Here is a 115,343-nt window from a genome sequence, read left to right on the forward strand (position 1 = left end):
CTCAGGCCGGCTACCCGTCGTCGCCTTGGTAGGCCATTACCCCACCAACAAGCTGATAGGCCGCGGGTCCATCCCATACCGCCGGAACTTTCCACCACCGAACATGCATTCAGTGGTCGTATCCGGTATTAGACCTCGTTTCCAAGGCTTATCCCAGAGTACAGGGCAGGTTACCCACGTGTTACTCACCCGTTCGCCGCTCGTGTACCCCGAAGGGCCTTACCGCTCGACTTGCATGTGTTAAGCACGCCGCCAGCGTTCGTCCTGAGCCAGGATCAAACTCTCCAATAAGGATTGTGTTTGATCGCTCCAGACGGAATATGTCTGGCATCAATCTAGTCTTGCCTCAAAGGAACTACCTCGACGAGGAGGTAATTCATATATTACTGGCTGTGTTTCGGCACGCTGTTGAGTTCTCAAAGAACACGCGCTCACCGGTTCCAGTCTCCGTTTCCGGAGGCTTTCTCTCGGGGCTTGTGTTGAAAGCTTAGCCAGTTCGTTTTCGCTTTGTCAAATCGGCCGTTTCGGCTTCTTCGCTCCGCGCAAACTCGCTTCGCATTCAGTTTTTGGCTTGGTTCAGAAGTTATCTGAGTGGCTTTCCCGGTGTCAAATCGGGGTCATTTTCAGATCCCGGACAGCACGTTAGGCCGCTTATTTACTTCTGGGGGTTTGACGCCGTGAGACTTTACCCGGCCCGATCCGCGGTGTCAACCGCTCGTTCCGGGGTCTCGCTTGCGACTTGGAGAAAGTTACTCACGGCGTGGATCAAAGTCAAATCGCCTGGTCAGCGGCCTGCTTGATCGGGACGGACGGCGTCGGAGCAGCCGGCTTGGCCCCGACCGGACGCGGTCGCAGCCACAGGGTGATGGAACGAAGTCCCTCCATCGCCCGCACGATCTGGTCCGCCGGAGCGGGCTGCCGGGTCGCCACGGGCACCAGGTCGTAGCCCCAGACGCCGAACTCCTTGAGCACCGTCACCGGATCGTCACCGAGATCGGCCGTCGCGGTCGCGGAGAACTCAAGGAACACGTGCGGCCTGTCGCGACGCAACAACCGAACAAGTCCCGCGAGAGCGCGATGCCCACGTCCAGGCGTGTCGACCCGCACGACGGAAAGCTTCATCCCCTGCACCAAAGCGATCTCTTCGAGCGCCTTGTCCAGTCGCAACGACTTCACCCGTGCGACGTCCTCGCCGGCATCTTCCGCAAGCGGCGACACGGACACACCACCGGTCAACGTCGGTGAGGCGGCGAGCTCGCCCGCGCTCTCCCACGCCGCGCCTTCGACCACGGTGAGACGGGAGGCCACGGCGGCAGGGAGGTTCGCGGAGACGTTGTGCCTCAGAAGCGCGGCGGCGGAAGCGTCCGGCTCTACGGCGACAACGGCGCCCATCAACCCGAGGCGCGACAACACGCGAATCGAGTGGTAGCCGACGTACGCGCCGACGTCGAGGAAGATCCCGTCCGGTTCCAGCACGGAGTCGAGCAGTTCGGCGAGGTCCGGCTCCCACACGCCGTTGGACGACAACAACGGGAGCATGAACGCGTCGTCGGAGGGCAGCCGCATCATGCCCGCGTCGCACAACACCAGCGAGGAGCGCACTTCAGGCGCGTCGCCCGCGGTCTCGTGCTGACGAACGACCACGCGACGCAACGCGTCCGCGGTCTGTTGCGCCTGGTGGGCGGTGCGAAGAGCAGCGTCGAGACGTGCGTCGCGCTCCCGGAACACCTCGACGACCTTGGACTCCAACGAGTCGATCCGGTCCAGGGTCCTGTCGAGCGCCACGGTCAGCTTGTCGATCCGCTCGGCGAGCACCTCGTCCGACTTGGCCCGCTTGGCCGCCTCGGCGACGACCGCGTCCTCGACGTCGCGCTGTCGGCGCCCCTGACCGGCCATGTCCGCGCGCACGCGCACGACCCCGTCGTCGACGCCGACCAGCTGGTCGGCGAAGTGCGACTGCCGTGCCGCGACCTGCTCGATCTCGGCGCGCAGCAGTTCGAGCTCACCGGCTCCGACGCCGGCCTTGAGCGCGTCCTGCCTGTTCACCAGCTCGGACACGGTGCGCTCGACCCCGTCGATCAGGGTGTGCAGCACCTGGCGCATGTGGTTGTCGTAGTGGTCCAGTGCGCGCAACACGACCTTGCGGAGCGCGGGTGCCATCGGCGTCCGGCTGGGTCCGTCCACGGTCGGTTGCCGCAGTAACGCGTGCTTGGCCGACTGCAGCGCGAGCATCGGGTCGACGTCGTCCTTCGGCTTCGGCCGGCGCGCACGCCACCCCCGGTACGCGTGCTCAACGCGTTCCCGCAGCACCTCCGCCACCCGTGAGACCGACCGCACCGACAGCACGTGCTCACGTCCGGCCGCACCGAGCGCCACGGCCGTGGGCAGGTCGTCGGCCAGCGAACGCAGCAGCTTCGCGGCGGCCTGCACGTCGGGTTCGGCGCCCTGGTGACACGGCACGAGAACCGCCGTCTTGCCGAACAGCTCGGCAACGGCGCCGTGGTCCGACGCGACGACGGGGACTCCCCGCACGGCCAGCTGCGCCAGGTGCAACGCGATCCGGTCGTCCGCGCCACCGCGGTGCAACGACACCACGGCATCGGCGACAGCGGCCACGTCGAGGTCGTCGACCAGCGAGATCCGCTGGTCGGAGGCGGTGGCAAGGCGCAGTCGCTCGGCGGCCTCGGGGTGTGCGAACGCCCCCGACACGGCGATCCGCAGTTCGACGTCCGTGCGATCCGGGAACGCGGTGAGGAACGCCGACACCGCGCCCAGCACGTTGCCGGGCCGGTCGAGCCCGTGGTCCGCGATCGCCGCGAACACCACCACTTCGCCCGAAGAGTGCTCACGCGCGCCGGTGTCGTGCACGGGTAACGGCACCGTGCGCACGATGGGTCCGCCGATGCGTTCGGCGGCGGCACGGGACACCTCGGAAGACAGCCAAAGTTCGTTCACGCCCGTGCGGTCGTCCGCGGCGGTGGCGTCCAACGCGACCTCGACGACGAAACGGCCCGAGGGCACCTCGTCAGAAGAAGAAGCGCGCACCACGACGGGATACCCGCCATCGGTCGACACGGGCAGTCCGGACGCACGCGCGGCGGCGAGCATCAGCTCGGCGAGCGGCCCCGACCCCACGACGGATACGCCGAGCTGGTCGAGCAGCGCCGGGCCCTCGGTCCTGGGCTGCGGCACGGCGGGCGCGGGCAACCGTCCCGAAGCGACACCGACCCCGGCGCACCACTCGCGCCACGCGTCGGCATCCGCACCGAAAGGCGCGGGGAACTGCTGTCGCAGCGACGCGTCGGCACGCCACACGGCGTCGGCCCACCGCGTGCCACCGTTCTCGGTCGGCTCGCACGCCCAGATGAGGAACCCACCACCACCGTCCTCCCCGAACGCCGGCGGCGGCGTGAGCACGGAGGCGCGGTAGTCGGCACGCAGTTCGGACGGGATGGACGTCCCGTCGATCAGCGCGTCGAACCGGTACGGCACGGGTGCGACGGACCAGCCGTGACGCACCAGTTCGGCGCGGTAGGACTGGCAGAGCTCGGCGACTTCCGTGTGCTCCGAGAGCAGCACACGGGGACGTTCGGCGAAATCGGCGGACAGCAGCCACGGACGACGCGGGTCGAATCCGCGGAAGTGCACCGTCAGCAGGTCCTGGCCGACCACGGCCAGTGCACCGGACTCGGTGCGGTGCAACGGGCGGTCGGCGACGTTCCACACGGACAGTCCGACCCGTGCGTCGCGCACGACGTGGTGCGGCACGATCGCCGGCATGTCCAGAGAGGTCAGGTAGGGCTCGGCGCCCTTGCCCACGGCGATGAACCCGGGGTCGAACGCACCCTGGTCGTGCAGGTCGGACGGCCCCGGCTGCAGGCCGTCCGCCGCCAGCGGCCGCAACGTGCGGGGCAGCATGACGACCGGCGCGTTCCGCAACGCCTCCAGCACGAGCTTCGTCAGCGACCCGAACACCTGCACCCACGGGTCGAGGTACAGCACGGGCATGCCCTGCGGCAGCAACGCCTCCAGCAGCCTCGGCACCATCGCGGCCTTCAGCCCGGCGGCGTCGAGCGAGGTCGCGAGCACGTGCAGCTCGACCTCGGCGACACCGATGTCCAGCGGCGTCATCAGCCCGGGACCGGAGTGCTCCGGCTGCGCGTCGACGATCAGCGCGACGAACCGGCCCTCGGGGTGCTCCGCCAGGAACGAGCTGGACAGGACCTTGACCGCGGGCAGCTCGGCCGCCGTGGCGACCGTGCAGGCGCAGATCGTCGGCTGGAACTCGGGTACGTCAGTCACGGACAGCACGTGAATGCCTCACAGCATCGGAAGAAGTGTGCGCAGCTCGTACGGGGTGACGCTACGGCGGTACGCGTCCCACTCCGTCCGCTTGTTGCGCAGGAAGAAGTCGTAGACGTGCTCGCCCAGCGCCTCGGGCAGCAGCTCGGAGTTCTCCATCTCGGCGAGCGCCTCGCCCAGGTTCTGCGGCAGGTTCGCGTAGCCGGCGGCACGGCGTTCGCGGTCGGTGAGCGACCACACGTCGTCCTCGGCGGGCGGCGGCAGCTCGTAGCCCTTCTCGATGCCGCGCAGGCCGGCGGCCAGGACCACCGAGTACGCCAGGTACGGGTTGCACGCGGAGTCGAGCGAACGGACCTCGACGCGGCGCGACGACGACTTGCCGGGCGAGTACATCGGCACGCGGACCAGCGCGGAGCGGTTCGCGTGACCCCAGCACACGGCCGTGGGCGCTTCACCGCCGACGATCAGCCTCTTGTAGGAGTTGACCCATTGGTTCGTGACGCCGGAGATCTCGCGCGCGTGCTTGAGGATGCCCGCGACGAACTGCTTGCCGATGTCGGAGAGCTGGTACGGGTCCTCCTCGTCGTAGAAGGCGTTGCGGTCGCCCTCGAACAGCGAGAAGTGCGTGTGCATGCCCGAGCCCGGCTGCTCGGAGAACGGCTTGGGCATGAACGAGGCGCGCACGCCCTGCGTGATCGCGACCTCCTTCACCAGGTAGCGGAACGTCATGACGTTGTCCGCCATGGTCAGCGCGTCGGCGTAGCGCAGGTCGATCTCCTGCTGGCCGGGCGCTCCCTCGTGGTGGCTGAACTCGACGGAGATGCCCATGGCCTCCAGCGCCTCGATGGCGTGGCGGCGGAAGTGCGTGGCCGTCTCGTGCGAGGTCTGGTCGAAGAACCCGCCGTTGTCCGCCGGCTCGGGCTCGCTTCCGTCGCCGGGCAGGCCCTTGAGCAGGAAGAACTCGATCTCGGGGTGGACGTAGCAGGTGAACCCGGCCTCGCTGGCCTTCGACAGCGTGCGGCGCAGCACGTGGCGCGGGTCGGCCCACGACGGGGAACCGTCCGGCATGGTGATGTCGCAGAACATGCGCGCGGAGTAGTTGGTGCCCTCCGGTGTCTGCCACGGCAGCACCTGGAACGTGCCGGGGTCCGGCTTCGCGACCATGTCCGACTCGTAGACGCGGGCGAAGCCCTCGATCGCCGAACCGTCGAACCCGATGCCCTCGCTGAAGGCGCCTTCGAGCTCGGCCGGTGCGACCGCCACGGACTTCAAGAAGCCCAGGACGTCCGTGAACCAGAGCCGGACGAACCGGATGTCGCGTTCCTCTAGCGTGCGGAGCACGAACTCCTGCTGGCGGTCCATACAGCGCAGCTTAAGGGCTGGGGACCTTCTACGATCAACGCATGTCGGCACGTTGGTTGTTGGTTTGCGCACTCGCCCTGCTCACGAGCTGCACGTCCGGGGGAGATCTCCCCGATGGTGCGACCTTGCTCTCGAAATCGGCCGATTCGATGCGCTCGGTCAAGACCGTCCACTTCACCATCAAGGTCGACGGCGAGCTGCCGGACGTGCCGGTGAAGGACGCCGACGGCGACCTCACGTCCGCCGGTGACTCGAAGGGCACCGCGAAGGTGACGTTCGGCGGGCAGCTGCTGTCCATCGAGTACGTGCTGACCGGCGGGAACCTGCACTTCAAGGGCCCGACGGGTGGCTTCACGAAGCTGCCGGCGGCGTTCGCGGGGCAGGTGTACGACCCCTCGGCGATCCTGAACCCGGACAAGGGCGTGGCCAAGGTCCTGAGCAGCGCCAAGGACGCGAAGACCAAGTCGTCCGGTGACGTGTCGGTGGTCGAGGCGACGGTGCCGAAGGACGTGGCGGCCGGGCTGGTGCCGGGCATCTCCGCGGACGTGAAGTCGACGTTCTCGATCGACAAGGACAACAAGCTCAAGAGCGCGTTGTTCGAGCTGCCCGGCGGTCAGAAGGTCGAGGTCGGTCTGACCGACTTCGACAAGCCCGTCACCGTCACAGCGCCCGCGTAATGCGGAAACTGGCTCTCGCCGCGTCCGGCGCGGCTGTGCTGCTGGGGGCCCTCGACGCGTACGTCGTCGTCGGGGTCCTCACGGACATGGTGCGTGATCTCGGCATCGCGGTGAACCAGCTGGAGCAGGCCACGCCGATCGTCACCGGGTACCTGCTCGGGTACGTGGCGGGCATGCCGTTGCTGGGACAGCTGTCTGACCGGCTGGGGCGGCGGTTCGTGCTGCAGGTCTCGCTGCTCGGGTTCCTGGTGGGCTCGGTGATCACGGCGCTGGCCGCGGACGTGCCGTTGCTCGTGCTCGGGCGCGTGGTGCAGGGCCTGGCCGGGGGCGCGTTGCTGCCGGTGACGATGGCGCTGGTCGCGGACCTGTGGGAGGAGCAACGGCGGTCCACCGCTCTCGGGACCGTTGGTGCCGCTCAGGAGTTGGGGTCGGTTCTCGGCACGCTGTACGGCATCGCGGTGGCGTCGCTGTTCAACGCCCTGCCGTTGTTCGAGGCGTGGGAGCCCCAGAGCTGGCGCTGGATCTTCTGGGTCAACATCCCGTTGGCGGTCATCGCGATGGTGATCGTGCAACGGACCGTGCCGAACACACGGCGTGAGGTGCGCATCGACGTCGTTGGCGGGGTGTTGCTCGCCGCCGCGTTGTCGTTGCTGGTCGTGGCGCTCTACAACCCGACGCCCGCCGAGTCGGTGCTGCCGTCGTGGGGCTGGCCGACGTTGGCCGCGGCTTTCGTCGTGCTCGGCGCCTTCTTCTTGTGGGAACGCCGTAGTTCCGTGCGGCTCATCGATCCCGAGGGTGTGCAGTGGCGGCCGTTCTGGGCCGTGCTCGGGGTGTCGCTGGCCGCCGGTGCCGCGTTGATGGTGACGCTGGTCGACGTGGAGTTGTTCGCGCAGACCGTGTTGCGCCGGGATTCCGCTTCCGCGGCCACGCTGCTGACGCGGTTCCTGATCGCGTTGCCGGTCGGTGCGGTGCTGGGCGGGTTCCTCGCGTCGCGGATCGGCGACCGCTGGGTGTCGTTCGGCGGCCTTGCGATGGCGACGGTGTCGTACGTGTTCATCGCGCAGTGGCCCGCTGACGTCAGCGGGCTCGTGCTCACGCGTGACCTGGCCATCGCCGGTTTCGGGCTGGGCCTGGTCATCGCGCCGTTGTCCGGTGCTGTGCTGCGCGTCGTCCCGTCAGTGCGTCACGGCGTGGCGTCGGCGTTCGTCGTCGTCGCGCGCATGACGGGCATGCTCGTCGGTGTGGCGGCGTTGTCCGCGTGGGGACTCCACCGCTTCCGCGAGCTCACGGCAGGCTTGAACACGCCGCTGCCGTTCGGCGTCGAACCCGCTGAGTTCCAGCGTCAGATGGCCGAGTACCAGCGCGGGCTCACCGAGGCGCTGCTCACCGAGTACCACGAGATCTTCCTGATCACGGCGGTGATTTGCGCGGTCGGAGCGCTGGGTTCGGTCTTCCTCCCCGGTAAGGCTCAGCAGATCGAATCCGTCTCGGGCAGCCTCAAGTCGACCAGGTAGTTCGTGCCCACGCCGTCCACGCAGCCGATGCCCGCGAGGAACGCCGTGTGCTGGTTTCCGTTGTACGTCAGCAGTCGCGCGCCGAGAGCCTGCGCGAGGTCGACACCGGACTGGTAGGGCGTCGCCGGGTCACCGGTCGTCGACACCACCAGCACCTGCGGCAGTCCCGTCACGTTCGGCGGGTGCGGCTCCGACGTGTGCGGGGCCGGCCAGAACGCGCACGGGCCGAGCGCGGTCTCGTCGGTGGGCACTGTGTCGTTGCCCAGCAGTTCCAACAGCCTCCGACGGTTGGACTCCAGGGTCGCGCGATCCTTGATCGGTGGTTCGTCGACGCAGCGGATGGCCACGAACGCGTCCTGGATGCGGCTGTAGGTGCCGTCCTGGGCGCGGCCGAGGTACTGGTCGGCGAGCTGGAGCAACGTGGTGCCCTTGTTCTGCTTCAGCTCCTGCAGTCCCTTGTAGGCGGTCTCCCACAGCCGGTCCGTGTACATCGCCTGGATGATGGCGGTGTTCGCGTCCGAGTGGGACAGCTTGCGGTCGCCGACCTGCATCGGGGTCTTCTTGAGGGGCTCGATCATCTGGCGGAACTTGGACTCCGCCGTGGCGATGTCCCTCCCGATCGGACAGTCGCGCTGGGCGCACCAGCCCGCGAAGCGGTTGAACGACTCCTCGAAGCCCTGCGCCTGACGTGCGGACGCGGCCACCTTGTCGGCGTTGGCCTCCACCGCGCCGTCGAGCACCATCGCGCGCACGTTGCGAGGGAACATCTCGGCGTACAAGGTGCCGATGCGCGTGCCGTAGGAGTAGCCGAGGTAGCTCAGCTTCTTCTCCCCCAACGCGGCGCGCAGCACGTCGACATCTCGCACGACGTCACGGGTGCCGACGTTGCGCAGGAGCGCGATGCCGCTGCGCTCGGCGCACCGGTCGACGAAGAACTTGTTCTCCAGCTCGGTCTGGTTCGCGCTCTCACCCTTGGGCCGCAACCGTTGCGCGTCGCGTTCCGCGTCGGTCAGGCACTGGACGCGGGGCTGGCTCGCCCCGACGCCGCGCGGGTCGAAGCCCACGACGTCGAACCGCTTGCCGACGGGGTTGCCCGCCTGCATGTTCGCGACGTGCGACATGCCGGAACCGCCCGGTCCGCCGGGGTTCACCACCAGGGAACCGACCCTGCGGTCCTTCTCGGTGGCGGGCCTGCGCAGCAGTCCGACCGTGATCGTGCCCGCGTCCGGCTTCTCGTAGTCGAGCGGAACCGCCAATCGCGCGCACTGGATGCCCTCGCGCTCGTACAGTCCCTTGCTCTTCGCATCGGTCGCGTAGGGCTGGCACGCGCCCCATGACAACACCTGCGAGTAGAAGCGCTCGATGCCCTTGCGGCCGGCGACGGGCGAGCCGTCGATGCGCGCGAAAGAAGTGGACGTGCTGAGCACAACGATCAAGGCGAACAAGGCCGCGGTGACTCGGGATCGCCTCTTCGTCATTAGGCGCACCGGGTTCCGTCAGCGGGCAACGTCTGGTCGATCAGGTACTTCACGCCCGCGCTGTCCACGCACTGGTCACCCTGCAGGAAGACCGTGTGCTGCACGCCCTCGAACGTGAGCAGCCGCGAGTTGAGCGCTTTGGCCAGGTTCACGCCCGCCTCGTACGGCGTCGCCGGGTCGCCGGTCGTGGAGATGACCAGCAGCGGCGGGATGCCGTCGGCCTTCGGCTGGCCGGTGCGGGCGGTGACGGGGGCGGGCCAGAAGGCGCACGAGTCGAGCGCCGCGCCGGCCGGGTTGCCGTCGTCGAGGAACGGCGCCGCCTCCTTGTACTTCTTCTGCGTCTCCAACAGCGCGTTCTTGTCCGTCAGCCGTGGGTCGTCGACGCAGTGCACGGCGTTGAACGCGTCCGTGATGGTCGAGTACTGGCCCTGGTCGTCGCGGTCGAAGTAGGCGTCGGCGAGGCGCAGCAGCGTCGTGCCCTTGCCCGCCTTCAGCTCCTGGAGGCCGTTGAGCAGCAGCGGCCACAGCTGTTCGGAGTACATCGCCTGGATCGCGGCGGTGATGGCGTCGTTGTAGGACAGCTTGCGGTTGCCGACGTCGACCGGCTTCTGGATCAACGGTGTCGTGAGCTGCCGGAAGCTCGCGTTGGCATCGGCGCCGAGAGGGCAGTCCTTCTTCTCGCGGCACCACTTCACGAACTCGTCGAAGGCCTTCTGGAAGCCGGCGGCCTGGGCGACCAGCGACGCGAGCTGGTCCTGGGTGGGGTCGACCGCGCCGTCGAGGACTAGTGCGCGCACGTTCTGGGGGAAGGTCTCGGCGTACTCGGTGCCTATGCGGGTGCCGTACGAGTACCCGACGTAGCTCAGCTTCGCGTCGCCGAGCGCAGAGCGGAGGACATCCATGTCCTTAACTACGTCCCGCGTGCCCAAATTGGCGAGCATTGCCGCCCCGAATTTTGTACCGGCGGCACACTTGTCGGCATATGCCTTGTTCTCCTGCTCCGTTTGGGCGATTCCGGCAGGAGAAGTGTCCGTGTCGAGGTCCAGACGCTCCGCGTCGCGCTCCGGTCCGGTGAGGCAGGAGACCGCCGGTTCGCTCGCGCCGATGCCCCTCGGGTCGAATCCGATGAGGTCGAACTTCGCCGCGAGGTCGGTCTTGCGGTAGGCCGAGATCATGCCGGCGGCCGACGCCATGCCGGACGCGCCGGGGCCGCCGGGGTTGGTCAGCAGCGAGCCGATCTTCTGCCCGGTCGCCTTGTACCGGAGCACGCCGATCGTGATCGTGTCGCCGGTTGGCTTGCTGTAGTCGAGGGGAACCCTCAGGCGGGTGCACTCGACGTCGCGCTTGGTGCCGTACGCGTCCCTGCTGGAGCCCGTCGTGGCGTAAGGAGCGCAGTTCTCCCAGCCGAGCTTCTGGCCGTAGAACTCCTCCAGACCAGCGGGGACGGTGCCCGCGGGGCCGGTCTTCTCGAAGGACACGCCGGGCTTCGACGTCCCCTCGATGACCGACGTGCAGGACGCGAGCAGCGGAATGACGAGCAACACGCTCAGGAGACGGGCCACAGCCCGATGGTATGGGAGATGATGAGGGCATGCCGCAGCTTCGGATCGCGCTAGCCCAGGTCAACGCCACTGTTGGCGATCTTGGGGGCAACGCTTCGCTGGTCGTGGAGTGGACGCGCAAGGCCCGTGAGGGCGGCGCGCACCTCGTCGTGCTCCCCGAGATGGTGCTGACCGGCTACCCGGTCGAGGACCTGGCGATCCGCACGTCGTTCGCGCGGGCGTCCGCCGAGGCGCTGGAGTCGCTGGCGGGATCCCTGGAGGCGGCCGGTCTCGGTGACGTCGCCGCCGTCGTCGGGTACCTGGAGCACGACTCCGTCGGCCCGCGCAACGCAGCCGCCGTGCTGCACGGCGGTCAGGTCGTCGCGCGGCAGTTCAAGCACCACCTGCCGAACTACGGCGTGTTCGACGAGCGGCGCTACTTCAAGTCCGGCTCGTCCCTCGACGTCGTGCGGATCAACGGCGTCGAGGTCGGCATGGTGATCTGCGAGGACCTGTGGCAGGACGGCGGCCCGATCACCGCGCTCGGTGACGCCGGCGTCGACGTCGTGGTCTCGCCCAACGCCTCCCCGTACGAGCGCAACAAGGACGACCTGCGGCTGCCCCTCGTGGCCCGCCGCGCCGCCGAGGCCCGCGCGCCTCTCGCCTACTGCAACCTGGTCGGCGGCCAGGACGAGCTGGTGTTCGACGGCGACTCGCTCGTCGTGTCGGCCGAGGGCGGACTGGTCGGGCGGGCGCCGCAGTTCGTCGAGCACCTGATGTTCGTCGACTTCGACCTTCCCGGCGGCCGTTCCTACGAGGCGGGCCAGGTCGGCGACTTCGAGGTGCGCCGCGTGTTCGTCTCGGACGCGGTGCCGGCCTACGAGCCGTTGCCCGCGCCGCGCGTGTTCGAACCGCTGTCCGACGAGGCGGAGGTGTGGCACGCCCTGGTGACCGGCCTGCGCGACTACGTGCACAAGAACGGCTTCCGGTCCGTGGTGCTCGGTCTGTCCGGTGGCATCGACTCGGCCGTGGTGGCCTCTCTGGCCGTGGACGCCCTCGGTGCCGACTCGGTCTACGGCGTCTCGATGCCGTCGTCCTACTCGTCGGAGCACTCCCGTTCGGACGCCTCCGACATGGCCGAGCGCACCGGCCTGCACTTCACGACCGAGCCGATCGGCGCGATGGTCGACGTGTACGTCTCGCAGCTCAAGCTGACCGGCTTGGCCGAGGAGAACATCCAGGCCCGGTGCCGCGGCATGCTGCTGATGGCGTTGTCGAACCAGCACGGCCACCTGGTGCTCGCCACCGGCAACAAGTCCGAGCTCGCGGTGGGCTACTCGACCATCTACGGCGACGCGGTCGGCGGCTACGCCCCGATCAAGGACGTGCTGAAGACGCTGGTCTGGGACCTCGCCCGGTGGCGCAACGCCGAGGCCGAGAAGCGCGGCGAGACCCCGCCGATCCCGGAGAACTCGATCTCCAAGCCGCCGTCGGCCGAACTGCGTCCCGGCCAGGTCGACACCGACTCGCTGCCGGACTACGAGGTCCTCGACGCGCTGCTGGACGACTACGTCCACGACGACAAGGGCTACGACGCGCTGCTGGCCGCCGGGCACTCGCCGGAGCTCGTGGACAGGGTGCTGCGGATGGTCGACAAGGCCGAGTACAAGCGCCGCCAGTACCCGCCGGGCACCAAGATCTCGAACAAGGCGTTCGGACGGGACCGGCGGCTGCCGATCACGAACGGGTGGCGCGAGGGCTGAGGCTCGGCGCCGGGTGGTGCGGAGGGCCGGCGCGAGCCGTCAGCCCGGAGCGGACCGCTCGGCGCGAGGGCTGACGGTCAGCACAGCGCCTTGTCCTGCGCCTCCCTGACCCTCGCCTCCGCCTTGGCCGGGTCGCCGAGCACGCCGGGCAGCGCGGTCTGCACGACCGCCGCCGCCCGGCCCGTGTCCGTGGCGCCGCCCAGCGAGTAGTAGCCGTGGAAGCCGCCGTTGTGGCCCCACATCGTGACGCCGCAGCTCAGCCGTGTGCTGAACAACCCGAGCCCGTAGCCCACGCCGGGCGCGCCGGTCTCGACGGTGGTGCGCATCTGCGCGAGCTGCGCGGCCGGGAGCAGGTCACCCGCCAGCAGTCCGCGGTAGAAGCTCGCCAGGTCCTTCGGCGTCGAGATCAGCTGGCCCGCCGCCCAGGCCCAGGACGGGTCCATGGTCGTCACGTCGATCACCGCTGACCTCGGGTCGTTCTCGTCGGCCAGGTGCACGCCGCGGGCGAACGGCTGCCGCAGGCCCTCGTCTCCCTGTGCCGGCCAGTAGGTGTCGCGGAGCTTGAGGCGGTTGATGACCCGTGTGGTGATCTCCTCCTGGATCGGGCGGCCGGTCACCTTCTGCACGAGCAGGCCCAGGACCGCGTAGTTCGTGTTGGTGTACTGGAACCTCGTGCCGGGCGGAAACTGCGCGGGCTTGGCGAGCGCCACGTCCAGCAGGTCGTGCGGGCTCAGGTAGCGGTGCCGGACCTGGTCCGGGCGGTCGAGGCCGATGGTGTCGGTGTACTCGGGCAGGCCGCTGGTGTGCTGCAACAGCTGCCGGACGGTGACGCCGCCCAGTCTCGGGTCGTCCAGTCTGCCGTCGAGGTCGACCCTGCCCTCGGCCACGAGTTGGAGCACGACCACCGACACGAACGCCTTGGTGTTGCTGCCGATTCTCACGTGGGCGTTCGGCGGCGTGCGTCCTGCCTGGTAGCCGATGTTCTTGCCGTCGCGCTGCACGGACACCAACGCCGCCGGTGCGTGGCCTTCGTCGACGATGCGGTGCACCGCGTCGCGGACCTGGTCGGTGCCGGGTCCCGCTCCGGTCATGCCCACCGCGATCGCCAGTGCCGCTGCTGTCAGGTTCATCTCTCCCCCTTCGTGGATGTGCGGCACCACGATGTCGGCGGAGGGTCCCGAGGCGCGGTGACCTGAGCTGCCGGAACAGGAGTGGAGCCTGCTCCACCGCGCCCGGCCCGGCCGGACCGTTAGGTTTCTCGGCATGAAACGGATCTGGGCCGCGATCGTCTACCTCGCGAGCGGGCTGCTGACGGCCATCGCGTCGTGGCTCGCGCTGGGCATCCTGATCCTGTCCGTGGTGATCCTGCCGCTGCTGCCGATCACCGCGCCGTACATGCGCCGGATCGTCGACTTCGACCGGCGGCGGCTCGCCCGCTACACAGGGGTCGAGATCCCGGCGCCCCCGCCGCTCGACGGGCCGTGGCTGCACAGGGCCCAGCGGGTGCTGGCCGACCCGGAAAGCCGCCGCGAGGGGATCTGGCTGGTCACGCACGCCCTGTTCGGCACGTTGTTCGGGGCTCTGGCGGTCGGGATCCCGGGTTCGCTGGTCCAGCAGCCCGTCGTGATGCTGACGTGGTGGATCACCCCTGGCGGCAACGAGAACTCGTTCGGCGTCCACGTCGACTCGTGGCCGAAGGCGTTCCTGAGCGTGCCGATCGCGCTCGTGCTCTGCCTGATCCTCACCCAGTTCCCCAAGCTCGCGAACCTCGACGCGCGATGGACGGGCAAGCTGCTCGCGCCGCCCAAGGCGTCGCTGGAGAAGCGGCTGGCCGAGGTCGTCGCGACCAGGGCCGCGGCTCTTCAGGCGCACGGGGCCGAACTGCGGCGCATCGAGCGGAACCTGCACGACGGGACGCAGAACAAGCTCGTCGGCGTCGTCATGATGCTCGGCATCGCGGAACGGACGCTCAAGCAGAACCCGGAGAACGCGTTGCAGGCGTTGCTGCGCGCGCAGGACGCGGCGGGCGACGCGCTCGAAGAACTCCGCAACGTCGTGCGCAGCATTCACCCGCCGGTGCTGGAGGACCTGGGGCTGGACGGCGCGATCCAGGCGCTTGCGGCGCGGTGCCCGGTGCCGTGCGTGCTGACGGCCGACCACCTGGGCAGGCTGCCGGCGGCGGTGGAGGCGGCCGCGTACTTCGCGGTGGCCGAGGCGTTGACGAACGTGGCCAAGCACAGCGGCGCCCAGCACGCGTGGGTCAGCCTGAACATCGACCAGGACCGGCTGGCCGTGGTCGTCCACGACGACGGCAAGGGCGGCGCGGACGAGCAGCGGGGAACGGGGCTGGACGGCATCCGAGGCAGGGTCGCGGCGCTGGACGGCACCGCGGAAGTGAGCAGTCCCGAGGGTGGCCCTACCGTTCTCACCGTCGTGCTACCTGTGGGGAAGTGACCTTATGCGCATCGTGATCGCCGAAGACGACGCTCTGCTTCGTGAGGGGCTGACGTTGTTGCTGCGCAACGAAGGCATCGAAGTCGCGGCGGCGACGGACAACCCGGACGACTTCCTCGTGGCCGTGGCCGAGCACGAGCCGGACATCGCCGTGGTCGACGTGCGGATGCCGCCGACGTTCACCGACGAGGGCCTGAGGGCCGCGGTGGAGGCACGGCGCAGGCACCCGAAGCTGGCCGTGCTGGTCCTGTCCGCGTGGGTCGAGCAGAGCTACGCGCACGAACTGCTCGCCGGCACCAACGGCGGCGTCGGCTATCTCCTGAAGGAACGCGTCGGCAAGGTCGCGGACTTCCTCGACTCGCTGCACCGCGTCGCGAACGGCGGAACGGCGCTCGACCCCGAGGTCGTGTCGCAGCTGCTGGTGCGGCGCAAGGCGGACGACGCGCTGAGCGTGCTGTCACCGCGTGAGCGCGAGGTGCTCGGGTTGATGGCGGAAGGGCTGTCGAACGCGGCCATCGGCGAGAAGCTCGTTCTCAGCGCGGGCGCCGTGCACAAGCACATCGGCAACGTGTTCCTGAAGCTCGGGCTCAACAGCGAGGACGGGTCGGGCGACCGGCGCGTGCAGGCCGTGCTCGCGTACCTCGATCACTGAGCCGGATCATTGGGGCCGCACGAACGGGAAGAGCACGGTCTGCCGGATCGACGTGCCGGTCAGCATCATCAGCAACCGGTCCACGCCCATGCCGAGCCCACCGGTCGGCGGCATGCCGTGCTCCAGCGCCCGCAGGAAGTCCTCGTCCAGCTCCATCGCCTCGACGTCACCGGAGGCGGCCTTCAGCGACTGCGCCTCCAGCCGTCGCCGCTGCTCCAGCGGGTCGGTCAGCTCCGAGTAGGCCGTGCCGATCTCCGCGCCGAACGCCACCAGGTCCCACCGTTCGGCCAGGCGCGGGTCGACGCGGTGCTGCCGGGTCAGCGGGGACACCGAGGTTGGGAAGTCGACGTAGAACGTCGGGCCGACCGTGTTCGCCTCGACGAACGAGTCGTACGCCTCCTGCACGAGCTGGCCGTGGTCCCAGTCCTCGTTGACCTCCACGCCGCGCGCGGACAGCAGTGACCGCAGCTCCGCGACCGACGTGTCCGGGGTGACCGCGGTGTCCAACGCCTCGGAAACCGCTGTGTAGACCGGAATCACCGGCCACTGCCCCGAGATGTCGAAGACGCCTTCCGGGCGGTGCGCGACCTCGGTGCCGAACGCCTCCCGTGCCGCGTGCTGGATCAGCGACCGGACGAGGTCGAGCATGACCCGGTAGTCCGCATAGGACTGGTAGGCCTCCAGCATCGTGAACTCGGGGTTGTGGGTGGCGTCCGCGCCCTCGTTGCGGAAGTTGCGGTTCAGCTCGAACACCCGGTCCACGCCCGCGACGCAGAGTCGTTTCAGGTACAGCTCCGGCGCGATGCGCAGGTACATCCGCATGTCGTAGGCGTTGATGTGGGTGACGAACGGGCGTGCGTTCGCGCCGCCGTGCACCGCCTGCAGCATCGGCGTCTCGACTTCCAGGTACTCGTGCGAGTGCAGGAACTCGCGCACGCTGCGGATGACGTCGCTGCGCAGTTTGAGCAGGTGCGCCGAGTCGGAGTTGACCACCAGGTCGAGGTAGCGCTGGCGGACGCGGGCCTCCGGGTCGGTGAAGCCCTTCCGCTTGTCCGGCAACGGGTGCAGGCACTTCGCGGTCATCGTCCACGACGACGCGAGCACGGAGATCTCGCCGTGGTCGGACTTGATCACGCGCCCGCTCACACCCACGTGGTCACCGAGGTCGACGTCCGACTTCCACGACGTCAACGCCTCGCCCAGCGCGTCGACGGACAGCATCAGCTGGATCTCGCCGCTGAAGTCCCGGATCCGCGCGAAGCAGAGCTTGCCCATCTCGCGCAGCGCCACGACGCGTCCGGTGACCGACACCTCCTCGCCGAAGCGTTCCCGTGCTCCCGCGAGGAGATCCGTGCGCGCGAACCCGACCGGGTACGGGTCGACGCCCTGCGAGACCAGCCGTTCGACCTTCGCGATCCGCACCCTGACCTGTTCGGGCCTGCGCACGGACTTCGGTTCGACCCGGATCTCGTCGATCTCGGCCACACGAGAGGCGAACTCGTCGCTGACGTCCGTCTTCTGCAACGCCCGCTTGCGCAACGACCGCAGCGACGGCACGAACCCCTCGGCCACACCGGCCGCGATGCTGACGCGCGGCAACGACCGGGAGCGCTGGTAGCAGAGGAAACGCGGCTCCCACTCCGGCAGGTACTTGGCGTTCGACCGGTACAGCGACTCCAGCTGGAAGAACCGCGACGCCAGCGACAGCACGCGCCGCCACGCCCGCAGCACCGGGCCGGCGCCGATCTTCTCGCCCTCCTCGAACACCGCGCGGAACATCGCGAAGTTCAACGAGATCCGTTGCACGCCAAGATGTCCAGCGGCGGCCGCGAGCTGGGCGACCATGTACTCGTTGAGGCCGTTCTCCGCGGCACGGTCGCGGCGCATAAGGTCCAAAGACACACCTCGGCGGCCCCACGGCACGAACGACAGCAGGCCGCGCAACGCGCCCGAGGCGTCGTAGGCCTCGACCATCACGCACCGGCCGTCGCTCGGATCTCCCAGGCGCCCCAACGCCATCGAGAACCCGCGTTCGGTCTCGGCACCGCGCCACGCCTCCGCGAGGTCCAGGATGGACGCCATCTCGTCCGGCGCGATCTCGCTGTGGCGGCGGACCCGCGTGGTGTACCCGGCCCGTTCGACGCGCGAGACCGCCTGGCGCAGTCCCTTGCGTTCCGGACCGGCCAGGACGAACCGGCGGACGTCCAGGATCGCCTCGTCGCCGATCTCCAGCGCCTTCAGCCCGGCGTCGGAGTAGACCTGCGCACCGCGTTCGGACGCGCCGAGCACACCGGGCATCCAGCCGTACGTGCGCGCCTCGGCCAGCCACGCGAGGACGGCCTCCGGCCAGTGCTCCTCGTCGCCGATCGGGTCCGCCGACGCGAGCGTCACGCCGCCGATCACCCGGTACGTGAGTGCGGCACGGCCCGATGCGGCGAACACGACGCTCTTGTCGCGCCTGGTCGCGAAGTAGCCCAGCGAGTCAGGCTCGCCGTCGGCGGCGAGCAGCCGGCGCACGTCCAGCTCCTGCTCGGAGGTGATCATGCTCTGGGTGCGGACACCCCGGAAGAACAGGTACATCGCCCGGACCGCGACGAGCGCGCCGCCGAGGCCCAGCACCACGCTCAGCCACTGCGGCCCTTCGGGGATGTCGAGCCGGCCCAGCCGCACGACCTCACCCGTGGCCTGGTTCGCCGCCCACGCGAGCTTGTCGGTCTGCGCGACCAGCCTGCCGGGGAAGACCTCGGTGAGGGCCCAGCCGAGGGCGATCAGCGCGATCATGCCCAGCACGAACGACGCTAGCGCGCGCCTCCACGCGCCACGGGCCAGCCGGGCGGGGAACGCGTCGCGCACCACGAACAGCAGCGTCACGAGCACCAGCGAGGTCGCGACGCCGATGCCGAGGAACACCCAGTGCGGTTTCTCGCCCTCGTCCAGGACTTCTTCAGGTGCCAGGGCCAAGATGACCATGATGAAGCCGACCAGCAGCAGGCCCAGGACCTGGAACAGCAGCAGCGTCCACAGCGCCGCTCGCTTGTGCCTGCGCAGGGCGGCGCCGAGGACGAAGAACACCATGGCGATGAACAGGTTGCCGTCGATCGGCAGACCGAAGAAGTACCCGATGCCGTCCGCGACGTCGGTGAACCAGCTCTCCTCGGGGAGGATCACTCTGAGCAGCGACAACACCCCGGCCAGCTGGACGATCGTCGCGATCGCCCCCGCGGTCTTCCACTTCCACGCCGGTGCCACTACCACTCCCGAGGTCAGCCGATGACCGCCATGATTCCGTCTTCCGCCGGGCGGGTGCACGTCGCGGCGTCCGGGCGTGTCGACGGGCCCGTAGTCGTGCTCAGCTCAGGTCTGGGCGGAGCGTGGTTCGACTGGGACCGGACCGTGCGGCTGCTCGCGCCACTCGCTCGGGTGATCGTGTTCGACCGGCCGGGGCTGGGCATGAGCGGTCCCGCGCGGCGCGGGCCGTCGCTGGCGCGGGAGGTGGCGGTGCTCGACGCCGTGCTGCGCGGGGTGCCCAAGGCCGTCCTGATCGGACACTCGATGGCGTCGCTGCACGTCGAGGCCTACGCGCGGCTGCGGCCGCACCGGGTCGACGGGGTCGTCCTGCTGGACCCGGACACCGAGACGCCGGGTGCGGGAGCGCCGTTCGACGTGTCGGCGGTGCTCGCGCAGGGCATGCGGGCGTTCGGCAGCCGCTGGCTGGGCGCCCGCATCACGCGGCGGTACGGCCACTCGTTCCGCAACCTGCTGACCGCGGTCTCGACGCTCGGCGTCACCGACCCGGCCCCCGCCGACCTGGTCGAACTCGTCTACCGGCGGCCCGGCGTCGGCCGGTCGGTGCTGTGGGAGCTCGCGTCGTACCCCGGTCAGGTGGCGACCCTGGAACGGCTGCGGGCGCGCCGCGCGTTGCCCCGTGTGCCGTGGCTCGTGCTCACGGCCGGACGGAAGGTGTGGCGGGAGCACCGGTCGTTGGCCGCCCTCGTGCCGTGGGGACGCAACGTGCCGGTGCCCGGCAGCCGTCACATGATCCAGATGGACCGGCCGGACGCCGTGGTCATGGCCGTCCGGGAGGTGCTCAGGGGGCTGCCCGACCACTGAGCAGGCAGAACTCGTTGCCCTCGGGGTCGGCGAGCGTGTGCCAGCTCACGTCCTCGCCCTGACCGATGTCGGCGCGCGTGGCGCCGAGCGCGAGGAGGCGTTCCAGCTCCTCGGCCTGCGAGCGGTCCGTGGCGGTCACGTCGATGTGCAGGCGGAGCTTCTGCAGCTTGCGGTCGGGGTTGCGCAGGAAGAGCAGGGTCGTGCGCCGGTCCGGTGGTCCGATCTCGACCGAGACGTCGTCGCGGTCGAGCACCTCGTAGCCCAGGACCTCGCCCCAGAAGACGGCGAGGCGTTCGGGATCGGTGCAGTCGAGGACGAGCTCTGTGATTCGTGCAGCCACCCGTGTGACGGTAGCCGCATCTCCGTTCCGTTTCCGGTCAACGGTGCCACTCTGGGGTTCGGCAACCGTGCACCAAGCGCCCGGGGACCCGCTGACGCGGGCCTCGAGGAAAGGACCGGTCGACGATGACCACTGCCGAAGTTTCCGCGCCCTACGGCTCCGGAGCGGGCCAGAAGCCCCCGGCCAAGCGCGTTCGCGTCCACCACCTGCGTGAGATGAAGGAACGCGGCGAGGCGTGGCCCATGCTCACCTCGTACGACACCTTCACCGCCTCGATCTTCGACGAGGCCGGCATCCCCGTCCTGCTGGTCGGCGACTCCGCGTCGAACACCGTCTACGGCAACGACACCTCGCTGCCGGTCACGGTGGACGAGCTCGTACCGCTGGTGCGTGCGGTGTCCCGTTCGGTCAAGCGCTCCCTCGTCGTCGCCGACCTGCCGTTCGGCTCCTACCAGGTGTCGGTCGAGCAGGCCGTCGCGACGGCGGTCCGGTTCATGAAGGAGGGCCAGGCCCACGCGGTCAAGCTGGAGGGCGGCGCCTACTTCGCGCCGCACATCCGCGCGATCACGGCCGCGGGCATCCCGGTCATGGCCCACATCGGCTTCACCCCGCAGTCCGAGCACCAGCTCGGCGGCTACCGCGTGCAGGGCCGTCACGACAACCACGACGTCGTGGTGCAGGACGCGCTGGCCGTGCAGGAGGCGGGCGCGTTCGCGGTCGTGCTGGAGATGGTGACCGCCGAGGTCGCGAAGCAGATCACGCACGACCTCGTCATCCCGACCGTGGGCATCGGCGCCGGCCCGGACACCGACGCCCAGGTGCTGGTGTGGCAGGACATGATGGGCTTGAACCGCGGCAAGGCGCCCCGGTTCGTCAAGCGCTACGCCGACATCGGCAACATCATGCTCGGCGCGGCGACCGAGTTCGCCAACGAGGTGCGCGGGCAGCAGTTCCCCGGCCCCGAGCACACCTTCCACTGAGCCTCTAGCGGGTCCAGACCTCCGGGTCTGGGCCCGCCGGCACGATGCCGGTCGGATTGATCTGGTGGTGCGTCACGTAGTAGTGGCGCTTGATGTGGTCCCAGTTCACCGTGTCCCCGAACTGCGCGTAGAGGCGCCTCGCGTACGCCCACAGGTTCGGCATCTCGGTGAGCTTGTTCCGGTTGGTCTTGAAGTGGCCGTGGTAGACGGCGTCGAACCTCACCAGCGTGGTCCACAGCCGGATGTCGGCCTCGGTGAGCTGGTCGCCCACCAGGTGGGTGCGCGTCGCGAGGTGGGCCTCGATGCGGTCCAGTTCGGCGAACAGGTTCGCGTACGCCTCCTCGTAGGCCTCCTGCGACGTGGCGAAACCGGCCTTGTAGACGCCGTTGTTGACGTTGTGGAAGATCGGCTCGATCCAGGCGTCGATCTTCTCGCGCAGGTGCTCGGGGTAGAGCGTGCTCTCCGGGCGCCACCTCAGGCTGAAGTCCAGCGTGATCTGCGGGTAGTCGTTGGTGACGACCTGCTTCGTGGTGGTGTCGACCAGCGCCGGGACGGTGACGCGGCCCTCGTAGCCGGGGTCGGCGTTGTCGTAGGCCTGCTTGAGGTAGTCGATGCCGAGGACAGGGTCGGTCTCGGTGAACCGCCAACCCAACTCGTCGCGGATCGGGTCGACGACGGCCAGCGAGATGGCGTCTTCGAGGCCCAGGAGCTTGCGGACGATGACCGCTCGATGAGCCCACGGGCAGGCGAGGCTGACGACGAGCCGGTAGCGGCCGGGTTCTGGCTCCGGGCGCGCGGTGAAGCGGTTGGGCTGCCGGACGAACGCGCCGGTGGTGGACGTCTCCTTCGTGAACTGCGCCATGTGTCCGACGATAGGCCCATGTACCCCGAGATCGAGCCCCACGCGTCAGGCCACCTGGAGACCGGCGACGGCAACCTCGTGTACTGGGAGGAGTGCGGCAACCCGGACGGCAAGCCCGTCGTCTTCCTGCACGGCGGCCCCGGTGGCGGCTGCTCGCCGTCGCACCGCCGCCTGTTCGACCCGTCCGCCTACCGGATCGTCCTGTTCGACCAGCGCGGGTGCGGGCGGTCGCTGCCGCACGCGTCGGTGTCCGGCGACCTGTCGTTGAACACGACCTGGCACCTCGTGGCGGACATGGAACTGCTGCGCGAGTCGCTGGGGATCTCGCGCTGGCAGGTCTTCGGCGGCTCGTGGGGTTCGACGCTGGCTCTGGCGTACGCGCAGAAGCACCCGTCGCACGTGTCGGAGCTGGTGCTGCGCGGGATCTTCACGCTGCGTTCGTCCGAAGTGGACTGGTACTACCGCGGCGGCGCGGCGCAGCTCTTCCCCGACCTGTGGGAGAAGTTCACGGCGCCGCTGGCCGGGCTCTCGGGTGACCCGGTCGAGCTGTACGCGAAGCTGCTGGCCTCCGAGGACCCCGAGGTGCACGGGCCGGCGGCCGTCGCGTGGAGCACGTGGGAGGGCGCGACGGTGACGTTGCTGCCCCGGCCGGAGCTGGTGGCGGAGTTCGCGGTGCCGGAGTACGCGCTGGCGTTCGCGCGGATCGAGAACCACTACTTCGTCAACGGCGGGTGGTTCGAGGAGGGGCAGCTGATCCGGGACGCCTCTGTGCTGGCCGACATCCCCGGTGTGATCGTGCAGGGCCGCTACGACATCGCGACGCCCGCGGTGTCGGCGTGGGACCTGCACAAGGCGTGGCCGGGATCGGAACTGGTGCTGGTGCCGGACGCCGGGCACGCCTACGACGAGCCCGGCATCCTGGCCGCCCTGCTGGAGGCGACGGACCGCTTCCGCGACTAGCCGACTAGCGCAGCCCGTTCCACTTCGCGCTCGACGTGGTGCAGGCCGCGACCGTCACGGTCGCGGTCAGGCACTTGTTGGTGCCGACGTTGCGGAACTGGAAGGAGCTCCCCGAAGTGACCCGGCGCCAGCGCTGGTTCGCGCTCGTCGTGCAGGCCTGGGTCAGCACGTCACCGGCGGCGGTCGCGGCGAGGCACCGGTCGCTCGCGATGTTGTGGGGCCAGTCGACGCCGCCACTGATCGGCACGATCCAGCGCTGGTCGTCGGCGAGTTCGTCGCACAGCTTCAGGACGACGTTGCCGCTCGCGTCCGCGAGGCAGCGGTTGCTGCCCGCGAGCTGGTACACGACAACGGGTTCGGCGCTGGCCGGGAGGGCGGTGAGCGTGACGGTGGCGGCGGCTGTCGCGATGATCGCGGCTAGTTTCCCCATGGCCGAGAATCCTGGCAGCGCACCGGGTTTCGCGAATCCACCCGGGGTTGTCAACCCTGGCCGTAGTCCAGGACCCTCTCCAGCGCAGGCTTTGCTTCCACGAGCGAAGGCCCGTACCAGGTGAGGTGCCGGCCGTTCACCAGCACGTACGGCAGGCCGGGGAAGCTCTCCGGGCCGTCGTCGTGGGTGAACTCGTACGGCTCGTCGGGCAGGACGACCAGGTCGGGCCGCCGCTCGTTGAGTTCCTGCAGGCTCGGGCGCGGGTAACGCTCCTCGTGGTCCGCGTAGACGTTCTCGATTCCCAGGCGCCGCAACACGTCCGTGGCGAACGTGTCCCTGCCGACGACCACCCACGGGCGGCGCCACACGGGGATCAGCGCGGTGAGCGTCGCCGGTTTCGTGTCGCGCCAGAGGACTTCGGCCTCGGTGAGCCAGTCGGGTTCGAGGTCCCAGGCCAGCGCGAAGAGGCGCTTCAGGGACTCCAGCGCCATCGGCACGGTCTTCGGCGCCTCGGTCACCCAGACGTTGACACCGTTGGCGCGCAACCGGTCCACGTCCTCCGGGCGGTTCTCCTCGGAGTTGGCGATGACCAGATCAGGCGCGAGCCCGAGGACCTCGTCGACGTCCGGGTACTTCGACCCGCCGACCCGGTGAGCTTCCAGGCCGGGCGGGTGGGTGCAGTAGTCCGTGGCGCCCACCAGCGACTCGGGCACGCTCCGCGCGACGGCCTCGGTGATCGAGGGCACCAGGCTGACCACTCGGCGCGGCTGGTCCAGCGGGACCGGCTCACCGAGGTCGTCGGCGGGGAGCATCAGACGCCCGTGATCTTCAGACCCGCGTGGGTCTTGTAGCGGCGGTTGACCGCGATCAGGTTGGCGGTGAACGCCTCGACCTGGTGGGCGTTGCGCAGCCGGCCGCCGTACACGCCGCGGAAGCCGGGCACGAGCTCGGCCAGCTCCCGGACGGTGTCGGTGGCCTCGCGGTCGTCACCCAGCACCAGGACGTCCATGTCCACTTCGGACACCGAGAGGTCGGCCAGCAGAACCGCCGACACGTGGTGGAACGCGGCCGTGACGCGGGACTCGGGCAGCAGCAGCTCCGCCTGCTGCGCGGCACTGCCCTCGGTGACCGGCAGGGCGAACGGCCCCTGCTTGTCGAAGCCGAGCGGGTTGACGCAGTCGATGACGATCTTCCCGGCGAGCTGGTCGCGCAGGGCCGCGAGGAGGTCGCCATGACCGTCCCACGGCACCGCCACCAGGACGATGTCCGAGTCGGCCGCGCAGTCGGAGTTGTCCGCGCCCCGGACGTCACCGCCGGCGATCTCCTGGATCTCCTTGGCGGCCAGGCCTGCCCGGTCGGCGCTTCGGGAGCCGATGATCACCTTGACGCCCGCCTTGGCCCAGCGGATGGCCAGGCCCTTGCCCTGGGCTCCGGTGCCGCCGAGGACGCCGACGGTGAGGTCACGAATGTCAGTCACCCCTGCATCTTCACACGAGGCGGTGTTGGCCTGGGTCACACCGCCCGTGTGAAACGGACCTTGCGCTCGACCGGGTCCGCTTCCGCGAGGCGCACGCGGACCCGTTCGCCTTCCGGCAAACGCTTGCCCGCGCACTTGGCCAGCACCGGAGGCTCCGACACGAACACCTCGGCCTCGTCGTCACCGGCCCGCAGCACCACCGCGTCGAACTCCTGGCCGATCCGCCCGGCCAGCACCCAGGCCTCGACCTGGTCCGTGGCAGCGCGGTCCACCTTCGACGCGAGCGAGTCGGACGATCCCATCAGCGACGGCAGCTGCGGCAGGGCCTCCGCCAGCCACGACGGCAGCTCCTCTCCTGCCGTGACGGCCAGGCAGACCTCGGTGGCGAAGCGGTCGACGAGACGACGCAACGGCGCGGTCACGTGCGTGTACGGGGCCGCGACACCGGCGTGCGTCACCACCTCGGGCACGGAGCCGTCGAACGCCGAGTAGCCCGCGCCCCTCAGCAGCCGGGTGGCGTCGGTGAACAGCGCCAGGGCCTCGGGCGTGGCGGGGTCGAGGCCGGCGAGGAACGCGCCCGGCGACAGCGAGGCCGGCCACTCCACCTTCAGGGCGGCGGCGGACCTGCGCAGGGACGTCACGGCGGCGTCGTCGGGGTTCGGCAGCGTGCGGAGGATGCCGGCCCGCGCCTCCAGCATGATCGAGGCGGCGGCCATGCCGGTCATCAGGGAGATCTCGGCGTTCCAGGAATCGACGGCCGCCCGAGGACGGGTCACCAGCTTCCAGCCGGAGCCGTCCTGCTCGATCTCCTGCTCCGGCAGCTGCAGCTCGATCGCGCCGCGCTCACGTGCGTAAGCGCGGCGAAGAGGTCCGAACTCGGCCAGCGCGGCCACGGACGGGTGCGGGTCGCCGGCGTCGAACGAGGCCTGAACGGTGGCGTAGTCGAACTGGGCCGTCGAACGGACGAGAGCCCTGCGCACCTCGACGTTCGTCGGGATGCCGTCGGAGTCGCAGGTGAAGGTCCACAGCACGGACGGCCGCACCACGCCGGGCAGCAGCGACGCCGCGCCCTCGGAGAGCGCGGTCGGGTGCAACGGGACGTTGCCGTCGGGCAGGTAGATGGTCTGGCCCCGGCGACGGACCTCCGCGTCCAGGGCACCGCCGGGCGTCACGAACAGGCCCAGGTCGGCGATCGCGTAGTGCACGACGAAGCCGTCACCCGAACGTTCCACGCACAGGGCCTGGTCCAGGTCCTTGGCGCCGGGCGGGTCGATCGTCGCCAGGGGCAGCGAGGTGAGGTCGGGGCGGTCTCCCGCGTCACGGGAGACCGCCTCCTCCGCCTCCGCCAGCACCTCCGCCGGGAACGAGGAGGGCAGGCTGAACTCAGAGCGCAGGCCGTCGAACGACAGGTCGGCACGGCCAGTGCGGATCACCAGGGAAGCCACCCGCACAGACTAAAGACCGAGGATCAGTCCTCGTCGTCGCCGCGCCACTTCTTGTCGGACTCGTCGGCCGCGCGAGTCCGTTCCTTCGCGATCTCCAGGGCACGGGCCGCGGTGGCCTCGTCCGGGTACGGGCCCATCCTGTCCGGGCCCTTGCAGCCCTTGCCGTGCTCCACCGTCTGGTGGGTCAGGCAGAAGTACCACCCGCTGCTGTCACTCATACGCGTTCGCCTCCCAAAGGCGCCGGGAATCCCCGCGGCGGCGTCGACTGGTTGGCGTTGGCGTACTCCGACGGGATCGGGTCCAAACATGACACCAGCACCGTGCGGTCTTCGGCGTTCTCGATCTTACGTCCGGAGCGGTCGCGGTAGACGAGTGATCCGTCGGAGTCGATCTCCATGATCGCGCCGACCTCGGCCAGCTGTTCCTCGTCGAGGTCGCCGAGCTTCTCGTAGCGGGACGGCACCACGCGGTAGACCGGCCACTTGAGGTGCCCGTACGTGCGGTGGAAGTCGGCCAGCAGGTGCACCAGGTGCTGCTGGAACGGCAACGGCATGGCCTCGGCCAGCGCACGTGGGATCACCACGTAGTCGGACGAGACCCCCGGAGCTCCGGCCGCCACGTAGTCACGCACCGGAGTGCTCGACGCAGGCGGTCCGGAAGGCCTCGGGATGGGGTCGTGGTTGAACATGCAGCGCCTCCCCGCGATCTACACGCCCGGCCGGACGGCCAGCGGCATCAACTCGTAATAATCCCAGTTGATCTTGCTGATCTTCACTACGTCACCCGTTTGAGGTGCGTGGATGTACTCGTCGCCGCCGAGGTACATGGCCACGTGGTGCACCGTGCGAGGGTTCGCCGTGTCGGTCGCCCAGAAGATCAGATCGCCTGCCTGGGCGTCGCGCACCGGGAGGTGGGCGCCGCCCTTCTCGTACTGGTCGTTCGCGACGCGCGGAATGCTCACGCCCGCCGCGCCGAAGGCCTTCACCAGGATGCCGGAGCAGTCCCACGCGTCCGGGCCGTTGCCGCCCCACAGGTACGGCTCGCCCAGCTGCTGCTTGGTGAACTCGATGGCGATGCCCGCGGCGTTCGAGGCCAGCAGGAACTCCCCCGCGCCCGAACCGCAGCCCGCCGGGTCGGTGATCTGCCCCAGCTCGCTCAGCAGGAACGCCGCCATGGACTCCCAGTTGTGGTACCGGTCGGGGAACGCCGACCGCTCCACCGCCTGCGCCGAGTCACCGGGGCGCTTGTTCTCCCAGTCCGGCACCTTCAGCAGCACGTCGTAGAACTTGTTGATCGCGTACGTCGGGTCGATCACCTCGGCGGGGGTGCCCCAGCCCATCGACGGACGCATCTGGAAGATGCCGAGCGAGTCGCGGTCGCCGTAGTTCAACGGGCGCAGGCCGGACTCGGTCATGCCCGCCTGGATCGCGACCTGCCACGCGAGCGGCGGCAGCTTGCGCTCCTGGCCGATGGAGATGATGCGCGCGACGATGTTGCGCTGCTCCTCGTTGAGGCGCGCCGCGTCGGCCTGGCCCTTGGCCGCGCCGCCGCCCACCTCCCACGGCCCGATGGCCGCGTTGCAGCTCATCTTCAGGACGTTCCCGCCCGCCGCGGGATTCGTGGAGTTGCTGACCACCTGCGACACACCCGACGTCGCCACCGCGATCACGACGATCATGGCGAGTGCCCCGATCAGCAACATCACGCGCATGGTCAGTCCGCCTTCGTGTAGCTGTTCACACGCCACTTGCCGTCCGGTGCCTTCACCAGGGTGATGCGCACCTTGCCGAGGTTCGTGGTGACCTCGTAGTCGATGGACGACGTCGTCGACTTCACCGCTTTGACCTTGTCGACGAGCTTGTTCGGAACGTTTCGCGGGTCGATCGTGGCCATCTGCGCGAGGAACTCGGGGGTCGTGTACTCCTCGAGCTCCTTGAGCCACTTGTCGACGTCGTTGCCGGGCGGCGGCTTGATCCACGTCTCGGCCCACAGCTCGGCGGTGAGCTGCGCGTCGACGGCGGGCGGTGCCGCCTTCGCGGAGTTGGACGGCGCCGGCTCCTTGGTCGGCAGCGAGGTGCTGCTCGACGGGAGCTGGCCGACCTGGGTGCCCTGCGACGACGTCGAGGACTGACCGGCCGCCGGGTCAGCCGGCTTGCGGTCGAGCACCTTCGGGATGATCACGCCGAGCGAGACGACGAGCACCACGAAGATGATGATCGACGCGGCCAGGTGGCGGGGGGAACGCAGCGGCCATCCCCACAGCCTGCGGTAGACCGCGGCACGGCCGCGGTTGGTCCGGATCGGCACCTACGCCTCCCTTCAGTTGTCCCTGACTTCGAAACCGCGCGACGGTCGGTAGATCACGTGCACCGGGCGTCCTGCCACCACTTCCGTCTCGGCCCTGCGGGGTTCCTGCACCGGTGCCGCGTAGGCGCTGGAGCGCGACGGCACGAGCACCGCGTCGTCGACCCTGTCCCACTGCCGGTCGGTGACCGTGGGACTGTCCACCACGCGCGACCGTGCGACGGGCAGCGCCGCGGGACCCGATCCCGCCGGCAACGCGCCCGCGCGCACCCTCGTGGAGGAGTCGTCGCCGTTGACGATCTGGACCGGCACCGCGTCGCGGTCGAGCCGTTGCGCCGTCGCCATGACCGGGTTGGAGGCCTCGGGACGGACCCGGCCGCGACCCCGCTGCGGCGCGTCCGCGCCGTCGGAGTCGTTGTCGCGCACGGACTCCCAGAACTCGTCCTGGGGCGTCGGCCCCTGCTGCTTCCTGCGGCCCATCATCTTCGACCAGACGCCACCGCTCATCGGCAGCACGTTGGACGCCGACCCGACCGACATCTCGACCATCTGCCACATGCGGCGCAGCGGTTTGCCGATCACGAAGCACACGAGTGTCAGCATCAGGCCGAGCAACGTCCGCGTCAGCAACGACAACCCGGTCGCGTTGAAGATCGCCTGCAGCAGCAGCGCGTGGACACCCGCGAGTACCGCGAGCACCAGCACGTTGAAGATCGTCACGGCGGCCGCGCGGGCCACCTTGCGCAGCAGGTCGTGGTGCAGCAGCGCGACGAGACCGATGAGCGGTCCGGCGAGCGTCAGGATGCGCAGCAGCAGCTGGGCCAGCAGCACCGCGGCCTTCGCGAACAGCTGGAACAGCGAGAACGCGATCGACTGCAGCAGCGCCAGGAAGCCGGCGCCGGTGCGGCTGCCGTCGGTGCCGTCGAAGTAGCCCTTGGCGGTGCCGAGCTGGCCTTCGAGGGCCTTCCACTCGTTCTTCTTGGCGTCGAGGGCCGCCTGGTCGCCGTCCTTGCCCTCGGCGATCTCGGCCGTGGTCCACGCCTGCGCCTTGAGGATGCGCGGGCCGAACTCGGCGGCCTGCGGTGCCTCGGGCGTGCCGAACGCGCCGCGCAGCCAGCTCTGGTAGACGACGGCGTCGTGCAGCTTTGTCGGTAGTACGTGAAGAGTGCCTTGTTCTTCAGGCGCCTCGATGAATCCCGCCTGTATCTCCGAGGTCTTGGAGACCAGCGTGTTGTCGAGGAGGTTGTAGAACTGGGGTAGTGCAAGCGTCGATGTCGCCAGCCACATGGCCGCCAGCGCCCAGAGCCCGCGTTTGGAGATCGCGGCGAAGTCGCCCGTCCAGATCTGCCGGAACATCAGGATCGCGAGGATCAGCGCCACCAGGCCGAACCAGCGCAGGTAGACGTTGTCGTAGACCTTCTGCACGCCGTTCTTGACGGCGTCGTCCAGCGGGACCAGCAGGCCGCGGCCCATCACCGTGTAGTGCAACGCGTTCGTGGCGCCGACGATGTTCTTGCCGATGCTGAACAGCTCGTTGCCCGCCCACGTGTCGAGCGTGGCGTTCGCGTCCGGCAGGACACCGCACTTGGCGTTGTACTGGTGCCAGACCATGCCCGCGTAGCCGTACTCGAGGTACGGCGAGCCGGGCAGGCCGTTGCCGACGGGCGGGTCGAGCGCGCCGACCATGCCCGCGCCGGGCCGTTCGGGGTTCGGCGGGTCGCCACAGGTTTGGGCGTGCGCCATCGGGGCACCTATGACCACCTGAAGCGCCAGGATGGCCGCCACGAGGCCGACCGACCTGGTGCGTGCTGACGCGCGCAGCGCGAAGCGCCGCCTTGCCCAGAGCAAGGCGGCGATCGCGAGCACGATCGTCAGCGCGGTCATGCGCCGCCGTCCCGGCGGCGGTTGGACCCGTCACCGTGGCTCACCAGATGAGCCTCGTCCTCCGTCAGACCCAGCTCCATGTCGGCCGCCAGTTCGTCGTCGATCTCGTCGGGCACGTAGGCGGGCGGCTGCGGCGCCGCCTCGTGGTCGTCCACCGGCACGAGCTCGCCCTTGCCGTTGTCGCGCTTGGCGTCGGGGGTCGTGTCGAGGGCGGTGCGCAGGTGCTCCAGGTGCGGGCCGCTGAAGTCGATGCGGATCCGCTCCACGCCGCCGGCGCCGTCGCCGAAGATGAACTGACGGGGCGCCCGGTCGCGTTCGGTCGCGGTGCGCTCGCCACCGGGGCGGCGGCCGAGCGAGGCGACGACCTGCTCGTACCCGGCGCCGACCGGCACCTTGAGCAGCCGCAACGCGTCCGCCTGCGCCTGGTCGTCGTCGAGGCGGCCGACGAAGACCGAGTCGAGCAGTGCGACGAAGCCCTGGATCCTCAGGAAGTCGGCGGGGATCTGCGACGACAGGAGCACGCGGACGTTCCACTTGCGCGAGTCACGCGCGAAGCGGTTCATCAGCACGCGACCGGTCGGGACCTCCGAGAGGAAGAACGCCTCGTCGATCCAGACGCCCTTGCGGAGGTCCTTGGGCCGGTCGTAGATCGAGCGCTGGGTGAGCCAGGCGGCGAGGTTGAGCATCTCGACGCCGAGCGACTCGGCGTCCGTCCAGTGCTCGCGGCCGACGCCGTCCTTCGGCAGGTTGAGGCCCGCCATGGTGAGGACGGTCAGCCTGTCGTCGCGCTGCTCGTTGTACGGGTCGTCGTTCTCCTCGGGGATCAGCAACGACATGCGCTCGCGCATCTCGTCGAGGAAGTCCGCGACGACGACCGCGTGCTCGTGGTGCTCGGACGCGTCCCGGCGCAGCGCCTCGAAGACGAGACCGGGGTGGGCGTCGAAGCGGCCACCGACCGTGCGGACCGCGCGCAGCAGCACGATGCGCGTCTGGGGAAGCCGCGCGACCTCGAACGGCAGCAGGCCGGTGAGCACGTCCAGCACGAGACGGCGGCGGGTGGCGGCCGCGAGGGCCTTCTCCCGGCGCCAGGCCCGTTCGGGGTCGTCCTCGTCGAGGAAGTGGTCGAGCATCGGCTCGGCGACCACCCGGTACGGGTTGAGGATGCCGGGCTGGGCGTTGAGCAGGTTGATCGGGCGCGCGTACGGCCGCAGTTCGGGCAGCTCGCACAGCGCCGAGAGCGGACCGGACGGGTCGAGCAGCGTCCAGTGAGCACCCGCGCGCAGCGTCTTGTAGACCATGCCGCCGCCGAGGAACGACTTACCGGCACCCAGGCCCGCGACCATCGCCGTCAGACCGGAGGCGTCCCGGAGCTCCTGCGCCATCCACGGGTCCCACGCGACCGGGCGGCGGGTGGCCGTGACGGTCTCGCCCAGGAGGATGCCCCGGCGGTCACCGACCTCGGCCGTGGCCGTGGGAACGGCGGACGCCGCCCACAGCACGCTGCCACGACGCAGGTACGCGCCGCTCGACAGCGGCTCACCGGGGATGAACTCGCGGGCGATCGCGTACTGGGCCTCGGGGTGCTCGATCGCGACCTTCGGCTTGTACAGCTCCAGCAACGACTGGGCCAGGCGCAACGCCTCGCGCTCGGTCGGGCCGCTCACCGCCAGGCGCCACCACGAGCGCACCCGGGTGCCCAGCGCGGTGAAGCCCGACGTCATCTCGTCGTCGATCTCCAGCACGCGACCGGCCTGCCGGGCCAGCGACTGCGGCGGCTCCAGCTCGTGCTCGTCGGTGTAGTGGCGGACCTGCGAGCGGACCTTGCTCATCTGCCGCGACAGCTCGCCCGACACCTCTTCGGGTTTGCGCACGTAGATGCGGGCGGACCACTCGACGGAGGCCGGCAGGCGGTCGGCGCGCTGCACCCACGGGTCGTCGACCTCGGGGATCTGCAGGCCGTGCATGAGCCCGACCGTGAGCACGGTGACGTGCCGCTTGACGCCCGCGTTCGAGCCGGTGCGGCCGCGCACGGTCACCGTCGGCGAGTAGGGCTCCTGGTGGAAGTCGGCGGCGTCGGTGAAGCTCGCCAGGTCCTCCGGCTCCCACGCGGCACCCGGCACGGCGGGCAGGTTGCGCGGCGCGGGCAGGCCCAGCGAGCACGACCTGTGCATCAGCCAGGACATCTCGTCGGCGGTCGCGGGACGGCCTTCGAGCCCGGCGGAGCCGATGACCTGGTCGAGGTGCTCGACCTCGGAGTCCAGTGCCACGAGCTCGGCGTCGACGGCGTCCGGGAAGACCTTGCGCAGCACGGGGGCGGCGCGTTCGACCGCGCGGTCCATCATGTTGCGGGTCTGCACCTGGACGCCCAGGTAGACCTCTTTCTCCGCCATCGAGCGGCCCATCAGCTGCTGCTGCTCGCCGACCATGTAGTCGTCGAACGACAGCGTGCCCGGCGTGTCCGGGAGGCGCTTGACGGCGTTGTGCACGTGCGCCTCTGCCCACATGCGGATCGGGTACGGCCGCGTGGTGACGCGCAGGTGCATCCAGCGGCCCTGCAGCTCGGCGTACTGGCCCGCGATGGCGGCGATCAGGTCCTGGCGCTGCGAGTCGCTGCGGAACGACCAGCGCTGCGGCGCGAGCCGGTACCAGGCGTATACCTCCTGGCCGGTGCGCAGCAGGTGACCGTCGATGCTGCGGGCGCTGATCGACGGTGTGTAGCTCGGCACGGCCTGCTCGCCGGGCAGGCGGCGGCCGCGCTTCGAATAGGCGGCCCTGTCGCGCTCGCGCGGGTCCGCGGCGGCGTGCTGGGCGATGTGCTGGGCGGAGCGACGGTCACGGTCTCGCCGGCGTCCGAACACCGCGAACCTCCTTCTTACGGCTGTTTGACGTCCGGCGGGGCTGGGCCTGCTGTCTCGCCCGTCGCTGTTGTTTCTTGCTCAACTTGGGACGAGGTCGCTGCGGACTGACCCGGATCCGGGCGGCGCTGGCCGCTCCGCCGGTGCTGGCCGTGCGTTCTCGAGGTGCGGTGAGCTCGCGGACCCACATCGACATGACGGCCGTGAGGGGCCGTTCATGGCTGATCCGCTGGGTGATGAAGCGCGTGAGGATGATCGTCGCGACGAGGGCCCACGCGGTCGAGAAGAACCCGAACCCGACGCCCATCTGCCGTTCGATCGTGAGTACGACGAGAAAAACGACGATCCCGACGCCCCACGCGACGTATCGCGCGCGCCAGGGGAAAGTCGCTTTGGGCGGACCGAGCCAGACGGCGTCGACCCGGTAGACCTCGTCGTCGGTGCGGACCCGCACGGATCAGCCTCCGACGAACAAGCCGGCGAGCCACTTGCCGATGTTCGCCCCCGCATCGGTCGTGACCGCGAGGCCGATGATGGCGAGTGCCACGATCACTCCACCGAGGCGGCGCATGACACCCGCGTTGTCGCCCTTGCCACCTCCGAGCCAGAGCAGGAGGAGCGCGACGGTCAGCAGCAGCAGCGGAACGATGTTGTTCAGGATCCAGTCGCGGACGTTGCTTGTGCCCGGCACCGTCGGCTGCTGCTGAGCGAGTGTCACCAGGTCCATGGCGATCATTTAGGTACTCCAGAGTGCGCGGGGGCTAGCGCTACGAGTAGAACACGAGTTCGTCACGGCGTGTGGGGCAAGTGAAGTGGGCGGTAGATCATCTGGCCGTTCCCCCTGGGAGGAATTACGTCTAATCTGGCCGACACATCATCACTGAGGAGAGGTCAGTGGGGAACACCCGGATCAAGATTCTCTCCGTAGCTGGCAAGGTTCACCCGACTGCGAACGCCCTGGTCACCCACAGTGCGTGCGTCTCAAACATGCGCACGTGCGCACTCATGTGAACGCCCTGTTCGGCAGGTTCCCGACCCCGCTGCGAGCGCACTCCGGAGCGGCGACGACGAGGAGATTCGCCCATGCTCGAACCTGACCTCGCGCCGGACGGAAGTGTGGACGGAATCACAGCCTCCCCTAGTGCTCCAGGCGTGGACGAGCCTACCGGGCAAGGCGTGCAATCCCGGCGTCGGGTCCAAAGGACGATCAACTTCGACCGGTCCGTGCTGGAGCGGGCGCGTGCGGCGGCCACCTACCTCTCCTCCTACGAGCCCCAGGCCGGGGTCCGCTCGCTCGCCGACATCGTGAATCCGGCGGTGCTCGCGTACGTGACCGAGTTGGAGGAGCTCTACAACGGCGGGGAGCCGTTCCGGCCCGTGCTGCGGATGCCGTCGGGACGTCCCGCGAACCGGTGAAGCCCGGCGACCACGAGGTCACCGGGCTCCGTCGCGGAGGTCAGCGGGTCACGAGGTGCCGGTGATCCGCCAGAACCAGCCGGTCGAGGCGTAGTCGGGCCCGACGGAGCCCTTGCCCCAGAAGTAGTCGTCGTAGTTGCCGAGACCACCGCTGGCCGGCAGGTAGACGCCCATGGTCGCCCAGCGCACGGACGCCGGCTGGGTGTCGATGCTGGCCTGCGCCCACGCGTCGCGGACCTTCATCGGGTTGTTCCACCACAGGAACGGCGAGCGCCACATGTAGTGGCCGAACTTGCCGCCGTGGTTGGCCGAGTTGTAGCTGACCGTGGTGAAGCTGTTGATCTGGTGCAGGCCGCGGAACGCCTGGCCCCAGCGCTGCGCCCACGTCTGGCCGCCGGTGTTGTCCTCCAGGATCTGGCAGGTGAAGAGGCTCATCCACTCGACGTCGTTCTGGCCCCACCTGGCGTCGGTGTTGGCGAGCTTGTTGTCGGTGTGGTTGGAGCAGCCGGTGAAGTAGAAGCCGGTGCCGCTGCCGTGGCCCTGCCAGTAGGTGAGGTCGACGTCGTCGGCCCAGTTCGTGTCGTCGCCGCCCGCGAACGCCGGGTCCTTGAAGTCGCTCTCCCAGGCGTTGCCGTCGAGCCAGCTGAACTGGCGGGTGATGCCGTGGTTGCCCGCCTCGGTGTTGAACGTGCCGATGTTGGCGGCGGTGTTGGGCAGGCCGGCGCAGTTGCCGGTGCCCTCGCTGCCGACCTGCGTGCCGGCGCCCTGGATCTTGAACTGGGCCTGTGGCCGCGGCTCCTGGCCGGGACCCGGCTGCGGCAGCTCGGCGCCGACCGCGGCGGGCAGGGTGATGGCCTGGGGCGCGCCGCCGTCGTCGTTGCGGCCGGAGCAGCGGAACGAGGGTTCGACCTTGTCGGTCTTGTCCTCCAGCGGCGTCGCGACGTAGACGTAGCTCGCCTCCGCCTTGACCGAGGCGCCCAGGTACTTCTGGCACAGCTTGGCGCCGTACGCGAGGTCGTTGACCTTGACCGTGCCGGCCTTGTCGTAGGTGCGGGCGGCGTGGCTGACCGCCGTCACGCCCTGCGCGTCGAACGAGACGCGGATGTTCGCGCCCTCACCCTCCAGCGGGATGCCGCCGAGCTGGAACGTGTACGACACGCTGGTGTCGAGGTTGGCCGTGAGTGCGTTGCGCCCGTTGGGGTCCGCGAGTTCGAACGTCGTGTGCTGCGCGGTGGGCGACGCGTTGTCGGGCAGCACGCCCGCTGCCCTGAGCCCTTCCTGCGCGCGCTTGGCCGCCTCCTCCGTCGAGATGGTCCTGATGCGCTTGAGCGCCTCGGTGTCGAGCGCGGTCTGCGTGGTGGCGTTGCCGTCCTCGTCCGGTCTGCCCTGTCCTTTGTCGACGGTCGGCAGGTACTGGTAGCGCTGCTCGTCCGCGAAGGACACCGCGCCGTACTCGGATCTCTGGACGTCCTTGAGGCCGAACGCCCGTTGCAGCTTCTGGGCCTGCTCCTGGTCGAGACCGGAGCTCGTGACCCCGTAGACGGGTAACTCCGTGGCGTCGGCCGTCGCGACACCGACCGCTCCAGCGGTGACGAGGCTGGACAGGGCCAGCACGACCGTCAGCTTGCGTTGCATGTCTCTTCCCTCCCTCGGAGACGGCCGGCTGCAGGGGCCGACCGTCTGACAGGAGGATCCGGCGATATTCGTGGTGATACCGAGAGTGGACAGGTCGGCTCGTGGCACCACTCGAACGGCCGAAGTTCTGTAACGCCCTGGGGGTTGCAGTGGACCTAGAGGCGGAGAGATGGGTATTTGATGCCCGCTCCCGTGTTCAGCACGACCACGTCGTCGTCCGCCGCGAGCCACCCGGTCTCGCGGAGGTTCCTGACGGCGCTGACCGTCGCGGCGCCCTCCGGGCAGAGGAACACGCCTTCGAGGCGCGCGGTCTCGGCCCGGTCGGCTTCGATCTGCTCGTCGGTCACCGCCACCGCCGTGCCGTTCGTCTCCCTGATGGCCCGCAGGATGATGAAGTCCCCCAACGGTTTCGGCACGTTGATGCCGAACGCGCCGGTGTAGGCGGCGTCCCAGAACACCGACTCCTGCTCGCCCGCCTCGAACGCCCTGACGATCGGCGCACAGCCGGTGGACTGCACGGCGACGAGGCGCGGCAGCTTCCCGGTGATCCAGCCGAGTTCGAGCATCTCGTGCAGCGCCTTGTGGATCCCGATCAGGCCGACGCCGCCACCGGTCGGGTAGACGATCACGTCGGGGACGCGCCAGCCGAGCTGCTCGACGATCTCGTACCCCATCGTCTTCTTGCCTTCGATGCGGTACGGCTCCCGCAGCGTGGACGCGTCGAAGAGGTCGACGTCCGCGACGGCCTTGCCGGCGTCCGCGATGGTGCCCGGCACGACCCGCAGTTCGGCGCCGCTCGCCTCGACCTCCTCGCGGGTGATCAGCGGGGCGTCCTCGGGCATCGCGATGACGCTGCGCAGCCCGGCGCGCGCCGCGTACAGGGCCCAGGCGGCGCCCGCGTTGCCGTTGGTCGGCATCTTGATGCCCTGGATGCCCAGTTCCCTGGCCCGCGCCACGCCGACGGCCGCGCCACGGGCCTTGAACGAGCCGGTCGGGATGAGCGACTCGTCCTTCATGAGCACGGTCGCGTCCAGCGCCCTGCTCAGCGCGGGCAACGGCACGAGCGGCGTCATGCCCTCGCCGAGGCTGAACGCCGGATCGGGGTCGCGCACGGGCAGCACGTCGCGGTAGCGCCAGAGGCTGTTCTCGGCGGTCGGCCTGCCCACCTTCGTGAGGTCGTAGCGGGCGAGCAGCGGCGACGCGCACCCGTGGCAGAGGTTCTGGACGGCGTCGGCGTCGTGTTCGAGGCCGCAGCGGGCGCATTCCAGGTGCGAGAGCATGACTTCATGCATACAGGCGGATGAGCCGGCATGTAAGCCGGATCCTGTTCGTGGGACCGAGGTCCCAGTCGGCGGCCATCCATCTGGGCCTGCCGTTGCCGGCAGGCTCTAGCGGCCTACCCGCGAGCATCGGGCGGGCAGCCCTCGAACGCTCGCGCAGGTGCCTCGCGGCACCCTCTTGGCCTTGCTCCGGGTGGGGTTTACCTAGCCGCCCCAGTCACCTGGGGCGCTGGTGGTCTCTTACACCACCGTTTCACCCTTACCGCGGCTTTCGCCGAGGCGGTCTGCTTTCTGTGGCACTGTCCCGAGGGTCACCCCTGGTTGCCGTTAACAACCACCCTGCCCTGTGGAGTCCGGACTTTCCTCGACGCTCGCGCGCCGCGGCCGCCCTGCCGACTCATCCGCGTTGACCAGGATATCCCAGCGTCTGGAACCGGTTGTCCACCGGTGCGGACGTTGGTTGACTTCAGCCATGACACGACGTCGCCACGTCGACTACGGCCGCGTGGCAGCAAGCCTGTGTTGCCGTCCCTGAGTCTGTCGTCCTCAGTCCGCGACCTCGGGAGTGCCTCGTCATGTCCGATCTGCTGATCATCTCCGGCGCGCCGTCCCACTCCGCGCCGACCGGAGTCGTCGTGTCGTACGTCGAGGAGCACCTGCGGGCCGCCGGGCACCGCGTGGCGTTGCTCGACGTGCGGGCGTTGCCCACGTTGTCGCTGCTCACCGAGGACCTCCGCGATCCGGAGATCGCGGACGCGGTGAGCGGCGTGCTGTCGGCGGACGGCGTGGTGGTCGCTTCGCCCGTCTACCGCGCCGCCTACAGCGGACTGGTGAAGGCCCTGCTGGACCTGTTGCCGAAGAAGGCGCTGCGTGGCCGCGCGGTGCTGCCGTTGGCGACAGGGGGCAGCCAGGGCTTCCTGGTGGCGATGGACTACGCCCTGCACCCGTTGCTGGCCGCGAAGGGCGCGGACCAGGTGGTGCGGGGCGAGTTCGTGCTGGACCAGAACGTGGGCACGCCGGCGGCCAACTCCGCGCTGGAGGCGGCGGCAGACCGCTTCACGACAGCGCTGACACCACGGTTGCGTCGCGTCAGCTGACGTCCGTTTTGACCCGTTCGCGCCTCGACACCCCTTCCCGTTGACGCTACGGTCGGAATCGCGCCGGTCTTCTTCGACCGGCTCTGGGGAGTTCTACCGTGGGGGCGGGGATTCGCACGCGAGCGGCAGTGAGCCGCTTTCTTCGCGTGCTCTGCATTGCTGCACCCGGAAAGGTGTGCGCAACATGAGGAAATCAGTTCTGTTCGCCATGCCCTTTTTGCTCGTCGGCAGCTTCACCGGTACGGCCGGCGCTGCCGAGGCGCGGGAGGCGAGGGCGTCGCAGATCGTCGAGCACCGCATCTCGGCGGACGAGGCGAGAGCGGCCGCCGAGTACTGGACGCCGGAACGGATGGCGTCGGCGAAGAACGCGGACCGCCAGGTCAACGCCGATCCGAACGCACCACGCCGGGTGGAGCGGGCGCAGACCGACCAGAAGCTGGCCGAGCCGTATTCGGCCCTGGGCGACGTCGGCGCGTCGATCTACCGGACCCGCGTGGTCGGCAAGGTCTTCTACAAGGACTCGGCAGGCGGGAACTGGGTCTGCTCCGGCAGCGTCGTCAACAGCCCGGCCAGGAACATGGTGTCCACCGCGGGACACTGCGTGCACGAGGGCGACGGCGGCAACTGGCACAACAACTGGCTCTTCGTGCCGGACTACCACAACAGCAGGCCGTTCGGCACGTTCGAGGCGTACAACCTCACCACACTTCGCGGCTGGACCGATGACGGTTCCTGGGGCTACGACTCGGCATTCGCGCTGATGGGCACCAACGGCAGCGGCCAGCGACTGGTCGACGCCACGGGCGTGGCGAACGGCGTCCGCGTGGGCGGTCCGTTCAACCGGACCCACACCGTCATTGGCTACCCTTGCGACAAGGAGAGCTGCCAGGCGCAGTACAACTGCGTGGGTCCGTCCCAGCAGGCGACGGTGTTCTTCCCGCGCCAGATCACGATGAGCTGCGGTCTGCAGGGCGGTTCCAGCGGAGGCCCGTGGCTGACGGACTTCCAGGACAACGCCAGCGGCACCGGCCTGGGCTACGTGCACGGCGTGACCAGCAACAACGACATCTTCGGCAACCTGCGCTCGCCGTACTTCGAGGACGCCGCCGAAGGAAACCTGTACCGCACGTTCATGAACGGCTGACCTGTTCACCGGCCGGGCGGACCGATCCGCCCGGCCTCTCGGGAAGGGAAGACCGTGAAGCCGCTCCACATCGTCCTGGCCGCGGCGGCCGTCGCACTGGTGGTGGGCGCGGCCGGCTTCCTGCTGCTGAAACCCCCGGACGAGCCGGCAGCGTCCCAGCCCACCTCGACCACCCTGCCGTCCCCGTCGCCGGGTTCGGGCTGGACCGAGGAGGAGATGCGCAACGCGCGCCCCAAGGACATGACCGCGGGGCCGAGCGTCGAGGTGCTGGTCATCGGGGGCGGCCTCCTGGCGGGAGCGGCCACCGCGGGAGTCCTGCTGCTGGTGCGCCGCCGTTCCTCGTCGCGCTGACCTCAGCCCAGGTGCGAGGTGTCGTTGATGAGCTTCACCGACGCGTGCCCGTCCGGGTAGAACTCGGCGATCGACACACCAGTCAGGTCGAGGTGCATCCGGAACAGGAACTGCGGCCCGACGTCCAGCGCCTGCCGGAGCATCGTCTTGATGGGCGTGACGTGACTCACCAGCACCACCGTCTGGCCGCCGTACCGGCTGATGATGTCCACCCTTGCTTTCCTGACCCGCGCGTGGACCTCGTCGAAGCTCTCGCCGTTCGGCGGCTTGACGGAGGTGTCGCCCAGCCACCGGCGATGCACCTCGGGGTCCTGCGCGCTCGCCTCGGCGAACGTCAGCCCTTCCCACGTGCCGAAGTCGGTCTCGATGAGCCCTTGGTGCGTGACGACGTCGAGACCCAACTTGTCCGCGAGCTTTCCGGCCGTCTGGTGCGCGCGCTGGAGCGGCGACGAGATGACCGCCGCGATGCCGTCCAGTGTGGACAGCCTGGCCGCCGCCTTCTCGGCCTGCTCCAGCCCGAACTCCGTCAGCGGGTGATCGCCCCGCCCCGAGTAGCGCCGGTCGACCGACAGCTTGGTCTGCCCGTGCCGCAGCAGGATCACCCTCGTGGGCTCCCCGACCGCGCCACTCCAGTGCGGCTGCTTGTCCCCTTCGGCCTTCTGTAGCTTGTCCTTCTGCGGCTTGTCCTTTTCTGGGCGGCCTTCGCCGTCCATGGCCTCATTGGCCAGCCGGTCGGCCTGCTTGTTGCGCTCGCGCGGGATCCACTCGTAACTGACCTTCACGAACCCGCGAGCGACCTCCTGCGCCTCTTTCGCCAGAGGCTGCATCGAGGGGTGCTTGATCTTCCAGCGCCCGGACATCTGCTCGACGACGAGCTTGGAGTCCATCCGCACGTCGACGATCTCGGCGTTCAACTCCCGAGCAGCCCGAAGCCCCGCGATGAGTCCCTGGTACTCAGCCACGTTGTTGGTGGCGACACCGATGAACCCCCGGCGCTCGGCCAGCGTCTCGCCGCTGAGCTTGTCGCGCACGACAGCGCCGTAACCAGCAGGTCCGGGGTTCCCCCGCGAGCCGCCATCCGCCTCGACGATCACCTTCACGGGCCGATCGTAACCCCGCGTTCAGACCCCTCCGGACGCCCTGTATTCTGTTCACATCAGTCTGGGTGGCGGAATGGCAGACGCGCTAGCTTGAGGTGCTAGTGCCCGTAAGGGCGTGGGGGTTCAAGTCCCCCCTCGGACACTGGTTTTATCCCTACCAACCGGGCGGATGCTCCCATCGAGCGTCCGCCCTGTTGCGTTGTAGACGATCTCCAGGTTCAACCGCTCGTAGAGCCGTTGCAGCTCCTCCGGGTCACCGAGCCGAGTCACCTTCTTCACGTCGCCCAGCGAATCGACCATCGCGTAGATGGCCGCCGCATCCCGCGCGACAGGCTTCGGTGTCCCGTTCAGCTCGGCTTGAGCCGCCGCGCGCTTCTCCTGCGCTTCATTGATGGCATCTACCAGCGCAACCGGGTCGACTCCCGCGGCGATGGCGTTCTGGAATCGCTTCAGCTTCGCGTCCGCCTCAGCAAGGCGCTTCTTCGCAGCCGCGTGGTTGACCGTTTCCGAGGTTCCGCCGTCCTGCGATTCGACGAGAGCCAAGACCGTCCGGTCGAGGTTCAGAGGATCGAAGAGCCGATCGATCCACTCGTTCAGCACTTCGACCGCGGCGGCTTCCGGCAGATACACATTTGTCGGGTGCCCCTCCAGTGCCGGCGAACCGGGCACCATCGTTCGAAGTGCACAGCGGTAGTAGGTCCGCAGACCGCGCGGCGTTCCCTCCATTCGCCTTGCGCAATAGCCGCACTTCACGCGACCCCTCAACGGGTAGACACGCTTTGTGCGCTTCGACCCGCGGACAAGCTTCTTTCCCGCGGAGAACCCACCGGCCGCCCGCGACTTCCGCAGAAGCTGAGCCTGTACGAACTCCTCAACCTCGATGATCTGCGGATGTGCTTTCGTTCGAGAGCGCACCACACGATCCGGAGAGGCCTTGCGGAACCGCACCACGTGACCCGCCCCAACGTCGTCCGGGTCAAGCAGCATCTCTTGCCGGGTCCAACGCCCGAAGAACGCAAAGCCCGTGTAGCGAGGGTTCTCCAGGATCGCCCTGACGGTGCCGCCCTGCCATCCGTCGCCAGGCCGATGCCGGTTCTGGTCGGGCCGACGCGCGGACGGACACGGGATGCCATCCCGGTTCAGGTTGTTCGCTATGGCGCGGTCGCCCATCTCGCCCGTGAGGTACTCGGCAAAGATCCTCTGCACGACCTCTGCGCTTGGCTCGTCGATCGAAAGGACGCGCAGGCGGTACCCCTCAGCCGCCTTCCTCGGGTTGGGGTGCGGTCCGGCATCGATGACTGTGTACCCGTACGGTGCCCGGCCGCCCTGGTGACGCCCCTCGTTGACCACCTGAGCATCCATCGCCGCTCGAACGCGCGCCTGCACGTGCTGTCGCTCCGACTCGCTCATGCCGCCCAGCACGCTCATCAGCATCTTGTGCGACGGGTTGCGCGGGTCGTACTTCCCACCGAGTTCCGGCACCCACAGATCCACGCCGTAGGCGGCGAACTTCGGAGCAATCAGCGAGAACTGGTTACCGAACCAGCACCGCGTCCCCTCCCCGACCACGACCGCGTTCCATCCCCGGTCCGGGTCCTTCAGAGCGGCCAGCAGCCGCGCAGCTTCCGGCCGTCGCTCCCACGGCACCGAACGTGACTGGCCGATGTCGAAGAACTCCTCGACGATCACGCCGCCCAGCGGTTCGACGAACTTGTTCGCGTTGCCCCACTGCCAGCCCCGCGACGTCTCCGGGTCCTGGTTGTCTTCGGTCGAGCACCGGCCGCAGAACGCGACCGGTCCCACTCCTTCTCCGATCGGTTCGACCACCTCGACGCCGAGCAGGTCATCGAACGCTACCCACGGGTCTCGACTGATTTCAACAGTCATCCATCCCCCTTTCCCGAGGCCGGTCCAGCGCCTCGACCTCAGTCAGCCTGATCAGAATGTCCAGCAGTATCCGACTTACTTCCCTGGTGAGGATAGGCAGTTCAGCGGGAGGGTTGAATCTGAGTTCGCCAGCGACCGCATCGTCGGCACTCATGCCGAGCCGGCTTCCAGGTCCGCCGACCTGCTGATTTCAGCATTCTTCGCAACCAGATCCACTGCCGCTCGAAGATCAGCCGTCAGGTAACCGCGAACACGCCGTGTGCCCTCATCCGTGGTGACGTACTGCCGTGTCGGCCGGCACCCGTACTCACCCATGTCCGCGCTGAACGTCGTTGGCTCGACCTCCAGCACCTCGACGAGTTCAGCGGTCGGAACGAAGTCCCGTTCGTTCAGCTCATCGCCGAGGTAGTCGACCACCGATGCCAGCGGCTCGGGTAGATCGACGTCGGCCAGGTTCGCCGCCGCGCCGGCCTCGATCGCCTTCACGGCCGCGCCGTCCACCATCAGCGGCAGGTCGTTCCCGGCCGCGTGCCCACTCAGGGTCCCTTCGCTCTCCCGCAGTGCACGCCCACGCTGACAGATCTCCCGCCAGTCCTCGTTCGGCATGTAGTAGGTCCGCACCGTCAACGCGAGCACGTCGGCCCCCGCTTGGGTCTCACCGTCCGGCCGCAGGATGCCCACGCCTCGATGAGAGGGGAGCAGGCGACTGCTGTCGTATCCGCGGGTGTTCATCTGCTCGCCGAGGATGATGTTGCTGTCACGGAAGTCCATGACTCGCAAGGCAAAGCGCGAACCGAGCACAGCGCGCAGCTTCGTTGGGATGGTCTTGCTGTCCGGTCGCTGCGTTGCCAGGACGAGGATGATGCCAGCGGCCGGTGCCTTCTTCGCGAGCCACGTCAACAGCTCGCCGACGTACTCCCCCGCTGTGAGCTTCTTCCCCTGCACCTCAACAGGAGTGCGGTCCTCTAGTGCAATGTGGACCTCGTCCACCAGTAGCGCCGTGATTGGCATTCCGAGGGACTGATCACGCGACATCTCCGGTGTCACCTTGGACTCAGGACACCGGACGTCGTCAAGGTCCTGCATCCGCCTGTAGCGGCTCTGAACATCGGCCACCAGTTCGACGAGCCAGTCCACGAACGCCAACACGTGTTCGGCGTCATCGCCCGCCATGAACCGGTGCGCCACCTGCTCCGCAGCTTTCCAGTCCTTGCCGTTCTTGAAGTCGGCGACGTACAGCCTGACGTGCGGGTCCAAGATCAGCCCCGCGGCCGCCAGCCGTTCGGCCATCGTCTTCCCCTGCCGCGGCAGGGCACCGATTAGGAGTGACGTCCACACCAGAGGCAACGTGATCCGCCTGCCGCGCGCATCTGTGCCGAACGGCACTGGCCGCCACGCATCCCATCGCTCGACAGCCAGCAACGGCGTCCGAATCGGCGGCTTCGCGTACGGGTCCTCGTCAGCAACCCACATCGCAACACGGCCAGCGTGTCCACCGTTCCCGCGAACACGCTCCACGCTCAACTGGACCTCGTCCACCGCCAGGGCAGACGCCAGATCTTCACGGTGCTTGACGATGTCGGCTGCCTTGCGAGTCGCCGGCAGATCAACCGTGACCGCCCATCCCCCGCCCTGGTGCTTCGCTCGCTCAACCAGCCGGAGACTCTCGTCCTTGCCGATCAGCTTCGCGTCCCGGAATGCGTCCACCAGGATCTGTGGGTCCATCGTCCACGCCAGGGAGCGCGGACCCGCAAGTACGGCCTTCCGTCCAGGGTTGCCGTCCTTCTGCCTACCGAGGATCGCCAGTGCCGCTGAGCCAGCAACACCCGCGATCCACAGCACTCGGTGGCCGTAGACGAGGTCCAGAACCCCAACCGCGACAACGGTTGTAGCCAGCAGAGCGCCCGTGACTTTCCAACGGAACAGCGTTAAGCCGCGGATCTCGGCGAACTTGTCGGCCAGCTTCTCCGACTGCTCAGCGGCCGTGCGGTAGTCGTGAACCCGCACCCATCGTCGCCAGCCACGTACGGCGACCACCAGCCCGCGAACGGCGGCCCGCAGGAAGCGCCACGGCGACATCGCCAGCCGCACGCCGGCATCTTTCACCGCGTACTTCAGCGCTTCCCGCGACTTCAACGCGGTTGGCACGATCCGCGACCGCTGCCACCAGTCCGCAAAGCGATGCTTCTGCGGCGAAGTGACCACGTCGGCCTGGTCCTCCACGAGTTCCCCGTCGAGCACAGGTCCCGCTGGGACCACCTCGCCGCTCACGACTGCACCTCTGCCCGAAGTGCGGCGGCAAGCCGTGACGACAGGCCGCGCGAGCACTCGGTGACCTCGCGAACCCATGCGGGCGTGACTACGACATCAGGAGTCCGAGCAGCCCGAGCAACCGCCAAATAGTCGGCGAACGACGTCCGTTGACCGGGTCGCTTCGCTGGCTGTTGGACGTTGCTCTGCAGGGAAGTCGGCTCCACAACCGACACGGCAACCGCAGAACCGAGCTTGTCCCGTAGATCCGTCACGGCTTCTGCCGCAACGAACACGACGAGCGGGGGTACCGAGTGCAACACCACCAGCGCAGCCGAACCTGCCGCGTACGCGCTCCAGGTGTTCATGACGTACGTCGCGCCGAGCGTGAACCACTTCGCCGTCCGGACCCAACCGCCCATGCGGACGCCGTGCCGCGCGGTGACCTGCTCGGCTCGAAGAATCGCCAGAAGTACCAACGACACCATCGGGTCGAGTAGCCACGCGGCGGACCAGGCCAGCGACCACACCGGCGCACCGGCCGCCGCGAACTGCTGAACGTTGGTCATCGTGAACGCCAGCCCGAGCAGGATGCCGGTCCAGCACAACCGGTCAACCTGCACCGCGACGCGTTCGATCGGCTCGCTCATCGCCGACTACCGCGCTCACGACGTGGTTCGTACGCCGTCACCGTCAAGGACTTGGTCAGCGTGTACGACGCGAACAGGGCGGGAACGGCCAGCACCGCGACGAGCAGCCATCCACTGCCCCCTTGCGTGATCACGATCCACTGAGCCACGACGATCAGCGCGGCGTTGAAGACGACCCGACCAGCGAGCGAGACGAACCGCGCACCCGTTCGCGCCGCGTTCGCCGCAGCCTTTGCCCGTCGGGACGCCATCCGCCACACGAGCACCAGGACCAGAAGCGCGCCGACTCCAGCCATGACCTGAGTGGGAGTGAGGGTGAGTGCGTTCATGAACGCGGCCCCCTCTCGGCACGGTCACCGCGTCGGAGCCAATGCGGGTACAGCTCCCGGCGGTCATCGGCGGCGAGCGCGCCCCACACGCCAACGGTGTTCTCGCCGGCAGTGCGCAGCTCCAGTTCCAGGCACTCGTCCCGTACCGGGCAACCGGAGCACGTGCGCGCAGCGAGTTCACGATCAGTCAGTTCGTCGCCGGCATCGGGTGGCTCGTTCGTGAACGCCCACATGCACAGGCCGTCGCGTTCGACGACTTCGGAGAGCTGGTCAGTCGGAACCCATCGAAGCCGGTCCAGCGACCAAGCGATGCCGATCAGTCGGTCGTCAGTCACGGAGCACCTCCGGACCCGCGTTGGCAAGCAGGGGCAGGAGTGCGGCCACCGGGACCACGAGCTGACCGCGCCGACGCTCCGTGCGCAGCTTGCCGAGACGGATGGCGCGGCAGACCTCAGCCCGGTCGACGCCGAGGACCCACGCGGTCTCACGGATGGTGTGAGCGGAGGAAGACAGAGAAGTACTCATGAGGATTAGCCCTTTCAAGAGAATGATGATTTCAGTTCTAAGGCGATTGATATCAACACCGCCGAAGACATGGCGGGGTACAAACGGCGTGTGAATCGCCGTGTCACACCGCAGCGTGCGAAAGAGTGACTAATCTCAGCGCTGAGGCGGAGCGCGGAGGAATACGTGTCGGAGGATTGGGCGGCGGTCGCCAAGGCGATCAACCAGCGAGTAGAAGAGCTGGGAATGCGACAGAAGGAACTCGCCGAGCGGTCGCACGTATCGCTTGCGATCGTCCGCGAGCTTCAGCACAACCTCGTGGAGCGCCGACGCAGCCCGCGGACCCTCGAATCCCTGTCCACCGCACTGGGTTGGCACCCTCAGCACCTGGAAGCCGTGCTGCACGACCGCAGGCCGCCCGAGGTCGGCGATCCGGTGGTGGACCTCGCCGACACCCTGTGGACGAGAATCGACCGCGTCGAAGAGCGCCTCGAAGACATCACCGATCGACTCGAAGCCCTCAAAACCGATGTGGCGTCGGTAATGACCCAGCTCGCAGATGTCGCGAAGCACGTTCGCGATCGTCGGTAGGTGGCTGTTTCTCCTGGTGAAGCTGCTGTTTTCCATAGCTCTAATTCCACTGCGAAACCGCGCTGGAACCCATGCAAGACCTATGCAAAACCACCACAACTCCACCGCAGGTTCCCTGCAAATCGCGCTTCGGGGGTAGCGACGAGATGACGTTGACCAGCGGATGGACCGGTGCCGATGCGTGCGCGTTGCAGGACGCGCTACGGCTCAGCCAGGAGGGGTTCGCCGAACACCTCGGCATCCACCCGCGGACCGTCGGCTACTGGCACCAAAAGCCCAGCTCACGACCCAAGTCGGAGATTCAGCAGATCCTCGACGCCGCGCTCGATCGAGCACCCGCGGAGGTCCAGGCGCGCTTCGCCGAGCTGCGCGACGACACCAAGCCAGCGACGACCGTCCCGGTGAACGCCGCGAACGATGCCGAACAGCGGCTGGCCGCCGACCCGAACGTGGTCGCCGCACTCGACTGGCTCGACAAACACGCGGAGCGCGAGCCCGGAACCGCTCGCCGCGCGGTCGCCTCTCGACTCTCCCTCGTTGACGTCAAGTCGTTGCAGGACAGGGGAAGCAAGCGCGGTCGAATCGATCAGCACCTCGTCGCCGAAGCCCTCGCCGACTACTACGGTCGCGGTGCGGACGGCTATGGCCGGTATGCCGCGCGGTTCGGCGATGTGGAGGCCAACACGAGCGTCCTCACGCGTGCCGACTGGTTGGACCTGGACTGCCCGACCATCGCCAGCCATGACCGGCTCAGCCTCGTCCGCGCGGCAGGCGACGCACCCGCGTCCCTCGACACCGAAGCTTTCGACCAGGCCGTCCAACGGCTCGCCGAGTCACTCGCCCTCGGTGTGCGGTTCACGAACATGCCTCTCTACCGGCTGCTGAGCGCCGACATGAGAAGAGAGTCGATCGGCGGCACGGTCGGGATCGCCTCGTTCGTCGAGTACGTCGTCACGATGGATCTCCTGGAGGGTGAACTCGTCGACGCACTCGCCCTCGGCACTCGCGCGGTTCACCTGCCGCTCCGCGACCGCTACCTGCCGGACCTCAATGCCGTCCTCGACGTAGGCGGGCGACTCACGGCCGGCGGCACCCTCGCCCTGTGCGCGTTCGCTCGACCAGCGGACCCGTTCCGCGGCCCAGCGGACTACGTTCTCCTGGTGCAGGAACGCTCAGGTCACGTGATCAACGCCGCGCGCCGGCTTGCCGTGATCCCGAAGGGCTTCCACCAGCCGCTGACCGACTTCCGCGGCGACGCCCAGGTGGGCGCGACGATGCGCCGCGAGATGGAAGAAGAGCTGTTCGGCCGCCACGACATCGACAACACCGTCGGCGATCAGCGCAGCGCAGACCCGATGCACCCAAGCCGCCTCTCCGAGCCGATGCGCTGGCTCCTCGACGAGCCGGGCCGTCTGCGGATGGAGTGCACGGGCTTCGGGTTGAACCTGGTGAGCGGGAACTTCGAGTTCCCGCTACTGATCGTCGTTGACGATGAGGAGTTCTGGCAGCGGTACGGCGGGCAGATCGAGGCGAACTGGGAGACGGCGAACCTTCGCCAATACTCCAGCTCGGACCCCGAGCTCCTGGAGGAGCTCGCCGCCGACGTAGCGTGGAGCAATGAGGGCCTGTTCGCGCTCTTGCAGGGACTTCGCCGTCTCAAGGAGATCGGCGGGGGCCGCGTGAACGTGCCAACGATCGAATGGGAGATACGGTGACCCCCAACTGGCAACAGGGCAACGCTGCTGAGGATGGAGCCGCAACGCGCGGCTGGTTGGTCGGGCACTTCATCGACCCGTCCGAGGGCGTGCGGTCGTCGAAGGACGTCGAGGTGAAGTGGTTCACTCACCCCGCCGGTGACAAGCGTGTCGAGTGGACGTCAGACGACCAGCGCACGACCCTGGTTCTGTTGGTAAAAGGGCACTTCCGCGTCGACCTGACCGAAGGTCCCGCCGTGTTGTCCCGTCAGGGCGACTACGTGATGTGGGGTCCCGGCATCGACCACTCGTGGGAAGCCATTGAGGACTCGGTGGTCATGACGGTCCGCTGGCCGTCTCAGACGTGATCAGTCGCTAAGCCGCCACTCGATCGGCGGGAAGTCCACACGGTCGCCGCCGATCTCGCGTAGCCGACGTAGTCCCTGGAGCAACGCGAACAGCCCCTCGTTGCTCCAGGCCTCGTCCCTGATCAGCTCGCTCATGAGTTCGCCGTCGAGGCTGGAGTACAGCCGGAGTCCGGACGTCTCCCAGTTCGCCTCGATCTGCCCGCCGAACCGGTGCCAGAACTCCTCGTCGTCGATCACGACGAGACTCGCGAACTCGTAGTTCCCGCTCACCAGGTTCAGCCCGAAGCCGGTGCACTCCATCCGCAACCGGCCCGGTTCCGCGCCCAACCACCTCATCGGCTCAGACCATCGACCGGGGTGCATCGGCGCAGCCGAGCGAGCATCGTCGGCGGTCGCATCAACGTCCTGCCGACCGAACAGCTCCTCTTCCAATTCACGCCGGAGCGTCGCCCCGACAGCCGCGTCTGCGCGGTAGTCCGTGAGGGGCTGGTGAAACCCCTTCGGGATCACCGCAAGCCGTCCAGCCGCGTTCAGCACCTTGCCGGACCTCTCCTGCACGAGCAGCGCATAGTCAGGCCTACTGCGGCCTTGATCCTGCGGCCGCGCAATCGCACACAAGGCGAGAACGCCGCCTGCACACGTGCGTCGGCTCAGGTCGTACACAGCTTCAAGGCTTCGCAAATTCCTGTCCCGCAACGGAGTTCGCGTCTCAAAGCCGCCGGCTGCGACCGCATCTGTCAGCTCTTGTTCAAGCAGATCAGAAGTCAGCGCGTACTCGACGAACGGCACCACGCCAACGCTTCCGCGGACTCCCTGCGGGCCAAAGTCGATGCTCGTCAGGCGGTAGAGCGGAAGATTCCTGAAGCGCACGCCAAGAGCGACCGCCTCAGCAAGCCGAGACATGGCCGCCGAGGCTTCGATGTCGTCCAGTAGGACTCGATCACCAGTCTCCCGAGCGAGAGCCAGGCCATCGTGAACACCGTCCAGCGGGCACGCTAGGTCAAGCCATTCCGCACAAGTCACGACGCTCGCCGTCACCTCGACGTCCCCACAACTAGCCCGATAAACGCCGCGGTCGCCGTAGTAGTCCACGAGTGCACGGGTCAGCGCGGTTCTCCCCACCCTCGCCCGCAGCGCTCCCCTGTCCAACAACTGCCCGAGGTCCAGGCCGGCAAGCCTCGCCCTCACCTCTGCACGGCTCGTTCCCGGCTTCCAACCCGCCTGCTCATCAAGCCAGTCGAGCGCAGCAGTCAACGCAGCGCTCCCCCACTCCGGCCCGTGCCGCTCGGCAATCTCGGGTAGTTCCGGAGCCGCCAACAACTCGTCGATCCGAAGCTCAAAGATCCGCTCCAGCAGCCGCGCGGTCGACGCTTGAACGCTCGGACCGATCGGCTCACCAGAAGGCTTGCGACCAGCGATGAGCCGCTGGAGGTGGCGCACGCCGATCATGCCCGGCTCGTTGTTCTCGCGCGCGAACACCTCAGCGAAGTCAACGAACTCCTGAAGCGTCTGCCGCCGCTCGCGAATCTTCTGCTCCAGCACCGTCCGGAACGCCCGCACGCCGAGCACCTCCCAAGTCACATGTCGCCCACAAGTCGCCGCCAAGTCGTTCTGCTGACGAAATGCTGATGAGACGTTGATTTCAGTTTGACATGGATCGCTGCCAACGCTGCCCACCGCGGCAACAAGGCAGTCAACTCATCCAGGTCGAGACCCTGAAAGGACTCTCAACGTGCCGAAGAGGATCTCCACCGCGCGGGGCCGCGAGTTCGGCGCCGGCATACGAGCGGCCTTGACAGAGGCTGGCCTGACCTCACGCGATGCCGCCGCAATCTGCGAGTGGGACCCGTCGAAGGTCTCCGACATGACGAACGGCAAGGGCGGAGTAAGCCAGCTCGAAGTAGCGACGTTCCTTGGAGTCTGCCGAGTCAGGGCGGCTGAACTGGCGCACCTGATGTCGTTGCACTCGGATACGCACATCCGCGGCTGGTGGCAGCAGCACGGCGTGTACGCGCCCGTCTGGCTTCGGACGCTCGTCGAACACCTGAAACTGGCCAAGACGGTGACGAGCTGGCACACGCACCTCATCCCGGTCTTCCTACGGGAAGCCGAGTACGTCCTTGAGGTGCAGCACGCATCAGCAACCGCACCACGGGAGGAGCTACAGGAGCGCGTGCAGGCGCAATTGGCGCTGCAAGAGCTGATCAAGTACGGGGTAAACCGCACCTTCTACATCGATGAGTCGGCCCTGCATCGGAAGATCGGCGGCTTCGAGGCTCACTCCAAGCAGATGATGCACCTCGTACGGATGGCCAACCTGCCCAACGTCACGATCAAGGTCCTCCCGTCGTCGCGGGGCGCACACGCTGGACTGGCAGGCCCCTTCACTCGGCTGACCTTCGACCAGTACGAGCCCTTGGTATGGGTGGAAGCCGAGAACTCCAGCCTCTTCATCGAGTCGCAGGACGCAATCAAGGGGTACGAGAAGGTCATCAGCGCTCTCGAAGAAGCCAGTTTGAGCGATGCAGAATCCTTGGAGTTGATCGCCAGCCTGTACGCCGAGACGAAGGACTCATATGCCTAAGAACTTCAAGTCCAGTCTTCAGAACCGCGCCGTCGGTCGCGCGCTAGCCAGGTGGCGCGCAGACAGCGGGATGAGCTTGTCCGAAGTGACCAAGAACGTCGGCTGGTCAACGGCCAAGACTTCCATGTTGCAAAACGGGCTTCGACCGATCCCAGATTATGACGTACTCGCCCTGGCTCTCGTTTATGGGGTCTCTGACCGCGAGCGACGACCGGTGCTACTGGGCGCACAGCGAGCCCATGCTTCAAGGCAGTTCGAATTGCTGGGTGGGGAAACTGCGGCTTGCGTGGCATGGACCTACGCCGAACTAGAGTCCGAGGCAAGCTACGAACGCGTGATTGCTATGGACCTACTGCCACCAGTCGTCAGATCCCCGGAGTACGAGGCGGCGCTGCGTAGAGCCCGCGTCAGCCCGTCATCGCACCAAGACCGTCGCTACTACAGCGACGCCGACCGTAGCCAGGTAATGAGCCACATCCACGACGGCCCGTCGCTGTGCGTAGACCTTGTTATCGGAGAGGCGGTACTACGCCGGCCAGTAGGTGGCCACCTCGTCGCAGCCGATCAACTACTGAAGCTCGCGGCCCTTGCAGCGCTGCCGGGTGTCCGCGTACAGCTCGCAGCGGACATCGGCACTTTTGCCGGAATTCCATCTTTCACCATCTTTTCGTTTCGCGAAGAAGAATTCGATGACGTTGTATACCTAGACACTTTACACAACGAAATATGGCTAGAGCACGTCGATGAGGTGCTGCCATACACAGAAAGCTTCACCCGACTTATGTCAAATCTTCTTTCCACTGACGCTACCATAGCCCGAATATTCGAAGCAGCACAGAAACACAAAGACGCTAAATAATAAAGAAACTCACCAGTAAGAGTGTCGATTGAACAGTGCGCACCGGGTTCGCGGATGCACGCGCCCAAAGATACGGGACGCCAAAAAGCCACGATGCGCCGAATTGACTTCTAGCTAACAATCTCAATCCACGAGATACGCAGCTCAGCGTCGCGCCCCGCGCTTACAATCTGCCGAAATTGACCGTTGAGCGTGACAATCTCCATACGCGCCACCATCGACTCGAACTGATCCAAGGTCGACTTATCCACCTTGGTCTCGGTGCCGTATGCGAGGACGTACGTGCGGGGATGCTCGAAGAGATCGAGAAATTCGGCCTCCGACAAGCTCGTACGTCCGCGGCGCACAAGGGCTGCATGATGACGACGCAGGCGAATCGGCTCACTCAGCCTCAGATCGTTTTCGATGATATTCGCCGCGTTGATTATTTGAGATCTGACATCACGTACCTTGACATCGAATCCACGCTTCACATGGATAATGTATGTGCGACCATCACGATAGTTTAGGGTATCGAACAGCTCGACGTTATCCGTGAAAACTCGATCCCCGTTAACGATTATCTCACCATTCGGCAGATCGTCGTTGTACTCTCCCTCTTTCTTCGCCACACTCCATTGCTTCAACCCGACTTCGGCAGCCGACAAGTCAAGATCCTCAGTAACCTCAACGAAGTCCTTTGTCACAAGGTCAATATAGTTGGCGTCAACCCGATACCATCGCCCCGCTAGTACGAAATAGGTATGGTTCTCGAATCGAATCTCACCATGAATGTGTTCCAGCAAAGTGCCGGCCGTCCCGACTTCAGTACCGTAGTCAATACACTGCGACCGAATAATGATTGACTTCAGCATCGACTCAGGCACGCCAGCCTCGAAGGAAACTCCCCGCAAGACATCCGACATCTCCGGGCGCGACTCCCCCTCATAGATTTCATTTTGCCCAGAGGTCACCGTATATTGGTCGGCATTCGCATACAGCGAGGCATCCGCATTCATGAGCGCAACATTCGAAAAATCTCGATCGACTATAAGCTTAACTGCAAGCTGCCGATTAAGCCGAGTTATTAGATCCTTACTCTTTCGAGGATTGAGCACCCTTATTGAGTCGAGGATGGCCCACTCATCGTCGCTCGGAAGCGGAGATTCAGCCACATCGGCCAGCCACCGTATAAGCTCAATGAGCTTATCTAGGGACTCGACGCGGGGTCCAAACTTGATCGCGCTAGAAACATCAAGCCGCATCTTTGCTTTATTTCCAAACACGTTCCGCAAACTTGGTTGAGCGAGTACATCGGGGCGGACCTGACCACCCAAGGCGGTCCAAACATTTTGCAGAGACTCTCTGTAAGTGATGCGACGCGGATCTCTAAAGTTCACATCACTAACCAGCGCCGCGCCAGCTATTTGACTGGAGCGTGCCCGCTTTACCTCAGCCTCCGCTATCCTGCGAGCAATTTCGATCGGAAATGAAATATCTACAAATCTTTCAAACACGACAGCCGAGTGACCACCAGTGTGCACGAAAATCTCGCTGTCGACCACCACAAATCCAACGAAGTGATTGAAGCGTTCCAAGGCATCCGAAATAGCAATTCCAGACGACTCATAGAAGCTAACCCAGAAGCTTTGCCTGAGCTGACTCACAGCATTTCGGAACACGACCAGCCGACAGCCGTCAAACTCAACATCTCCTTGGACCACATAGGTGACAACGCCTTTGCTGGCATTGTACAAGTCGACGATCTTTTGAGGAAGTTCCGCAATAGACACATCCTGACCAAAGAAGGCCAGAGCAGAATCCACGTCGATGCGGAATATCGGCGGATAAAGCCCACTTCTGCCAGCCATGCGCAACCTCGGTCCCACTCGATGAGCTGACGGCCCTCAGCTTCGATGCCACGAGGATCGCACCACCGCGACGGTGCGTTACACGATCAGCCCAAGTGTCCAAAAGTGCCACTCGATCGGGGCATGAGCAGGCTTACAGTGGACATAGTTGCCGCTAAGGAGCGGCAACTATGGGACTTGTTCGACTATTCGAGCAGGGCGGAGAACACCCCTCCAGTCGGCTCGCGGGGGTTAGCTCGACTGAATGGGCTCCTCAGCGTCTTCGCTACGAGTTGCGCCGCTAGCACGCTTACCGAGTTCCTGCACCATTGGCAGCAGTGACCTATTGACGCTCTACCAGCCACCTTCGCCGTCAAGTTGCAGCAACCAGCAATTGATTTGAGGAAAATCACGTGGTTCCCACTCAGAGGCGTCATGCCCGATTGGTTGAACTTCGTCGCTCCAACTACATAAGGCCGTTGTAACGATCATCATGTCTCAGCGATAAACTATCACCAGTGTCGATATCCCGAGAGGTGCAGGTTGAGCCGCATTGAGTGGACCCGCATGTCAGGCGACGATATCGAGGAAATGCTGGCTGTGATGCTATTGCGGGATTATCCGCACGGCAGACACGTCAAGGCCAATCCTGGCGACGGCGGTATCGATGTCTTTGTGCCCAATCAGCCAGGCGGTTCTATTGGAACGAACTATCAGATTAAGCGCTTCGCAGAGAAGATCAGTGACAGCCAGAAAGATCAAATAAGAGGCTCACTAACAGCACTTCAGCAAACAGCGGCGGCAGGCCAGTTTATCGCCACACACTGCTACATCGTTGTCCCGTTGTTGCCTACAGGGACAGACTATAGCTGGCTAGACAACTACAGCCAGAAGTTTGAATTTGACGCTGAATGGTATAGCCTAACCCACATAGAAGGCCTGGTTTCGAAGTATCCCGAAGTAGTTGACTACTATCTTAACGATCGCGCTGAACACTTCACAAATGCGGCAAATAATCTGATTGATCTTGTGCGTGAATCTCTGTCCATGGGACTAGCTAACGAGAGCAGCGTCGACATCTCACCCGCAGACGTCGCATCTCACCTTGCAAAACTTGAAAAGCACCTCAATCAAGACCCTTTCTACGAGTATCACTTTCGAACTTCACCAACCGAGCCAGATTTTGTAGAACGAGACGGGATCGTCGCGACATATTCAGCGCAGTTCTCTGACCGGACCTATATCGCCGTTGACTTGTACGCACGGTTCGAGGACGCAGTTCACATTCGCCCATGCAAGGTAAAATTTAGGGCCGCTCCAGCAAACGATGCTGAACGCGAGCAGCTTGACGCTTTCGCACGTTTTGGCACACCTGCTGAAGTGACTGCAACGTCAGTGGATGTTGATTTCCCTGGAGGACTTGGAGGCAAGTTCCCTTCAGCGATGATATCGTTCACTCCCACACCGGTCGGCAAACCCACGGTCTTCAAGTATGAAATACTCCGTGCCGATGGCACCGTAGTTTCCGAGAACCTGCTAGAGACTTTGTACGCAAGCCGGGGAGCCAGGGAGCCTAACCGCTCTCTCAAAGTAACTGATCTCAATCGAGTATTTACGATCGAGTGGCGCTTTGATATTGCCAACAAGACTACTTCAATGAATATTAAATGGTCATCGATCGTTGGCCGCGTGGCAGCTGAGATACTCAGCTCATTGCATTTCCTCGCCCATCTGGAAGACGGAATTTCCCTAAAGATTTCCGATCGCTACGTTCCTTTGAAGACCAGCATACTACCCTTCCCTTCTTTTTCTCAGCCTACACTTTGGAAGTCGGCTTATAAGGTTGTCTCTGACCTTGTAGCAATTCAAGGTGTCGCAGATCGACAGATCTTAGTGCCCGACCCTGCCGAGCTTGACCAGGACACTGTCGACGAAATCCTCGTGTGTGCGCGATTGGCACGCGGTCTTGAGGTCCGCGGCACCTGGACCAGCCTAGAAGGAAATCCGGTTGGGCCAGATTTTGACATTTCCCCCTTCCAAGAGCCCGCATCGCTCCGAGCGTCCGGAATTCGCGAGCTGACAATTGGAAGCAATGTATATATCCTCGGAGAGGCTGAGGTTCTCCATGAATCCGCAGTGCTTGAACTCGGCCCCGAAGGGAACAACGGCCTGCGGCCAGCCCGGTTCGTCCCAGGCACGAGCAACAATTTTGTGATGCGCTTGATTTCCCGGTCAGAGCGGCCGAGTCCGTGACTACAACTTGTTAAAGACAAGGTACAACTGGGCGCGTTGTCACGTTCGCCTTGATCTACCACGCCGTCACCCCTGAGTCGCGGTACGACGTCATGCTGATCACCCGAGATCGCCCCGCCCGTCCCGCGCCAGTCGGCACCCGAGAAGTCGATGCAGGTGCCGGACATGTACGAACGGGACAGGTTGGGGCTCCTGTCCCGTTCATGTCGATCAAGCTGTTTACGCAGCTCATGACCGGTCTAGGGGCCTGTCCTGTCAACCCGTCCCGCCGGAGGTACTCCTGGGACGACTGGGGCGAGCTCTGCTCGCATCACTGGTCGAGGGGAAGGTGTAGGGATAGAGAGCAAGTCGCTCCTCGGACACCAGTGTTAACCACACGCGAAGAGGTCGTCTCATGGACGGCCTCTTTTGCTTTGTCGGCCTTCGCGCCGACGTCCACCGCGATCGCACTGTTCATCTGCAGACGTCTCGTTGGTCAACAACGATCTCCCCTCGCTAGGTTCCAGCGCGCTGGCCTACCGACGCTCCTGGGGGAACGAGATGAGCCGAAGAGCTTCTTTTGCCTTGTTCACAGCACTTCTGGCGGCCGCCGTCGTCACGACTCCGGCACACGCCGCCACGACGATCACCGATCTGGGCGGGTTGCCGTCCGCCTCCTCGCACGTGGCCACGTCGGTCAACGACGCGGGTGTCGCGGTCGGAGGTGCTCACAGCAACGGTCTTCCGAGCCGCGGGGTGAGTTACGACGGCAACGGTGCCGCGACCGAACTGGTCGGTCCGGCCGGTGCCGGCACGACCGCGGACGCGATCAACAGCAGCGGCAGCGCCGTGGGCACCGCTACCGACAAGTCCGGTAGCAGAGCCCTCCTGTTCAACCCGGACGGCACCCACGTCGTGCTGCCCGTGCCGGCAGGCTTCACCAGCGCGATCGGTCAGGCGATCAGCGACTCCGGCACCGTGTACGGCGTCGCCACTGATGCGACCCGCCGCCAGATCCCGGTGAGCTGGAGCCCCGCTGGCGTCGTCACGACGCTGGCGCTGCCGGCGAACGCGACCTGGGCCCACCTGACGGGCGCCTCAGCGAACGGGTACGTGGCCGGGTTCGTCACCGGTCCCACCATCGCGACCACGGCGGTGCGCTGGAGCCCGGACGGCAGCGTGACCGTCCTCAGCGGACTGGCGGTGGACTCCACGACGATGGCTGCGGCGGTCAACCAACTCGGCGAGGTGGTCGGCTCCGCGGTGGACGACGACTTCCGGTCGTGGGGCGTCCGGTGGAACGCCGACGGTTCGCTGAACAAATACGAGCAGGGGTTCGTTCCGAGGAGCATCAACGACAACGGCACCGCAGTCGGCGCCACCCTGGTCACGGGCAAGGAGGTGCCGGTCCTCTGGGAGAGGGGCGGCACGCGGCTCGAACTCGGGTTCCCCGCCGGTGTCACGAGTGCCGTCGCGTTGGACATCAACAACAACGGTGTGGTCGTGGGAGCCGCGGGCTCTCGGGCGGTGAAGTGGGTCGTCGGCTGAGCTGAGCCGTGCAACCGGAACCTCGCGTCGCGCGGTTGGCGGCGCGAGGTCACCGCGGATAGCGCCAAGCGGCGTTGTACGTTCTGGACATGATCAAGCCCTCACCGGACCTGCTGGAGATCGCCTCCGCACTCCTCCCCGGCACCCGCCTGGACAACGCGGTCCGAGCCACAGAGGGCAACATCCACGAGGTGCTGCTGATCCCCGGCATCGCCGCCGTCCGGGTCACCAGGGGACCGCTCACCACCGCCTCGATGCCCCGCCGCGTGGAGGTGTTGCGGCGACTGGCGTCCGCGGGCCTGCCGTTCCAGGTGCCGGAGCCGCTCAGCCCCGTGACCACGTTCGGCGAACGGGCCGCCGTCGCCGTGTCGTGGGTCGGCGGCACGCACCTGCCAGAAGGGGCCGGCGATCCGTCGCAGGTCGCCGAGGTGCTGGAAGCCGTGCGGTCCGTACCGCTCACCAAGTCGCTGATGGACGTCCTGGACGACCGGGCGCAAGGCCCGTCGTGGTCAGTGATCATCGCTGAGGAGATCCTGCCTCGGCTGCCTGCGCGGTGGCAGGGCGAGGGGCTGCGGCGTCTTGATGCCGCGCTGGCGTTGGAGCCCGTGCCCGACGCGCTGGTGCACGGGGATCTGAGCGGGTCCAACGTGCACTGGTCCGAGGACGGGAAGCTGCTCGGCGTCCTCGACTGGGACCTGGCCATGCCCGGCGACCCCGCCGTCGACGCCGCCCAGATGGCTTGGCACGGCTGGGAGAACGTGCGTCGTGCGGTGTCCGCCGAGACCTACCGGCGGGCGCGCACGTGGGACGCGCTGTTCGGCGTCGGGCACCTGGTCGCCACCATGAACGGCCGGCCTATGACCAGTCCGGACGGTTTCATCCGGGCGATCGTGCCGTGGCTGGAGGCCAATGCCTGAGGCGCCTCACTCGTTCCAGGCCCTGCCCAGAGCGACCCGGATCTTGTTCTTCAGCTCGTGCTCGAAGGTCGTGTAGTCGTCGGACCCGTCGCTGTCGCCGACCAGGAGCAGCTCACCGGCCGGGGTGACGCCGTGTTTGACCCACCCGTGGCTCAGCCGGACGACCATCTCCGACCGGGGTGACCTGGCGGCCGGGTAGTCGCGGTAGACCAGCGTCGTGACCAGGGCGGACTTCAGCTCGTCGAGCGGCCGCAGGAGCGGCTGCCGGTCCCTGCCGTCGATCAGCTCACCGGCCGGCGTGATGCCGATGTTCCCGACCAGGTGGTACTCCAGGACGGTCGTCTCGGTGGTGGTGCGGCCGAACCGCTTCTTGACCACGCGCTCGGTGCGGTGTTGGAGCGGCTTCATGCCGATCTCCGCGGCGACCCTCACGAACGCTCGCGCCTGGTCCGTCCAGGTCGCGCGGTACCCGGCCATGCCCGCCAGGACGTCGGCGATCTGGTCCCGCTCCTGGCCGGCCTGCCGGCGGGACCGCTGGACCTGCTCGCGCAGCTGGTCTTCGAAATCGCCCACGAGCAGGACTATCGGGAACTCCCGGACGCTGTTACTGCTGGCCCGGCTGCGCGATGCGGACCAGGATCGCGCCGCACTCCTCGCAGCGCACGACCTCGTCCGCCGCCGCCTCCTTCAGCTTCGACACGGCGCCGCGGTCGAGTTCGATGCGGCAGGCGCCGCAGCTGCGCGACTGGAAGACCGCCGCGCCGATGCCCCGCTGCTCGCGCTGGCGGTCGTAGAGCTTCAGCAGGTCGTCCGGGAAGCCCTTGGCCATCACCGAACGGTCTGCGGCGCGGCGGGTCTCGATGCTCTCCAGGTCGGCCAGGGCGGTGTCGCGGCGGCCCTTGGCGTCTTCGAGCTTCTGGCCTGCCTTGTCGAGTTCGATTCGCGCGTAGGAGACGTCGGCGTCGACGGCCTCGCGGCGTTCCATCAGCTCCAGGAGGTCGTCTTCGAGGACGCCCTGGCGGCGCTGGATGGTGGCGAGCTCGTGTTCCAGGTCGGTGAGCTGCTTGGCGCCGACCGAACCCGACTGCATCAGCTTGCGGTCGCGCTCGCCGCGGGCGCGGACCTGGTCGATCTCGGTCTCCTGGCGCTTCACGTCGCGGTCGAGGTCGGTGAGCGTCGTCTCGACGGCCACCAGCGCGTCCTGCTTGGCGCGCACCTGCTGTTCGACCTCGGTGATCTCCGCGATCTCGGGCAGCGTGCGGCGACGGTGGGTGACACGCGCCAGTTCGGCGTCGACCTCGGCCAGGTCGAGCAGCCTGCGCTGCACTGCGGGATCGGCTTTCACGCAAGTCCTCCTGCTGCTGTGCTCGTCGCACCGACGGTCCACGGATCGGTCCGGCGAGTGGAGACGAGTACGTCGACCCTACCGCCGAAGGCGGACCGCAGGATCTCCGCCGCCTGCTCGCACCACGGCCACTCGCTGGCCCAGTGCGCGACGTCCACCAACGCCGGTCCGCCGGACTCGACGTGCTCACTGGCCGGGTGGTGCCTCAGGTCGGCCGTCACGTAGGCGTCGACGCCGGCCCGCTTCGCCGTCGCCAGGTAGCTGTCGCCCGCGCCGCCGCACACCGCGACCCGCCTGATCGGGCGGTCCGGGTCTCCCGCCGCCCGCACGCCCTGCACGGTGACGGGCAACGCGTCGGCCACGCGCTGGGCGAACGCGCTGAGCGGTTCGGGGGCCGCGAGCTCACCGATGCGGCCGATGCCGGTGTCGCCCTCCGGACCGGCTTCGAGCGGTCCGGTGACCGTGAGTCCGATGGCCTGCGCGAGGGCGTCCGAGACGCCGGGCAACGCGCTGTCGGCGTTGGTGTGCGCGCAGTACAGGGCGGCGCCACTGCGGATCAGCTTGTGCACCAACGCACCCTTGGGTTCGTCGGCGGGAACACCGTTGACACCGCGCAGGAGCAGCGGGTGGTGCGCGAGCAGGAGCTGCGCGCCCACCTCCAGCGCCTCGTCCACTGTGGACGACGTGGGGTCGACGCAGACCAGGACCCTGGTGACGTCCTCCTCGGGATCACCGCAGACCAGGCCGACCGCGTCCCACGACTCGGCGGTCTTCGGCGGATACGCGGACTCCAGCACCGCGATCACGTCGGCGAGCTTCAAGCCAGTTCCTCCATCACTACCCGCAGCGCGTCGACGAACACCGCGAACTCCTCCGGCGGCCGGATCGCCACCCGCAGGTACGTGTCGTCCAGTCCGGGGAACGTGTCGCAGCGGCGGACCGCGATCCCCTTGTCCCGCAACGCCTGCCGCGCACCGCGAGGCGCCCTGATCAGCAGGAACGGCCCGTTCGGAGCAACGACGACGAGGTCTTGGAGCTGCTCCAACGCGTATGCGGCGTGCCGTTCGGCCTCTCGCGCGAACCGCGCGGACTCTTCCAGTGCGAACGGCTCGCAGCACGCCGTGATCGCCTCCAGCGTGAGACTGCCCACCGGCCAATGCGGACGGCCGTGCGCGAGTCGTGCGAGCGTCTCCGGGTCGCCGAGGAGGTAGCCGGCGCGCAGACCGGCGAGGCCCCAGGTCTTGGTCAGACTGCGCAGCACCAGCACGTCCGGGTCGTGCGCGAGCGACTCGGGCTCGCCGGGCACGGCGTCCATGAACGCCTCGTCGACGACCAGCCTGCCGGGCAACGCCTTCAGAGCGGCGGCCTCGTGCAGCACGGACGTCGGGTTCGTGGGGTTGCCGATGACGATCAGATCGGCGTCGGACCGCACGTCGCGCAGCCGGAAGTCCCCGTCGAGCAGCACGTGCTCGACCGGGATGCCGGCATCGCGGAACGCCACCTCCGGCTCGGTGAAGCCGGGGTGGACGATCGCGGCACGGCGCGGCGCGAGCTTCGGCAGCAACGCGAAGCCCTCGGCGGCGCCGTTGAGCAGGAGGACCTCGTCCGGCGTGCGCCCGTGACGGCGTGCGACTGCCTCACGGGCGCGCTCTTCAGCCAGTTTCGAGGGGTAACGCCCGAGCTCGCCGAGCGCCGCGGCCAGCCGTTCGCGCAGCCAAGCGGGCGGGTGCGGCACCCGCACGTTGACGGCGAAGTCGGCGAGGCCTGGTGCGGCGTCGACGTCACCGTGGTGGCGCAGGTCTGGGCTGGTCATCGCGCGAATCCTAGGCGACCGGCCCAGAGCACCGCGTCACTGCATGTAGCGGCGGAGCTCGGTGAGGTGGCTGATCAGCTCGTCCAGCTGGAACGCGTCGAGCTGTGCGGACTCACCGGGCGGGGTGCGGAAGCAGACGCGACCCTTCTCGTTGAGGTACACCTCGAACGCACGACGGCGCCCGAGGGCGTCGGTACACCCGATGATCTCCCGTTGCGGGGGCACGTCGGTACCTGTCTGCATGGGCGGCCTCCATGTCGTTTGTCCATACATCTTGCGACAGCGGTTGAGCGTTACCGTGCGGCGGCACCGCATAGGCTGCGTCACATGCACGTTTCGTTCGTCTGCACCGGCAACATCTGCCGGTCCCCCGTGGCAGCGCTCGTGTTCAGGGAATGGCTGTCCCGGGAAGGATTGTCCCACCAGGTCCGGGTGTCCAGTGCCGGAACGGGCGGATGGCACGTCGGCGACCCCGCTGATCCACGCGCGTTGAAGTCTTTGGCGGACAACGGATATCCCGTCGACCACGTGGCCGCACAGGTCGGCGCCGACCACCTGGACGCCGACCTGCTGGTGGCGCTCGACTCCGGCCACGCCCGCGCGTTGCGCCGGATGGCCGATCCGGACCGCGTGCGACTGCTCCGTTCGTTCGACCCGGACGCCGACGGCGCGGACGTGCCGGACCCGTACTACGGCGACGATGCCGGGTTCACCGAGGTGCTGGTCATGACGGAGGCGGCGATGCCGGGGTTGATCGCGTGGGTCCGCGAGCAGCTCTGAGGCGCAAGCACCAGTCGCCGCGGGCCACCAGCGCCGAGGCGGCGGGCCTGCGGTGGCTGCGCGTCGACGGCGGCCCGCCGGTCCCGTTCGTCCACAGTGCCGCCGGCGGCGAGCTGGTGATCGACGAGATCCCGCACGGCGAGCCGAATCTTCAGGCGGCCGTGACCTTCGGACGCCGTCTGGCCGCCCTGCACCTCGCCGGAGCCGACGCGTTCGGCGCTCCCCCGCCCGGCGGTCCGCGCGAGGCCACGATCGGCATGGCCCCGATGCGCAACGAACCGGCGCCCGAGTGGCCGTCGTGGTTCGCGTCACAACGAATTGAGCCGTACGCGCGGGAAGCGGGCATCGACGTCAGCGAGGTGTGCGCGCGCATCGGCGAACTCGCCGGTCCGCCCGAACCTCCCGCGCGGCTGCACGGCGACCTGTGGAGCGGCAACGTGCTGTGGGGCGCCGACGGCCAGGTGTGGCTCATCGACCCCGCGGCCCACGGCGGGCACCGCGAGAGCGACCTCGCGATGCTCCGGCTCTTCGGCTGCCCGTTCCTCGACCACGTGCTCGGCGCCTACCAGGAGGTCGCGCCGCTCGCGGACGGCTGGCAGGCGCGCGTGCCGTTGCACCAGCTGTTCCCGCTGCTCGTGCACGCCGTGCTGTTCGGCGGCGGCTACCGCGCGCAAGCGTTGAGCGCGGCAAGAGCCGCTTTGCTTGGATGAGTTCCATGGACGTCACCGGTTGGACCTGGCTCAACGAACCGCGCGAGTGGTCCCCCACCCCGCTGACCGTGCGCGCCGATCCGGGCAGCGACTTCTGGCGGCTCACCGGCAACGGCCTCGTCCGCGACAACGGCCACCTCTACGGCATGAGCGTCACCGGCGACTTCACCATCACGGCGACCTTCAGCGGCGAGTACGCGGCGCAGTACGACCACGCCGGTGTCGGCCTGCTGGTCGACGAGGAGAACTGGATCAAGGCCGGGGTCGAGGTGTTCGACGGGAAGCGGCAGGCCAGCACGGTCGTGACGCGCGGCTTCTCGGACTGGAACCTGGCGCTGACCGAGCCGTTCGAGCGGTTCACCGTCAGCGCGGAACGCAAGGGTGACGCGGTGTGGGTGCGGTACGGGACGGACGGCTCCGAGCCCACGAACCTGCTGCGCAAGGCGTACTTCCCGCCCGACGTGGAGGTCGTGGCCGGGATCATGGTGGCGAGCCCCGAGGGCGAGGGGTTCGTGACCCAGTTCCACGAGGTCCAGTTCACGCAACTACCGTGAGGACGTGCGGTTCAAGTTCCTCCTCAAGCCGGGCTGGCTGGCGCTGACCCTCGCCGTCTGGGTGTTCGCGGGTGCCTGCGTCTACCTGCTGTCGCCGTGGCAGTTCGGCCGCAACGACGAACGCCAGGAGCAGAACTCCGCCATCACCAAGTCGTTGAAGAGCGACCCGGCCCAGTTCGGCGCGCAGCACGACGAGTGGCAGAAGGTCGAGATCAAGGGCCGCTACCTGCCGGAACTGGAAGCGCTGGCTCGGCTGCGGACCGTCCAGGGCGAGGCGGCGTTCGAGGTCATCACGCCGTTCGAGACCACCACGGGCCACCGGATCCTGATCGACCGCGGGTACGTGCGGCCGGTCAACGGCATCAAGCCGCCGGAGTTCGCACCACCGCCGGCCGACGAGGTCACGCTCATCGGGCTCGCGAGGCCCAACGAGTCGAACGAGCAGGCCGCGTTCGAGCAGGACGGCCGCCGGCAGATCTACTCGATCAACAACAAGGCGGTCGGCGCGAACATCGAGCCCGGCTACTACCAGCTGATCGAGAACCAGCCGGGCGCGCTCGACACGCTGCCGCTGCCCAGGCTCGAATCCGGGCCGTTCTTCTCCTACGCGCTGCAGTGGATCGCGTTCGGCGTGATGGCGGTCGGCGGGTGGCTGTACTTCACGATCCGCGAGGCACGGCCGGGTGGCGTGCTCTACGAGGGCAAGAAAAAGAAGAAGTCGATCGCCGAGCTACTTGCGGAAGAGGGCGATGAAGGCGCTGACGAGGCCCGCGCCGAAGCCGACGACGCGGGACAGCTCCACGGCACGCGTCACGTGACCTGAGTCCGGGTTGCGGCCGTGGCCGAGCACCGGGCGTTCCTCGACGCCGTGCGAGTAGACGGTGCGGCCGCCCAGCCTGATCTCCAGTGCGCCGGCGAACGCCGCTTCCACCTGGCCCGCGTTGGGTGACGGGTGTGCGGACGCGTCGCGGCGCCACGTCTCCATGGCCTGCGCGGCCGAGCCGCCCACTACAGGGGCGCCGCCGACCGTCAGCAGGGCCGCCAGGCGGGACGGGACGAGGTTCAGCAGGTCGTCCAACCTCGCCGAGGCCCAGCCGAACCGCAGGTAGCGCGGTGACTTGTGGCCGACCATCGCGTCCAGCGTGTTGGCCGCCCGGTACGCGAGGAGTCCGGGCACGCCCGAGACCGCGCCCCAGAACAGCGGCGCCACGACGGCGTCCGACGTGTTCTCCGCCACGGACTCGACGGTCGCGCGGGCCAGGCCGGTCGTGTCGAGGCGGGCGGCGTCGCGGCCGCACAGGTGGGGCAAGCGCTCGCGCGCCGCGTCCAGGTCGCCGTCGGCCAGTTCACGGCCCATCGACGTGCCCTCGGTGGCGAGGGAGTGGCCGCCGAGCACCACCCAGGTCGCCGCGCCCGTCGCGAGGGCCTGCGTCAGCCAGTTGCGGCGCGCTACCCGTTCCACGGCCACACCGAGCGCCACGGTCCCACCGACGAGCACGGTCGTGTACGCCACACCGGCTGCCTCGGAGTTGGCGTAGAGGCGCTTCTCCAGGGCCGCCGCGGTCGATCCGAATGCCGCTACCGGGTGAAATCGGCGTGGATCACCGAACACCGCGTCCGCCGCCACGCCCAGCAACAACCCCAACGCGCGACCCGCGCCCATGTCATCTCCCCAGCTCGTCGAAGGCACGGTAGCGCCGCATCGCACCGGCGCGCGCATTAGGGTGGCCGGTCGTGGAGCACAAGCGGCTGAAGCTGTACGCCTATCTGGACGCGCGCGATCACCAGCGCACGTACCTGGCGATCATGCGGCTGTTCACCTCCACGCTGCTCGCCGACCTGTCCGCGGGCGAGGTCGCCGGCGCGCTGGCGGGGCAGGAGCGCGAGGGCAGGGTCGAGCAGGGCGAGAGCCGCATCGAGAACGTCATCAACCGCCTCAAGCAGCTGGTCGAGTGGGGCAACCTCGTCCAGGGCCGGCGCGAGGTCGTCGCGGCCAGCATCGCCGAGTTCCAGCACGGCAGCGTCCGCTACCAGGTCTCCAAGCTCGCCGTCCGCGTCCAGCGCGACGTCGACGAGCTGCTCAGGGTCCCCGAGGGCGCCCGCGAGGTCTCCCGCGAGCTGCTCCCCGCGATCGAACGCGGCCTCAACGAGCTGGGCGGCAGCCTCTCCGTCGCGCTGCTCAACGAGGGCGACCGCACCAAGGAGCTGCTGGCCGAACGCGTCACCACGCTGTTCCTGCAGCACGCCGAGCTCGCGGCGACGGTCCGCGACTTCTACGCCTACCTCGGCCAGGTCGTCACGCGCAACCACCTGGCGCCCGAGGAGATCGCGGGCTTCCGCAACCTGCTGGTCGAATACATCCAGCGGGTCGTCGAGGACGTCCTGAAGTTCACGCCGCCGATCGCCGCGGCGCTGGCAGGGCTCACGAAGGCCCGCGCCGAGCTGCTGAGGCTCCTCGGCACCGACCTCGGCCAGAACGTCGAACGCGCCCGCGGCCGCACGCCGGAGGACTGGCAGGAGCTGACGGACTGGTTCGTCGACCGCCCCGGCCGCCCGAGCCAGGTCACGGCCCTCAGAGAGGCCACCGCCCGCGCGATCGGCAGCCTCCTGGCGAGCGTGAAGCGCGCGACCTCCGGCGGTGGGCTGCTCCCCGGCCGGCGTGCCGAACTGCTGAAGCTCGCGGCCTGGTTCGACAACTCGACCCGCGAGGAGGCGCACGAGATCTACGCCTCCGCGTTCGGCCTCTACAGCGCGCGCCACCTCTCCCCCGCGCCCGAGCACGACTCGGACAACGAGCGCACGCCGTGGCGCGACGGCCCTGCCTGCGACGTCACCGTGAGCGTCAGGACGCGCGGCGACCGGGGCGGGCGCGGCAGGCCGTCCAGGATCCTCGACGACCCGATGACCGAGCAGTCGCTGCTGGCGGAGGCCCGTGAGGCGGACGAGATCCGCGCGCGGCACGTCGCCGAGCTGACGACGGCCGCCGGGAACCTGGAGAACACCACGCTCACGCACGGCGCGTTGGAGGTCTTCTGCGAGCTGCTGACGCTCGCGATGGCCCAGCGCGACTCGCCGAACGACAGCGGCTCGGCCAGCGATCCCGTGCGCGGCCTCAAACTCGAGATCGCCCACGGCACGACGACTCAGATCAAGTCGGCCGCCGGGACGCTCACCCTGCACGACGCGACGGTGGCACTGAAGCGATGAACCACTTGGACAACCTCTCCGACATCGACGCCGCCAACGTGGTGCGGTGCGCGCGAACGTTGCTGCGCAGGCCTTTGCTGCGCACCGACGGCCCCGACGGGGAGCTGCTCAGCCTCGTCTACCGGCACCGCGCGACGTTGCAGGACCTGTTCGCGGGCCTGCTCGGCTACCGGCTCGTCGTCGAACGGCGGTTCGCGCGCCTCTACAAGTCGGGTCCCGGCAACGACGACACGCGCGGTGTGCTCAGCATGTCCCCGCGCGGCTACGCATACCTGGCGCTGACGCTCGCGGTGCTGACCGGCATCGGCCGCCAGACGCTGCTGTCCCGGCTCGTGGCCGACATCCGTTCCGCCGCGGTGGAAGCGGGCATCGACGCGCCGGACGACATCTCCGAACGGCGTGCGCTCACCGCGGCGCTGCGGCACCTCGTCTCCCTCGGCGTGCTGCACGAGACCGAGGGATCGGTCGCTCAGGACCTGCTGCCGCAGGAAGCGCTGATCACGATCGACACCGACCTGCTGGGCCAGCTCGTGACGGGCCCTGTCGGTGAGGCGCAGAGCCCCGCCCACCTGGTCGAACTGGCCGCGCGCCCCGGTCCGCGCGGCGTCGAGCACGCGGTGCGGCGCAGGCTCGTCGAGACGCCGCTGGTGCTGTACGCGGACCTGCCGGACGACCAGGCGGAGTGGCTGCGGCGCAACCAGCGCAAGGAGACCGCGTTGCTGGAGCAGGCTTTCGGCCTGCACACCGAGTGCCGGGTCGAGGGCGTGCTCGCCGCCGACCCCGAGGACTTCCTGACCGACCTGTCGTTCCCCGGCGTCTCGACGGTCGCGCGGATCACGCTGCTGGCTCTGCCGGACCTGATCGACGGCGAGGACGAGGACGCGCCGGCCCGGTACGTCGTCACCCCCGAACGGCTGCGCGAGGTCTGCGCCGGACTGGTCGAGGACTACCCCGCCGCGTGGTCGAAGCAGTTCACCGACGACCTGGACCGTCTGGTCGCCGAGGTGACGGAACTGTTGCGGCGCATGGGTTTGGCCACCCCGCACGAACAGGGGTGGTCCATCAGCGCGGCCGCGCACCGCTGGCTGCCGTCTCCCGACGGCGACCCGGAACGAGAACAACCAGAGCAACCCGTTGTGGTGCCTGAAGCACCGAGCTGGTCCCTGTTCGACGAGGAGAACGTTTCATGAGCAGGTGGCGGCTGCACCGCGGCGGCGTGGTCAACATCTGGCAGTACACCGAGCAGACGTTCGACTTCTCCGGTGGCCGCGCGATCTTCCAGGGCACCAACGGTTCCGGCAAGTCCCGCACGCTGGAGCTGCTGCTCCCGCTGTGCCTGGACGGCGACCTGCGCCAGCTCGGCTCGAAGGGCTTCGACACCGTGAGCCTGCGCAGGCTCATGCTGGACGACTACGACGGCGGCCCGAACCGCATCGGGTACGCGTGGGTCGAGCTGATCCGCGAGGCCGCCGACCACTCCGGCAACGAGTACCTGACGTGCGGGCTCGGCGTGAAGGCGTCCAAGACCTCGCAGGCCATCACGGACTCGTGGCGGTTCGTCACGCCGATGCGCGTCGGCGCGGAACTGCAGCTCGCGGGCCCTGAGCGCGTCCCGCACGGCCCGGCCCAGTTGCGGGACCTCATCGGCGCGGACTGCATGTTCGAGGAGCCGGCGTTCCGCGCGAAGGTCGCCGAGACCGTCTACGGCGTGCCGGCCGCGCGGTACGGTGACCTGCTGCACCTGCAGCGGACGCTGCGCAACCCGGACGTCGGCCTGAAGGTGCTGGAGGGTCAGCTCGAACAGATCCTCAGCGACGCGCTGCCGCCGCTGGACCAGGCGATGGTCGAGCAGCTCGCGACGTCGTTCGACGACCTGGAGTCGATCCGCGAGAACATCGTGCGACTGTCCTCTGCGGACAGTGCGCTGAGCACGTTCCTCAAGACCTATCGTGATTACGCGTTCGGCGGGCTTCGCGGTGCGTCCGAACGGCTGGAGGGCGCCGAGAAGTCGGTGACCAAGCTGCGGCGCGAGCAGTCGAAGCTCACGCAGGAGCTCGACCTCACGCGCATGGAGCGCTCCGCGTCCGAACAGGCGCTGGTCGACATGGAGACCGGCGAGCAGCAGGCAGAGGAGACCATCGCGGCGCTGAAGGAGCTGCCGGCGTTCCGCGACCTCCAGGACCTGAAGACGCGCGAGAACCTGGTGGCGGAGAAGCGTTCTTCGGCCGTGGCGGCCCTGGAGACGGCCCACCGCCAGCGCGCGCAGGAGGACGCGGCCGTCGACAACGTGCTGCGGCTGTTGAAGCGCCTCGCGGAAGACCTTCAGGCCGCCGACGCGCTGAGCGACCCGTTGCGCGACAACCTGCGCCTCGCGGGCATGGACGCCGACCTCGCGCCGGACGTGCCGCAGGTCCCGGCCGCCGAGGCCGCGGTGACCACGGACTCCGTGCGCGCCAAGCCGGATCCCGAGGCAGGGCCGCTGCCGATCGAACGCCGCGTGCCGCCCGCCGCCGCGACCGAGGACGTGCTGACCGCGCTGTCGGCGGTGACCGACCAGACCTCGGGCATCGCGTCGCTGGCCCGTCAACGGGGTGCGCTCGCGATGGCCCTGCACGAGCAGGCGCTGGCGCTCGACTCGCAGCAGCGCGAGGTGGAGTCGTTGCGGCAGAAGGCCCGCGACGCCCAGCTCGGCGCGACCGAGTCGACCTCGATGCGCAACCAGGAGATGCAGGAGCTGGCCGAGGTCGTGCAGGCCTGGCTGGAGCAGGTCGAGGTGTGGACGTCGAGCGGCCCGCTGCTCGACGAACGCCCGGCGGACGCGTTGACGCTGCCGCAAACGGCCGATCCTGCGGCCGCGCGGACGTTGAGCACCACGGCCCGCGAATGGGCGGGACCGCTCGTGCAGACGGCGCGTGACGCCGCGCACGCGTTCACGCAGCAGCGCACGGACCTGCGCACCCGCCTGGACGCGCTGGACGAGGAGCTCGTCGGACTGCGTTCGGGCAACGAGCGCGTGCCGGTGCCGGGCCAGTACACGTCCGCCGACCGCGATCACGCCGTGGGCGCGCCCTTCTACCGGCTCGTCGACTTCGTGCCGTCGCTGACCGACGACGAACGTGCGGGGCTCGAAGCCGCGTTGCAGGCCAGTGGTCTGCTGGACGCCTGGGTGACCGCCGCCGACGCCGGGCTGAACGACGTCCTGGCCGTCCCGCGTCCCGCGGTCGACGGCCGGACGCTCGCCGACTACCTCGTGCCGGCCGTCGAGGGCTCGCCGGTGCCCGAAGCGTTCGTGGTCGACCTGCTGCGCGCGGTGTCGCTGGACGACATGACCACCACGGGCGACTGGCGCACGGGCGTGCTGACCGGCCAGTGGACCAAGCCCGAGGCCGAGTTCATCGGCGCGGGCGCGCGGCAGGCCGCCCGAGGCCGTCGCATCGCCGCCCTGGAAGAGGAACTCGCCGATCTGCGGGGTCAGCTCGGCACCGCCGAGGACGAACTGGCGCGCGCCCACGAGCACGTCGCCACGTGGGAGGCGCACCTCGCGGCGTTCCCCGGCGACGGCGAGCTGATCGCGAAGCACAGCCGCGTCCAGGCCGCCGAGGAGTCGGCGGTGCGCTCGCAGCAACGCACGTTCGAGCTGCGGGAAGCGTTGGAGGACGCCCATTCCCGGCTCGAAGCGGCGAGGTCGGAACTGACCCGCCAGGCCGGCGACGCGGGTCTGCCGTCGGACACCGAGGCGCTCCGGCAGGCCCGCGCGGCCGCCGGTGAGGCCCAGCGGACCGCCGACCTGCTCGGTGACGCGGTGAAGAGGCGTTGCCAGGGAACGATCTCCGACCTGACGGACGCGTCGCACCGCTACCACGAGGCCGTCGCCGACCGGCAGACCGCGGAGACCGACGCCGACACCCGCTGCGTCGACTACGCCGCCCAGGCCGGAACGCTGGCCGAGCTGACGGACGCCGTCGGCGGTGAGGCCAAGGAGATCAGCGAGCAGCTCACGTCGCTGGAGAGGTCGCGCAAGAAGATGCGCGAGGACCTCAAGGGCGTGCGGGAGAGCATCACGACCGCGCGTGAACAGGCGGCGAAGCTGGAAGCGTTGCTGGAGAACAACTCCACGCAGGTCATCGAGTCCGAGGAGGCGCTGGCGCGGGCGTCCGCGAACTTCGGCGCCACGGTGCGGGCGCCGGGGCTGGTGGTGGCCGCTTTCCCGGAGATGGCCGAGGGCACGCAGCCCGGCGGCACCACCCTCGAAGCCGCGGTCCGCCAGGCCGTCGCCGACACCCCCGACCGGCGCGGCGGCACCGAGGCCACCGTCATCGCCAAGCTGCAGGCGTTGCAGACCTCGCTCGCCGGCAGCCACGACATCGCCGCCGAACAGCACGCGGGCCTGCTCACCGTCACCGTGACCGGTGAGGAGGGCGCGAAGCCCGTCGCCGTCGCCGCCCGCCAGGTCACCACGAAGCTGGCCGAGCAGCGCGGGTTCCTCGACGAGCAGTACCAGGGCATCTTCGCCGACTACCTGATCCGCGACCTGGCGGAGTGGCTGCGCGGCCAGATCACCGTCGCCGAGGACCTCACCAAGCGCATGAACGAGGTGCTCGGCCAGGCCCGCTCCAGCCAGGGCGTGCACGTCAAGCTGGCCTGGAAGTCGTCGAGCGCGCTGGACGACGCGACGCGGCAGGCGCTCGCGCTCGTGCGGCTGCCGTTCGGCGAACGCACGCCAGAGCAGGACGCCACGCTGCGCCGCGTCTTCACCGAGCGCATCGAGAACGAACGTGACACCCACTCCGGCGGCTACGCCGAGATCCTGTCGCGCGCCCTCGACTACCGCACGTGGCACCAGTTCACCGTGACCGTCGCCGACACCGGCCCGGACGGGGGCCCGCGCGAACGGCGGCTGAAGCAGCTGTCGTCCGGCGAGACCCGCCTGATCTCGTACGTGACGCTGTTCGCGGCCGCCGCGAGCTTCTACGACGCCGTCAGCGACGAGTTCGACCCGCTGCGCCTGGTGCTGCTCGACGAGGCCTTCGAACGCCTCGACGACCCGACCATCGCGCGCATGCTGGGCCTGCTGGTGGACCTCGACATGGACTGGGTGATCACCTGGCCGTCGGGCTGGGGCGTGTCGGACAAGATCCCGCGCATGCACATCTTCGACGTGCTGCGCCCCAAGAACGGCCGGGGCGTCGCGTGCACGCAGACCACGTGGGACGGCGCGGCGCTGGACCGCATCGACCCCTAGAAGGGCACCTCGGTGTCCAGAGGGGCGGTCCTGCGCCCGGCGAGCGCGCGGCAGAACTCGACCGCGTCGAGCTCCAGTTCCGGACCGCCCTCGCCCCACGTGCCGCCCGCGGGCCCGGTCAGGCGCACCGTGACCGGGCGGCCCAGCCGTTCGAACCACTCGCGCACCACGTCGTCGACCAGGACGCCGTCGTGCGCGGCCGTGAGCACCAGGGGCATGCCGGTGGCCTGCGCGAGGTCCGTGCGGTGCATCCACGGGTCGCGGGTCATGATCACGTCGTTGAGGAACCCCAGCGTCCACGCCTCGTCACGGCCGTTGACGCGCTGCGTGCCCGGCATCCTCCGTCCGCGCACCACCCCCGGCACGCGACGACGCCCCTTCACCGCACGAGGCGCTACCTCGGCGAAGCGGGCGACGATCGCGGCGGGCGTCATGCCGGCGCGCTCCTCGACCTGCACGGCGGTCAGCTCGTCGATGAAGACGCCACCGCGCGCTTGGGCCGCCCTGGCCTGACGCAGGCCCTCGCGCATCGACGCGGACATCTCGGCCATGCCGAGCACGTGCGTGGCCAGCGCGCGCACGTCCCACTCCGGGCACGAGGTGGGCCTGTCCCAGTCCTGCGGTGCGAGGCCGCCGAGCAGAGCGGCGATCCGGTCGTACTCGGTCGCCGCGAGACGCATCGCGGTCGTGCGGTCCAACGGGGACGTGCGGGGTCTGGCGGCGAGTGCTGTGGTCATCTCGTGCTCCTCAGGGAAGGTCCCGGCAGGCCGACCTCGTCGGCGAGCATGTCGATCACGCGGGGCAGCTGGCGCGTCCAGCGGTCGCCACCGGATTCGTTGGCGAGCTGCCGGTCGAGCAGGCCACCGCACAGGGCGAGGAACAGGTCCACGTCGGCGCCGTCGGTGACGCCGAGCCCGCGCAGGGTCTCCTGCAGCAGGCCGACGACCTCGACGGACGGCGCGTAGGCCGCCTCCGACGGCGTGAAGCCGGGTATCGCGTGCTGGTTCAGCAACTGGTAGCGGGCGGCGTCTGCGAGCGAGAACGCGAAGAAGTGCTCCGCGATCGCGAGCAGCGCCTCCCTCGGCTCTCCCGGCAGTTCGTGCTGCCTCATCTCGTCCAGGTAGACCGCCCAGGCCTGCCCGAACATGGCGTCGTAGATCGCGTTCTTCGAGTCGAAGTGCGAGTACAGCGACGGCGACCGCATGCCGATCATGGCCGCGACCTCGCGCAACGTGACGGCGGCGAGCCCGTCGCGGCGCGCGATCTCCCACGCGGCGTCGACGATCTCCCGCCTGGTCGCCTCACGGCGTTCGGCTTGCCTATCACGATTAGGCGCGGCGCTCATGGTTAGGCAGACTCCGCCCACCCGCGCGTTCTGTCAAGGCCTAGGTTGGTGCCGTGAACATGGACTCCCCCGAGCTCGCGGACTTCTGGCGCCTCGCCCGCGAGACGATGGAGGGCGGCGGCCGTTCGGCGTTCAGCTTCCGCGTCGAGGACGCACCGACCGCGACCGTGCTCGGCGAGCTCCTGCGCAAGCCGATCGCGCATCCGGCCCGCCGCCAGATCTCGTTGGCACGCCTGGACGAACACGTCCGCGCGCACGGCAGCACGTTGCCCGAGGTGCTGGAGTCGGTGCACGGCAGGCCGATCGGCATGTCCACCACGCAGGAGGCCTCGACGGCGGACGCCGTGCTGAAGTTCGCGCTGCGGGAGCACGGGCTGCTGTCGCGTCCGTGGGCGGAGGAGTGGATCGAGCACGTCCGCAGGTACGGCAAGATCCCGCAGCCCGCGCTGCCGATGATCGCGAACCAGGCGGCGTCGATCCTCGCGCGCCTGCACCCCGAACCCCGCCGGTGGACCACGCGGTTCGCGTTGGCGGGCAACGACCTCGACGACGGCCGCCCGCTCACCCGCATCGTCCACAAAGCACTGTCGCTGGCGGGCCTCGACTTCGAACGCGCCGGCGTTCTCCCCGACGCCTACAGCGATCCCGTGCTGACCTCGCAGGGTTACCTGACGCTCAACGACACGCTCGACGCGGCGGAGGTCACCGTCGTGCGCAGCCCGCGCCTGCTGGAGTCCGGCCTGCCCGGCACGCTGGTGGTGCTCCCGAACGGCCTGACGCCGCAGGCGAAGCACCACCTCGACGGCAAGACCGTGAAGTGCCACAACGACTTCACGCCGGACGGGATCCGCGTCACCAACGAGGTCCTCGCCTGGACCGGCGGCACGGCGTGGCGGATGTCAGCGCGGGACTATCGCGAGGCCGTGGCCACGCTGATCGCGCGAGGGGTGGAGCTGCCGACGTTGAACAGCAGGCCGGAGTCCGCGAGCTGGGACCCCGACCTGGCGGACACGATGGCGACCACCGGTCTGATGGTCACCGAGGAGCACGTGCTGCCGTCACTGCTCTGACGGCGCGGCGCCCGACCAGCTCTGCAGCATCCGGAACGCGATCGACGCGCCCCCGGCGAGCCCGAGACCGGGAACGCTGCCCGGCTCGTCGATCGCCCTGCGCACGTCCTCCCGCGAGACCCACTTGGCCTCCGCGATCTCCCCCTCGGCGAGCCGCAGCGGCTCGGCGGGGTCGGCCACGGCCTCGAAGCCGATCATCAGCGAGCGCGGGAACGGCCACGGCTGCGACCCGAGGTACCGGATGTCGCGGACGGCGACGCCGACCTCCTCGGAGATCTCCCGCGCCACGCACGCTTCCAGGGACTCGCCTGCCTCGACGAACCCCGCGAGCACGGAGAACCTGCCCTCCGGCCACTCCGGTCCGCGCGCGACGAGCACCTGGTCCGCGCCGTCGTGCACGAGGCAGATGACCGCCGCGTCGGTGCGCGGGTACTCCTCCCGCCCGCATCCGGAGCAGACCGACGTCCAGCCCGACTTCTCCAGCACGGTCCTGGCGCCGCACTTGGCGCAGTACTTGCCGAGCCGGTGCCACTGGAACAGCGCGGCGGCCGTCGTGAACAGCCCGGCCGACATGTCGTCCAGGGTGGCGCCCGCCTGCCGGAGGTCGAGCCACTGCGGCTCGTCCGTGAGCTCGGGCGGGCCCCAGGCGCGGCTCGGCGGCGTCGCCTCGCCCTCCTCGGCGGGCATCAGCACGGCGAACCACGCCACGCCGTCCTGCTCACCCAGCAGGACGGCGTTGACCGGTGGCAGGTCGCCGAACTCGACGGACGGCCGGTCTGCCAGCCGCGTGCCTCGGTCGGCGACCAGGGTGCGGCCGCGCGTGTCCACGACGATCATCCTCGCCTTGGGCCAGAGCGCGGCGAGCTTGTCGTCGTCGCCGCGCAACGGCTCGCACCGGTCGACCGCCGACCGCGACAGCGCGGGCAGCCCGATCAGGTCGAAGCTCACTGGAACGAGACTCCACCCAACGCGGACAGCTTCGGCTTGAGCAGCTCCGCGTCACCGACGAGCACACCGGTGAAGTTGGCCGGCGCGAAGAACTCCAGCGCGGCCGCTGCCACCTGCTCCGGCGTGACGGCCTGCAGGCGCTGCGGGTGCGCGACCAGCCAGTCGAGGCCGAGGCCCAGCGCGACGAGGTTCACGAGGAACGACGCCAGGCCGCCCTGCGACGACGTGCTGGTGAGCAGCGTGCCGATGGCGTAGCTGCGCGCGGTGTCCACTTCGGACTCCGACGGCGGCACGAGGCCCAGGCGCGCCAGTTCGTACCGGGTCTCCAGCAGCGCGGCCGCCGTCACGTCCGACGCCGTGTCCGCGTCGATCAGCAACGTCGCCCCGTGCACGGTGAACTCGGGGTGCGACCGGGCGCTGTAGGTGTAGCCCTTGTCCTCGCGGATGTTCTCGACCAGACGCGACGAGAAGAACCCGCCGTAGACCAGGTTCGCGAGCTGCAGCGCCGGGTAGCGCTCGTCGGTGCGCGGGATCGCCTGTGCGGCAAGGCGGATCTGCGACTGCACGGCACCGGCGCGGTGCACGAGCGCCACGTCGCCACCCGACACCTTCGGCAGCGGCGGCAGCTGGACGGCCTCGCCGTCGCCCTGCCACGCGCCGAGGGCCTCGCCGATCTGAGACACGGCCTCGGCCGGCTCGACGTCGCCGACGACGACCAGCACCGAGCCGCGCGGCAGCAAAGCCTTGCCGTGCAAGCCCACCACGTCTTCGCGGGAGACGGCGGCGACCTCGTCGGCCTCCGGCATCTCCTTCGCGTACGGGTGGTCGCCGTACAGCAGGTTCTGCAGCGCCTCACGGGCGATGACGCTCGGCTGCGACCGGGCGAGCGTGATGCGCTCGACCAGGCGGGCGCGCTCGCGCTCGACCTCGTCGGCCGGGTAGGCGGCGCCGGTCAGGACGTCGGCCAGCACCTCCAGCACGGTGCCGAGGCCGCTCGCCAGCGCGTTGCCGGTGAAGCTCAGGCGCTCCGGGTCGACGACGGCGTCGAGCTCGCCGCCGACCAGCGCCAGCTCGGTGTCGATCTGCACGCGCGAGCGAGTGGCGGTGCCCGTCAGCACGGTGTTCGCGAGGATCTCGGCCGCCGCGGCGTGCTGGGACCCGGCGCTGGTGCCGGACGGGTCGGCGAACGGGACGCGCAGGCGCAGCTCGACCATCGGCACGGTGGCGCGGCGGACCGCGATGACGCGCAGGCCGTTCGGCAGCGTGGTGTCCACAGTGGACAGCTCGGCGGCCGCCTTCTGGTCACCCAGCGGCGGAAGCGGACGCGGGCCGGTCTCCGTGCGCCCGATCTCCTCGGCGGTGCGGTGGGTCTTTGCCGAGGTCACTGGGCTCCTCCGGTGGGCTTGACGAGAAGAAGGGCGCGGGAGTCGGGACGCAGCGCCTTGGCCGCGGCGGACACCTCGTCGACGGTCACCGAGGCGATCCGCTCGGGCAGTTCGTAGATCAGCTCGGCGCGGCCGAACAGCAGCTCCGCGGAGCCGAGGCCCAGCGTGCGGTTCGTGAGCCGGTCGTGCTCCTTGTGCATGGTCGACGCCCAGCGGGCGGTGACCTTCGCGAGCTCCTCGGCCGACGGCGGCTCCTGCGCGAGCTTCTGCAGTTCCTCGTCGATGGCCGCGACGACCTGGGCGGCCTCGACCTCGGCCGCGTGGATCGCGGTGATGCTGAACGTGTCCGGGTCGCGCGCTTCGAGCGGGCCGAACAGGCCGCAGCCCGCGTTCAGGTCGATCACGATGCCCTCGCGGTGCACGAGGCGCTGCTGCAGGCGCGAGCTGTCGCCGTCCGCGAGCACGCCGGCGAGCACCAGGTAGGCGAGGTAGCCGTCGATGTCCGTGGTCGGGTCCGGCACGCGGTAGCCGATCGCGATCGCGGGCAGCGGGGCCAGCGCGTCGCCGTGCTCGTGGCGGATCTCGCCCTGCGGGGCGGGCTCGGCGAACGACGGGCGCTCCGGGCGCGGCCGCGCGGGCACGTCGCCGAAGTGCTTCTCCACCAACGCCTTCGTGGCCTCGACGTCGAGGTCGCCCGCCACCGCCAGCACCGCGTTCGCCGGGCTGTAGTAGGTGTCGAAGAACTCCGCGCAGTCGTCGACCGTCGCGCTCTCCAGGTCGACGAAGTCGCCGTAGCCGTTGTGCGCGTTGGCGAACGTCTTGAACAGCACCGCGGGCAGGAGGATCCAGGGGAACCCGCCGTACGGGCGGTTCAGCACGTTGAGCCGGATCTCCTCCTTCACCACGTCGATCTGGTTGCGGAGGTTCTCGTCGGTGAGCTTCGGCGCGCGCATGCGGTCCGCTTCGAGGAACAGCGCCCGCTCCAGCGCCGCGCTCGGCAGCACCTGGTAGTAGTCGGTGTAGTCGGGGTGCGTGGACCCGTTGAACGTGCCGCCCGACGACTGCACGTGCCGGAAGTGGGCCAGCTTCTCCAGGCTCTCGCTGCCCTGGAACATCAGGTGCTCGAAGAGGTGCGCGAACCCGGTGCGCCCCTCCGGCTCGGAACGGAAGCCGACGTCGTAGTGCACGCTGACGCCGACGACCGGAGCGCCGGCGTCGGGGGCGAGCACCACCCGCAGGCCGTTGGGCAACGTGAACCTGTGCAGTTCGGGTGAGGCCATGCGGCAAGCCTACGGGTTCGGCGCCCGGAGCGATCGCAGGTGGCCCGCCTGGGCGAGCACGCCGTCGAGCGCCCCGAGGAACGCGGGGAAGCTGCGCCGGAAGTCGGTGGCGTTGCCATACCAATAAAGGTCCTGCTGACCGAACGTGGAGAGCCACCGCTCGGTCGCGCCGAGCACCACCGCGTACGGCAGCGACCGGGAGAACACCAGCTCGCGGTCGGCCTCGGGAACCTCGTCGGGCGTCACTCCGTGGAGGTACCCGCGCAGGCCGCGGACGTGCTCCAGCAGCTCGCTGCCGCGCTTGGTGCGGGCGGGCATCGACCGCGCACCGAACGCGAGCGCGACACCACCGACCGCGACCACGAGACCGAACAGCGCGTTGCCGATCGTCAGCGCCAGCACGACCGTGGCGGCCACGCCGAGCACCGCGATCGCGATTCCGGCCCACCAGAACAGGTTCCGCTCGGCGTCGGGGCGGCGCGCGAACCACCGCTTCTCCACGACGTCGGCGTAGAGCCGGTCGCGGACGTGCGCGAGGTCGATCTGCCGGCCGCGCAGCTCGGACACGCTCACCGCCTCGGTTCCCTGCGGCAGGAGCGCTTCGCAGACGGCCTTCTCGTAGCCGGACAGCGAGTCGTCGACCGGGTTGCGGCGCACGATCTGCCAGTCGTGGCCGTCGGTCTCGGTGATCCACAGGTAGTTGCGGACGGCGAGGTCGATCACCGTGGCGGTGACGTCGACCACGTCCACGTGCTCGTCGACGACCGTGCCGACCTGGCCGGGCAGCACGCCGTCGGGCGACGCGAACGCGACGCGCCCGCTCGGGTCGCGGACCAGCACGGACACCGCCCCGACCTCGCTCGCGAGCGCCGCGGCGTCCCGTCCGCGCAGGTACCAGAGCAGTGCCACGCCGCCGAGCAGCAGGACCAGCAGCCCGCCGAGCGCGGCACCGCTGGCCGGTGTCAGCGCGAACGCGGCCGCGAGCCCGGACTGCTCGACCACGACGGCGTTCGGGGGCACGACCCCGGCGGTCAGTCCGATCGCGACGTCGACGCGTTCGCCGGCGCCGAGCTTGATCTCCTGCGCCCGCACGCCCTTGCCGTCCGCGAGGTCCGCGCTGGTGCACGGCTGCGACGACCCGACGGGACCGGCGAGGCAGTTGACCGACGTGGGCGAGTCGGGTGCGGAGAACGAGAGCGCGACCTTGTCCAGTTCGGTGTCCCATCCGCCGGCGGCCTGCCAGCGGACCTCCAGCACGTCACCGACCGGGGCGACCGCGCCGACGACCGTGTAGGTCAGCGTGGAGGTGCCTTCGAGCGTGACGGAGAAGGTGTCGTCGCTCGTCGAGGTGCTGCCCTTGCCCTCGACCTTGGCGTCGGTGACCTGGTACTGGCGCTCCAGGTCGTTGCCGACCGCGAGTCGCAAGGGGACGGTCCGCTTCACGGTCTTGCCGTCCGGCACCTGAACCGTCTCGGTGACGGACAGCCGGGCGTCGCGCTCCAGCTTCATCCGCACCTCGGTGCTGACGGTGCCGGGAAGCGGCTGCGCGAGCGCGCCGACAGCCGTCGTGGAGGTCAGCGCGACGGCGACGAAGATCGCCGCACCCCAGTTCTTCAACACGGCTGCGGACAATAGCGGAGTCCTCATATGCTCCGGCGGACTTTCGAACGGACGCCACCTGGGGGATCTTCGGCGATGACGCAACCACCGCCACCGGGCAACTGGCCGCCGCCACGCCCGGCGGGCCCGCCGATGTCTCCTCGCCCGGTCCCCGCAACGCCGGCCGGAGCGCGCCCGCCGACGGGCCAGCCGCCGACGGGTCAGCCGCCGGTGGGACAGCCGCCGGTGGGACAGCCGCCGGTGGGGCCGATGCCCGGCGGCACACCGCCCGTGGGCGGGCCTCCTCCGTACAGCCCACCCCCTGGCCGTGCGCCGCTCCCGCCACCCGTGCCCATGGGCCCGCCTCCTCCTCACGGCGCACCACCTGCTGTGGGCGCACCTCCGCCCTACGGCCCGCCTCCCGGCCGCACGCCGCTCCCACCGCCCATGCCCGTCGGCCCACCACCTGCCGTCGGCGCCCCACCGCCCTACGGCCAGCCATCCCCCGTGGGCGCACCTCCCCAGTACGGCCCGCCTCCCGGCCGTCCCCCACTCCCACCACCACGCCCGGTCATGCCCCCACCCCAACCGTCGTGGGGCCAACCGGCATGGGGCCACGGCCACCCAGGCGCGTTCGCCCCACCGCCCTACCCGATGGCCCCACCCCGCCGCAGCGGCAGCGGCCCGATCGTCGCCCTCGTCCTCGGCGGCGTCGTGATCCTCGGCCTGGGCGCGATCGGCGTCTTCGCCGCGACCCTGAACAACAAGGTCCGCGACACCGGCTACTCGAACTACACGACGTACAGCCCCACCTTCACGAACACGACGACCACCACGACAGCCGCCACGACGACCACGCGGCCGACGACGTCCCGCACGCCGAGCACTCAGCAGACGCCGGTCGGTCCCAAGGCGGTCTACAAGCTCGCCGACCACCCGATCTTCGCCACGAACATCGGCGCGAACGACTTCGACTCGTGTCCGTTGCCGCGGATGGAGTACAACCCCGCCGGTGAGAAGCGGTTCCTCGAAGCGGCGCTGCCGTGCATCGAGAAGGCGTGGCAGCCGGCGCTCAAGGCCGCCAACCTGCCGTACCAGCCGGCGGAGCTGCAGGTGTTCACCGGGACGGTGCAGACGCCGTGCGGGTCGCGGCAGAACAACACGACGGCGATGTTCTGCCGGGGCGTCATCTACTGGCCCGGCACGTTCTACGCCAACGAGGGCGGTTCAACGGTCCGGCACCCCGGCGTCTACCTGGGACAGCTCAGCCACGAGTACGGCCACCACGTCCAGTGGCTGACCGGCATGCTGCGCGCCGCCGACCAGGCCCAGTACGACGTCGGCGGGTTCGACACGCCGAAGGGGCTGGAGCTCAACCGCAGGCTCGAACTGCAGGCGACCTGTCTCGGCGGCATGACGCTGGCGCCGTTCTCGCACAAGAACGTCATCCCGCTGGAGGTCGTGAACACCGGCCTGAGCGACGCGGGCAAGCGCGGCGACTACAACCGCAGGCCTGACCACGGAAGTGCGCCCAACAACGAACGTTGGGTGATGCACGGCCACAAGCAGAACAAGATCAACGCGTGCAACACCTGGGCGGCGAGCTCCGCGGACGTCTCGTGAACCGAACCCCCGGCTCGCGCGTCTCAAGTACGTGGACGCGGTAGCCCGGTCGGGGGACGGGTGATCTCGCTCCGCATATGCTCGTACCCGACCCAGGACGACCAATGGGGGGACCTCAGGCGATGACGCAACCACCGCCGCCGGGCACTTGGCCGCCACCGCGCCCGGTCGGCCCGCCGCCGATGCCCGCACCGCTCGGGCAGCGTCCGCCCCAGGGCCCACCGCCGCCCTACGCCCAGCCGCAGGGGCCGCCACCGGGCTATTACGGCCCGCCGCCGCCTCCCGGCCAGGTCATGCCTCCGCCGCAGCCGGCGTGGGGTCCGCCTCCCGGTTACGGGCCGTACCCGCCGCCGCCTCGCCGCAAGAGCAACGGCCCGATCATCGCCCTCGTCCTGGGCGGTGTCGTGATCCTCGGCCTCGGCGCGGTCGGCGTCTTCGCGGCGATGCTGAACAGCAAGGTGAAGGACACGGGCTACTCGAACTACACGACGTACAGCCCGACGTTCACGCTCCCCAGCACCACCGAGGAGGCCGCGCCGACGACGAGCGCGCCCCGTCCCCCTGCCTCGCGCACGCCGTCCGCCCCGGCGACCCCCGCCGGTCCGAAGGCCGTCTACGCGCTGGCGGACCACCCGTTCCTCAAGCCCGGCTTCGGCGCGAACACGATCCAGGGCTGCGGTCTCCCGGCGATGGACTACTCGCCGGCGGGCCAGGACAAGTTCCTGCGCGCCGCGCTGCCGTGCATCGAGAACATGTGGAAGCCGGCGCTGCAGGCCGCGAACCTGCCGTACCAGCCCGTTGAGCTGCACATCATCACCGAGCAGTCGCAGTACCCGTGCGGCACGGTCCGCCCTGACCAGACGGCGCGGTACTGCCAAGGCGGCATCTACTGGACGGCGAACGCGTACGCCGCCGAGCGCAACCCGAACAACCCGAACCACCCCGGCAAGTACCTGGGCCAGCTCGCCCACGAGTACGGCCACCACATCCAGTGGCTCACCGGGATGCTCAAGGCGTCGGACCGCGCGCAGTACGAGTCGGGGGGATGGGATACTCCGAAGGGCCTCGACCTGAACCGCCGGATGGAGCTGCAGGCGACGTGCTTCGGAGGCATGTCGCTGGCCCCTCTGTCGCACGGCGCGATCCCGATCGACGTGATCAGGGTGGCGCTGACCGACGCCGGCAACCGGGGCGACTACGACATCTATCCGACGAAGGACCACGGCACACCGCAGAACAACGCGACCTGGGTAGACCGCGGCTACAAGTCGAACAAGGCGTCCGAGTGCAACACCTGGGCCGCCGACCCAGGTTCCGTCTCCTAGGAAGGGGAGAGCGTGACCCGACCGGCCCAGAACAACCCTGTCCTGCTCGCTGGGGTCTTCGTGCTGGTGGTCGCGTTCGTCCTCGGGATCGGTCAACTCGGCCGTCCCAGACTGGTCACGGGGCATCCCCTGGCCGACTCACGTCCCGCGTCGACGGCCCCGGCCGAGCCGTCGACGCCGATCCGGCCGCGCGCGGTCTACCGGCTGGCGGACCACCCGTTCCTGGTGAAGCCGGTCTCGCTGGCCCCGGTCACCTGCTCGCTGCCCGCGTTCGGCGTCTCGGACGGCCAGCTGGCCGCCTACTACGCGGCGGGTGTCGAGTGCCTGGACGCGGCCTGGGGCCCGTTGCTGAGCGGCGCGAACCTGCCGTTCGACAAGCCGGTGCTGGACGCCTCGCCGACGTTGAAGGACGGCCCGTGCGGCGCCGCCCCGGAGTCGGACCACGCGGTGGCGTACTACTGCGGCCGCAACCGCACGATCTACATGCCCACGTCCCGCATGCGCGAGAACGGCGGCGGTGAGGCCCCCGCGACCCACCTCGCCACGCTCTCGCACGAGTACGGCCACCACGTCCAGGCGTTGACGGGCCTGCTGCGGGCGGCGGACCTGAAGATCACCGACGCGGGCGAGAAGACCCCGGCGGGCCTGGAGATGTCGCGCCGGATCGAGCTGCAGGCGAACTGCTTCGCGGGCATGTTCCTGAACTCGGCGTCCGGCAGGGGCTCCGTGACGGCGAACCTGGCGCGTCAGGCCCAGGAGGACTTCAAGTTCGCCGTCGAGGAGAAGCCGGAGGACAACGCGCACGGTTCCGCCAAGAACCAGGTGCAGTGGGCGTCCGCGGGCTTCAAGGCGAACTCGACGGACGCCTGCAACACCTTCGCCGCCCCAGCTCCCGCGGTCGGCTAACGCAACTGGGCCCGCTCGTCCACGTGCCGCGTGGGCGTTCCGAGGAACACCTTCGCGTCGCCGACGGGCCCGTAGGCGAGGTTCAGCGTGAACAACCGGTAGTTCCAGCCGCCGTCGCGCGGCCGCGCCCAGCGGTGGTTGAGCTGCCAGCGCAGCCACTCCCCGCGGGCGAGCCGCACGGGCGACGGGCGGTGCTGCCTGCGCGGCGTGGCGATCATCGTGTCGTGCAGCTGCACGGCCAGCACGCCGTCGTCCTCGCGGAGGGTGAGCGACATCCGGTCGACCTCGGCGCGCTCCTGCGCCCAGTCCGGCGCGAAGTCCTGCCACTCCAGCAGGCGCACCTCGTGCACGGCGGGCCTCAGGTGCGGCAACGGGAACGCCTCCGGCACGGCGTTGCGCAGGCTCGCCCCCGGCTCACCCCGGGACTGCTTGGTCCACTCGGTCCGAACCCACTGCACCACGACGTCCACGTGGTGATGGAATCAGACGCGGCCCGGCTGGGCGACTGGATTGACGGCGGGCAGCACCACCCGGAACACGGCTCCCTGCCCGGACGGCTCGCAGGTCAGGTCACCGCCGTGCGCGCGGATCACGCCGCGCGCGATGGCCAGTCCCAGGCCGGACCCGCCGGAACGCCGGTCGCGGGCGTCGTCGAGGCGGACGAGCCGGTCGAAGATCCGTTCCCGTTCGGTCTCGGGCACGCCCGGCCCGTTGTCGGAGACGGTGAAGCCGGTGAGGTCGACCTGGATGCGCACGGTCCCTGACGGGCCGGTGGCCTGCCGGGCGTTGTCGACGAGGTTCGCGAGCACCTGCGCGAGGCGTTGCCCGTCACCGACGACAGCGGCGGAGACGCCCTCGGCCGTGATGTCGAAGTCGGGCGCCACGAACCGGGTCCGCGACACCTCGGCCTCCGCGAGCGCCAGCAGGTCGACGGACTCGCGCTGCATCTCGTACCCGGCGTCGAGCTGGGCCAGCGCGAGCAGGTCGTCGACCAGCCGCCCGGCCCTGCGCGCTTCCCTGACCAGCAGGAACGACATCTGGTCGCGGTCGGGTGAGTCGACGGGCGCCTGCACCAGGGCCTCGGCGACGGCCTGCACGCCGGTGATCGGCGTCCTCAGTTCGTGGGCGGCGTCGGCGACGAACCTGCGGGTGCGTTGCTCGGAGCCCTCCAGCGAGTCGAGCATCCCGTCGAACGCCGCCGCGGTCCGCCCGAGCTCGGTGTCGGTCCGCGACGGGTTGAGCCGGCCACCTCTGTGCCCGGCCGCGATGGCCTGCGCCAACGACGTCATGGCGTCCAACGGCGCCAACGCGCGCCGCACCACCACCACGATCAGCACACCGGTGACGACGATCGCGCCTAGCCCCAAGATCAGCAACAACTTGCGCAACCGGTGCTGCGCCTGCGAGATCGCCTCGGTGTCGGCGTACAGGGTGATCTTGCGGTTGCCGAGGTTGCGGACCTCGCGCTTGAACTGGCCCTCGTCCGGCGCGGTGCCGACGACGGTGCCGTCCGGCAGTTCGATGGTGACGTGGACGTTGCGCTTGGACAGCAGGCGCACGACGTCACGCGGTGGCGCACCGGCCCGCAACGACGCCACGGCGCGCGCCTCGGTGGTGCTCAGCACGCCGTCGACGTCCTTGGAGGACTGTCCCGCGAACGTCCGGTCGACCGAGATCACCAACGCGACGAGCACGAGGAACAGGACCAGCAGCACGGACACCGCCACCCGCCGGCGCAACGAGACCGTGCGGAGGTTCATTCTTCTGCCCGCAGCACGTACCCCAGGCCGCGCACGGTGTGCACGAGCCGGGTGCCGTGCTCCTCGATCTTGCGGCGCACGGCGCTCACGTGGACCTCGACCAGGTTGGGGTCGTAGTCCTCGTAGCCCCACACGGCCGTGAGGATCTGCGTCTTCGACACGACGCGTCCGCGTTGCGCGGCCAGGTACACCAGCAGGCGCAGTTCGGTCGCGGTCAGTTCGATCAGCCGGTCCGCGCGCATGACGACACCGGCGTCGGCGTCCACGACGAGGTCGCCGACCTGCACGGTCGACGGCGTGCGGCCGAGGCGGCGCAGCACCGCCGACACCCGCGCCACGAGCTCTGCCAGCACGAACGGCTTGCCCACGTAGTCGTCGGCGCCGCCGGAGAGCCCGCGCAACCGGTCGGGGACGCCGTCGCGCGCGGTCAGCATGACGACCCCGGCGCCGGACGAGCGGCGGATGACCTCCAGGAGCTGGAAGCCGTCGCGGCCGGGCAGCATCACGTCGAGCACGACCAGGTCCGGGCGGAAGCGGCCGAGGTCGGTCTCCAGCTGGCGCCCGTCCAGGCGGTGCTGCACCTCGTACCCGGACTCGCGCAACGCGGACGACACCGCGGCGCCGATCGCCTCGGCGTCCTCGATCACCAACACCCTGGCGGACACCCCACCATTCTGCTGATCATCGGGACTTCGGGCGACTCGCCTTCAGCTCGCGCTCAGAATGCGCGCGCACTCTGGTGCGCATGTCGAAGAAATCAGCGTGGGCCGGCGCCATCGTCGCGGCCGTCGGTCTCACCGTCGGCGGCATCGCGGTCGCGACGGCGGCCGAGGGCCCCGACGGCCCGCCCGCGGCGTTCGCGGAACGCCACCCAGGAGGTCCCGGTGGTCACGGCAAGCCGGGCCGCGCGGACAGGGAGAAGCTCAAGGACAGCACGCTCGTGGTCGGACGGGTCAAGTCGGTCGAGTCCGGCAAGCTCACGATCACCAAGGACGACGGCAGCGAGGTGTCGTTGACCACTGACGGCTCCACGAAGCTGCGCGGCGGCGACCTCGCGGGCCTCAAGGCCGACCAGCGCGTGACCGTGCGCGTGAAGGACGGCAAGGCGCTGAACGTGGCGCTGGCGAAGGCCCAGGCGCGGGGCACCGTCAAGGACGTCAACGGCGACAACGGCGACAACGCCACGTTGGTGCAGGTCGACGGCCTGCAGACGCCGCTCGACCTGTCGGCGGTGAGCGAGAAGCCGAAGAACGGCGACCTGGTCGCGGTGACCGGCACCGTGTCCGACGGCAAGACCGTCAAGGTCGAGAAGCTGCGTCAGCTGCCGAAGTAAAACCTGGGCTCCACGCGGGCCGCCGCGTCTGCGAACATCGCAGTGTGGCGGTTCCGCGAAGCCCGGACAGATGGGTGTTCATCCTGCTGGTCGTCGGACTGGTGGGGATCGGTGTCGCGGTCGCGCTCCTGGTGCCCGCCAAGGTGTTGGGCGACGAGGAACCTCCCACACCCGTGATGGCCACCGTCGTCGAGAGCGGGTCGTGCGGCTCCGGCATGGACACGGTCGAGTGGGACGCCGGCGGCCAGAAGAAGCAGGCCAAGCTCGACGGCTGCGGTCACTCGAAGGGCGAGACCGTCGAGATCGTCAACACGGGCGGCGAGATGGTGTCGTCCGCCGCGTCCGTCCCGGTCGGACTCCCGGTCGGGCGCCGCCTCACCGCGCTGCTGCTGTGCATGGCGGCGCTGGCGGGCGGCTTCTACGCGTTCCTCTTCCGCTACGCGCCTTTGCGCGCTCCGGCCGTGATGCCTACTCCGCGTTCGTGACGCTCACGAACGCCTTGACGACGTCGTGCGCCAGGGCGACCGCGTGCTCGATCTGGCCGGCGACGGCCACGTCGGGGAAGGTGAAGCAGACGAGCCCGCCCGCGACGTCCACGACCGGCGGCTGGTGCGGCCTGAGCGCGGAGAAGCTCCTGGGGTCGACGTCCACCGGGCCCTCTCCGGGAAGTTCCGGTGCGTCGAACACCACCACGAGGGCGAAGGTGGCGACTCCGTTGTGGGCCCCGGCCGCGGGGTTGTTCACGTACGAGCAGAGGATGGCGACGCACGCGGTCCGCCCCTCGTGCGTTCCCGCCACGGCCGCACGCCGCCCCACTCCGGGCAACGTGATCATCCGCCCGGCGGGCACGGCCACCTCTTTGGGAACGTGCGTCCACCCGGACTGCCTCGCGTAGTGGTCGAGCGCGCCCTCGGCCTCCTTGGCTGAGCGCAGTTTCGCGTCCTCGTTCCCGGACAGCACCATCGCGCCCACCGCCACGACGACGAGCGAGGCCACGCTGATCAGGAAGACGGTCAGCTCCACGTGTCCCCCTGACAGGTGTTCCGCCCCGTACGACCTGCCATTGGACAGGTCGTACGGGCGAAAGTCACTCCTCGCCGGGCGGAGTCACCTTCTTGACGTAGAGCAGCCGGTCGCCGGGCTCGATCGCGTCGGCCTCCGGCGCGTCCACCCGGAAGAGCGTCCCGCCCCGCACCACGCCGAGCACGATGTCGGGCAGGTGCCGCGGCGAGCCGCCGATCTCGGACGGTTCGACGTCCCGTTCGGAGATCGCGAGGCCCTGGTCGGGCGTGAGCAGGTCCTCCACCATCGCCACCACGGACGGCGTGGCCGTGGCCATGCCGAGCAGCCGGCCCGCCGTCTCCGACGACACGACCACCGAGTCGGCGCCGGACTGCCGCAGCAGGTGCTCGTTCTCGCGTTCCCGCACGGACGCCACGATCTGCGCCTTGGGTGCGAGCTCGCGGGCCGTCAACGTCACCAGGACGGCCGTGTCGTCCCGGTTGGGCGCAACGACGATCGCGCGCGCACGGGCCGCACCGGCGACCCTCAGCACGTCGTTGCGCGTACCGGAGCCATGCACGACCACGAGCCCCTTGGCGGTCGCCGCGTCGAGCGACTCCTGCACGGTGTCGACGACGACGATCGAGCCGGGTTCCACCCCGTCACCGAGCAGCGCGGCGACCGCGGACCGCCCCTTGGTGCCGTAACCGACGACCACAACGTGGTCCCTCACGACCCGCCTCCACTTTTGAATGCGCAACGCCTGACGGGAGCGCTCGGTGAGAACTTCGAGTGTCGTGCCGACCAGCACGATCAGGAACAGGACTCGCAACGGCGTGATGACCAGGACGTTGACCAGCCGCGCCGACGACGACGCGGGCGTGATGTCGCCGTAGCCCGTCGTCGAGAGAGACACCGTCGCGTAGTAGAACGAGTCGAGAAGGCTGACGCCGTCCTCGTTCACGTCGCGGTAGCCGTCGCGGTCCAGGTAGACGATCAACACCGCGAGCATCAGCGCCGCCATGGCACCGATGACGCGCTTCAGGATCGCGCGGACAGGGCTCTCGACCTTGTCCGGCATCCTGATCACGCCGACGAGTGAGTGCGACGCTTCGTCGGTCAGGCTCATCGGGGCACCCTCTTCGCGATCTCCGCTTCGGCGAGCATCCGCCACAGGTGAGCTGCCGCTTCCGCGCCTTTGAGGAGCAACGGCACCACTACGCGCTCGTTCGGCGCGTGGACGCGATCATCCGGCAACGTCGCGCCGAGGTAGACGAGGGGCACCCCGAGCTTCTGCTGGAGCAGGGCCGCAGGCCCGGACCCACCGGCCCGCGCGAACCAGACGGGCTGGTCGAAGGCCAGTTCCATCGCGCGGTGCACGGCGGCGTTGGCGGGGTCGTCGGGGCTGATCGCGTACGGCGGCACGCCCTCACCGCGGATGGTGACGGTGGCGGTGATGCCCTCCGGCGTGTGCCGCTCGACGAACCGGTCGAGCTGTTCTTTGACCTTGGCGGGGTGCTGGTCGGGCACGAGCCGGAAGCTGATCTTCGCCGTGGCGTTCGCGGGGATGATCGTCTTGAAGCCGGGACCCGTGTAGCCGCCGCTGATGCCGTTGACCTCGGCCGTGGGCCGCACCCAGAGCCGTTCGTACGTGGTGTAGCCGGGCTCTCCCCTGGTGGCCTGCGCGCCGCCCCCGTTGCGCCGCAGCCAGTCCTGCTCGTCGAACGGCAGCGCCGCGTAGTCCTCGCGCTCCTTCGTGGACGGTTCCTTCACGTCGTCGTAGAAGCCGTCGAGCTGGATCCTGCCGTCCTCGTCGTGCAGCGCGGCGATCAGTTTCGCGAGGGCCGTGGCGGGATTCGGAATGGCACCGCCCGCACGTCCGGAATGGACGTCGTCGGCACCGCCCTCGAACAGGATCTCGGCGCCGAGAACACCCCGTTGCCCGGTGTTGACCGTGGGCGCGTCACGTTCGTGCAATGCCGTGTCGGTGAACACCACAAGATCGCATTCGAGCCTGCTTCCGCGATCTTCGAGCAGCTTTCGCAGATGCGGCGATCCCGATTCCTCCTCACCCTCGACGAAGAGTTTGAGCGTGACACCCGGCGCGTTCTGCCCCGTGGCTTCGAGGTGGGCCTTGACCGCGAGCAGGTGCATCGCGACCTGCCCCTTGTCGTCGCTCGCGCCCCTGCCCCGGATCTCGTCCCCGACGATCTGCGGCTCGAACGGCGAGTGGTGCCACTTCTCGACCGGATCGACCGGCTGCACGTCGTGGTGGCCGTAGACGAGGACGGTGGGCGCCCGCGGGTCCTGCGCCGGCCAGCACGCGTAGACCGCCGGGAGGGCCGGCCCCTCGTCCCAGACCTCGACCTCCGGCCAGCCGTCGGCGGTGAGCCGGTCAGCGAGCCACCCGGCTGATCTGCGCACGTCGGCGAGGTGCGCGGGATCAACGCCGATGCTCGGAATCCTGATCCACTCGCAGAGCCCGGCCACGAAGGAGTCGCTCAGGGCGGCGACGGCGGCACGTTCGGCCGTTGTCGCGCGCTCGGGACGTTCGGGACGTTCGGAATGACGAGAATCACCTGCCACGGCCGTGGAGAATAGGCCAGCCCCGCCTCGCCTACGCGGCGTAGGCATGACAGGGTGACGCCATGGAACCAACCCGTTCCCGAACGCGGTCGGCGCTGGCACTCGCCGCCCTGCTGGGCCTGGCGGGAGCAACCCACTTCAGCAGGCCGAAGTACTACGACTCGATCGTCCCGCGGGCGCTGCCCGGCACCCCGAGGCAGTGGACCTACGCCTCCGGCGTGGCAGAACTCGCCGTGGCCACGGCGGTGGCCATCCCTCGAACGCGCCGCCTGGGCGGCCTCGCCGCCGCGGCACTCTTCGTGGCCGTCTTCCCGGCGAACGTGAAAATGGCTCTGGATTTCCGGGACAAATCCCCCAAGGCCCGCGCAATCGCCTACGGCCGCCTGCCACTGCAGATCCCACTTGTCGCATGGGCCTGGAAAGTCGCGAAAGCGACCGACGACCACCCTGGGTAATCCCTAACCAAGTATCCCGCAAACGCTGTCATTTTCTGCGCGAGGAACCTTAGGATGCGCCCTGTGCAAACGCTTCTTCAGCGGGCCGCGACCGCGCTCGGCTGGGACGGAGTCGTCGTTCCCGACGTCGCCGTCCTGGGCCAGCAGGTGTCCGCGGTCGTGCGTTTGCTGCCCGACGTGCACGAGTGGCGAACCCAGAACGGCTGGCCCCCCAGGGCCGACCCGTCGTGGTTCCGCTCCTGGTTCGAGCCCGAGGCCCACGACCGCCTCCCGGTCGCCGCGGTGGAACTGGTGGGCGTCCTCGTGAGCGAGTCCACAACGGACCGCGCCCTCCAGTCGTGCGGCACCCTCCTGACCCTCGCGCCGTGCGCGGTGATGCTCCCCCGCACCGACGAGTCCCAGGCCTGGTCCTTCATCGAGCTCGACTACTACGGCATCGGCGTCGTGGTGGGCGACGACACGACGGCCGACCTCATGGTGCCGCCGGAGGACCGCTCGCCGGAGTTCGGGCCTTCGCTGTTCGGGCGGTGGCTGCTCGAGGTGCTGTACGAGCGGGTGCTGAAGGCTTCGCATGCGCCGGCGGGCAGCAGCTCCCAGGGCTGAGGCGGCTCGTCGAGCGGTGCGACTCGGCTGAGGCGGCCCGGCGAGCGGTAGGACTCGGCTGGGACGGCTCGTCGCGGTCACGACTCGGCTCGCAGCGAGCAAGCCTGAGCCCGTCCCGACGCCAAGCCTGAGCCGCCCCGACGCATCAAGCCGGCCCTGAAGTCTGAGCCCGCCGCTGCCCCCGCGCGCTTCCTTGTCACGCAACGAGCGAGTCGCGTTTTCGGTTCCCCGGCTGTCCACAGGCTACCGCGCAAACGGTAACCGCAGGTCAGAACCGCAGAAGCCTGTGGACAACTCGCGATCATGACTAGACGACCACGACTCGAAGATCACGACCGCGAGGCTACCGCGAGCCGACCGCGACACGGAGATCACGACTCGACGGACCGGATCAGGTCCTTGAGGCCCTGCTCCTCCAGCAGGTCCGCCGGCCGCACCGTGTGGTCGTGACGCACGTAGTGGAACGCGGCCCGCACCTGCTCCAAAGGCGCGCCCACCAGAGCCGCCCACGCCAGTCGGTACGCCGCGAGCTGCACCGACAGCGCGGGCAGGGCGTCGGCGTCCGGTACGGCGCCGGTCTTCCAGTCGACGACGGTCCAGCCGTCCTGGTCCTGGTACACGGCGTCCATGCGGCCGCGGACCGAGATGCCGTCGAACTCCGCCTCGAACGGCACCTCGACGTCGTGCGGGGTGCGGTCGGCCCAGTCGCTCTCCAGGAACGCCTGCTTGAGGCGTTCCAGGTCGCCGTCCGGGGCCGCGTCCGCGTCGCCCGCGCCGGGGAGTTCGTCGATGTCCAGCAGGCGGGTGGCGCCGAAGCGGTTCTCCAGCCACGTGTGGAAGGCGGTGCCTCTGCGTGCTAGGGGGTTCGGGGGGAACGGGAGCGGGCGGCGCAGCCTTCTCGCCAGGAGGTCCGGGTCCTTGGCCAGTTCCACCAGCTGTGAGACGGAGAGGTGGCCTGGGAGCTCCACCCGTTCGCGGCGGGTTTGGGAGGCGGCGCGTTCTGCCAGGAGCACGTCGACGTCCCTGGCCCAGCCTTCCGGGTCCTTCTCGTCCGGCATCTCCGGGTCGTCCGGGACCACGTCGTCCGGGAGTGGTTCGGGCTCTGGCGGGAAGTCGTCGTCCGGGGGCTCTTCGGTGGGGGGCGGGTAGTCCTCGTCGAGGAGTTCGGGTTCCGGCTCGTCGAAGATCAGCGCCAGCGGCTCCGGCGGGGTGTTGCGCAGGGTGTCGAGGGCGGCTAGCACCATCGTGGCGCCTTCCACGACGGCGTCGCGGCGTTTGCCGAGGGGGTCGGACGGCCAGATCGAGGACTTCACGTCCTCGGCCAGCGGGTTCGGGGTGTCGGCGTCCGGTTCCGGCGCCCAGACGGAGATGTCGCCCGGTGCGCTGTCGCCTTGCAGGACCTCGTGCATCTCCTGCAGGAAGACGGATGGGCCCTTCGGCTTGTCGCCTGCCTCCGCCCACCAGTGGCCCGACATCAGGAGGCTGTGCTCGGCTCGGGTGACGCCGACGTAGAAGAGGCGGCGTTCCTCGACGAGGCGGCGGTCCTCGAACTCCTCGGCGTGGATCGTGAGGGCTTCGTCGACCTCCTTGCGGTTGTAGCCGGCGGACAGCTTCAGCGCGGGCAGGTCCGCCGAGTCGCCGCGCAGGGAGGCGGGGAGGTCGGTCACGTTCTTGAGCCAGCACGAGGACTTCTTGCGGCCCGGGAACACGTCGCGGACGAGGTGCGGCAGCGCGACGATCCGCCACTCCAGGCCCTTCGCCGAGTGGACGGTCAGGATCTGCACCCTGTCCTCGGAGACCTCGACCTCGCCGGGTTCTAGGCCGTCCTCGGCGTGCTCGGCGGTGTAGAGGTAGTCGAGCAACGACGGGAGCGTCGCGGACGGGGAGGCGGCGGCGAAGTCCATGACGACGTCGGAGAACGCGTCGAGGTGGGCGCGGCCGACCATGCCGGGGCGTGACATCGACTCGATGTCCAGCAGCAGGGTGCGTTCCACGTCGGCGACCAGTTCGGGCAGCGGCTGGGCGAGCCTGCGCCGCAACGCCGCGAGCTCGCCGCCGAGCCGCCGGATCCGCCGGTAGCCGTCGGCCGAGTACGCGTCGGCGTCGCCGGGGTCGTCCAGCGCGTCGGCGAGGCCCGCCTGTTCGGCGTGTTCGCCGGGCAGCGCGTCCGCGAGGACCATGAGTGGATCGTCCACAACGGACTGTCGCGGTGCGACGCCCGCCAGTTCGCGGGCGCGTGACCACAGTGCGGCCAGGTCGACGGCGGCCAGGCGCCAGCGCGAGCCGGTGAGCAGGCGGGCGGCGGCGGTGCCCGCCAGCGGGTCGACCAGCACCCTCAACGCCGACACCAGGTCGCGCACCTCGGGTTCGTCCAGCAGGCCGCCGAGGCCGACGACCTCGACCGGCAGGCCTCGTTCGCGCAGGGCGGCGGCGATGGCGGCCATGTCCGAACGGCGTCGCACCAGGACGGCCGCGGTCGGCGGGACGCCCTCGGCGTCGAGGTGCGCCTCCCACTGCGCCGCGACGTTGTCCGCCATCCAGTCGAGCTCGGCGCGGATGTCCTCGTGCAACGCCAGCCGGACGTCACCGTGCCCCGCACCGGGACGGGCCCGCAGTTCCTCGACGTCGAGACCGGCCTCGCGCAACGGCAGCGACACCGCGTTCGCGAGCTCCAGGACCTCCGGCGGGTTGCGGAAGCTGGTCAGCAGCCCGAACTTGCGCGCGGGCGGGAAGTCGTCGACGAACCGCGGCAGGTTCGCGGCCGACGCACCGCGCCAGCCGTAGATGGCCTGCGCAGGGTCGCCCACCGACGTCACCGGCATCGGCGCGCCGTCACCGAACAACGACCGCAGCAGCACGCGTTGCGCGTGCCCGGTGTCCTGGTACTCGTCGAGCAGCACCGCGCCGTACCGCTCGCGCTCGCCGCTCGACACCTCGTCGAACGCCGCGAGCTGCGCGGCCAGCGACATCTGGTCGGCGAAGTCCAGCGCGGCTTCCTTGCGCTTGCGCTGCTGGTAGGCGTCCAGCAACGGCAGCAGCGCGATTCGCAACCGTTGCGCCGCAACGATCTCGCGCAGCTTCTCCGGCAACGCGTCCCGCTGGCGGGGTGCACGCGGCGCGTTCTCGACGAGCGCGCAGAACTCCAGCGCGTGCGCCTCCAACGCCTCGGGCGTCACCAGGTGCTCGCCCAGTTCCCCTGCCAGGGACAGCAGGTACCCGGTGATCGTCGCCGGCACCTTGTCCGTGTCGAGGTCCTTCGCCCACGTCGACACGACCCGGTGCGCGAGCTGCCACGACGCCGTCTCGGTCAGCAGCCGCACGCCGGGCTCGACCGGCAGCCGAAGCCCGTGCTCGGTCACCAGACGCCCCGCGTAGGCGTGGTACGTCAGCACCACGGGCTCGCCGGTCAGCACGGCCATCCTGCGCTCGCCGGACGGGTCGAGCTCGTCCAGCAGGGACGATCCCGCCAGCCTGCGCAGCCGGGCCCGCACGCGGTCCGCGAGCTGGCGCGCGGCCTTGCGCGTGAACGTCAGGCCGAGCACGCGATCGGGCAGCACGAGCCCGTTCGCGACCAGCCAGACGACGCGCGCGGCCATGGTCTCGGTCTTGCCCGCGCCCGCGCCCGCCACGACCAGCGCGGGCTGCGCGGGTGCGGCGATCACCTCGGCCTGCTCGGGAGTCGGCTTGTTCAGCCCGAGCGCCTCAGCGATCTCAAACGGGCTGACGGTCACCAGTACATCTTCCTACCCGGGCCGGACGGGTCCGCACCACCCGGGACGGTGTGTTCGCCGACAGTTCTGGAGCGAGAAACGCGCAGGTCAACAGTACTTACTCGCTGACCTGCCGCCCCGAGGGGTGTACCGGGCACGTGGTGCGCGCCGGGCAGCGGTCGCAGTCGGCGTTCTCCCGAGCCGTGTAGTTCGGACCGAGCACCGACTCCGCGGCGCCCTGCACGACCTCCAGCCACGCCCGCACGCCCTGTTCGTCCAGGGGCGCCTGGGTGCGTTCGACGGCTCCTGTCTTCTTGTCCTCCTTCGCCACGTAGAGCAGGCGGGCACCGCCCGGCTCCGATCCCAGTCCGATGTGGGTGAAGCCGCCCAGGGACGACGCCAGCTGGTAGACGGCCAGCTGCGGGTGCTCCTGCGCCGACTCCTTCGACACCGGGCTCTTGCCGGTCTTGAGGTCGATCACGATCGGGCGGCCGTCCTCGTCGCGTTCGAGGCGGTCGACCCGGCCCCTGACCTGCAGCCACGGCCCGCCGTCGCGCTTGGGGACCTCGACGACCATCTCCTCCTCGACAGCGACCTGCGTGAGCTGGCCGCGGCTCATCGTCAGCCACGCGAGGAACGTGTCGAGCATCTTCTCCACGCGCAGGCGTTCGCGGCGCGAGAACCACGGGGCTCCGGCGTCCACCGCGGCCCACGCCTCGTCGAGCTTCACCCGCAGCTGCGCGGAGTCCGCTCCCGAGGCCGCGGCCTGCGCCAGCGCGTGGACCAGCGTGCCCGTCACGGAGGCGAGCTCCGCCGGGTCCTGCCCGCCGTGCCGCTCGACGACCCAGCGCAACGGGCACTTCGTGATCACCTCGATGGTCGAGGGCGTCACGCTGACCTTCTGGTCTTCCGTCCACAGTGGAGCATCAACGGACACCTCGGCCAGGCCGTACCAGGACTCCGGGTGCGCGCCGGGCACACCGGCCTCGGCCAGCCGCGCCAGCTGCTCCGCCGCCCGCGCGCGGCGTTCCGGGTCCTCGGAGTCCGTGCACACCACCCGGCGCAGCTCGCCGACGAGCTCGCCGAGCACCAGACCGCGCTGCGGCCGGTGCAGCTTGCGTTCGTCCTCCGCGGACGACTCGATCTCGTCGAGGAACCGCGACGGCTGCTCGTCCTCGCCCCGCACGGCGCTGATCAGCAGCTTCGACCGCGCCCGTGACGCCGCGACCAGCAGCAGCCGGCGTTCCTCGGCCAGGATCGGCGCCACCGCCGACACGGACGGCTCCAGGCCGGCCAGCACGTCCACCATGCGTTCGACGCCCAGGACCGTGCCGCGCAGCCGCAGGTCAGGCCAGCTGCCCTCCTGGACGCCCGGTACGGCGACGACCTCCCACTCGCGCCCGGCCGCCGAGTGCGCCGTCAGCACCGACACCGCCTCACCGGTCGGGGCCGACGCGGCCAGCGTGTCGCCCACGATCCGTTGCGACTCCAGGTAGTCCGCGAACCCGGCCACACCGGACCCCGGCAGCCTGTCGACGTACTTCGCCGCCGCCTCGAACAGCGCCACGATCGCGTCGAGGTCGCGGTCGGCCTGCATGCCGGGCATCCCGCGCCGGGCCGACTGCGCCACCCAGCGCTCCTGCAGACCCGTCGCCGTCCACAGGTCCCACAGCACGACCTCGACGGACTTCCCGGCTTCGATCGCCTTGCGCGCCAACGACAGCAGGTGCCCGATCCGCCGCGCGGGCAACGACTCCGCGTCCTCCAGCGCCGCCAGCCGGTCCGCCGTCTCCACGACCTCGATCAGCAGGTCACCACTCGGCCGGTCACCGCCCGCCGCCATCTCCAGCCGCCGCAGCCCTCGCCGCAACCGCCGCAGCGCCAACGGATCCGCGCCACCGTACGAGGACGACAAGAGCATTGCCGCCGTGTCCTCGTCCAACGACCCCGGCGTGGCCGCCGCACGCACCAAAGCGAGCAACGGACGCACAGAGGGCTGTTGCGCCAACGGCAGCTCATCGGACGTGACGGACACCGGAATGCCCGCGGCGAGCAGGGCCCGTTGCAGCACCGGCAGGGACAACGTCGCCGACCGCACCACCACGGCCATCTGCGACCACGGCACCTCGTCGGCCAGGTGCGAGCGCCGCAACTGGTCCGCCACCCACGACGCCTCCTGCGCGGACGACGCGAGCAGCCGGACCTGCACGTTGCCCTCGCCGTCGACCGGGTCCACCACCCGTGCGGGAGAGGCGCCGGGCAGCCTGGTCGCGAGCCGCGCCACCGCGTCCCGGACCTCCGGCATCATCCGGTGCGACTGCCGCAGCACGACCGTGTCGCCGTCGGCGTCGCGCAGGATCTCCGGGTCGGCGCCGCGGAACGTGAAGATCGCCTGATCGGGGTCGCCGGCCAGGACGAACCGCGCGGCGCCGGTCCCGAGCGTGCGGATCAGCGAGTACTGCATCGGGTCGAGGTGCTGCGCGTCGTCGACCAGCAGGTAGCGCACCCGCCGCCGTTCGCCGAACAGCAGGTCCTCGTCGTTCACGAACGCCGCGTAGGCCGACGACACCAGCTCCGCCGCGTCGTAGGCGGGGGCGTACGCCGTGGCGGAGTCCATGCCGGACAACAGGTTCACCGCCTCGTACTGCGCCCCGAACCGCCCGGCCGCCACCCACACGTCACGCCCGTGCCGCTCGCCGAGCTCGATCAGGTCCTCGGGCCCGAGCCCGCGTTCCGCCGCCCGCAGCAGCAGATCCCGCAGCTCGTGCGCGAACCCCGGCAGCTCCAGCGCCGGCCGCAACCTCTCCGGCCAGTTCAACGCGCCCAGCTCGACGTCACCGGCCAGCAGTTCGCGCACCATCGCGTCCTGGTCCGGCCCGGACAGCAACCGCGGCGGCGGCTCGCCCATCAACACAGCCTGGTTGCGCAGCACCGCGAACGCGTAGGAGTGCACGGTCCGCACCAACGGCTCGCGGATCGCCGACAACCGCCCCGTCAGCAGCTGCGTGATCCGCGCGCGCAAGGCCACCGACGCGCGCCTGTTCGCCGTCAGCACGAGCACGTTCTCCGGATCGGCCCCGCGCTCCAGCACGACGTGCGCGGCCAGTTCGGCGAGCAGCGTCGTCTTGCCGGTGCCGGGGCCGCCGAGCACGCGGACGAAGCCCTCGTGCTCGAAGACCCGCTGGGCAGCGGCGTCCCACCGGGGACGCGGGCGCGTCTCCGGCTTCCTGCGGACCAGCTGGGGTGGAAGTGCCACGCATCGATTGCACCACGCGGCACCGACAAGATCGTCCAGGCCCGTCGCACCACGCGGATCAGCGCTGTTCAGAGCCGTGAACCCACCACACCGCCACAAAGCGAAGCCGAGGACCGATTCCGTCTACCTTCTTGACAGATCGAGGTGGTCCAGTCCATTTTTGAAGACGTTGTGAGCCCCCTCACTGCCAGCTCCGCCGCCCTGGACCGAGCAGTCTTGGAGGACTGATGAAGCGGTTCCTCGTCGGCGCAGTCGCCGCCACGTGCGCGGCGATCATGCTGCCCACGACCGCACAGGCGGCCGTCAACCCGGTGCTCGCGGCGCCCTACCTCTACCAGTGGGGCGGTCAGCCCAACCCCGCCACCGTCATGCAGCAGACGGGCATCAGGTCGTTCACCCTCGCGTTCATCCTGAGCGACGGCACCTGCAACCCGAAGTGGGACGGCAGCCGCTCGCTGACCGGGTCGGACAAGACGCTGATCAACAACATCCGCGCGGCCGGCGGCGACGCGGTGCCGTCGATCGGCGGCTGGTCCGGCAACAAGCTCGGCCAGTTCTGCACGAGCCCGCAGGCACTCGCCGGCGCCTACCAGAAGGTGATCGACGCCTACGCGCTCAAGGCGATCGACATCGACATCGAGGCCGCCGAGTTCGAGAACAACACCACGCAGGACCGCGTGCTCGGCGCGCTGAAGATCGTCAAGCAGAACAACCCCGGCGTGAAGACGGTCATCACCATGCCGACCGACCGCACCGGGCCGAACTCCTGGGGCAAGCGCCTGATCACGCGCGCCAAGGAGCTGAACGCGCCGATCGACACGTGGGCCGTCATGCCGTTCGACTGGGGTAGCAGCGGCGACATGCTCGCGCTCACCAAGAGCGCGGTCGACGGGCTGAAGAACCACGTCAAGTCGACGTTCGGACTCTCCGACGACGCGGCGTACCGGCGCAGCGGCCTGTCGTCCATGAACGGCAAGACCGACACCGGTGAGACCGTGACGCCGCAGAACTTCCGCGACATCGTGACGTGGGCGAACTCCAAGCACCTGGCGCGCGTGTCGTTCTGGGCCGTGAACCGGGACCGCGGCAACTGCGGGGCGATGAGCTCGTCGTGCAGCGGCATCAACCAGCAGACCTACGAGTTCACGAAGGCCCTGGCGAAGTTCACGGGCTAGCAGTCTTCTCCGGTGGCCGGACGTGACCCCGACCCCGTCCGGTCACCGGAGTTCCAAGCCCTGCAGGAAGTCTCCCGGCGTGCGCGCCTTCCCGAAGTGGTCACCGGTCGCGAAGTCCGCACCGGCGTCGAGCCACCACTGAGCCTGCTCCGCGCTGTCGATGCCCTCGACGGCGATCCGCACGCCCCGTTCCCGCAGCAGCGGCAACAACGCCGCCACATAAGGAGATCGCGACGCCACGAGCTCGCGTGCCACGCGCACGGCCCGTACCGGCACGTCGGACGCGAGCAGGCCGAAGTCCAGCGGTCCCATGCCGAAGTCGTCGATCGCCGTCAGCACGCCCATGCGGGTCAGCACCGCGAGGTTGTCCACGGCGTCGGCCAGCACGAGCACGTTGCCGGGCACGCTGACCATCAGCTGCTCCGCGGGCACGTCGAGCTCGTCGAGCACCGCCACCACCCGCGAGACCAGGTCCGCGTCGGACGCCTGGTGCGCGGTGAGCCGCACGGCCAGCGGCAGGTCGAACTGCCCGCGCTGCCGCCACCACGTCGACTGGCCGCCCGCGACCTTCAGCAGCCACCCGCCGAGCGGCAGGATGAGCCCGGTCTGCTCGGCGAGGCCCGCGCACCGGTCGTGGTCCAGCACGCCGAAGTCCGGCCTGTCCCAGTGCAACTCGGCCTCGGCGCCGGTGACCTCACCGCTCGACAGCCTGATGATCGGCCGGTACCGGACGGTGATCTCGCCGTCCTCCCACGCCTCCGGCATCGCCACGGCCAGTGCGTCGTCGCGGCGTTCCTCGGCGTCCTGGCCCGCGTGGAACAGCTCCCACTGGCCGCGCCTGCCCTTCTTGGCGCGCCGCAACGACCGTTCCGCGGAGCGCAGCACGTCGAGCGGTTCCACGTCGCTGCCCGGCCGGTGCACGACGCCCGCGCTCATCGACGCCGAGAGCCCGTGGCCCTCCACGAACGTCGGCTCGGACATCAGGTCCTCGTTGATGCTCTTCATGATCGTGTCGATGCCCGGCGTGGTCGCCGCGTTCTCCACGAGGACGCCGAACTCGTCGCCGCCGAAGCGGGCGATCATGACCTTCTCGCCCGCCAGCAACGCCTTCAGCCTGCCGGCCACGTGCTGCAGGTACCGCTCGACGACCCGGCCGCCGAAGGTGTCGCGCAGCATGCCGAACGCGTCGAGGTCGAGGTGGAAGACGGTGACGCCGTGCTCGGGATCTGCCTTGCGCAGCGCGATCTCCAGCTGCGTGGTGAAGAACTGGCGGTTCGGCAGGCCGGTCAACGGGTCGTGCAGCGCCTGGCGCTGGAGCTCGCTCTGCAGCAACGCGAGCTCGGTGCCGTCCTCGACCACCACGACGAAGTGCATCGGTCTGTCGTCGGCGCCGCGCAGCAGCGACGCCGTCAGCGTGACCCGCGCGGACTCGCCGTCCTCGCGCAGCAACCGCTGCGACTGCTGGACGCGTTCGGCCGCGCCCGCGGCGAGGTCGGTCAGCGCCTCTCGCAGCATCTCGGTGAAGGAGGGCTCGATCAGGTCGAGCAGCGGCGTGCCGGTGAGCTCGTCCGGGGTGCGGCCGAGGATCTGGCCGATGGCCGCGTTCACCTGGATCAGCCGGCCTTCGAGGTCGACGATCAGCACGCCGTTGGTGGACGACGTGACGACCTCGTTGAAGCGGGCCTCGCTCTCCTTGAGGTTCCAGTTCGCGTCGCGCACGGCCTTGAGCAACGACCTCTGCATGCTCTCCTGCTGCGCGAGCACGGACTCGGCGTTGGCCGCGGTGAAGCCGGCGCCGAGCGCGCCCAGGGCGAGCGCGATCCGTTCGGCGTAGTGCTGCACGGGCTGGAACTCCGGCAGCGCCAGCAGGCCCTTGCCGAGCACCTCTGCGGTGCAGCGCAGGCCGAACCTGCCGAGGTGACCCAGCGTCGCCAGATCCGCCCCTGCCGCCTCGATCGGGGCAGTGGTGAACGGGTCGGCGTGCAGCATCGCGCACAAGGCGTCCAGCCGGACGCCCAGTTCCTCGTCCAGATCCTCTCGCCCCATCGGAATCGCGACTGCTCCGAGCAGGCGATACGACCATTTCCGGGCAAGAGTCGTGCGCGCCCGCGCATTGTCCTGAGGCGAGGGCGAAGCGCCGGGTATTCGACTCGGGTTGGACATTCGGGGCAGCCTCACATTGGCTCTGAGGTCAGGGAGCTTACCCACGCACAGTCGATCGCACCTCAACCGGCAGCGTGAATCGACTTCACTCTATCGATAACTTCTATGGCTTACGACCGACGCCCGCGAACGCGATCTTGTTCACAGCCGGGTCGTCGGAGATGTCACCGGGACCGGTCGGCCGCCATTCGGCGAACTTGACGAGTCCGGGCTCGACCAGTTCGAAATCACCGAAGAACGCCTCGAGTTCGGCGCGGTCCCGATAGGTGACGTCGCCACCACCCGACTTGCTCAGCCTGTCGGTCACCGACCTGGCGTCCTCGTTGACGTGGTCGCCGGCCATGTGGGAGATCGCGAGGTAGCTCCCACTGGGCAGCGCCTCGCGGTAGCGCTTGAGCAGGCTCTGCGGGTCCGCCTCGTCCGGCACCCAGTGCACCATGAACAGCATCAGCAGACCGATCGGCTGGTCGAAGTCGAGCAGCCGCTTCACCTCGCCGCTGGACAGGATGCTCTCGGGATCGCGCATGTCGGCCTGCAGCACGCCGACCTGGTCGTTGCCCGCGATGATCAGCTCGCCGTGGGCGACGGCCACCGGATCGCGGTCCACGTACACGACCCGGCAGTCCGGCGCGGCGTCCTGCGCGACCTCGTGCACGTTGGCCACGGTGGGGATGCCGGAACCGATGTCGAGGAACTGCCGCACGCCCTGGTCGGTCATGAAGCGCACCGCACGCCTCAGGAACGCCCTGTTCAGCCTGGCCGCGTTGCGCGAGTTCGGCATCATTTCCTCGGCCTTGTCGCCCATCAGGCGGTCGACCGCGAAGTTGTGCGCGCCCCCGAGGAGGTAGTCGTACACGCGCGCCACGCTCGGCACGGAGACATCGACGCTCTGCGGAATCCAGTTCTGCCCGTCGGACACGACGACCCACCTCTTAAGGTTGCGGACGCACTAGCTTAGTCATGCACAAAGCGCGCTCGACTACGCCGCAAGTGTGAACGCGGACCACCCGATCGGGCACTGTCACGGTCGACCGAACGACTCATAGGGTGGCTCGGACTCTTTCCGGCTCATGAGGAGCGATGATGTCCGTCCCGGTGGCACCCGGCCGGCTGCCATTTCTCGGGCATTCGTTGCCAATGCTCAGGAAAAGATTCGCTTTCACGGGGAATTTACGTGACCAGGGCGAACTCGTCGAAGTCCACCTGGGCCCGATGCGCGCGTATTTCGTCGCCAGTCCCCGTTTGACGCACCAGGTGCTGGTCACGGACGCGCCGAAGTTCCACAAAGGCCGGATGTACGACAAGTTCCGCGCGTTCGTCGGCAACGGTCTGGCTGTGTCGAACGGCGCGTTCCACCTGCGTCAGCGCCGGATGATGCAGCCGGCGTTCCACCGCGACCGGATCGCGGGCTACGCGAACACCATGGTGCGCGCGACCACCGAGCTGTTAGCCGGGTGGACGCCGGGCGAGGTGCGGCGGCTCGAAGCGGACATGCAGGGCCTCGCCGTCACGATCGTCGGCGAGTCGCTGTTCTCCGCCGAGATCGGCCAGAAGGCGATCGCCGAGGCACGCCGGTCGGTCTTCGTGATCATCAAGAACGGCATCCTGCGCGCGCTGTCGCCGGGGTTCGTCGAGAAGCTGCCGATCCCGGCCAACCGCGAGTTCGACGAGGCCATCGCCCGGATGCGCGCGATCGTCCACGAGGTCGTCGAGAGCCGCCGCGGCGACGACACCGACCACGGCGACCTGCTGTCGACCCTGTTGCAGGCCAGGGATCCCGAGACCGGCGAACCGATGACCGACGAGCAGGTCTTCGACGAGGTCGTGACGCTGCTGACCGCGGGCATCGAGACCACCGCGCTCGCACTGGCCTGGATCTTCCACGAGATCGCCGCCAACCCCGAGGTCGAACGACGGGTGCTGGCGGAGGTCGACGAGGTGCTGGCAGGCCGTCAGGTCACGATCGACGACGTGCCGAAGCTGACCTACGTCGGTCAGGTGGCGCAGGAGGTTCTGCGCAAGTACCCGCTCTGGCTCGTCATGCGCCGCACCGCCGAGGAGGTGCGCCTCGGCGACGCCGTCCTGCCTGCGGGCACCGAGGTGATCCTCAGCCCGCACACCATGCACCACAACCCCGCGCACTTCCCGGACCCCGAGCGGTTCGACCCGGACCGCTGGACGCCCGAGCGCGCGAAGCAGCTGCCGAAGGGCGCGTTCGTCCCGTTCGGCGGCGGCATCCACCAGTGCATCGGCAACCACTTCGCCCTGACCGAGATCGCCATCGTCGTGGCGACGGTCTGCTCGCGCCACCGGCTGGTCCCCGACCGGCCCGTGCGCACCCGCTTCACCAACGCGGCCTACCCCAACGACCTCATGATGAAGGTCGTCCCCCGCTAGCTGGAGGTTTGTTCCCCCATGCGTTTCCGTCGGCTCTGTGCCGCCGTGCTGCTCGCAGCGTTCCTGCCGGTTCCCACGCCCGCGAACGCCGCCCAGACCACCTGCGAGGACGTCTACACGCCCGTTCAGTTCGGGCTGATCCGGCAGACCATGTACGGCAGGCTCTGCGTGCCTCAGGGAGCCAGAACCCTTCAGGTGCTCGTCCCCGGCGGCACGTACACGAGCGGCTACTGGGACATCCCCGTGGACGGCGAAACCCGTTCTGTCACAAGGGCGATGAACAGCGCGGGCATCGCCACGATGGCGGTGGACCGCATCGGTTCCGGCAAGAGCACGAAGCCGCTCAGCATCCTGGTCGACGTGCCGAACCAGGCCCAGGCCGTGCACCAGGTCATCCAGAACCTGCGGCCGCGGTTCTCCAAGGTGCTCGTCGGCGGTCACTCCATCGGCTCGGCGATCGCGATGGCCGAGGCCGGCACGTACCGCGACGTCGACGGCGTGCTGGTCACCGGCATGACGCACCAGTGGGACTACATCAGGGCCGTGCCGGCGCTGACGAACCTGATCCCCGCGCCGCTCGACTCGAAGCTGGGCCTGCGCGGGCTCGACGTCGGCTACCTGACGACGGTGCCGGGCACGCGCTACACGATGTTCCACGCGCCAGGACCGAACATCCCTGCCGTGATCAACCTCGACGAGTCCACGAAGGACGTCGTCTCGGCGGGTGAGTTCGTCACCACCGCGTTGATGTCGAACCTCGTGCTGCCAGTGAGCGCGCTGATCAACGTGCCGGTGATGACCATCCAGACGTCGGCCGACTACTTCTGCGGCACTCCCCCGCTCGGTGCCGACTGCTCGTCCGCCTCCGCGCTCGTGCGGTCGGAGAAGCCGTTCTACCCCAAGGCTCCTCGGGTGGACGGGTTCGTCGTGAACGGGTACGGGCACGTGTTCAACTTCGACACCAGGACCGCGGACCAGTACCACGCGGCAGTGGTCGGGTGGCAGCGCGGCTTCTAGCTGAGTGAACGCGGGTGGCAGCGCCACCCGCGTTCACTCACGTGAGCTTGCGCAGGAACTCGCCCGCGTCGAGCGGAGAGCCGTAATGGGTGCCGATCGCCAGGTCGGCACCCTGTTCGTGCCACCACGCCGCCTGCTCGGCGGTCTCGATGCCGTCGACGCAGAGGTTCACGCCCTGCTCGTGCACGGCCGGGATCAGTGCGGCCGAACGGGGATCCTGGCGTCGCACCAGGTCCGTCGGCACCAGCACGGACACGATCGGCAGCTCGGAGAGCCAGGCCAGGTCGCGGGGACCCAGTCCGAAGTCGTCCAGCGCGATGCGCACGCCCATGTCCGCGAGCGTGCCCAGGTTGTCGGCCGCGCCGGCCACGCCCAGCACGCCCACCGGCATGGTCAGCGTCAGCCTGGCGGCCGGCATCGCGGTCTCCTCCAGCACCTGCGCCACGCGGGACACCAGGTCCGCGTCGGTCGACTGGTGGTGCGTCAACCGGACGCCGAACTGCTGGTCGAGCTCACCGCGCTGGCGCCACCACTGCGCCTGGCCCGCGGCGATCCTGATCAGCCACTCGCCCATCGGCAGGATGAGACCGCTCTCGTCGGCCAGCGCGGCGCAGCGGTCGGAGAGATCCCAGTGCAGCAGGGCTTCCACGCCCGCCAGGTCACCGGTCGCCAGGTCGCGCACCGGGCGGTAGACCACACCGATGTCACCCTGTTCCCAGGCTCCCGGCATCACGACGGCCAGTGCCGCGTCACGCCGTCCGGCGGCGTCCTCGTTGGTGTGGAACAGCTCCCACTGGCCGCGGCGGTCCCGCTTGGCCTGGCGCAGGGCCAGGTCCGCGGTGCGCAGCAGTTCCACCGGATCGACGTCGGCCGCGGGTCGGTGCACCACGCCCGCGCTCACCGAGACCGCGAGGCCGTGATCGTCCACATAGGTCGGTTCGCCGAGGTCGGCGTTGATGCTCGCCATCGTGGTGGCGACGTCCGGTGTGAGGGCCGTGTTCTCGACGACGATGCCGAACTCGTCGCCGTCGAACCGGGCGACCATGGCCTTCTCGTGCGACATCACGGCCCGCAGCCTGCGGGCCACGTGCTGGAGCAGGTGTTCGCCGACGCGTGCGCCGAGGCTGTTGCACACCAGGCCGAACGCGTCGAGGTCGAGGTGGAAGATCGTCACGCCGAACTCGGGGTCGGCCCTGCGCAGCACGGTCTCCAGGTGCGTGGTGAAGAACTGCCTGTTCGGCAGGCCCGTCAGCACGTCGTGCAGCGACTGGCGGCGCAGTTCTCCTTGCAACAAGGCAAGTTCCGTGTCGTCGTCCGCCATCACGAGGACGTGACTGGCCCTGCCGTCGTCGTCGCGCAGCAGTGACGCCGTCAGCGTGACCTTGGCGAACTCGCCGTCACCGCGCACCAGCTGCATCGGCTCGCGTTCGAACTCGCCACGCTCGGAGAGAACGCGTTCCATCATCTCGCGGAACACGACGATCGAGGTCGGTGCGATAAGCTCGACGAGACGGGTGCCCGCTTCGGGCTGACGTCCGATGATCGCGCCGATCGACTCGTTGCCCCAGGCGAGGCGGCCGTCGAGGCCGACGATCAGGACGCCGTTGGTGGACGAGGACGCGATGCCCTCGAACTTCGCCTCGCTCTGGCGCTGGTCGCGTTGCGCGTCGTGGGCGGCCTTGAGCAGCGAGCGCTGCATGCTCTCCTGCTGGTCCAGGATCGAGCGTGCCCTCGCCGCGGTGAAACCGCACGTCAGCGCCCCGATTCCGCCGACGACGCGGACCGTGTGCTGGTCGCTCGCGCGGAACTCGGCCAGCGCGAGCAAGCCCTTTCCGAGCACGTCGACCGTGCGCTTGAGGCCGGGCTCGTTCACGTAGCCCAGAGCGACGAGCCGTTCGCCGACCTGCTCGAAAGGAGCAGGGTCGAACGGTTCGCCGTGCAGCGCCGCGCACAATGCGTCGAGCTGGGCGCCCAGTTCGGCGTCCAGCTCCTCCCTGCTCAGAGCGACCACAACGACGCTGCTGAGCAGGTAGCTCCACTTGCGCGACAAGGCTTCTCGCGCGCGGACGGCGGCGGTGTCCGCGGGTGGAGCGGCATCGGGTCTTCGGCTTGGTTTCGTCATTCCCGTTGCCCTGTATGGGTTGGAGAGTGTCCGGGAGTTTACCTACCGGTAGTCGGCGCCCATTGCGCCAACCGTGTGATCCTCCGACACTACAGCGTGGTTTTAGTCCTTACGACCGACCCCAGCGTACAAGAACATGTTCATGGACGCCTCGTCAGCGAAGTCCCCAGGTCCGTCCGGGCGCCACTCCCCGCAGCCGACCAGACCGGGCTCCACCAGCGCGAACCCGTCGAACAACGCGCTGACCTGGTCGTGCGTGCGCATGTGCATCTGGTCGGCGCTCCTGCTGCGGTTGACCACCGCGGCGGCCTGTCCGACGTTGTCGTCGATCTGGTCCTTGGCCACGTGCGTCATGACGAGGAAACTGCCGGCGGGCAGCGCGTCGCGGTAGTGGGCGACGAGCTTCTCCGGGCCGTCCTCGTCGGGCACCCAGTGCATCATGAGCAGCATCAACAGCCCGACCGGTTCGTCGAGGCGCAGCAACCTCGCGACCTCAGGACTCGACAGCACGATCTCCGGGTCGCGCATGTCGGCCTGCACGATGGCGGCGTTGTCGTTGTCGGACAACATCAATCGGCTGTGCGCGACGGCGACCGGGTCCTTGTCGACGTAGACGACGCGCGCGGCCGGGTCGCGTTCCTGCGCGACCTCGTGCACGTTCGAGACGGTCGGGATGCCTGATCCGATGTCGAGGAACTGGCGAATCCCCTGGTCTGCCAGGAAGTTCACCGCACGGCCGAGGAACCGCCGGTTGAGTCTGGCGACGCTGGGCAGTCCGGGCACCAGCTTCTCGATCTGGGAGCCGACCTGCCGGTCGGCGGCGAAGTTGTGGGCGCCGCCGAGGATGTAGTCGTAGACGCGCGCCATGCTCGGGACGTTCGTGTCGATACCTGTCGGAACCCAGTTCTGGGTCTCTGCCACGGGGAACACCTCTTCGGTCTTCGTGGCGCTACGGGGAAGACGCACGAGCTTAGTCACCCGGGCGGCGCGCGCACTGAACCATCAGAGTGATGCCGAACCACCCGTTCAGGCACTGTCGTCTTCGCCCAAACGGCTCCTAGGGTGGTCCATCCCCATTCGGCCCAACTCCTCAGGAGTCCGGATGCCCGTCCCGGTGGCTCCCCACCGATGGCCGTTGTTAGGACACACCCCGGCGATGCTCACGCGGCGCGCCAGGTTCACCGACGCTCTGCACGAACGCGGTGACGTGGTGCGTCTCGACCTCGGCCCGCTGCACGCGCACTTCGTCACCAGTCCTTCGCTGACTCACGAAGTTCTTGTCTCGCAAGGGTCGAAGTTCCGCAAGGGCGCCCTGTTCGACAAGTTCCAGCCGTACCTGGGCACGGGACTGCTGCTGTCGAACGGCGAACACCACCTGCGCCAACGCCGGCTGATGCAGCCCGCGTTCCACCGTGAACGGATTGAAGCCTATGCCTCGACGATGGCTCGTGCTGCTGCTTCGCTGGCTGCGCGGTGGCGCCCCGGTGAGATCCGAGTCGTCGAGAACGACATGCAGGAGCTCGCGGTCACGATCGTCGGCGAGACGCTCTTCTCGACGGAGATCGGCAAGCTCGCCGTCGCGGAGGTCCGCCGGTCCATCTTCACGGTCATCCAGCAGGGGATGATCCGCGCGCTCTCCCCGTCGTTCGTCGAACGGCTCCCGCTGCCGGGCAACAGGGAGTTCGACATGGCCATCGCCCGCATGAAAACCGTTGTGCTGCAAGTGATCGAGAGCTGGCACGCGAACGGCACCGACACCGGCGACGTCCTCTCCACGCTGCTGCTGGCACGCGAGGACGGCACGGGCATGACCGACGAGCAGGTGTACGACGAGGTCCTGACCCTGCTCACCGCAGGTATCGAGACCACCGCGATCGCACTGGCCTGGGCGCTCTACGAGGTCGGCAACGACCCCGAGGTCGAACGCCGGTTGCACGCCGAGGTCGACACGGTCGTGGGCGACCGCGAGGTGACGTTCGCCGACGTCGCCTCACTCACCTACACATCTCAGGTCGTGCGGGAAACCCTGCGCATGTACCCGATCTGGTTCGTCATGCGCCGCACGCTGACCGAGGTCCAACTCGGCGACGCCACCCTCCCCGCGGGCGCCGAGGTGATCGTCAGCCCGCACGCGCTGCACCACGACGAGCGCAACTTCCCGTCCCCCGAACGCTTCTGGCCAGACCGCTGGACCCCGGAGTTCACCGCGAGCCTGCCGCGCGGCGCGTTCGTCCCGTTCGGCGGCGGCAACCGCCAGTGCCTCGGCAACACGTTCGCGCAGACCGAGCTCGTCATCACCCTCGCGACCATCGCGAGGAGCTGGCGCCTGGTCCCCACCCGTCCGGCGCGCGTGAAGTTCACGTCGGCGCCGTACCCGAACGGCCTGCTCATGAAGGCCGTCCCCCGCAACTAGCTGGAAGGTAGTCCCCTCATGCGTTTCCGCCGGCTGTGCGCCGCGGCGCTGATCGCCACCGGAACCCTGTTAGCCCCACTGCCCGCCGCGGCGGCCACCACCTGCCAGGACGTCACCTACCCGGTGCGGATCGGCCTCACCCCGCTGGTGACCACGCAGGAGACCATCGCGGGCAGACTGTGCGTCCCCACCGGCGCCAAGACGGTGCAGGTCCTGATCCCCGGCGGCACCTACGACCGCACGTACTGGGACGTGGGCTTCGACCCGTCCACCCACTCGTTCACGCAGGCCCAGAACAGGGCAGGCTTCGCCACCCTCGCACTCGACCGCCTCGGCACCGGCAAGAGCACCAAACCGCTGAGCGTCCTGGTCACCGCCTCCACCCAGGCCAGCGCCGTGCACCAGGTCATCACCACCCTGAAACCGCGCTTCACCAAGGTGATCGTCGCGGGCCACTCCATCGGCTCGGCGATGGCGATGATCGAGGCGGGCACCTACCGCGACGTGGACGGCGTCCTGGTAACGGGCTTCACGCACAAGATGAACTACATAACCGTCGTCCCGGTGCTCGCCAACATGATCCCGGCAGGCCTGGACGCGGGCTACCTCACCACGGCCCCGAACACCCGCTACAACGCGTTCCACAAACCGGGCCCGCTCGTCCCGGGCTCGATCTCGTTCGACGAGTCGACCAAAACCGTCTTCGCCGCGACCGAGGCCGTCGACACGATCCTGTTGAACACGGTGGTGATCCCGATCTCCCGCAACATCACCGTGCCGGTCCTCGTGGTCGTGGGCAACGACACCCACTTCTGCAGCGCGGGCGTCCCCCTGATGGGCAGCGACTGCTCCTCCGCCGCCGCCCTCAAGGCCGACGAGGCCCCGTTCTTCCCAACGACCAGCCGCCTCGACACCTATGTCCTCAACGGCTACGGCCACTCCATCAACTACGCCCCGACCGCCCCCGACTACCACGCGGTGGTCGCCCAGTGGTCGAGGACGATCTGACTAGACTCGGGGGATGGACGAGGAGATCCACGAGCGAGTCCGCGAGTTCATCAAGGCCATCCCCCGCGGACGAGTCGCGACGTACGGCGACATCGCGGATCTCGCGAAGGCCCCGTCACCGCGGCTGGTCGGCCGCATCCTCAACGAGGACGGCCACGACCTGCCGTGGCAACGAGTCCTCAAGGCCGACGGCACCTGCGCCCCACACCTGCGCGACACCCAACTGCAGATGCTGCACGAGGAGGGTGTGCCGAACCTCGACGGCAAGGTGGACCTGCGGGAGTACCGCTGGGAGGACGCCCGCAAGGGCGAGCCCGCCGAGCCGCCCGGCCTCTGGTAGCGGGCACGGCTGCGGGGGGGCGGGCCGAGCGAGGCGGCAGGCCCGGCGCTCGCAGCGTGCAAGGCGGTCGGTGGTGCCAACCGCACTCGCCACCCAACACGACCACGCACGCAAGCCCGGCGCGCGATGCTAACCGCACATGCCCACCCAGCACGACCACGCATGCAGGCCTGGCGCGCGGTGCCAACCGCAGTCGCCCACCCAACACGACCACGCACGCAAGCCCGGCGCGTGGTGCCAACCGCACTCGCCCCCACAAGGTGACCGCGCACGCAGGCTCGGCGCGTGGTGTCAACCGCACTCGCCCCCACAAGGTGACCGCGCACGCAAACCCGGCGCGCGGTGCCAACCGCACTCGCCCCCACAAGGTGACCGCGCACGCAGGCTCGGCGCGTGGTGTCAACCGCACTCGCCCTCCCAAGCGAGCACGCACGCAAACCCGGCGCGCGGTGCCAACCGGACAGCCAGCAACGCAAGCCGACCACGCATGCAGCCTGGCGTGGCGATGCGCAGCGAGCCGTCTGAACTATGAGGCGATGGGTAGCGGTGCACACCAACCAGGGCGATTGGGGCTTGACCTTGAGGGGCGGGGTGCTACCCCTTCGGGCACGGCCGGGCGCTTTTCAGCCCGGCCTTTTCCGGCCGTCCCAGCACCCCGCCAGAGGCTCAAGGTCAAGCCCCAATCGCACACACAAAATCGTCAAGACCCCCGCAAGAACCCTCGCAAGGCGACCCGACCCCACAAACGCGACCAACCCCGCTGGAACGCGACCAACCCACCAAACCGGCACCAGCAGAACTCGACCACCCCACCTCAAGCTGACCGCTGCAACACCCTCCGAGCCGAGTAGTACCTGCGCAACAAAGCATCGACCACAAGAGGATGCGCCCCAACCGGTTCGGACACGACGTCCGCACCGCACCCGGCCAGCACCCCGTGGAATGCCCCCGGTGCCAGGAGCCACGAGGCGACGGCCACCCGGCGCCCCCGCAGCGATCGCACGACATCAGCCACGCGGGGCGTCGCGGTAGCCACGTACCCGACAGCCGACGCGCCCACCAGCGCAGCCGCCCGCCGCACGGTCGCCAACGCCCGCGCATCAGAAGATCCCGCCGCGGCAAGCACGACTGCATCACCGCGGCGGACACCTGCCTCCCGCAACCGGTCGAGCACGGCCGGCACCGCGTCCAGCCCCAAGGGCGGCGTCAGCACCACACCGTCCCGGCCACCGATCTGCGCGGGAATGTCCACACGAACGTGATACCCGGCGGCCAGGAACACCGGCACCACCACACAAGGTCCGTCCACAACGGACCGAACATCCGGCTGCACCACATCGGCATAACCGACCACCACAGGCACGTCCACAGAAGCAGCAACAGCAGAAGCAATCGACGAACACACCTCAAGCCCACGCGGATCACGAGTCCCGTGGAAAGCCAACACCAGTTTCATGCGGGCTCCATCGCCAGCCGGTACCCGCGCTTCACCACGGTGCACACCATCTGCGGCGACCCCAGAGCAGTCCGCAACCGCCCGATCGCCGTCTCCACCGCATGTTCCTCACCGCCGGAAGGCAAGGCGGCCAACAGGTCCTGCCGAGACACCACACGCCCACGAGCCGCGACAAGCGTCCGCAACACGGCCATAGGCGCCGGCGCGACGGGCCGAAGCTCCCCGTCGATCAGCACGGCCTGAGCCCGCATCTCCATGTCACGAGAAGCGATCCGCAACCGCAACGCGCGCGAAGGCAGCTCCAGAGCCAACTCCCGCACCATCGACCCGATCCGCGACCGAGCAGGCTGCACCACCGGAATCCCGGCAGCAACCAACGGCCCGGCGGTGATGGCCCCCACCCCGACCACCAACACATCCCGCCGCAAACAGGCAACCAGAGCACCGAAATCCGGCGCAGTGCGCAACACCGAAGCAGCCGCAGGCGCCGAGGTGAACGTCAGCGCGTCCACAGACCCAGCCACCACAGCGTCGATCAACCGCTGCAACGGCCCCAGATCAGCAGGCGGCTCCCACCGGTACACGGGGATCTCGACGACATCGGCCCCAGCAGCAGCAAGCGTGTTCACGAAGTCCGGCAACGGTTCCCCGTGCAGCTGAACGGCGACGCGCTTGCCGGCGACACCCATCCGCAGCAGGTACTGCAACAACTCGGCGTTCGACTCGGACGAGGGCGACCACGTCTCCGTCAGACCGGCCGCCCGCACCGCCCCCTTCGCCTTGGGCCCGCGCGGCAGCACCACCGCACCTTCCAGAGCGCGGTGCAACCGCGAAGCGAGTCCCCACCCCTCCGCCGCCTCGAACCACCCGCGAAAGCCGATCGCGGTCGTGGCGACGACCACGTCGACGGGCGACGACACCAGTTCCAGCGTCGCGGCGTGCAGGGTCGCGTCGTCGGGCAGGGGCACTATCCGCAGCGCCGGTCCGTGCAGCACGGAGGCGCCCTTGCGTTCCAGCAGGGCGATGAGCTCGTCCGCGCGGCGGGCCGCGGTGACACCGATGGTGAAGCCCGCCAGCGGGCCCGTCATGTCAGCTCCACGACACCGTCGCGCACGCGCACGTTGTGCACGGCGACGGACACGTCCGGCTGGTCCAGGCACTTGCCGGTCGCCAGTTCGAACGCCTGCTTGTAGACCGGTGACACCACGACGGGCACGCCGCCGCGGTCGCCCACGATGCCGCGCGACAGCACCGCGGCGCCGCTGAACGGGTCGATGTTGTCCAGTGCGTGCAACGAGCCGTCGGCGGTCAGGAACACCGCCACCTGCGAGCCGTCGGGCAGCAACGCCGCGACGCCCTGTTCCGGCCTCAACACGTCGAAGTCACAGACGATCACCTGACGACCTCCGGGATGCCCAGGGACACGGGGACGCGCTGACCGCGTTCAGCGCGGAACGAGATCGTGGGGTCGGGGGTGCCCGGCGCGTTCACGAACGACGTGAAGCGCGCCAGCTTCTCCGGGTCCTCCAGCACACCGCGCCACTCGTCGGCGTAGTCGGAGACGTGCGACGCCATCGCGGCCTCCAGGTCGGCGCAGATGCCGAGCTTGTCGTCCACGACGACCTCGCGCACGTGGTCGAGCCCGCCGTCGAGCCCCTCCAGCCACGCCGAGGTGCGCTGCAGGCGGTCGGCCGTGCGGATGTAGAACATCAGGAACCGGTCGATCACGCGGATCAGCTGCTCGGTGTCCACATCGGACA

Annotated in this window: 100 protein-coding genes, 1 tRNA gene, 1 rRNA gene and 1 other RNA gene (1 of these 103 running past the window's edge); 42 read left to right on the plus strand and 61 right to left on the minus strand. The window is 68.9% G+C overall.

The features are described from left to right. The 3 genes from ACFWN2_RS13695 to glnA all read right to left on the minus strand — a co-directional run. Positions 1–291: ribosomal RNA gene (locus ACFWN2_RS13695) — 16S ribosomal RNA — on the minus strand; the annotation flags it as partial. A 480-nt stretch (positions 292–771) separates the two neighbouring features. Next, positions 772–4,302 carry an FkbM family methyltransferase gene (locus tag ACFWN2_RS13700; protein ID WP_382427465.1) on the minus strand — a complete coding sequence of 1,177 codons (3,531 nt, stop codon included), beginning with the start codon at positions 4,300–4,302 and terminating at the stop codon, positions 772–774. A gap of 18 nt (positions 4,303–4,320) precedes the next feature. Next, entirely contained in the window at positions 4,321–5,664 is a 1,344-nt protein-coding gene (gene glnA, locus ACFWN2_RS13705; RefSeq protein WP_382427466.1) for a type I glutamate--ammonia ligase, read from the minus strand. Between the two features lie 125 nt (positions 5,665–5,789). Here glnA and ACFWN2_RS13710 point away from each other — a divergent pair, with 125 nt between their 5' ends. Then, on the plus strand, positions 5,790–6,341 hold the full coding sequence (locus ACFWN2_RS13710) for an LppX_LprAFG lipoprotein (RefSeq protein ID WP_382427467.1): 552 nt from the start codon (positions 5,790–5,792) through the stop codon (positions 6,339–6,341). Next, positions 6,341–7,855 (plus strand): MFS transporter, encoded by a 1,515-nt coding sequence (locus ACFWN2_RS13715; RefSeq protein WP_382427469.1) that lies wholly within the window; start codon positions 6,341–6,343, stop codon positions 7,853–7,855. Before ACFWN2_RS13710 ends, ACFWN2_RS13715 begins: the two co-directional genes overlap by 1 nt. Here ACFWN2_RS13715 and ACFWN2_RS13720 read toward each other — a convergent pair. After that, positions 7,810–9,333 (minus strand): alpha/beta hydrolase, encoded by a 1,524-nt coding sequence (locus tag ACFWN2_RS13720; RefSeq protein WP_382427470.1) that lies wholly within the window; start codon positions 9,331–9,333, stop codon positions 7,810–7,812. The genes ACFWN2_RS13715 and ACFWN2_RS13720 overlap by 46 nt on opposite strands. Continuing rightward, positions 9,333–10,895: an alpha/beta hydrolase gene (locus ACFWN2_RS13725; protein ID WP_382427472.1), complete on the minus strand. Its 1,563-nt coding sequence runs from the start codon at positions 10,893–10,895 to the stop codon at positions 9,333–9,335. The genes ACFWN2_RS13720 and ACFWN2_RS13725 overlap by 1 nt, the downstream gene beginning before the upstream one ends. 29 nt (positions 10,896–10,924) lie before the next feature. Here ACFWN2_RS13725 and ACFWN2_RS13730 point away from each other — a divergent pair, with 29 nt between their 5' ends. Then, on the plus strand, positions 10,925–12,637 hold the full coding sequence (locus ACFWN2_RS13730; RefSeq protein ID WP_382427474.1) for an NAD+ synthase: 1,713 nt from the start codon (positions 10,925–10,927) through the stop codon (positions 12,635–12,637). Positions 12,638–12,714: 77 nt separating this feature from the next. Here the strand turns inward: ACFWN2_RS13730 and ACFWN2_RS13735 are convergent, their stop codons facing one another. Next, positions 12,715–13,767, minus strand: coding sequence for a serine hydrolase domain-containing protein (locus ACFWN2_RS13735; protein ID WP_382427476.1), 1,053 nt, complete (start codon positions 13,765–13,767; stop codon positions 12,715–12,717). Between the two features lie 133 nt (positions 13,768–13,900). Here ACFWN2_RS13735 and ACFWN2_RS13740 point away from each other — a divergent pair, with 133 nt between their 5' ends. After that, the gene (locus ACFWN2_RS13740; RefSeq protein WP_382427478.1) at positions 13,901–15,091 is read left to right on the plus strand and encodes a sensor histidine kinase; all 1,191 of its coding nucleotides are present in this window, start codon (positions 13,901–13,903) and stop codon (positions 15,089–15,091) included. A gap of 4 nt (positions 15,092–15,095) precedes the next feature. Continuing rightward, positions 15,096–15,743 carry a response regulator transcription factor gene (locus ACFWN2_RS13745; protein ID WP_089910121.1) on the plus strand — a complete coding sequence of 216 codons (648 nt, stop codon included), beginning with the start codon at positions 15,096–15,098 and terminating at the stop codon, positions 15,741–15,743. A 6-nt stretch (positions 15,744–15,749) separates the two neighbouring features. Here the strand turns inward: ACFWN2_RS13745 and lysX are convergent, their stop codons facing one another. Beyond that, entirely contained in the window at positions 15,750–18,992 is a 3,243-nt protein-coding gene (lysX, locus tag ACFWN2_RS13750) for a bifunctional lysylphosphatidylglycerol synthetase/lysine--tRNA ligase LysX (RefSeq protein ID WP_382427480.1), read from the minus strand. Between the two features lie 21 nt (positions 18,993–19,013). Between lysX and ACFWN2_RS13755 the strand changes: the two genes are divergently transcribed. Further along, positions 19,014–19,853, plus strand: coding sequence for an alpha/beta fold hydrolase (locus ACFWN2_RS13755; RefSeq protein ID WP_382427481.1), 840 nt, complete (start codon positions 19,014–19,016; stop codon positions 19,851–19,853). On the opposite strand, the gene ACFWN2_RS13760 is transcribed toward ACFWN2_RS13755, so the two are convergent. Continuing rightward, positions 19,831–20,193, minus strand: coding sequence for a VOC family protein (locus ACFWN2_RS13760; protein ID WP_382427482.1), 363 nt, complete (start codon positions 20,191–20,193; stop codon positions 19,831–19,833). The two genes, ACFWN2_RS13755 and ACFWN2_RS13760, sit on opposite strands and share 23 nt — an antisense overlap. Positions 20,194–20,318: 125 nt before the next feature. On the opposite strand from ACFWN2_RS13760, the gene panB reads away from it, so the two are divergent. After that, positions 20,319–21,173, plus strand: a complete 855-nt coding sequence (panB, locus tag ACFWN2_RS13765; RefSeq protein WP_382427484.1) for a 3-methyl-2-oxobutanoate hydroxymethyltransferase — start codon at positions 20,319–20,321, stop codon at positions 21,171–21,173. Positions 21,174–21,177: 4 nt separating this feature from the next. Here the strand turns inward: panB and ACFWN2_RS13770 are convergent, their stop codons facing one another. Beyond that, complete coding sequence (locus tag ACFWN2_RS13770) at positions 21,178–22,035, minus strand: glutathione S-transferase family protein (protein WP_382427485.1); 858 nt, start codon at positions 22,033–22,035, stop codon at positions 21,178–21,180. 18 nt (positions 22,036–22,053) lie between these two features. Here ACFWN2_RS13770 and pip point away from each other — a divergent pair, with 18 nt between their 5' ends. Then, positions 22,054–22,995 carry a prolyl aminopeptidase gene (gene pip / locus ACFWN2_RS13775; protein ID WP_382427487.1) on the plus strand — a complete coding sequence of 314 codons (942 nt, stop codon included), beginning with the start codon at positions 22,054–22,056 and terminating at the stop codon, positions 22,993–22,995. Positions 22,996–22,999: 4 nt separating this feature from the next. Here pip and ACFWN2_RS13780 read toward each other — a convergent pair whose 3' ends face one another. The 12 genes from ACFWN2_RS13780 to ACFWN2_RS13835 form a co-directional block, all read right to left on the minus strand. Continuing rightward, on the minus strand, positions 23,000–23,425 hold the full coding sequence (locus tag ACFWN2_RS13780; protein ID WP_382427489.1) for an RICIN domain-containing protein: 426 nt from the start codon (positions 23,423–23,425) through the stop codon (positions 23,000–23,002). Between the two features lie 50 nt (positions 23,426–23,475). Further along, positions 23,476–24,237 (minus strand): helical backbone metal receptor, encoded by a 762-nt coding sequence (locus tag ACFWN2_RS13785; RefSeq protein WP_382427491.1) that lies wholly within the window; start codon positions 24,235–24,237, stop codon positions 23,476–23,478. Then, a complete protein-coding gene (npdG, locus tag ACFWN2_RS13790) occupies positions 24,237–24,902 on the minus strand; it encodes an NADPH-dependent F420 reductase (protein WP_382427493.1) in 666 nt (221 codons plus the stop codon). The genes ACFWN2_RS13785 and npdG overlap by 1 nt, the downstream gene beginning before the upstream one ends. Before the next feature lie 35 nt (positions 24,903–24,937). Further along, complete coding sequence (locus ACFWN2_RS13795; RefSeq protein WP_382427494.1) at positions 24,938–26,347, minus strand: RNB domain-containing ribonuclease; 1,410 nt, start codon at positions 26,345–26,347, stop codon at positions 24,938–24,940. A 23-nt stretch (positions 26,348–26,370) separates the two neighbouring features. Then, a complete protein-coding gene (locus ACFWN2_RS13800) occupies positions 26,371–26,565 on the minus strand; it encodes a hypothetical protein (protein WP_382427496.1) in 195 nt (64 codons plus the stop codon). Then, entirely contained in the window at positions 26,562–26,978 is a 417-nt protein-coding gene (locus ACFWN2_RS13805; RefSeq protein WP_382427497.1) for a hypothetical protein, read from the minus strand. Before ACFWN2_RS13805 ends, ACFWN2_RS13800 begins: the two co-directional genes overlap by 4 nt. A 75-nt stretch (positions 26,979–27,053) precedes the next feature. Further along, entirely contained in the window at positions 27,054–28,058 is a 1,005-nt protein-coding gene (locus ACFWN2_RS13810; RefSeq protein ID WP_382427499.1) for a C40 family peptidase, read from the minus strand. A 2-nt stretch (positions 28,059–28,060) separates the two neighbouring features. Then, the gene (locus tag ACFWN2_RS13815; RefSeq protein WP_382427500.1) at positions 28,061–28,654 is read right to left on the minus strand and encodes a hypothetical protein; all 594 of its coding nucleotides are present in this window, start codon (positions 28,652–28,654) and stop codon (positions 28,061–28,063) included. 12 nt (positions 28,655–28,666) lie between these two features. Next, positions 28,667–30,535 (minus strand): hypothetical protein, encoded by a 1,869-nt coding sequence (locus ACFWN2_RS13820; RefSeq protein ID WP_382427501.1) that lies wholly within the window; start codon positions 30,533–30,535, stop codon positions 28,667–28,669. After that, positions 30,532–33,393, minus strand: a complete 2,862-nt coding sequence (locus tag ACFWN2_RS13825) for an ATP-binding protein (protein ID WP_382427502.1) — start codon at positions 33,391–33,393, stop codon at positions 30,532–30,534. Before ACFWN2_RS13825 ends, ACFWN2_RS13820 begins: the two co-directional genes overlap by 4 nt. Beyond that, positions 33,368–33,844, minus strand: a complete 477-nt coding sequence (locus ACFWN2_RS13830) for a hypothetical protein (protein WP_382427503.1) — start codon at positions 33,842–33,844, stop codon at positions 33,368–33,370. Before ACFWN2_RS13830 ends, ACFWN2_RS13825 begins: the two co-directional genes overlap by 26 nt. 3 nt (positions 33,845–33,847) lie before the next feature. After that, a complete protein-coding gene (locus ACFWN2_RS13835) occupies positions 33,848–34,126 on the minus strand; it encodes a hypothetical protein (protein ID WP_382427504.1) in 279 nt (92 codons plus the stop codon). Between the two features lie 440 nt (positions 34,127–34,566). Between ACFWN2_RS13835 and ACFWN2_RS13840 the strand changes: the two genes are divergently transcribed. Next, on the plus strand, positions 34,567–34,806 hold the full coding sequence (locus ACFWN2_RS13840) for a hypothetical protein (protein ID WP_382427505.1): 240 nt from the start codon (positions 34,567–34,569) through the stop codon (positions 34,804–34,806). Between the two features lie 48 nt (positions 34,807–34,854). Here ACFWN2_RS13840 and ACFWN2_RS13845 read toward each other — a convergent pair whose 3' ends face one another. From ACFWN2_RS13845 to rnpB, 3 genes are all read right to left on the minus strand, one after another. Next, positions 34,855–36,441 carry a DUF6345 domain-containing protein gene (locus ACFWN2_RS13845; protein WP_382427507.1) on the minus strand — a complete coding sequence of 529 codons (1,587 nt, stop codon included), beginning with the start codon at positions 36,439–36,441 and terminating at the stop codon, positions 34,855–34,857. Between the two features lie 155 nt (positions 36,442–36,596). Beyond that, positions 36,597–37,721, minus strand: a complete 1,125-nt coding sequence (locus ACFWN2_RS13850) for a threonine synthase (protein WP_382427509.1) — start codon at positions 37,719–37,721, stop codon at positions 36,597–36,599. A 17-nt stretch (positions 37,722–37,738) separates the two neighbouring features. After that, positions 37,739–38,121, minus strand: an RNA gene (gene rnpB / locus ACFWN2_RS13855) — RNase P RNA component class A. A 175-nt stretch (positions 38,122–38,296) separates the two neighbouring features. Between rnpB and ACFWN2_RS13860 the strand changes: the two genes are divergently transcribed. The 3 genes from ACFWN2_RS13860 to ACFWN2_RS13870 all read left to right on the plus strand — a co-directional run bounded on the left by ACFWN2_RS13860 (position 38,297) and on the right by ACFWN2_RS13870 (position 40,313). Then, positions 38,297–38,818, plus strand: coding sequence for an NAD(P)H-dependent oxidoreductase (locus ACFWN2_RS13860; RefSeq protein ID WP_382427510.1), 522 nt, complete (start codon positions 38,297–38,299; stop codon positions 38,816–38,818). Between the two features lie 184 nt (positions 38,819–39,002). Then, the gene (locus ACFWN2_RS13865) at positions 39,003–39,962 is read left to right on the plus strand and encodes a trypsin-like serine peptidase (protein WP_382427511.1); all 960 of its coding nucleotides are present in this window, start codon (positions 39,003–39,005) and stop codon (positions 39,960–39,962) included. 54 nt (positions 39,963–40,016) lie between these two features. Next, positions 40,017–40,313: a hypothetical protein gene (locus ACFWN2_RS13870; RefSeq protein ID WP_382427512.1), complete on the plus strand. Its 297-nt coding sequence runs from the start codon at positions 40,017–40,019 to the stop codon at positions 40,311–40,313. A 2-nt stretch (positions 40,314–40,315) separates the two neighbouring features. Here ACFWN2_RS13870 and ACFWN2_RS13875 read toward each other — a convergent pair whose 3' ends face one another. After that, on the minus strand, positions 40,316–41,413 hold the full coding sequence (locus ACFWN2_RS13875) for a bifunctional RNase H/acid phosphatase (protein WP_382427513.1): 1,098 nt from the start codon (positions 41,411–41,413) through the stop codon (positions 40,316–40,318). A gap of 59 nt (positions 41,414–41,472) precedes the next feature. Between ACFWN2_RS13875 and ACFWN2_RS13880 the strand changes: the two genes are divergently transcribed. After that, positions 41,473–41,555: transfer RNA gene (locus ACFWN2_RS13880), tRNA-Leu, on the plus strand. Here the strand turns inward: ACFWN2_RS13880 and ACFWN2_RS13885 are convergent. From ACFWN2_RS13885 to ACFWN2_RS13910, 6 genes are all read right to left on the minus strand, one after another. Continuing rightward, entirely contained in the window at positions 41,537–43,300 is a 1,764-nt protein-coding gene (locus ACFWN2_RS13885) for a recombinase family protein (protein WP_382427515.1), read from the minus strand. The genes ACFWN2_RS13880 and ACFWN2_RS13885 overlap by 19 nt on opposite strands. 150 nt (positions 43,301–43,450) lie before the next feature. Beyond that, positions 43,451–45,649, minus strand: a complete 2,199-nt coding sequence (locus ACFWN2_RS13890) for an FtsK/SpoIIIE domain-containing protein (RefSeq protein ID WP_382427517.1) — start codon at positions 45,647–45,649, stop codon at positions 43,451–43,453. Then, positions 45,568–46,200 (minus strand): hypothetical protein, encoded by a 633-nt coding sequence (locus ACFWN2_RS13895; RefSeq protein WP_382427519.1) that lies wholly within the window; start codon positions 46,198–46,200, stop codon positions 45,568–45,570. The genes ACFWN2_RS13890 and ACFWN2_RS13895 overlap by 82 nt, the downstream gene beginning before the upstream one ends. Continuing rightward, on the minus strand, positions 46,197–46,529 hold the full coding sequence (locus ACFWN2_RS13900; RefSeq protein WP_382427520.1) for a hypothetical protein: 333 nt from the start codon (positions 46,527–46,529) through the stop codon (positions 46,197–46,199). Before ACFWN2_RS13900 ends, ACFWN2_RS13895 begins: the two co-directional genes overlap by 4 nt. Beyond that, positions 46,526–46,864, minus strand: coding sequence for a WhiB family transcriptional regulator (locus ACFWN2_RS13905; RefSeq protein WP_382427521.1), 339 nt, complete (start codon positions 46,862–46,864; stop codon positions 46,526–46,528). Before ACFWN2_RS13905 ends, ACFWN2_RS13900 begins: the two co-directional genes overlap by 4 nt. Next, positions 46,857–47,054, minus strand: a complete 198-nt coding sequence (locus tag ACFWN2_RS13910; RefSeq protein WP_382427523.1) for a helix-turn-helix domain-containing protein — start codon at positions 47,052–47,054, stop codon at positions 46,857–46,859. The genes ACFWN2_RS13905 and ACFWN2_RS13910 overlap by 8 nt, the downstream gene beginning before the upstream one ends. A gap of 165 nt (positions 47,055–47,219) precedes the next feature. Here ACFWN2_RS13910 and ACFWN2_RS13915 point away from each other — a divergent pair, with 165 nt between their 5' ends. The 3 genes from ACFWN2_RS13915 to ACFWN2_RS13925 all read left to right on the plus strand — a co-directional run bounded on the left by ACFWN2_RS13915 (position 47,220) and on the right by ACFWN2_RS13925 (position 49,686). Next, positions 47,220–47,624, plus strand: a complete 405-nt coding sequence (locus tag ACFWN2_RS13915) for a helix-turn-helix domain-containing protein (RefSeq protein ID WP_382427525.1) — start codon at positions 47,220–47,222, stop codon at positions 47,622–47,624. A gap of 401 nt (positions 47,625–48,025) precedes the next feature. Next, positions 48,026–49,339 carry a transcriptional regulator gene (locus tag ACFWN2_RS13920; RefSeq protein ID WP_382427527.1) on the plus strand — a complete coding sequence of 438 codons (1,314 nt, stop codon included), beginning with the start codon at positions 48,026–48,028 and terminating at the stop codon, positions 49,337–49,339. Continuing rightward, positions 49,336–49,686 carry a signal peptidase I gene (locus ACFWN2_RS13925; protein ID WP_382427529.1) on the plus strand — a complete coding sequence of 117 codons (351 nt, stop codon included), beginning with the start codon at positions 49,336–49,338 and terminating at the stop codon, positions 49,684–49,686. The genes ACFWN2_RS13920 and ACFWN2_RS13925 overlap by 4 nt, the downstream gene beginning before the upstream one ends. On the opposite strand, the gene ACFWN2_RS13930 is transcribed toward ACFWN2_RS13925, so the two are convergent. Then, entirely contained in the window at positions 49,687–51,246 is a 1,560-nt protein-coding gene (locus ACFWN2_RS13930; RefSeq protein WP_382427530.1) for a transcriptional regulator, read from the minus strand. It lies immediately after the preceding gene. A gap of 172 nt (positions 51,247–51,418) precedes the next feature. Here ACFWN2_RS13930 and ACFWN2_RS13935 point away from each other — a divergent pair, with 172 nt between their 5' ends. Both ACFWN2_RS13935 and ACFWN2_RS13940 read left to right on the plus strand, forming a co-directional pair. Next, positions 51,419–52,270 carry a Scr1 family TA system antitoxin-like transcriptional regulator gene (locus ACFWN2_RS13935; protein WP_382427531.1) on the plus strand — a complete coding sequence of 284 codons (852 nt, stop codon included), beginning with the start codon at positions 51,419–51,421 and terminating at the stop codon, positions 52,268–52,270. After that, the gene (locus tag ACFWN2_RS13940) at positions 52,263–53,129 is read left to right on the plus strand and encodes a Scr1 family TA system antitoxin-like transcriptional regulator (protein ID WP_382427533.1); all 867 of its coding nucleotides are present in this window, start codon (positions 52,263–52,265) and stop codon (positions 53,127–53,129) included. Before ACFWN2_RS13935 ends, ACFWN2_RS13940 begins: the two co-directional genes overlap by 8 nt. A gap of 110 nt (positions 53,130–53,239) precedes the next feature. Here ACFWN2_RS13940 and ACFWN2_RS13945 read toward each other — a convergent pair whose 3' ends face one another. Beyond that, positions 53,240–54,979 (minus strand): DUF6119 family protein, encoded by a 1,740-nt coding sequence (locus ACFWN2_RS13945; RefSeq protein ID WP_382427535.1) that lies wholly within the window; start codon positions 54,977–54,979, stop codon positions 53,240–53,242. A 522-nt stretch (positions 54,980–55,501) separates the two neighbouring features. On the opposite strand from ACFWN2_RS13945, the gene ACFWN2_RS13950 reads away from it, so the two are divergent. From ACFWN2_RS13950 to ACFWN2_RS13960, 3 genes are all read left to right on the plus strand, one after another. Further along, entirely contained in the window at positions 55,502–57,211 is a 1,710-nt protein-coding gene (locus ACFWN2_RS13950) for a hypothetical protein (protein WP_382427537.1), read from the plus strand. Between the two features lie 564 nt (positions 57,212–57,775). Then, entirely contained in the window at positions 57,776–58,738 is a 963-nt protein-coding gene (locus ACFWN2_RS13955) for a hypothetical protein (RefSeq protein WP_382427539.1), read from the plus strand. An 89-nt stretch (positions 58,739–58,827) separates the two neighbouring features. Beyond that, positions 58,828–59,655 carry an aminoglycoside phosphotransferase family protein gene (locus tag ACFWN2_RS13960; protein WP_382427541.1) on the plus strand — a complete coding sequence of 276 codons (828 nt, stop codon included), beginning with the start codon at positions 58,828–58,830 and terminating at the stop codon, positions 59,653–59,655. Positions 59,656–59,661: 6 nt separating this feature from the next. Here ACFWN2_RS13960 and ACFWN2_RS13965 read toward each other — a convergent pair whose 3' ends face one another. Genes ACFWN2_RS13965 through ACFWN2_RS13985 form a run of 5 tightly spaced genes read right to left on the minus strand, consistent with a single transcriptional unit; the run spans position 59,662 to position 63,056 of the window. Continuing rightward, positions 59,662–60,228 (minus strand): hypothetical protein, encoded by a 567-nt coding sequence (locus tag ACFWN2_RS13965; protein ID WP_382427543.1) that lies wholly within the window; start codon positions 60,226–60,228, stop codon positions 59,662–59,664. Between the two features lie 31 nt (positions 60,229–60,259). After that, the gene (locus ACFWN2_RS13970; RefSeq protein ID WP_382427544.1) at positions 60,260–61,000 is read right to left on the minus strand and encodes a zinc ribbon domain-containing protein; all 741 of its coding nucleotides are present in this window, start codon (positions 60,998–61,000) and stop codon (positions 60,260–60,262) included. Beyond that, positions 60,997–61,821 carry a Nif3-like dinuclear metal center hexameric protein gene (locus ACFWN2_RS13975; protein ID WP_382427546.1) on the minus strand — a complete coding sequence of 275 codons (825 nt, stop codon included), beginning with the start codon at positions 61,819–61,821 and terminating at the stop codon, positions 60,997–60,999. The genes ACFWN2_RS13970 and ACFWN2_RS13975 overlap by 4 nt, the downstream gene beginning before the upstream one ends. Continuing rightward, entirely contained in the window at positions 61,818–62,813 is a 996-nt protein-coding gene (gene cobC / locus ACFWN2_RS13980) for an Rv2231c family pyridoxal phosphate-dependent protein CobC (protein WP_382427547.1), read from the minus strand. The genes ACFWN2_RS13975 and cobC overlap by 4 nt, the downstream gene beginning before the upstream one ends. A gap of 36 nt (positions 62,814–62,849) precedes the next feature. Further along, positions 62,850–63,056, minus strand: coding sequence for a hypothetical protein (locus ACFWN2_RS13985; RefSeq protein WP_030472678.1), 207 nt, complete (start codon positions 63,054–63,056; stop codon positions 62,850–62,852). An 84-nt stretch (positions 63,057–63,140) separates the two neighbouring features. Here ACFWN2_RS13985 and ACFWN2_RS13990 point away from each other — a divergent pair, with 84 nt between their 5' ends. The 4 genes from ACFWN2_RS13990 to ACFWN2_RS14005 are packed head-to-tail and all read left to right on the plus strand — an operon-like array spanning position 63,141 to position 65,680. Next, on the plus strand, positions 63,141–63,593 hold the full coding sequence (locus tag ACFWN2_RS13990) for a low molecular weight protein-tyrosine-phosphatase (protein WP_382427549.1): 453 nt from the start codon (positions 63,141–63,143) through the stop codon (positions 63,591–63,593). Beyond that, positions 63,572–64,303, plus strand: coding sequence for a fructosamine kinase family protein (locus ACFWN2_RS13995; protein WP_382427550.1), 732 nt, complete (start codon positions 63,572–63,574; stop codon positions 64,301–64,303). The genes ACFWN2_RS13990 and ACFWN2_RS13995 overlap by 22 nt, the downstream gene beginning before the upstream one ends. A gap of 5 nt (positions 64,304–64,308) precedes the next feature. Further along, complete coding sequence (locus ACFWN2_RS14000) at positions 64,309–64,857, plus strand: DUF1349 domain-containing protein (protein WP_382427551.1); 549 nt, start codon at positions 64,309–64,311, stop codon at positions 64,855–64,857. Positions 64,858–64,861: 4 nt separating this feature from the next. Beyond that, positions 64,862–65,680, plus strand: a complete 819-nt coding sequence (locus tag ACFWN2_RS14005) for an SURF1 family protein (RefSeq protein WP_382427552.1) — start codon at positions 64,862–64,864, stop codon at positions 65,678–65,680. Here ACFWN2_RS14005 and ACFWN2_RS14010 read toward each other — a convergent pair. Continuing rightward, complete coding sequence (locus tag ACFWN2_RS14010) at positions 65,588–66,520, minus strand: cobalamin biosynthesis protein (RefSeq protein ID WP_382427553.1); 933 nt, start codon at positions 66,518–66,520, stop codon at positions 65,588–65,590. The two genes, ACFWN2_RS14005 and ACFWN2_RS14010, sit on opposite strands and share 93 nt — an antisense overlap. Positions 66,521–66,591: 71 nt before the next feature. On the opposite strand from ACFWN2_RS14010, the gene ACFWN2_RS14015 reads away from it, so the two are divergent. From ACFWN2_RS14015 to ACFWN2_RS14025, 3 genes are read left to right on the plus strand one after another with little or no spacing between them, the layout of a single operon-like run. After that, positions 66,592–68,064 (plus strand): DUF2397 domain-containing protein, encoded by a 1,473-nt coding sequence (locus ACFWN2_RS14015; protein WP_382427554.1) that lies wholly within the window; start codon positions 66,592–66,594, stop codon positions 68,062–68,064. Then, positions 68,061–69,254, plus strand: coding sequence for a TIGR02678 family protein (locus ACFWN2_RS14020; protein ID WP_382427556.1), 1,194 nt, complete (start codon positions 68,061–68,063; stop codon positions 69,252–69,254). The genes ACFWN2_RS14015 and ACFWN2_RS14020 overlap by 4 nt, the downstream gene beginning before the upstream one ends. Then, positions 69,251–73,306 carry a TIGR02680 family protein gene (locus ACFWN2_RS14025; RefSeq protein WP_382427558.1) on the plus strand — a complete coding sequence of 1,352 codons (4,056 nt, stop codon included), beginning with the start codon at positions 69,251–69,253 and terminating at the stop codon, positions 73,304–73,306. The genes ACFWN2_RS14020 and ACFWN2_RS14025 overlap by 4 nt, the downstream gene beginning before the upstream one ends. Here ACFWN2_RS14025 and ACFWN2_RS14030 read toward each other — a convergent pair. Both ACFWN2_RS14030 and ACFWN2_RS14035 read right to left on the minus strand, forming a co-directional pair. Next, positions 73,303–74,043: a maleylpyruvate isomerase family mycothiol-dependent enzyme gene (locus ACFWN2_RS14030; protein WP_382427559.1), complete on the minus strand. Its 741-nt coding sequence runs from the start codon at positions 74,041–74,043 to the stop codon at positions 73,303–73,305. The two genes, ACFWN2_RS14025 and ACFWN2_RS14030, sit on opposite strands and share 4 nt — an antisense overlap. After that, positions 74,040–74,651, minus strand: coding sequence for a TetR/AcrR family transcriptional regulator (locus ACFWN2_RS14035; protein WP_382427561.1), 612 nt, complete (start codon positions 74,649–74,651; stop codon positions 74,040–74,042). Before ACFWN2_RS14035 ends, ACFWN2_RS14030 begins: the two co-directional genes overlap by 4 nt. Positions 74,652–74,710: 59 nt before the next feature. Here ACFWN2_RS14035 and ACFWN2_RS14040 point away from each other — a divergent pair, with 59 nt between their 5' ends. Then, entirely contained in the window at positions 74,711–75,721 is a 1,011-nt protein-coding gene (locus ACFWN2_RS14040; protein WP_382428722.1) for a DUF2399 domain-containing protein, read from the plus strand. Here the strand turns inward: ACFWN2_RS14040 and nudC are convergent. The 4 genes from nudC to ACFWN2_RS14060 are packed head-to-tail and all read right to left on the minus strand — an operon-like array spanning position 75,710 to position 80,981. After that, entirely contained in the window at positions 75,710–76,669 is a 960-nt protein-coding gene (gene nudC / locus ACFWN2_RS14045; RefSeq protein ID WP_382427562.1) for an NAD(+) diphosphatase, read from the minus strand. The two genes, ACFWN2_RS14040 and nudC, sit on opposite strands and share 12 nt — an antisense overlap. Then, complete coding sequence (locus ACFWN2_RS14050) at positions 76,666–78,054, minus strand: M16 family metallopeptidase (protein ID WP_382427564.1); 1,389 nt, start codon at positions 78,052–78,054, stop codon at positions 76,666–76,668. Before ACFWN2_RS14050 ends, nudC begins: the two co-directional genes overlap by 4 nt. Beyond that, positions 78,051–79,334, minus strand: a complete 1,284-nt coding sequence (locus ACFWN2_RS14055; RefSeq protein ID WP_382427565.1) for a M16 family metallopeptidase — start codon at positions 79,332–79,334, stop codon at positions 78,051–78,053. Before ACFWN2_RS14055 ends, ACFWN2_RS14050 begins: the two co-directional genes overlap by 4 nt. A gap of 9 nt (positions 79,335–79,343) precedes the next feature. Then, positions 79,344–80,981 (minus strand): DUF2207 domain-containing protein, encoded by a 1,638-nt coding sequence (locus ACFWN2_RS14060; protein WP_382427567.1) that lies wholly within the window; start codon positions 80,979–80,981, stop codon positions 79,344–79,346. A 606-nt stretch (positions 80,982–81,587) separates the two neighbouring features. On the opposite strand from ACFWN2_RS14060, the gene ACFWN2_RS14065 reads away from it, so the two are divergent. The 3 genes from ACFWN2_RS14065 (at position 81,588) to ACFWN2_RS14075 (ending at position 84,787) form a co-directional block, all read left to right on the plus strand. Continuing rightward, complete coding sequence (locus ACFWN2_RS14065) at positions 81,588–82,556, plus strand: neutral zinc metallopeptidase (protein WP_382427568.1); 969 nt, start codon at positions 81,588–81,590, stop codon at positions 82,554–82,556. A 122-nt stretch (positions 82,557–82,678) separates the two neighbouring features. Next, positions 82,679–83,881, plus strand: a complete 1,203-nt coding sequence (locus ACFWN2_RS14070; RefSeq protein ID WP_382427569.1) for a neutral zinc metallopeptidase — start codon at positions 82,679–82,681, stop codon at positions 83,879–83,881. A 12-nt stretch (positions 83,882–83,893) separates the two neighbouring features. After that, positions 83,894–84,787, plus strand: a complete 894-nt coding sequence (locus ACFWN2_RS14075) for a neutral zinc metallopeptidase (RefSeq protein WP_382427571.1) — start codon at positions 83,894–83,896, stop codon at positions 84,785–84,787. Here the strand turns inward: ACFWN2_RS14075 and ACFWN2_RS14080 are convergent. The 3 genes from ACFWN2_RS14080 to ACFWN2_RS14090 are packed head-to-tail and all read right to left on the minus strand — an operon-like array spanning position 84,784 to position 87,212. Next, a complete protein-coding gene (locus tag ACFWN2_RS14080) occupies positions 84,784–85,257 on the minus strand; it encodes a hypothetical protein (protein ID WP_382427572.1) in 474 nt (157 codons plus the stop codon). The two genes, ACFWN2_RS14075 and ACFWN2_RS14080, sit on opposite strands and share 4 nt — an antisense overlap. 12 nt (positions 85,258–85,269) lie before the next feature. Next, positions 85,270–86,547, minus strand: a complete 1,278-nt coding sequence (locus tag ACFWN2_RS14085) for a sensor histidine kinase (protein WP_382427573.1) — start codon at positions 86,545–86,547, stop codon at positions 85,270–85,272. Next, the gene (locus ACFWN2_RS14090) at positions 86,544–87,212 is read right to left on the minus strand and encodes a response regulator transcription factor (protein WP_382427574.1); all 669 of its coding nucleotides are present in this window, start codon (positions 87,210–87,212) and stop codon (positions 86,544–86,546) included. The genes ACFWN2_RS14085 and ACFWN2_RS14090 overlap by 4 nt, the downstream gene beginning before the upstream one ends. 80 nt (positions 87,213–87,292) lie before the next feature. Between ACFWN2_RS14090 and ACFWN2_RS14095 the strand changes: the two genes are divergently transcribed. Further along, positions 87,293–87,880: a hypothetical protein gene (locus ACFWN2_RS14095; protein WP_382427576.1), complete on the plus strand. Its 588-nt coding sequence runs from the start codon at positions 87,293–87,295 to the stop codon at positions 87,878–87,880. Positions 87,881–87,924: 44 nt separating this feature from the next. Continuing rightward, positions 87,925–88,365: a hypothetical protein gene (locus ACFWN2_RS14100; protein ID WP_382427577.1), complete on the plus strand. Its 441-nt coding sequence runs from the start codon at positions 87,925–87,927 to the stop codon at positions 88,363–88,365. Here ACFWN2_RS14100 and ACFWN2_RS14105 read toward each other — a convergent pair. From ACFWN2_RS14105 to ACFWN2_RS14115, 3 genes are all read right to left on the minus strand, one after another. Further along, entirely contained in the window at positions 88,349–88,903 is a 555-nt protein-coding gene (locus ACFWN2_RS14105) for a hypothetical protein (RefSeq protein ID WP_382427579.1), read from the minus strand. The genes ACFWN2_RS14100 and ACFWN2_RS14105 overlap by 17 nt on opposite strands. A 64-nt stretch (positions 88,904–88,967) precedes the next feature. Continuing rightward, complete coding sequence (locus ACFWN2_RS14110; protein ID WP_382427580.1) at positions 88,968–90,011, minus strand: potassium channel family protein; 1,044 nt, start codon at positions 90,009–90,011, stop codon at positions 88,968–88,970. After that, the gene (locus ACFWN2_RS14115) at positions 90,008–91,468 is read right to left on the minus strand and encodes a M20/M25/M40 family metallo-hydrolase (RefSeq protein ID WP_382427581.1); all 1,461 of its coding nucleotides are present in this window, start codon (positions 91,466–91,468) and stop codon (positions 90,008–90,010) included. Before ACFWN2_RS14115 ends, ACFWN2_RS14110 begins: the two co-directional genes overlap by 4 nt. A gap of 62 nt (positions 91,469–91,530) precedes the next feature. Between ACFWN2_RS14115 and ACFWN2_RS14120 the strand changes: the two genes are divergently transcribed. Together ACFWN2_RS14120 and ACFWN2_RS14125 are read left to right on the plus strand one after the other, a co-directional pair. Next, positions 91,531–91,923 carry a hypothetical protein gene (locus tag ACFWN2_RS14120; RefSeq protein ID WP_382427583.1) on the plus strand — a complete coding sequence of 131 codons (393 nt, stop codon included), beginning with the start codon at positions 91,531–91,533 and terminating at the stop codon, positions 91,921–91,923. Between the two features lie 63 nt (positions 91,924–91,986). Then, positions 91,987–92,526, plus strand: coding sequence for a hypothetical protein (locus ACFWN2_RS14125; protein WP_382427585.1), 540 nt, complete (start codon positions 91,987–91,989; stop codon positions 92,524–92,526). Positions 92,527–92,897: 371 nt separating this feature from the next. Here the strand turns inward: ACFWN2_RS14125 and ACFWN2_RS14130 are convergent, their stop codons facing one another. Then, positions 92,898–96,257 carry an ATP-dependent helicase gene (locus ACFWN2_RS14130; RefSeq protein WP_382427586.1) on the minus strand — a complete coding sequence of 1,120 codons (3,360 nt, stop codon included), beginning with the start codon at positions 96,255–96,257 and terminating at the stop codon, positions 92,898–92,900. Between the two features lie 97 nt (positions 96,258–96,354). Continuing rightward, on the minus strand, positions 96,355–99,492 hold the full coding sequence (locus ACFWN2_RS14135) for an ATP-dependent helicase (protein WP_382427588.1): 3,138 nt from the start codon (positions 99,490–99,492) through the stop codon (positions 96,355–96,357). A 227-nt stretch (positions 99,493–99,719) separates the two neighbouring features. Between ACFWN2_RS14135 and ACFWN2_RS14140 the strand changes: the two genes are divergently transcribed. Continuing rightward, positions 99,720–100,667, plus strand: a complete 948-nt coding sequence (locus ACFWN2_RS14140) for a chitinase (protein ID WP_382427589.1) — start codon at positions 99,720–99,722, stop codon at positions 100,665–100,667. Between the two features lie 42 nt (positions 100,668–100,709). Here the strand turns inward: ACFWN2_RS14140 and ACFWN2_RS14145 are convergent, their stop codons facing one another. Further along, complete coding sequence (locus ACFWN2_RS14145; protein WP_382427591.1) at positions 100,710–102,713, minus strand: putative bifunctional diguanylate cyclase/phosphodiesterase; 2,004 nt, start codon at positions 102,711–102,713, stop codon at positions 100,710–100,712. Between the two features lie 220 nt (positions 102,714–102,933). Further along, entirely contained in the window at positions 102,934–103,749 is an 816-nt protein-coding gene (locus ACFWN2_RS14150) for an SAM-dependent methyltransferase (protein ID WP_382427593.1), read from the minus strand. A gap of 164 nt (positions 103,750–103,913) precedes the next feature. Between ACFWN2_RS14150 and ACFWN2_RS14155 the strand changes: the two genes are divergently transcribed. Next, positions 103,914–105,227 (plus strand): cytochrome P450, encoded by a 1,314-nt coding sequence (locus ACFWN2_RS14155; protein WP_382427594.1) that lies wholly within the window; start codon positions 103,914–103,916, stop codon positions 105,225–105,227. Positions 105,228–105,245: 18 nt separating this feature from the next. Next, positions 105,246–106,244, plus strand: coding sequence for an alpha/beta hydrolase (locus ACFWN2_RS14160; RefSeq protein ID WP_382427596.1), 999 nt, complete (start codon positions 105,246–105,248; stop codon positions 106,242–106,244). Between the two features lie 37 nt (positions 106,245–106,281). Here the strand turns inward: ACFWN2_RS14160 and ACFWN2_RS14165 are convergent, their stop codons facing one another. Together ACFWN2_RS14165 and ACFWN2_RS14170 are read right to left on the minus strand one after the other, a co-directional pair. Continuing rightward, positions 106,282–108,294 (minus strand): putative bifunctional diguanylate cyclase/phosphodiesterase, encoded by a 2,013-nt coding sequence (locus ACFWN2_RS14165; protein WP_382427597.1) that lies wholly within the window; start codon positions 108,292–108,294, stop codon positions 106,282–106,284. A 174-nt stretch (positions 108,295–108,468) separates the two neighbouring features. Beyond that, a complete protein-coding gene (locus ACFWN2_RS14170; protein WP_382427599.1) occupies positions 108,469–109,287 on the minus strand; it encodes an SAM-dependent methyltransferase in 819 nt (272 codons plus the stop codon). 181 nt (positions 109,288–109,468) lie between these two features. On the opposite strand from ACFWN2_RS14170, the gene ACFWN2_RS14175 reads away from it, so the two are divergent. From ACFWN2_RS14175 to ACFWN2_RS14185, 3 genes are read left to right on the plus strand one after another with little or no spacing between them, the layout of a single operon-like run. After that, positions 109,469–110,779, plus strand: coding sequence for a cytochrome P450 (locus tag ACFWN2_RS14175; RefSeq protein WP_382427601.1), 1,311 nt, complete (start codon positions 109,469–109,471; stop codon positions 110,777–110,779). Positions 110,780–110,797: 18 nt separating this feature from the next. Further along, positions 110,798–111,787, plus strand: a complete 990-nt coding sequence (locus ACFWN2_RS14180; protein WP_382427603.1) for an alpha/beta hydrolase — start codon at positions 110,798–110,800, stop codon at positions 111,785–111,787. Positions 111,788–111,800: 13 nt separating this feature from the next. Then, positions 111,801–112,127, plus strand: coding sequence for an MGMT family protein (locus ACFWN2_RS14185; protein ID WP_382427605.1), 327 nt, complete (start codon positions 111,801–111,803; stop codon positions 112,125–112,127). 814 nt (positions 112,128–112,941) lie between these two features. On the opposite strand, the gene ACFWN2_RS14190 is transcribed toward ACFWN2_RS14185, so the two are convergent. The 4 genes in view from ACFWN2_RS14190 to nirB are tightly spaced (each overlapping or abutting the next) and all read right to left on the minus strand, a layout consistent with a single transcriptional unit that may run on beyond the window. Further along, positions 112,942–113,583 carry a sirohydrochlorin chelatase gene (locus ACFWN2_RS14190; protein ID WP_382427607.1) on the minus strand — a complete coding sequence of 214 codons (642 nt, stop codon included), beginning with the start codon at positions 113,581–113,583 and terminating at the stop codon, positions 112,942–112,944. Next, positions 113,580–114,671: a uroporphyrinogen-III synthase gene (locus tag ACFWN2_RS14195; protein ID WP_382427609.1), complete on the minus strand. Its 1,092-nt coding sequence runs from the start codon at positions 114,669–114,671 to the stop codon at positions 113,580–113,582. Before ACFWN2_RS14195 ends, ACFWN2_RS14190 begins: the two co-directional genes overlap by 4 nt. After that, positions 114,668–114,979 carry a nitrite reductase small subunit NirD gene (gene nirD / locus ACFWN2_RS14200; protein ID WP_382427611.1) on the minus strand — a complete coding sequence of 104 codons (312 nt, stop codon included), beginning with the start codon at positions 114,977–114,979 and terminating at the stop codon, positions 114,668–114,670. The genes ACFWN2_RS14195 and nirD overlap by 4 nt, the downstream gene beginning before the upstream one ends. Then, on the minus strand, positions 114,976–115,343 hold the end of the coding sequence (nirB, locus tag ACFWN2_RS14205; RefSeq protein ID WP_382427612.1) for a nitrite reductase large subunit NirB. The gene runs 2,089 nt beyond the window's last position; only the last 368 of its 2,457 coding nucleotides appear in the window; its start codon lies beyond the right edge, outside the window; the stop codon is at positions 114,976–114,978. The genes nirD and nirB overlap by 4 nt, the downstream gene beginning before the upstream one ends.

The organism is Lentzea sp. NPDC058436, from assembly GCF_042721515.1.
Classification (GTDB): Bacteria; Actinomycetota; Actinomycetes; order Mycobacteriales; family Pseudonocardiaceae; genus Lentzea.

Excerpts from the sequence above, each read along its gene's own strand:
- cobC (WP_382427547.1), bottom strand. The coding sequence starts at position 62,813 with ATGACCAGCCCAGACCTGCGCCACCACGGTGACGTCGACGCCGCACCA.
- ACFWN2_RS14145 (WP_382427591.1), bottom strand. The coding sequence starts at position 102,713 with ATGGGGCGAGAGGATCTGGACGAGGAACTGGGCGTCCGGCTGGACGCC.
- ACFWN2_RS14000 (WP_382427551.1), top strand. The coding sequence starts at position 64,309 with ATGGACGTCACCGGTTGGACCTGGCTCAACGAACCGCGCGAGTGGTCC.
- ACFWN2_RS14160 (WP_382427596.1), top strand. The coding sequence starts at position 105,246 with ATGCGTTTCCGTCGGCTCTGTGCCGCCGTGCTGCTCGCAGCGTTCCTG.
- ACFWN2_RS13785 (WP_382427491.1), bottom strand. The coding sequence starts at position 24,237 with ATGCTCCCCGCCGACGACCTCGGTGAGCCGGTCCCGCTGGACCAGCCG.
- ACFWN2_RS13735 (WP_382427476.1), bottom strand. The coding sequence starts at position 13,767 with ATGAACCTGACAGCAGCGGCACTGGCGATCGCGGTGGGCATGACCGGA.
- ACFWN2_RS14110 (WP_382427580.1), bottom strand. The coding sequence starts at position 90,011 with ATGAGCCTGACCGACGAAGCGTCGCACTCACTCGTCGGCGTGATCAGG.
- ACFWN2_RS14095 (WP_382427576.1), top strand. The coding sequence starts at position 87,293 with ATGTCGAAGAAATCAGCGTGGGCCGGCGCCATCGTCGCGGCCGTCGGT.
- ACFWN2_RS13945 (WP_382427535.1), bottom strand. The coding sequence starts at position 54,979 with ATGGCTGGCAGAAGTGGGCTTTATCCGCCGATATTCCGCATCGACGTG.
- ACFWN2_RS13720 (WP_382427470.1), bottom strand. The coding sequence starts at position 9,333 with ATGACGAAGAGGCGATCCCGAGTCACCGCGGCCTTGTTCGCCTTGATC.
- ACFWN2_RS13745 (WP_089910121.1), top strand. The coding sequence starts at position 15,096 with ATGCGCATCGTGATCGCCGAAGACGACGCTCTGCTTCGTGAGGGGCTG.
- ACFWN2_RS13755 (WP_382427481.1), top strand. The coding sequence starts at position 19,014 with ATGACCGCCATGATTCCGTCTTCCGCCGGGCGGGTGCACGTCGCGGCG.
- panB (WP_382427484.1), top strand. The coding sequence starts at position 20,319 with ATGACCACTGCCGAAGTTTCCGCGCCCTACGGCTCCGGAGCGGGCCAG.
- ACFWN2_RS13865 (WP_382427511.1), top strand. The coding sequence starts at position 39,003 with ATGAGGAAATCAGTTCTGTTCGCCATGCCCTTTTTGCTCGTCGGCAGC.
- ACFWN2_RS14185 (WP_382427605.1), top strand. The coding sequence starts at position 111,801 with ATGGACGAGGAGATCCACGAGCGAGTCCGCGAGTTCATCAAGGCCATC.
- ACFWN2_RS14190 (WP_382427607.1), bottom strand. The coding sequence starts at position 113,583 with ATGAAACTGGTGTTGGCTTTCCACGGGACTCGTGATCCGCGTGGGCTT.
- ACFWN2_RS13940 (WP_382427533.1), top strand. The coding sequence starts at position 52,263 with ATGCCTAAGAACTTCAAGTCCAGTCTTCAGAACCGCGCCGTCGGTCGC.
- ACFWN2_RS13885 (WP_382427515.1), bottom strand. The coding sequence starts at position 43,300 with ATGACTGTTGAAATCAGTCGAGACCCGTGGGTAGCGTTCGATGACCTG.
- ACFWN2_RS14085 (WP_382427573.1), bottom strand. The coding sequence starts at position 86,547 with ATGAACCTCCGCACGGTCTCGTTGCGCCGGCGGGTGGCGGTGTCCGTG.
- ACFWN2_RS14065 (WP_382427568.1), top strand. The coding sequence starts at position 81,588 with ATGGCCCCACCCCGCCGCAGCGGCAGCGGCCCGATCGTCGCCCTCGTC.
- ACFWN2_RS13740 (WP_382427478.1), top strand. The coding sequence starts at position 13,901 with ATGAAACGGATCTGGGCCGCGATCGTCTACCTCGCGAGCGGGCTGCTG.
- ACFWN2_RS13900 (WP_382427520.1), bottom strand. The coding sequence starts at position 46,529 with ATGAACGCACTCACCCTCACTCCCACTCAGGTCATGGCTGGAGTCGGC.
- ACFWN2_RS14020 (WP_382427556.1), top strand. The coding sequence starts at position 68,061 with ATGAACCACTTGGACAACCTCTCCGACATCGACGCCGCCAACGTGGTG.
- ACFWN2_RS14120 (WP_382427583.1), top strand. The coding sequence starts at position 91,531 with ATGGAACCAACCCGTTCCCGAACGCGGTCGGCGCTGGCACTCGCCGCC.
- ACFWN2_RS14175 (WP_382427601.1), top strand. The coding sequence starts at position 109,469 with ATGCCCGTCCCGGTGGCTCCCCACCGATGGCCGTTGTTAGGACACACC.
- ACFWN2_RS14055 (WP_382427565.1), bottom strand. The coding sequence starts at position 79,334 with ATGGCCTCACCCGAACTGCACAGGTTCACGTTGCCCAACGGCCTGCGG.
- ACFWN2_RS14010 (WP_382427553.1), bottom strand. The coding sequence starts at position 66,520 with ATGGGCGCGGGTCGCGCGTTGGGGTTGTTGCTGGGCGTGGCGGCGGAC.
- ACFWN2_RS13810 (WP_382427499.1), bottom strand. The coding sequence starts at position 28,058 with ATGCGCGTGATGTTGCTGATCGGGGCACTCGCCATGATCGTCGTGATC.
- ACFWN2_RS14140 (WP_382427589.1), top strand. The coding sequence starts at position 99,720 with ATGAAGCGGTTCCTCGTCGGCGCAGTCGCCGCCACGTGCGCGGCGATC.
- ACFWN2_RS13890 (WP_382427517.1), bottom strand. The coding sequence starts at position 45,649 with ATGGGTTCGCGAGGTCACCGAGTGCTCGCGCGGCCTGTCGTCACGGCT.
- ACFWN2_RS13910 (WP_382427523.1), bottom strand. The coding sequence starts at position 47,054 with ATGAGTACTTCTCTGTCTTCCTCCGCTCACACCATCCGTGAGACCGCG.
- ACFWN2_RS13985 (WP_030472678.1), bottom strand. The coding sequence starts at position 63,056 with ATGCAGACAGGTACCGACGTGCCCCCGCAACGGGAGATCATCGGGTGT.
- ACFWN2_RS14025 (WP_382427558.1), top strand. The coding sequence starts at position 69,251 with ATGAGCAGGTGGCGGCTGCACCGCGGCGGCGTGGTCAACATCTGGCAG.
- ACFWN2_RS14060 (WP_382427567.1), bottom strand. The coding sequence starts at position 80,981 with ATGAGGACTCCGCTATTGTCCGCAGCCGTGTTGAAGAACTGGGGTGCG.
- ACFWN2_RS14070 (WP_382427569.1), top strand. The coding sequence starts at position 82,679 with ATGACGCAACCACCGCCGCCGGGCACTTGGCCGCCACCGCGCCCGGTC.
- ACFWN2_RS14035 (WP_382427561.1), bottom strand. The coding sequence starts at position 74,651 with ATGAGCGCCGCGCCTAATCGTGATAGGCAAGCCGAACGCCGTGAGGCG.
- pip (WP_382427487.1), top strand. The coding sequence starts at position 22,054 with ATGTACCCCGAGATCGAGCCCCACGCGTCAGGCCACCTGGAGACCGGC.
- glnA (WP_382427466.1), bottom strand. The coding sequence starts at position 5,664 with ATGGACCGCCAGCAGGAGTTCGTGCTCCGCACGCTAGAGGAACGCGAC.
- ACFWN2_RS13860 (WP_382427510.1), top strand. The coding sequence starts at position 38,297 with ATGTCCGATCTGCTGATCATCTCCGGCGCGCCGTCCCACTCCGCGCCG.
- ACFWN2_RS14040 (WP_382428722.1), top strand. The coding sequence starts at position 74,711 with ATGGACTCCCCCGAGCTCGCGGACTTCTGGCGCCTCGCCCGCGAGACG.
- ACFWN2_RS13960 (WP_382427541.1), top strand. The coding sequence starts at position 58,828 with ATGATCAAGCCCTCACCGGACCTGCTGGAGATCGCCTCCGCACTCCTC.
- ACFWN2_RS13850 (WP_382427509.1), bottom strand. The coding sequence starts at position 37,721 with ATGCTCTCGCACCTGGAATGCGCCCGCTGCGGCCTCGAACACGACGCC.
- ACFWN2_RS13835 (WP_382427504.1), bottom strand. The coding sequence starts at position 34,126 with ATGATCGCCATGGACCTGGTGACACTCGCTCAGCAGCAGCCGACGGTG.
- ACFWN2_RS13845 (WP_382427507.1), bottom strand. The coding sequence starts at position 36,441 with ATGCAACGCAAGCTGACGGTCGTGCTGGCCCTGTCCAGCCTCGTCACC.
- ACFWN2_RS13990 (WP_382427549.1), top strand. The coding sequence starts at position 63,141 with ATGCACGTTTCGTTCGTCTGCACCGGCAACATCTGCCGGTCCCCCGTG.
- ACFWN2_RS13715 (WP_382427469.1), top strand. The coding sequence starts at position 6,341 with ATGCGGAAACTGGCTCTCGCCGCGTCCGGCGCGGCTGTGCTGCTGGGG.
- ACFWN2_RS14155 (WP_382427594.1), top strand. The coding sequence starts at position 103,914 with ATGTCCGTCCCGGTGGCACCCGGCCGGCTGCCATTTCTCGGGCATTCG.
- ACFWN2_RS13780 (WP_382427489.1), bottom strand. The coding sequence starts at position 23,425 with ATGGGGAAACTAGCCGCGATCATCGCGACAGCCGCCGCCACCGTCACG.
- ACFWN2_RS13895 (WP_382427519.1), bottom strand. The coding sequence starts at position 46,200 with ATGAGCGAGCCGATCGAACGCGTCGCGGTGCAGGTTGACCGGTTGTGC.
- ACFWN2_RS13820 (WP_382427501.1), bottom strand. The coding sequence starts at position 30,535 with ATGACCGCGCTGACGATCGTGCTCGCGATCGCCGCCTTGCTCTGGGCA.
- ACFWN2_RS14030 (WP_382427559.1), bottom strand. The coding sequence starts at position 74,043 with ATGACCACAGCACTCGCCGCCAGACCCCGCACGTCCCCGTTGGACCGC.
- ACFWN2_RS13800 (WP_382427496.1), bottom strand. The coding sequence starts at position 26,565 with ATGAGTGACAGCAGCGGGTGGTACTTCTGCCTGACCCACCAGACGGTG.
- ACFWN2_RS13770 (WP_382427485.1), bottom strand. The coding sequence starts at position 22,035 with ATGGCGCAGTTCACGAAGGAGACGTCCACCACCGGCGCGTTCGTCCGG.
- ACFWN2_RS13730 (WP_382427474.1), top strand. The coding sequence starts at position 10,925 with ATGCCGCAGCTTCGGATCGCGCTAGCCCAGGTCAACGCCACTGTTGGC.
- ACFWN2_RS14195 (WP_382427609.1), bottom strand. The coding sequence starts at position 114,671 with ATGACGGGCCCGCTGGCGGGCTTCACCATCGGTGTCACCGCGGCCCGC.
- ACFWN2_RS14180 (WP_382427603.1), top strand. The coding sequence starts at position 110,798 with ATGCGTTTCCGCCGGCTGTGCGCCGCGGCGCTGATCGCCACCGGAACC.